This window comes from Rhizobium sophorae (genome assembly GCF_013087515.1).
Lineage (GTDB): Bacteria > Pseudomonadota > Alphaproteobacteria > Rhizobiales > Rhizobiaceae > Rhizobium > Rhizobium sophorae.
Genome location: NZ_JABFCN010000029.1, coordinates 1 through 102415 on the forward strand (window position 1 = coordinate 1; position 102415 = coordinate 102415).

At 62.6% G+C, this 102415-nt stretch carries 102 protein-coding genes and 1 pseudogene; 65 read left to right on the forward strand and 38 right to left on the reverse strand.

Annotation, left to right across the window (positions count from 1 at the left end; genetic code table 11):
- Window positions 1-160 precede the first annotated feature (160 nt).
- Complete coding sequence (locus tag G9X64_RS16850; protein WP_168307917.1) at window positions 161-802, forward strand: EF-hand domain-containing protein; 642 nt, start codon at window positions 161-163, stop codon at window positions 800-802.
- Between the two features lie 75 nt (window positions 803-877).
- Here G9X64_RS16850 and G9X64_RS16855 read toward each other — a convergent pair whose 3' ends face one another.
- The gene (locus G9X64_RS16855) at window positions 878-1744 is read right to left on the reverse strand and encodes an LOG family protein (RefSeq protein WP_168307918.1); all 867 of its coding nucleotides are present in this window, start codon (window positions 1742-1744) and stop codon (window positions 878-880) included.
- Window positions 1745-1936: 192 nt separating this feature from the next.
- Between G9X64_RS16855 and dapD the strand changes: the two genes are divergently transcribed.
- From dapD to G9X64_RS16870, 3 genes are all read left to right on the forward strand, one after another.
- Window positions 1937-2797: a 2,3,4,5-tetrahydropyridine-2,6-dicarboxylate N-succinyltransferase gene (gene dapD / locus G9X64_RS16860; protein WP_168307919.1), complete on the forward strand. Its 861-nt coding sequence runs from the start codon at window positions 1937-1939 to the stop codon at window positions 2795-2797.
- Between the two features lie 101 nt (window positions 2798-2898).
- Window positions 2899-4092, forward strand: coding sequence for a succinyl-diaminopimelate desuccinylase (gene dapE / locus G9X64_RS16865; RefSeq protein ID WP_168307920.1), 1194 nt, complete (start codon window positions 2899-2901; stop codon window positions 4090-4092).
- On the forward strand, window positions 4079-4675 hold the full coding sequence (locus tag G9X64_RS16870) for a hypothetical protein (protein ID WP_168307921.1): 597 nt from the start codon (window positions 4079-4081) through the stop codon (window positions 4673-4675). The genes dapE and G9X64_RS16870 overlap by 14 nt, the downstream gene beginning before the upstream one ends.
- Before the next feature lie 6 nt (window positions 4676-4681).
- On the opposite strand, the gene truA is transcribed toward G9X64_RS16870, so the two are convergent.
- The 6 genes from truA to G9X64_RS16900 form a co-directional block, all read right to left on the reverse strand.
- Complete coding sequence (gene truA / locus G9X64_RS16875; RefSeq protein WP_168307922.1) at window positions 4682-5500, reverse strand: tRNA pseudouridine(38-40) synthase TruA; 819 nt, start codon at window positions 5498-5500, stop codon at window positions 4682-4684.
- Window positions 5500-6435: a methionyl-tRNA formyltransferase gene (gene fmt, locus G9X64_RS16880; RefSeq protein ID WP_168307923.1), complete on the reverse strand. Its 936-nt coding sequence runs from the start codon at window positions 6433-6435 to the stop codon at window positions 5500-5502. The genes truA and fmt overlap by 1 nt, the downstream gene beginning before the upstream one ends.
- 20 nt (window positions 6436-6455) lie before the next feature.
- Window positions 6456-6875 (reverse strand): type II toxin-antitoxin system VapC family toxin, encoded by a 420-nt coding sequence (locus G9X64_RS16885; RefSeq protein WP_168307924.1) that lies wholly within the window; start codon window positions 6873-6875, stop codon window positions 6456-6458.
- Entirely contained in the window at window positions 6872-7132 is a 261-nt protein-coding gene (locus tag G9X64_RS16890) for a FitA-like ribbon-helix-helix domain-containing protein (protein ID WP_168307925.1), read from the reverse strand. Before G9X64_RS16890 ends, G9X64_RS16885 begins: the two co-directional genes overlap by 4 nt.
- A 64-nt stretch (window positions 7133-7196) precedes the next feature.
- Window positions 7197-7712 (reverse strand): peptide deformylase, encoded by a 516-nt coding sequence (def, locus tag G9X64_RS16895; RefSeq protein WP_168307926.1) that lies wholly within the window; start codon window positions 7710-7712, stop codon window positions 7197-7199.
- A 451-nt stretch (window positions 7713-8163) separates the two neighbouring features.
- Window positions 8164-9651, reverse strand: a complete 1488-nt coding sequence (locus G9X64_RS16900) for a globin-coupled sensor protein (protein WP_168314597.1) — start codon at window positions 9649-9651, stop codon at window positions 8164-8166.
- A gap of 206 nt (window positions 9652-9857) precedes the next feature.
- Here G9X64_RS16900 and G9X64_RS16905 point away from each other — a divergent pair, with 206 nt between their 5' ends.
- From G9X64_RS16905 to G9X64_RS16915, 3 genes are all read left to right on the forward strand, one after another.
- The gene (locus G9X64_RS16905; RefSeq protein WP_168307928.1) at window positions 9858-11084 is read left to right on the forward strand and encodes a DNA recombination protein RmuC; all 1227 of its coding nucleotides are present in this window, start codon (window positions 9858-9860) and stop codon (window positions 11082-11084) included.
- A gap of 104 nt (window positions 11085-11188) precedes the next feature.
- Window positions 11189-12088 (forward strand): ribokinase, encoded by a 900-nt coding sequence (locus tag G9X64_RS16910; RefSeq protein ID WP_171377007.1) that lies wholly within the window; start codon window positions 11189-11191, stop codon window positions 12086-12088.
- 345 nt (window positions 12089-12433) lie between these two features.
- Complete coding sequence (locus tag G9X64_RS16915; protein WP_168307930.1) at window positions 12434-14773, forward strand: methyl-accepting chemotaxis protein; 2340 nt, start codon at window positions 12434-12436, stop codon at window positions 14771-14773.
- 73 nt (window positions 14774-14846) lie between these two features.
- Here the strand turns inward: G9X64_RS16915 and ptsN are convergent, their stop codons facing one another.
- The 7 genes from ptsN to lptC all read right to left on the reverse strand — a co-directional run bounded on the left by ptsN (window position 14847) and on the right by lptC (window position 21141).
- On the reverse strand, window positions 14847-15311 hold the full coding sequence (gene ptsN, locus G9X64_RS16920; protein WP_017995882.1) for a PTS IIA-like nitrogen regulatory protein PtsN: 465 nt from the start codon (window positions 15309-15311) through the stop codon (window positions 14847-14849).
- A gap of 70 nt (window positions 15312-15381) precedes the next feature.
- Window positions 15382-15957, reverse strand: coding sequence for a ribosome hibernation-promoting factor, HPF/YfiA family (gene hpf / locus G9X64_RS16925; RefSeq protein ID WP_011650214.1), 576 nt, complete (start codon window positions 15955-15957; stop codon window positions 15382-15384).
- A 292-nt stretch (window positions 15958-16249) separates the two neighbouring features.
- Window positions 16250-17173: a DMT family transporter gene (locus G9X64_RS16930; protein WP_168307931.1), complete on the reverse strand. Its 924-nt coding sequence runs from the start codon at window positions 17171-17173 to the stop codon at window positions 16250-16252.
- Between the two features lie 127 nt (window positions 17174-17300).
- A complete protein-coding gene (gene rpoN, locus G9X64_RS16935; protein ID WP_168307932.1) occupies window positions 17301-18860 on the reverse strand; it encodes an RNA polymerase factor sigma-54 in 1560 nt (519 codons plus the stop codon).
- Between the two features lie 153 nt (window positions 18861-19013).
- The gene (lptB, locus tag G9X64_RS16940) at window positions 19014-19790 is read right to left on the reverse strand and encodes an LPS export ABC transporter ATP-binding protein (RefSeq protein WP_003556077.1); all 777 of its coding nucleotides are present in this window, start codon (window positions 19788-19790) and stop codon (window positions 19014-19016) included.
- 40 nt (window positions 19791-19830) lie between these two features.
- Window positions 19831-20460, reverse strand: coding sequence for an LptA/OstA family protein (locus G9X64_RS16945; protein ID WP_168307933.1), 630 nt, complete (start codon window positions 20458-20460; stop codon window positions 19831-19833).
- A 15-nt stretch (window positions 20461-20475) separates the two neighbouring features.
- On the reverse strand, window positions 20476-21141 hold the full coding sequence (lptC, locus tag G9X64_RS16950; RefSeq protein WP_025392916.1) for an LPS export ABC transporter periplasmic protein LptC: 666 nt from the start codon (window positions 21139-21141) through the stop codon (window positions 20476-20478).
- Window positions 21142-21367: 226 nt separating this feature from the next.
- Between lptC and sppA the strand changes: the two genes are divergently transcribed.
- The 3 genes from sppA (at window position 21368) to G9X64_RS16965 (ending at window position 23139) form a co-directional block, all read left to right on the forward strand.
- Window positions 21368-22318 carry a signal peptide peptidase SppA gene (sppA, locus tag G9X64_RS16955; RefSeq protein WP_171377042.1) on the forward strand — a complete coding sequence of 317 codons (951 nt, stop codon included), beginning with the start codon at window positions 21368-21370 and terminating at the stop codon, window positions 22316-22318.
- Between the two features lie 29 nt (window positions 22319-22347).
- Window positions 22348-22647 (forward strand): integration host factor subunit beta, encoded by a 300-nt coding sequence (locus tag G9X64_RS16960; protein WP_003544934.1) that lies wholly within the window; start codon window positions 22348-22350, stop codon window positions 22645-22647.
- A 159-nt stretch (window positions 22648-22806) separates the two neighbouring features.
- Entirely contained in the window at window positions 22807-23139 is a 333-nt protein-coding gene (locus tag G9X64_RS16965) for a LapA family protein (protein WP_168307934.1), read from the forward strand.
- Between the two features lie 41 nt (window positions 23140-23180).
- Here G9X64_RS16965 and G9X64_RS16970 read toward each other — a convergent pair whose 3' ends face one another.
- Window positions 23181-23615 (reverse strand): GNAT family N-acetyltransferase, encoded by a 435-nt coding sequence (locus tag G9X64_RS16970; protein ID WP_168307935.1) that lies wholly within the window; start codon window positions 23613-23615, stop codon window positions 23181-23183.
- A 21-nt stretch (window positions 23616-23636) separates the two neighbouring features.
- On the reverse strand, window positions 23637-24107 hold the full coding sequence (locus tag G9X64_RS16975) for an SRPBCC family protein (protein WP_168307936.1): 471 nt from the start codon (window positions 24105-24107) through the stop codon (window positions 23637-23639).
- A gap of 111 nt (window positions 24108-24218) precedes the next feature.
- On the opposite strand from G9X64_RS16975, the gene G9X64_RS16980 reads away from it, so the two are divergent.
- From G9X64_RS16980 to G9X64_RS17010, 7 genes are all read left to right on the forward strand, one after another.
- Window positions 24219-24809 (forward strand): NUDIX hydrolase, encoded by a 591-nt coding sequence (locus G9X64_RS16980; protein WP_168307937.1) that lies wholly within the window; start codon window positions 24219-24221, stop codon window positions 24807-24809.
- A gap of 185 nt (window positions 24810-24994) precedes the next feature.
- Window positions 24995-26092: a class I SAM-dependent methyltransferase gene (locus G9X64_RS16985; RefSeq protein ID WP_171377008.1), complete on the forward strand. Its 1098-nt coding sequence runs from the start codon at window positions 24995-24997 to the stop codon at window positions 26090-26092.
- Window positions 26089-26949: a TrmH family RNA methyltransferase gene (locus tag G9X64_RS16990; RefSeq protein WP_171377009.1), complete on the forward strand. Its 861-nt coding sequence runs from the start codon at window positions 26089-26091 to the stop codon at window positions 26947-26949. The genes G9X64_RS16985 and G9X64_RS16990 overlap by 4 nt, the downstream gene beginning before the upstream one ends.
- Window positions 26946-27449 (forward strand): signal peptidase II, encoded by a 504-nt coding sequence (lspA, locus tag G9X64_RS16995; protein WP_003544911.1) that lies wholly within the window; start codon window positions 26946-26948, stop codon window positions 27447-27449. The genes G9X64_RS16990 and lspA overlap by 4 nt, the downstream gene beginning before the upstream one ends.
- A 55-nt stretch (window positions 27450-27504) precedes the next feature.
- Window positions 27505-29787 (forward strand): PAS domain-containing hybrid sensor histidine kinase/response regulator, encoded by a 2283-nt coding sequence (locus G9X64_RS17000; protein WP_168307940.1) that lies wholly within the window; start codon window positions 27505-27507, stop codon window positions 29785-29787.
- Window positions 29788-29895: 108 nt separating this feature from the next.
- The gene (olsB, locus tag G9X64_RS17005; RefSeq protein ID WP_168307941.1) at window positions 29896-30774 is read left to right on the forward strand and encodes a l-ornithine N(alpha)-acyltransferase; all 879 of its coding nucleotides are present in this window, start codon (window positions 29896-29898) and stop codon (window positions 30772-30774) included.
- Between the two features lie 178 nt (window positions 30775-30952).
- Complete coding sequence (locus G9X64_RS17010) at window positions 30953-31585, forward strand: bleomycin resistance protein (protein WP_171377010.1); 633 nt, start codon at window positions 30953-30955, stop codon at window positions 31583-31585.
- Window positions 31586-31617: 32 nt separating this feature from the next.
- Here the strand turns inward: G9X64_RS17010 and G9X64_RS17015 are convergent, their stop codons facing one another.
- The 3 genes from G9X64_RS17015 to G9X64_RS17025 form a co-directional block, all read right to left on the reverse strand.
- Complete coding sequence (locus G9X64_RS17015) at window positions 31618-32007, reverse strand: type II toxin-antitoxin system VapC family toxin (protein WP_171377011.1); 390 nt, start codon at window positions 32005-32007, stop codon at window positions 31618-31620.
- Window positions 32004-32246 carry a type II toxin-antitoxin system Phd/YefM family antitoxin gene (locus tag G9X64_RS17020; protein ID WP_062943825.1) on the reverse strand — a complete coding sequence of 81 codons (243 nt, stop codon included), beginning with the start codon at window positions 32244-32246 and terminating at the stop codon, window positions 32004-32006. The genes G9X64_RS17015 and G9X64_RS17020 overlap by 4 nt, the downstream gene beginning before the upstream one ends.
- A 220-nt stretch (window positions 32247-32466) precedes the next feature.
- Entirely contained in the window at window positions 32467-34749 is a 2283-nt protein-coding gene (locus G9X64_RS17025) for an NADP-dependent malic enzyme (RefSeq protein ID WP_171377012.1), read from the reverse strand.
- A 113-nt stretch (window positions 34750-34862) separates the two neighbouring features.
- Between G9X64_RS17025 and mutS the strand changes: the two genes are divergently transcribed.
- The 4 genes from mutS (at window position 34863) to murJ (ending at window position 42520) form a co-directional block, all read left to right on the forward strand.
- Window positions 34863-37589 carry a DNA mismatch repair protein MutS gene (gene mutS, locus G9X64_RS17030; RefSeq protein WP_171377013.1) on the forward strand — a complete coding sequence of 909 codons (2727 nt, stop codon included), beginning with the start codon at window positions 34863-34865 and terminating at the stop codon, window positions 37587-37589.
- Window positions 37590-37601: 12 nt separating this feature from the next.
- Window positions 37602-37874, forward strand: coding sequence for a hypothetical protein (locus tag G9X64_RS17035; protein ID WP_168307946.1), 273 nt, complete (start codon window positions 37602-37604; stop codon window positions 37872-37874).
- A gap of 134 nt (window positions 37875-38008) precedes the next feature.
- Window positions 38009-40915, forward strand: coding sequence for a [protein-PII] uridylyltransferase (locus tag G9X64_RS17040; RefSeq protein ID WP_168307947.1), 2907 nt, complete (start codon window positions 38009-38011; stop codon window positions 40913-40915).
- Window positions 40916-40939: 24 nt separating this feature from the next.
- Window positions 40940-42520, forward strand: coding sequence for a murein biosynthesis integral membrane protein MurJ (murJ, locus tag G9X64_RS17045; RefSeq protein WP_171377014.1), 1581 nt, complete (start codon window positions 40940-40942; stop codon window positions 42518-42520).
- A gap of 24 nt (window positions 42521-42544) precedes the next feature.
- Here murJ and G9X64_RS17050 read toward each other — a convergent pair whose 3' ends face one another.
- Window positions 42545-42973 (reverse strand): YcbK family protein, encoded by a 429-nt coding sequence (locus G9X64_RS17050; protein ID WP_113548405.1) that lies wholly within the window; start codon window positions 42971-42973, stop codon window positions 42545-42547.
- A 186-nt stretch (window positions 42974-43159) separates the two neighbouring features.
- On the opposite strand from G9X64_RS17050, the gene G9X64_RS17055 reads away from it, so the two are divergent.
- The 17 genes from G9X64_RS17055 (at window position 43160) to G9X64_RS17135 (ending at window position 57960) form a co-directional block, all read left to right on the forward strand.
- A complete protein-coding gene (locus G9X64_RS17055) occupies window positions 43160-43558 on the forward strand; it encodes a VOC family protein (RefSeq protein WP_168307949.1) in 399 nt (132 codons plus the stop codon).
- Window positions 43559-43688: 130 nt separating this feature from the next.
- Window positions 43689-44753 carry a tryptophan--tRNA ligase gene (gene trpS / locus G9X64_RS17060; RefSeq protein WP_029873911.1) on the forward strand — a complete coding sequence of 355 codons (1065 nt, stop codon included), beginning with the start codon at window positions 43689-43691 and terminating at the stop codon, window positions 44751-44753.
- A gap of 130 nt (window positions 44754-44883) precedes the next feature.
- Window positions 44884-45375 (forward strand): universal stress protein, encoded by a 492-nt coding sequence (locus tag G9X64_RS17065; protein ID WP_003544884.1) that lies wholly within the window; start codon window positions 44884-44886, stop codon window positions 45373-45375.
- Between the two features lie 162 nt (window positions 45376-45537).
- Window positions 45538-46104, forward strand: coding sequence for a NifU family protein (locus G9X64_RS17070; protein WP_017958704.1), 567 nt, complete (start codon window positions 45538-45540; stop codon window positions 46102-46104).
- Window positions 46105-46192: 88 nt separating this feature from the next.
- Window positions 46193-46855, forward strand: a complete 663-nt coding sequence (tsaB, locus tag G9X64_RS17075; protein WP_168307950.1) for a tRNA (adenosine(37)-N6)-threonylcarbamoyltransferase complex dimerization subunit type 1 TsaB — start codon at window positions 46193-46195, stop codon at window positions 46853-46855.
- Complete coding sequence (locus tag G9X64_RS17080) at window positions 46852-47352, forward strand: GNAT family N-acetyltransferase (protein WP_171377015.1); 501 nt, start codon at window positions 46852-46854, stop codon at window positions 47350-47352. The genes tsaB and G9X64_RS17080 overlap by 4 nt, the downstream gene beginning before the upstream one ends.
- 82 nt (window positions 47353-47434) lie before the next feature.
- Window positions 47435-47863 (forward strand): Fur family transcriptional regulator, encoded by a 429-nt coding sequence (locus tag G9X64_RS17085; RefSeq protein WP_003544875.1) that lies wholly within the window; start codon window positions 47435-47437, stop codon window positions 47861-47863.
- Between the two features lie 27 nt (window positions 47864-47890).
- Window positions 47891-48688 carry a lyso-ornithine lipid O-acyltransferase gene (gene olsA, locus G9X64_RS17090; RefSeq protein WP_168307952.1) on the forward strand — a complete coding sequence of 266 codons (798 nt, stop codon included), beginning with the start codon at window positions 47891-47893 and terminating at the stop codon, window positions 48686-48688.
- Window positions 48689-49008: 320 nt separating this feature from the next.
- Entirely contained in the window at window positions 49009-50442 is a 1434-nt protein-coding gene (gene miaB, locus G9X64_RS17095) for a tRNA (N6-isopentenyl adenosine(37)-C2)-methylthiotransferase MiaB (protein WP_171377016.1), read from the forward strand.
- An 18-nt stretch (window positions 50443-50460) separates the two neighbouring features.
- Window positions 50461-51510 (forward strand): PhoH family protein, encoded by a 1050-nt coding sequence (locus G9X64_RS17100; protein ID WP_003544862.1) that lies wholly within the window; start codon window positions 50461-50463, stop codon window positions 51508-51510.
- Entirely contained in the window at window positions 51510-52025 is a 516-nt protein-coding gene (gene ybeY / locus G9X64_RS17105; RefSeq protein WP_168307954.1) for an rRNA maturation RNase YbeY, read from the forward strand. The genes G9X64_RS17100 and ybeY overlap by 1 nt, the downstream gene beginning before the upstream one ends.
- Window positions 52022-53167 carry a hemolysin family protein gene (locus G9X64_RS17110; RefSeq protein WP_168307955.1) on the forward strand — a complete coding sequence of 382 codons (1146 nt, stop codon included), beginning with the start codon at window positions 52022-52024 and terminating at the stop codon, window positions 53165-53167. The genes ybeY and G9X64_RS17110 overlap by 4 nt, the downstream gene beginning before the upstream one ends.
- Before the next feature lie 66 nt (window positions 53168-53233).
- Window positions 53234-54838: an apolipoprotein N-acyltransferase gene (gene lnt / locus G9X64_RS17115; RefSeq protein ID WP_171377017.1), complete on the forward strand. Its 1605-nt coding sequence runs from the start codon at window positions 53234-53236 to the stop codon at window positions 54836-54838.
- Window positions 54839-54990: 152 nt separating this feature from the next.
- The gene (locus G9X64_RS17120; RefSeq protein WP_168307957.1) at window positions 54991-55407 is read left to right on the forward strand and encodes a helix-turn-helix domain-containing protein; all 417 of its coding nucleotides are present in this window, start codon (window positions 54991-54993) and stop codon (window positions 55405-55407) included.
- A gap of 177 nt (window positions 55408-55584) precedes the next feature.
- The gene (metK, locus tag G9X64_RS17125; RefSeq protein WP_168307958.1) at window positions 55585-56823 is read left to right on the forward strand and encodes a methionine adenosyltransferase; all 1239 of its coding nucleotides are present in this window, start codon (window positions 55585-55587) and stop codon (window positions 56821-56823) included.
- 8 nt (window positions 56824-56831) lie between these two features.
- Window positions 56832-57533, forward strand: a complete 702-nt coding sequence (gene trmB, locus G9X64_RS17130; protein ID WP_168307959.1) for a tRNA (guanine(46)-N(7))-methyltransferase TrmB — start codon at window positions 56832-56834, stop codon at window positions 57531-57533.
- 160 nt (window positions 57534-57693) lie between these two features.
- Window positions 57694-57960 (forward strand): DUF2277 domain-containing protein, encoded by a 267-nt coding sequence (locus tag G9X64_RS17135; protein ID WP_171377018.1) that lies wholly within the window; start codon window positions 57694-57696, stop codon window positions 57958-57960.
- A 54-nt stretch (window positions 57961-58014) separates the two neighbouring features.
- Here the strand turns inward: G9X64_RS17135 and G9X64_RS17140 are convergent, their stop codons facing one another.
- Both G9X64_RS17140 and G9X64_RS17145 read right to left on the reverse strand, forming a co-directional pair.
- A complete protein-coding gene (locus tag G9X64_RS17140) occupies window positions 58015-58272 on the reverse strand; it encodes a BQ00720 family protein (RefSeq protein ID WP_003544838.1) in 258 nt (85 codons plus the stop codon).
- A gap of 47 nt (window positions 58273-58319) precedes the next feature.
- Window positions 58320-58745, reverse strand: a complete 426-nt coding sequence (locus G9X64_RS17145) for an Hsp20 family protein (RefSeq protein ID WP_003544836.1) — start codon at window positions 58743-58745, stop codon at window positions 58320-58322.
- Window positions 58746-59024: 279 nt separating this feature from the next.
- On the opposite strand from G9X64_RS17145, the gene G9X64_RS17150 reads away from it, so the two are divergent.
- A complete protein-coding gene (locus G9X64_RS17150; RefSeq protein WP_168307961.1) occupies window positions 59025-59969 on the forward strand; it encodes a nucleoside hydrolase in 945 nt (314 codons plus the stop codon).
- Window positions 59970-60010: 41 nt separating this feature from the next.
- On the opposite strand, the gene grpE is transcribed toward G9X64_RS17150, so the two are convergent.
- Both grpE and hrcA read right to left on the reverse strand, forming a co-directional pair.
- Window positions 60011-60643 (reverse strand): nucleotide exchange factor GrpE, encoded by a 633-nt coding sequence (grpE, locus tag G9X64_RS17155; protein WP_168307962.1) that lies wholly within the window; start codon window positions 60641-60643, stop codon window positions 60011-60013.
- A 110-nt stretch (window positions 60644-60753) separates the two neighbouring features.
- Window positions 60754-61842, reverse strand: coding sequence for a heat-inducible transcriptional repressor HrcA (hrcA, locus tag G9X64_RS17160; RefSeq protein WP_003556035.1), 1089 nt, complete (start codon window positions 61840-61842; stop codon window positions 60754-60756).
- A 128-nt stretch (window positions 61843-61970) separates the two neighbouring features.
- Here hrcA and rph point away from each other — a divergent pair, with 128 nt between their 5' ends.
- From rph to hemW, 4 genes are read left to right on the forward strand one after another with little or no spacing between them, the layout of a single operon-like run.
- A complete protein-coding gene (gene rph / locus G9X64_RS17165) occupies window positions 61971-62690 on the forward strand; it encodes a ribonuclease PH (protein WP_011650181.1) in 720 nt (239 codons plus the stop codon).
- Window positions 62687-63112, forward strand: a complete 426-nt coding sequence (locus G9X64_RS17170; RefSeq protein WP_171377019.1) for a VOC family protein — start codon at window positions 62687-62689, stop codon at window positions 63110-63112. Before rph ends, G9X64_RS17170 begins: the two co-directional genes overlap by 4 nt.
- Window positions 63113-63757, forward strand: coding sequence for an RdgB/HAM1 family non-canonical purine NTP pyrophosphatase (rdgB, locus tag G9X64_RS17175; RefSeq protein ID WP_171377020.1), 645 nt, complete (start codon window positions 63113-63115; stop codon window positions 63755-63757). It begins immediately after the preceding gene.
- 9 nt (window positions 63758-63766) lie between these two features.
- Entirely contained in the window at window positions 63767-64969 is a 1203-nt protein-coding gene (hemW, locus tag G9X64_RS17180; protein ID WP_171377021.1) for a radical SAM family heme chaperone HemW, read from the forward strand.
- A 67-nt stretch (window positions 64970-65036) separates the two neighbouring features.
- On the opposite strand, the gene G9X64_RS17185 is transcribed toward hemW, so the two are convergent.
- The 5 genes from G9X64_RS17185 to mutM form a co-directional block, all read right to left on the reverse strand.
- A complete protein-coding gene (locus G9X64_RS17185; protein WP_171377022.1) occupies window positions 65037-66119 on the reverse strand; it encodes a saccharopine dehydrogenase family protein in 1083 nt (360 codons plus the stop codon).
- Between the two features lie 137 nt (window positions 66120-66256).
- Window positions 66257-67807 (reverse strand): chromosomal replication initiator protein DnaA, encoded by a 1551-nt coding sequence (gene dnaA / locus G9X64_RS17190; protein WP_171377023.1) that lies wholly within the window; start codon window positions 67805-67807, stop codon window positions 66257-66259.
- Window positions 67808-68665: 858 nt separating this feature from the next.
- Window positions 68666-68944 carry a 30S ribosomal protein S20 gene (rpsT, locus tag G9X64_RS17195; RefSeq protein ID WP_003556028.1) on the reverse strand — a complete coding sequence of 93 codons (279 nt, stop codon included), beginning with the start codon at window positions 68942-68944 and terminating at the stop codon, window positions 68666-68668.
- Between the two features lie 192 nt (window positions 68945-69136).
- The gene (locus tag G9X64_RS17200) at window positions 69137-69910 is read right to left on the reverse strand and encodes an enoyl-CoA hydratase (protein WP_168314621.1); all 774 of its coding nucleotides are present in this window, start codon (window positions 69908-69910) and stop codon (window positions 69137-69139) included.
- A gap of 38 nt (window positions 69911-69948) precedes the next feature.
- Window positions 69949-70839 (reverse strand): bifunctional DNA-formamidopyrimidine glycosylase/DNA-(apurinic or apyrimidinic site) lyase, encoded by an 891-nt coding sequence (gene mutM, locus G9X64_RS17205; RefSeq protein WP_168307969.1) that lies wholly within the window; start codon window positions 70837-70839, stop codon window positions 69949-69951.
- A 149-nt stretch (window positions 70840-70988) separates the two neighbouring features.
- Here mutM and ubiE point away from each other — a divergent pair, with 149 nt between their 5' ends.
- From ubiE to ertB, 8 genes are all read left to right on the forward strand, one after another.
- Complete coding sequence (gene ubiE, locus G9X64_RS17210; protein ID WP_171377024.1) at window positions 70989-71765, forward strand: bifunctional demethylmenaquinone methyltransferase/2-methoxy-6-polyprenyl-1,4-benzoquinol methylase UbiE; 777 nt, start codon at window positions 70989-70991, stop codon at window positions 71763-71765.
- A 62-nt stretch (window positions 71766-71827) separates the two neighbouring features.
- The gene (ubiB, locus tag G9X64_RS17215; protein ID WP_171377025.1) at window positions 71828-73402 is read left to right on the forward strand and encodes a 2-polyprenylphenol 6-hydroxylase; all 1575 of its coding nucleotides are present in this window, start codon (window positions 71828-71830) and stop codon (window positions 73400-73402) included.
- Between the two features lie 89 nt (window positions 73403-73491).
- Window positions 73492-75078: an aromatic amino acid lyase gene (locus G9X64_RS17220; RefSeq protein ID WP_171377026.1), complete on the forward strand. Its 1587-nt coding sequence runs from the start codon at window positions 73492-73494 to the stop codon at window positions 75076-75078.
- A gap of 22 nt (window positions 75079-75100) precedes the next feature.
- Entirely contained in the window at window positions 75101-76480 is a 1380-nt protein-coding gene (ertD, locus tag G9X64_RS17225) for a hydantoin-5-propionate amidohydrolase (RefSeq protein ID WP_171377027.1), read from the forward strand.
- Entirely contained in the window at window positions 76477-77757 is a 1281-nt protein-coding gene (locus tag G9X64_RS17230) for a Zn-dependent hydrolase (RefSeq protein WP_171377028.1), read from the forward strand. The genes ertD and G9X64_RS17230 overlap by 4 nt, the downstream gene beginning before the upstream one ends.
- Entirely contained in the window at window positions 77738-78835 is a 1098-nt protein-coding gene (gene ertC, locus G9X64_RS17235; RefSeq protein ID WP_171377029.1) for a thiohydantoin desulfurase, read from the forward strand. Before G9X64_RS17230 ends, ertC begins: the two co-directional genes overlap by 20 nt.
- A 3-nt stretch (window positions 78836-78838) precedes the next feature.
- Window positions 78839-79168, forward strand: a complete 330-nt coding sequence (locus tag G9X64_RS17240) for a TfoX/Sxy family protein (protein WP_168307976.1) — start codon at window positions 78839-78841, stop codon at window positions 79166-79168.
- Between the two features lie 32 nt (window positions 79169-79200).
- Window positions 79201-80862: a thiourocanate hydratase gene (gene ertB, locus G9X64_RS17245; RefSeq protein ID WP_171377030.1), complete on the forward strand. Its 1662-nt coding sequence runs from the start codon at window positions 79201-79203 to the stop codon at window positions 80860-80862.
- 17 nt (window positions 80863-80879) lie between these two features.
- Here the strand turns inward: ertB and G9X64_RS17250 are convergent, their stop codons facing one another.
- Window positions 80880-81266 carry a VOC family protein gene (locus tag G9X64_RS17250; RefSeq protein ID WP_168307978.1) on the reverse strand — a complete coding sequence of 129 codons (387 nt, stop codon included), beginning with the start codon at window positions 81264-81266 and terminating at the stop codon, window positions 80880-80882.
- The gene (locus G9X64_RS17255; RefSeq protein WP_171377031.1) at window positions 81263-82513 is read right to left on the reverse strand and encodes an MFS transporter; all 1251 of its coding nucleotides are present in this window, start codon (window positions 82511-82513) and stop codon (window positions 81263-81265) included. Before G9X64_RS17255 ends, G9X64_RS17250 begins: the two co-directional genes overlap by 4 nt.
- Window positions 82514-82604: 91 nt before the next feature.
- Here G9X64_RS17255 and G9X64_RS17260 point away from each other — a divergent pair, with 91 nt between their 5' ends.
- Complete coding sequence (locus G9X64_RS17260; RefSeq protein WP_171377032.1) at window positions 82605-83483, forward strand: LysR family transcriptional regulator; 879 nt, start codon at window positions 82605-82607, stop codon at window positions 83481-83483.
- A 1-nt stretch (window position 83484) separates the two neighbouring features.
- Here G9X64_RS17260 and G9X64_RS17265 read toward each other — a convergent pair whose 3' ends face one another.
- On the reverse strand, window positions 83485-84390 hold the full coding sequence (locus G9X64_RS17265) for a LysR family transcriptional regulator (RefSeq protein WP_168307981.1): 906 nt from the start codon (window positions 84388-84390) through the stop codon (window positions 83485-83487).
- Between the two features lie 126 nt (window positions 84391-84516).
- On the opposite strand from G9X64_RS17265, the gene G9X64_RS17270 reads away from it, so the two are divergent.
- Both G9X64_RS17270 and coaBC read left to right on the forward strand, forming a co-directional pair.
- Window positions 84517-85281: an SDR family oxidoreductase gene (locus tag G9X64_RS17270; RefSeq protein ID WP_171377033.1), complete on the forward strand. Its 765-nt coding sequence runs from the start codon at window positions 84517-84519 to the stop codon at window positions 85279-85281.
- Window positions 85282-85420: 139 nt separating this feature from the next.
- A complete protein-coding gene (gene coaBC, locus G9X64_RS17275) occupies window positions 85421-86626 on the forward strand; it encodes a bifunctional phosphopantothenoylcysteine decarboxylase/phosphopantothenate--cysteine ligase CoaBC (protein ID WP_171377034.1) in 1206 nt (401 codons plus the stop codon).
- Window positions 86627-86674: 48 nt separating this feature from the next.
- On the opposite strand, the gene G9X64_RS17280 is transcribed toward coaBC, so the two are convergent.
- Entirely contained in the window at window positions 86675-87487 is an 813-nt protein-coding gene (locus G9X64_RS17280; protein ID WP_168307984.1) for a class II glutamine amidotransferase, read from the reverse strand.
- 522 nt (window positions 87488-88009) lie between these two features.
- Between G9X64_RS17280 and G9X64_RS17285 the strand changes: the two genes are divergently transcribed.
- The 5 genes and pseudogenes from G9X64_RS17285 to G9X64_RS17305 all read left to right on the forward strand — a co-directional run.
- On the forward strand, window positions 88010-88687 hold the full coding sequence (locus G9X64_RS17285) for a FadR/GntR family transcriptional regulator (protein WP_168307985.1): 678 nt from the start codon (window positions 88010-88012) through the stop codon (window positions 88685-88687).
- Window positions 88684-89976 carry a CynX/NimT family MFS transporter gene (locus tag G9X64_RS17290; RefSeq protein ID WP_171377035.1) on the forward strand — a complete coding sequence of 431 codons (1293 nt, stop codon included), beginning with the start codon at window positions 88684-88686 and terminating at the stop codon, window positions 89974-89976. Before G9X64_RS17285 ends, G9X64_RS17290 begins: the two co-directional genes overlap by 4 nt.
- 101 nt (window positions 89977-90077) lie before the next feature.
- The gene (locus G9X64_RS17295) at window positions 90078-91610 is read left to right on the forward strand and encodes a S10 family peptidase (RefSeq protein WP_171377036.1); all 1533 of its coding nucleotides are present in this window, start codon (window positions 90078-90080) and stop codon (window positions 91608-91610) included.
- Window positions 91611-91649: 39 nt separating this feature from the next.
- Window positions 91650-92051, forward strand: coding sequence for a GFA family protein (locus G9X64_RS17300; RefSeq protein ID WP_171377037.1), 402 nt, complete (start codon window positions 91650-91652; stop codon window positions 92049-92051).
- Between the two features lie 83 nt (window positions 92052-92134).
- A pseudogene (locus G9X64_RS17305) lies at window positions 92135-92293 on the forward strand (RidA family protein); the annotation flags it as partial.
- A 45-nt stretch (window positions 92294-92338) separates the two neighbouring features.
- Here the strand turns inward: G9X64_RS17305 and G9X64_RS17310 are convergent.
- A complete protein-coding gene (locus tag G9X64_RS17310) occupies window positions 92339-93046 on the reverse strand; it encodes a glutathione S-transferase family protein (RefSeq protein WP_171377038.1) in 708 nt (235 codons plus the stop codon).
- A gap of 114 nt (window positions 93047-93160) precedes the next feature.
- Here G9X64_RS17310 and G9X64_RS17315 point away from each other — a divergent pair, with 114 nt between their 5' ends.
- A complete protein-coding gene (locus G9X64_RS17315; RefSeq protein WP_171377039.1) occupies window positions 93161-94051 on the forward strand; it encodes a LysR substrate-binding domain-containing protein in 891 nt (296 codons plus the stop codon).
- 28 nt (window positions 94052-94079) lie between these two features.
- On the opposite strand, the gene G9X64_RS17320 is transcribed toward G9X64_RS17315, so the two are convergent.
- A complete protein-coding gene (locus G9X64_RS17320) occupies window positions 94080-95663 on the reverse strand; it encodes a peptide chain release factor 3 (RefSeq protein ID WP_168304508.1) in 1584 nt (527 codons plus the stop codon).
- Between the two features lie 91 nt (window positions 95664-95754).
- Between G9X64_RS17320 and dut the strand changes: the two genes are divergently transcribed.
- Window positions 95755-96225 (forward strand): dUTP diphosphatase, encoded by a 471-nt coding sequence (dut, locus tag G9X64_RS17325; RefSeq protein ID WP_168307991.1) that lies wholly within the window; start codon window positions 95755-95757, stop codon window positions 96223-96225.
- Window positions 96225-97124 carry a GNAT family N-acetyltransferase gene (locus tag G9X64_RS17330; RefSeq protein ID WP_171377040.1) on the forward strand — a complete coding sequence of 300 codons (900 nt, stop codon included), beginning with the start codon at window positions 96225-96227 and terminating at the stop codon, window positions 97122-97124. Before dut ends, G9X64_RS17330 begins: the two co-directional genes overlap by 1 nt.
- Before the next feature lie 6 nt (window positions 97125-97130).
- Here G9X64_RS17330 and G9X64_RS17335 read toward each other — a convergent pair whose 3' ends face one another.
- Window positions 97131-97595 (reverse strand): Lrp/AsnC family transcriptional regulator, encoded by a 465-nt coding sequence (locus G9X64_RS17335; RefSeq protein ID WP_168307993.1) that lies wholly within the window; start codon window positions 97593-97595, stop codon window positions 97131-97133.
- Between the two features lie 99 nt (window positions 97596-97694).
- Between G9X64_RS17335 and G9X64_RS17340 the strand changes: the two genes are divergently transcribed.
- Window positions 97695-98609: a DMT family transporter gene (locus tag G9X64_RS17340; protein WP_171377041.1), complete on the forward strand. Its 915-nt coding sequence runs from the start codon at window positions 97695-97697 to the stop codon at window positions 98607-98609.
- A gap of 49 nt (window positions 98610-98658) precedes the next feature.
- Here the strand turns inward: G9X64_RS17340 and G9X64_RS17345 are convergent, their stop codons facing one another.
- Window positions 98659-99177, reverse strand: a complete 519-nt coding sequence (locus G9X64_RS17345) for a Dps family protein (RefSeq protein ID WP_168307995.1) — start codon at window positions 99175-99177, stop codon at window positions 98659-98661.
- A 233-nt stretch (window positions 99178-99410) separates the two neighbouring features.
- On the opposite strand from G9X64_RS17345, the gene G9X64_RS17350 reads away from it, so the two are divergent.
- Together G9X64_RS17350 and cysK are read left to right on the forward strand one after the other, a co-directional pair.
- Window positions 99411-100028 carry a LysE family translocator gene (locus G9X64_RS17350; protein WP_168307996.1) on the forward strand — a complete coding sequence of 206 codons (618 nt, stop codon included), beginning with the start codon at window positions 99411-99413 and terminating at the stop codon, window positions 100026-100028.
- 144 nt (window positions 100029-100172) lie between these two features.
- Entirely contained in the window at window positions 100173-101135 is a 963-nt protein-coding gene (cysK, locus tag G9X64_RS17355; protein ID WP_168307997.1) for a cysteine synthase A, read from the forward strand.
- Window positions 101136-101364: 229 nt separating this feature from the next.
- Here cysK and G9X64_RS17360 read toward each other — a convergent pair.
- A partial coding sequence (locus tag G9X64_RS17360; protein WP_246270973.1) for a YifB family Mg chelatase-like AAA ATPase occupies window positions 101365-102415 on the reverse strand: 1051 nt, incomplete at its 5' end.

Consider the following 102415-nt stretch of genomic DNA (forward strand, 5'->3'; position numbering starts at 1 on the left):
TCTGATGCCCGCGTTGCAAGGCTTGATCTGACAAGCGGATTAATGAGTTCACGCTCTAGATTACGAAATTTTCACTCAGCTTACCGATGTTTAACTGGGTCTTCCGGGGCTGCGGCCATATCTTCTTTCGTGAGGGGACACCTTACGAAAGGCAAACACGATGTACCGCAACAAGCTGATACTGGCAGCGCTTTCCTCCACCCTCATTTTCGGCGCCGCCGCCGGGGCAGTTTTTGCCGCACCGGGTGATGGACCGCGCCAGCATGCCGGCATGGGCCGCCCAGGTCCAGGCTCCGCTGCCTTCCGCGAAATCACCTATGTCCGCATGCTCAAGCAGTTCGACGCGAACAAGGACGGACAGGTCTCCAAGGACGAGGCGACCGCCGGCCTCGACAAGATCTTCGCCGCGATCGACACCAACAAGGATGGCTCGCTGACCCCGGGCGAAATCCGTGCATACCGGAAAACGCAGATGCAGGCGATGCGAGACCAGCGCAAGCAGGAGGCCGGCGAAAACAAGGATGCGAACGCCGCAGCCGCGGCGCCTGAAACCGCCGACAACAATGACCAGGGACGGCCGCCGCGCGACGGCCACGACGGTCGCGACGGACATCGCTGGATGCGCCATGGTGGCAACATCATGCGTGCCTCGATGATGATGCACCGGGTCGACACCGACCAGAACGGCCAGATCTCCAAACAGGAAGCAGAAGCCGCCATGGGCAAGCTGTTCACTCGGATGGACAGCAACAAGGACGGCGTCATCTCGATCGACGATATGCCGGACCGGCCGCTTCTCTAAAGCCAAGCGACGACTTGTCCTTGCCTTTCCCCGCCTCGACGGGGAGAGGCTCCGCAGTTTGTGCCTCTGAAGCGCCTATTCGCGGTGCTCGTAGAAATCCTGGACGATCTTCCATGCGGCTTCGGCCGTGTCGACGAAGCTGATCAGCTTGACATCGTCGGGCGCAATCGTCCCGAATTCCGCCAATGCGTCGAAATTGATGATACTCCGCCAGAACTCCTCCCCGAAAAGGATCAGCGGCAGGCGCTCCATGCGGCCGGTCTGGATCAGCGTCAGGCATTCGAAGAATTCGTCGAGGGTGCCGAAGCCGCCCGGAAAGACGGCGATCGCCTTAGCACGCACCATGAAATGCATCTTGCGGATGGCGAAATAGTGGAAGTTGAAGCTGAGTTCCGGCGTCACATAGGCGTTCGGCGCCTGCTCGTGTGGCAGCACGATGTTGAGGCCGATCGACGGGGCGCCCTCGTCGGCCGCGCCGCGATTGCCGGCCTCCATCACGCCGGGGCCGCCGCCGGTGACGATGACATATTCGTGGAAATTCAAGGTGGCCGAATATTTCGAGCAGAGCCGGGCGAATTTGCGCGCCTCGTCATAATAGACCGACGCCGCCTCCAGATTGGCGCGCTGGATGTCGTTGCGGGCTGCCCAGGCGCTCTGGCCGGGAGCGGGAATGCGGGCGCCGCCGAACATGACGACGGTCGACTTGATGCCGCGTTCGGTCAGCATCATCTCCGTCTTCAACAGCTCCAGCTGCAGGCGGATCGGCCGCAATTCCTCGCGGCAGAGGAAATCCTCGTCGACATAGGCAAGGCGATAGGCAGGCGACAGCGTCTGCGGCGTTTTCGGCACGGCTTCGGCGCGCTGCTTGTCGGTCGAGCTGCTCTTCAGCGGGTCCCATACGCCATCCTTGCGCCGCGAACCGCCGTTTCGTCCCTTCGCCATGTCGAAATGCCTTTCAGTATTGCCGGCCACGAAGCCGGATATGTCGCTATAACGCCTTGAATCCAGATATGATCTTGTCGGAAAAATCATTCCGTTCTACGGCTTCATGCTGTAGAGCAGGATATATCCCTGCCACCGCATTCCGGAGACCCCGCCGTCTCCACGATAAAGATCGAAGTTTAAGGAATTCTCATGAGCGCCACCGACCTCGCATCCCTCGAAAAGATCATTGAAGCCGCCTTCGACAATCGCGACAATGTGAACACGTCGACGAAGGGCGAGGTTCGCGATGCGGTCGAAGCAGCGCTCGATCTGCTCGATGCCGGCAAGGCCCGTGTCGCCGAACGCTCCGCCGACGGCGCCTGGTCGGTCAATCAGTGGCTGAAGAAGGCCGTGCTGCTGTCCTTCCGCCTCAACGACATGGACGTGGTGAAGGGCGGCTCGGGCAATTCCACCTGGTGGGACAAGGTTCCCTCGAAGTTCGAGGGCTGGGGCGAGAACCAGTTCCGCGCGGCCGGCTTCCGCGCCGTGCCGAACTGCGTCGTGCGCCGCTCGGCCTATATCGCCCCGAACGCGATCCTGATGCCCTCCTTCGTCAATCTCGGCGCCTATGTCGGCGAAGGCACGATGGTCGATACCTGGGCGACGGTCGGCTCCTGCGCGCAGATCGGCAAGCATGTGCATCTCTCCGGCGGCGTCGGCATCGGCGGCGTGTTGGAGCCGATGCAGGCGGGCCCGACGATCATCGAGGACAATTGCTTCATCGGCGCCCGCTCCGAAGTGGTCGAAGGCTGCATCGTGCGCGAAGGCTCGGTGCTCGGCATGGGCGTCTTTATCGGCAAGTCGACCAAGATCGTCGACCGAGCCACCGGCGAGGTGACCTACGGCGAAGTGCCGCCCTATTCCGTCGTCGTCGCCGGCTCGATGCCGTCGGGCAATGCGACGATGGGCAACGGCCAGCCGGCGCCGCATCTCTACTGCGCCGTCATCGTCAAGCGCGTCGATGAAAAGACCCGCTCGAAGACCGGCATCAACGAGCTGCTCAGAGATTGATGACACCGGGACGTTGATCCGGTAAACAGACGGCGTCTTTTTACGCGAGGCGGCCCCGCCTTGCCATGTCTTTGCCATTCCCGCCGGATAGTTCGACCGCCATGACCGCTACCGACCCCGTCGCCAATCTTCAGACGCTGATTCGCTGCCCGTCCGTGACGCCCGCCGAAGGCGGCGCGCTCACGGCGCTGGAGGCGATGCTTGCGCCGCTCGGCTTTTCGGTCGACAGGGTAAAGGCGAGCGAAGAGGGAACACCCGACATCGAAAACCTCTATGCCCGCCTCGGCAAGGACGGCCCGCATCTGATGTTTGCCGGCCATACCGATGTCGTGCCGGTCGGCGACGAAGCCGCCTGGACGCATCCGCCCTTTGAGGCCCAGATTTCGAAGGGAGAGCTTTTCGGCCGCGGCGCCGTCGACATGAAGGGCGGCATCGCCTGTTTCGTCGCCGCCGTCGCCCGGCATATCGATAAAAACGGGCCACCCAACGGCTCGATCTCCTTTTTGATCACCGGCGACGAAGAGGGCCCGGCGATCAACGGCACGATCAAGCTGCTGCAATGGGCGGCCGAGCGCGGCGAGCGCTGGGATGCCTGCCTTGTCGGCGAGCCGACCAATCCGGACAGGCTGGGCGACATGATCAAGATCGGCCGGCGCGGCTCGCTGTCGGGTAAAATCACCGTTCACGGCGTGCAGGGCCATGCCGCCTATCCGCATCTGGCCGACAATCCGGTGCGCGGCATGCTGCAGCTGACGCAGGCGCTGATGGACCCGCCGTTTGACGGCGGCACCGACGATTTCCAGCCGTCGAACCTCGAAGTGACCACGGTCGATGTCGGCAATCCGGCGACCAACGTCATTCCGGCCAAGGCCTCCGCAAGCTTCAACATCCGCTTCAACGACAGCTGGACCGTCGAAACGCTGCGTGCCGAAATCCTGCGCCGTCTCGACGCCGCGGCCCGGGATGGCGCCTTGCGGCCGGGCCGCGAACCGGTGGCCTATGATATTGTCTGGGCCGACCGGCCGAGCCATGTCTTCCTGACGCGCAACAATGCGCTGATCGCCTCCCTGTCTTCAGCCGTCGAAAGCGTTTCCGGCCAGTCGCCGCGGCTTTCGACCACCGGCGGCACATCGGATGCGCGCTTCATCAAGGATTATTGCCCGGTCGTCGAGTTCGGCCTCGTCGGCCAAACGATGCACATGGTCGACGAGCGCGTCGCTGTTGCCGATCTGGAGACGCTGACGGCGATCTACGAAACCTTCATCGCCCGCTGGTTCGCCAATGCCGGGCTTTAGGGAGGTTCAATATTATCTGGCCGGCCTCTGGCTGCTGATCCGGCTGGATCCGCGCGGCTTCCGCTACCTCGACATGTCCGAGCGTGGCGTCAACCGCTCGTTCTGGGCGATGCTCTGGTGCCTGCCGCCGATGGGCATTTCCTGGCTCTGGTGGCGGCAGGCCTTTCTGCGGTCGATGCCGCCGGAAGCCGATGTCGATTTTCCCTTCTATATCAGGCTCGGCCTCGTCGAGGTCGCTAACTGGTTTGTGCCGCTGGTCTTTGCCGGGTTTCTGCTGCTTGCCTTCCGCATGGGCGAGCGTTTTGCCCCCGTCGTCGTTAGCGTCAACTGGCTCGGCGTGCCGCTTTCCTATATCAATGGGCTGCTGCTGGCGCTGGTGTTCTTCCTGCCCGGCTCTGTCGGCCTCGTCTCGCTGCTGCTGCTCGCCTTCATGCTGGCGCAGGTCTTCGTGCTGGCGCGCATTCTCCGGATGATCTGCCATGGCCATGCGCTGATGACCGGGGCGCTGACACTGGTGCTTCTCGTGCCATCGATGATCCTTTCAGAATATCTGCAGCACTTCCTCGGCATCTATCCCGTCTGACCAAGCTTACGAGGGGTCGTCAGCATCCTCGTCATTGGCATCGGTATCGGTGACCGGTCTTCGGCGGTCGGGGATCACCTCGGGATAATCCACCTGCATGAAATACAGCCCGTCCGGTGGCGCCACCGGGCCGCAGGCCTTGCGGTCGCGCGCTTCAAGCGCCGCCTCGACATCATCAGGCGTCCATTTGCCTTCGCCGGCGAGCTTCAGCGTGCCGGCGAAGGAACGGATCTGGTTGTGGAGGAAACTCTGCGCCGTGGCGCGAATCTCGATCAACTCGCCGTTGCGCGTCACATCCAGCCGGTCGAGCGTGCGCACCGGGCTGTTTGCCTGGCAATGGGCGGCGCGGAAGGTGGAGAAATCGTGCCGGCCGACCAGCCTCTGGGCGGCGGCATGCATGACCTCGTGATCGAGCACCTTCGGCACCCACCAGGCCTTGCCGGCTTCGAGCGCCAGCGGCGCCCGGCGGCTGACGATGCGATAGAGGTAATGGCGCCGCAGCGCCGAAAAGCGGGCATCGAAAAATTCGGCAACGGCCTCGACGTCGAGTATGGAGACGCGCTCGCCGGCAAGCCTCAGATGCGCGTTCAACGCATTCTGCAGCTGGTAGGGTGACCAGTCCTTCGAAAGATCGACATGGATCACCTGCCCGATGGCATGGACGCCGGAATCAGTGCGTCCGGCGCCGCGCACCGACACCGTCTCGCCGGTCAGCGACAGCACGGCGGCCTCGATCGCGCCCTGCACCGAGGGGCCGTTCTCCTGCCGCTGCCAGCCGACATAGGGGCCGCCGTCATATTCGACGGTCATGCGGAAACGTGGCATCAGCTAAGCCTCGTGCCCGCCGCAAGCGGCGTGCCCCTGAGGAAATCGGCCGCCGCCAGCGGCTTGCCGCCGGCCTTCTGCAGCCTGGTCAGCCGTACCGCGCCCGAAGCGCAGGCGACCACGAGATCGTCCGTCAGCAATTGCCCGGCAGCACCCCGCCCTTCAGCCAGCTCGGACGCCAGCACCTTTACCCGCTCCGGCTTGCCGCCGATTTCGAGCTCGAACCAGGCGCCCGGAAACGGCGCCAGGCCGCGGACGTGATTGTGCACGTCGCTGGCGTTCCTGGAAAAATCGATGCGCGTCTCGGCCTTGTCGATCTTGGCAGCATAGAGCACGCCCTCTTCCGGCTGCGGCGTCAGCGGCAGGTCGTTCATCTCGAGTTTCACCATGGCTTCCGCCATCGCCTTGGCGCCCACGAGCATCAGCCGGTCGTGCAACTCGCCAGCTGTCATGTTCGGGCCGATCTCGACCTCGCGGGTGAGTGCCACGGCTCCGGTATCCAGACCCTTATCCATCTTCATCACCATCATGCCGGTCTTTGCGTCGCCGGCCATGATCGCCCGCTGGATGGGAGCAGCACCGCGCCAGCGCGGCAGCAGCGAGGCGTGACCGTTGTAGCAGCCATCGCGGGTGCCGTTCAAAATCGCTTCCGGCAGCAACAGCCCGTAGGCAACGACGACGCCGACATCGGCATTCAGGTCACGAAACCTCTCGCGCTCCTCGGGATCTTTGAAATTGACCGGGGTGAAGACCGGGAGGCCGAGCAGTTCGGCCGCCTGATGCACCGGCGATTTCTGCAGATCGAGGCCGCGCCGCCCACCCGGCCGTGGCGGCTGCGTATAGACCGCAACAATCCTGTGCCCGGCATCGACGAGCAGGCGCAGGGTCGGAACCGAGAACTCCGGGGTTCCCATGAAGATGATGCGAAGAGACATTTTATCTCGCCAATTGAGGATCAACCGTCTTCAAACGGGTTTACGAGCTTGAGATCAAGCCCCTCGAAATCTCTGGTGTTGCGGGTCGCAAGCGTCGCGCCGTTGGCAAGGCAGATGGCGGCAATCATAGCATCCTTGGTTTCCATCGGCCGCCCCGCCTTTCTGCGCGCCGCAGCCAACAGTCCGTAGCGATTCGCCGCACTGAGCGAAAAACCGAGGATGCGGCCTGAAAATTCCGACTCGATCCGATTGAAGTCTGAGATCAATGCCGCTTTTCGCCTGCCGTCATCGATGAGTTCAAGCCCGTAGCGCATTTCCCCGACAGAGATCGTCGTCAGGAAAAGCGTGTCGACGTCGTAAGCGTCCAACCAGTTCAGTATCCGCTCGCTATGGGTCCTTCCCTGCAATTCGGAAATCACGTTCGTATCGAGGACGATCATCTGTCAAAACGTGGCGGTTCGCGGTCGCGTTCGTGGCGAGACGCGGCGATAGCCTCCACTTCGTCATCACTTAGTCTTTCCCCGCCCATCAGCGAACGCAGGCGCTGCCCAGCGGGAGCTCCCGAGCGCTCCGCCGCAATCTGTCGACGGATGATTTCAATCGCCTCTTCCGAAAGACTGCGGCCGTTGCGTTGCGCACTTTCCTGAAGCTGCCGCTTCATTGCATCCGGAACATCGCGAATAAGCAGATCACCCATGCGGCGCCTCCATCATGATATCGGTGATATCATAGTGCCTCGCCGGCGAATTTTCAACGCAGCGTCAGAGCGCCTTCGACTTCGCCGCCTTGGTGAATTTCTTGATCACCATCTCCCGCTTCAGCCGCGAGATGTAGTCGATGAAGAGCACGCCATTCAGGTGATCGATCTCGTGCTGCAGGCAGGTGGCGAGCAGGCCATCGGCTTCCACGGTCTGTTCCTTGCCGTTGCGGTCGAGATATTTGACCGAGACGACAGCCGGGCGCTCGACCTCGGCATAATAATCCGGAATCGAAAGACAGCCTTCCTCATAGACGGAGCGCTCGTCGGAAGATTTGACGATCTGAGGATTGATGAAGACCTGCGGCTGCTTTTCCTCGCCCTCGCGTGAGATGTCGATGACGAGCATACGGCGCGGCACGCCGATCTGGATCGCGGCAAGGCCGATGCCCGGCGCGTCGTACATGGTTTCCAGCATATCGTCGGCAAGACGCTGCAGGTCGGAGTCCACCCGCTCGATCGGCTTGGACAGCTGGCGGAGAACGGGATCGGGAAGAATGATGAGTGGCTTGATGGTCATGGCGTTCCCATAACCCATCTTTTCCGACTATGGAATTATCCGGCAGGCGGGGAATACGCTTTTTTGCATCCCCGCCTGGAATTTCGCCATAGAGCCTTTCCTGGTCAGCTTGAAACATTCTGTTGGCTCAAACGGAGTCGGATGGTCGACCGGCCGGCGCGCGTCGTAGCCCAGTTCTACGGCCAAGCCGGCCGGTCGATCAGGCGGCCCGTTTCAGCCAACCCTCCCGCAGATTTGCCTGGCAAATCTGCAAGACTTAAGAATCGCCGGACGCACTTGTCGCTTCGCATGGCGAAGCGGTGCGGCCGGTGGGCCGGGCATCTTTCCGCCAGGATCAGAGGCTTTCGGCTTGGACGTACCAAGAGGTATGCCCATCGCCAATCGCCTCTGCCCTGACGAAAACCTGCTCCGGCAGAATGCTTCAAGCTGACCAGGAAAGGCTCTATTCGCCTCAAGCCGCCCGGCGAGCGGAACGGCCATCCGGCCGGGCGCGGAAGCGCCGCAGCAGCTCGATCAGGGTTTCCGCCTCGTCCTTGAGGCGGCGGGTTTCCGCTGAAGAGTGCTCGACCATGTCCGAATTCTGCTGGGTGATCGCACCCATGTTGCGGACGGCGATGCTGACCTCGTTGACGCCGGTCGCCTGGTCGCGGGCGGCGGCGGCGATATCGGCGACGAAACGGTTGATGATATCGATGCGGCTGATCATGTCGTTCAGCGCCTCGCCGGTGCTGGAGACGATGCCGACGCCCTGATTGACCTGTGTCGAACTCTGCGAGATCAGGTTCTTGATCTCCTTGGCCGCTTCCGCGGTGCGCTGGGCAAGCTGGCGGACTTCCTGGGCGACGACGGCAAAACCCTTGCCGGCATCACCGGCACGGGCCGCCTCGACGCCAGCGTTCAGCGCCAGCAGATTGGTCTGGAAGGCGATCTCGTCGATGACGCCGATGATCTGGGAGATCCCGGTCGAGGATTTCTCGATGCCGGCCATCGCCGAGACGGCGCTGGTGACGAGTTCGCCGGAGTTCTTCGCCTTCTCTTGCGTCTCGCGCACGGCGTCCGACGCCTTCTCGGCATTGGCGGCCGTCTGACCGACGCTGACGGACAGCTGCTGCAGGGCGGCCGAACTCTCCTCGACGCCTGCCGCCTGCTGGGCAGTGCGCAGCGCCAGATCATTGGTCGCCTTGGAAATGACGTCGGCGCCGCTCATGATATGGCCTGAGGTCTCACGCACGGAGGCGAAGGACTGGCTTAGCGCCCTGACGGCGCGGTTGTAATCCTCGGCCATCTGCCGGAAATTGCCCGGCAGATCGGACGGCAGGGTGGCTTCGAGATCGCCGTTCGACAGCGCTTCCAGACCGCGGCGCAGCTGCTCCAGCGCGATCGCCTGATCGGATTCGGCCTGAGCGCGTTCCTCCTCCAGGGCCTGACGCTTGGCTTCGAGCGTCTCGAGATAGACCGAGATGGAATAATCCATGTCGAGCATGCCGGCCTTGATGACGGCCGACAGCTTCTCGGCCAATGCCTTGCCCTGCTGGCGCGCAAAGATCGACGGCCATTGCTTCTCCATGATGCCCTTGACGAGTTCGGACATGACGATGGCGTAACCGCCAATATACCAGCGCGGCTCCAGTCCGATGCGAGCGTGCGTCCGGCCGACCGCCGTCACGCCGTCGACATAGCTCTCGTCGAACGCGCCGCCGGCGAGATTGGCCCAATGGTCCTGCTGGCGCTTCTTGGCGTGGCCGACATGGTTCTTATCGGCGAAGAAGCCTGCGACGGCCGGGGTCTTGGCGATCTTGTCATAGAATTTATCGAGGGCGCCACTGATCAGCTCTGATATGACCGGGCGCAGATCCCGCATCGACTTGCGCGCTGCCTCATCCAGTTCGATGAAATCGAGGCGCTGCCTGAGGGCATTGTCGGTCTGCTGGGCGGTCATGGAGAATCTCTGTACTTGGCGCGACGCGCGGGAAGGAATTTCTGCGCCGTAGGTTTTGGCGAATATGGTTGAGCAATCGTTAAATCGGACGACGATTTCTTCTCCGCGAGCGAGGAAGAGCGGTCGCTTGCGAGGGATATTGAGGTCCATCCATTCCGTTCACGTTTTGATCTATATATCGCCATTTCTTCTGTTATGCTTGCGGCATGGCCATCCATTCCGAATCGCTCTCCCTTGCCCTTGCCTCCATCAGCCCGGCCATGCTGGTGCTTATCGGCGCCGTTCTCGCCGCCCTCGCCCTGCTGGTGATCGTGCTTCTGCTGCGCGGCGCCAGCCTTCGCCGCGAGCAGGCGGAGGAAGCGAGCTTTCGTGCTCAAGAAAACGAAGCGCGAATGGCCGAGCTTTTGAAGATCCAGGCGGAGATGCAGGGCCGCATCGCAGCGATGACCGAGGTCTTCGGCGCGCGGCAGAGCGAACTCAACCAGACGATCAGCCAACGCCTCGACGGCATGTCAAAGCGCGTCAGCTCGACGATTACCGAGCAGACGAAATCGACGCATGAGAACCTGCAGCGGCTTCAGGAGCGGCTGGCGGTCATTGATGCCGCGCAGAACAACATCCAGACGCTCGCCAAGGATGTCGTCGGGCTGCAGGCCATTCTATCCAACAAGCAGACGCGCGGCGCCTTCGGCCAGTCCAGGATGGAAACGATCGTCGCCGACGGCCTGCCGATGGGCGCCTACGCCTTCCAGCAGACACTGTCCAACGGATCGCGGCCGGACTGCACGATCCGCATGCCGAACGGCGCACCGCCGCTGGTGATCGACGCAAAATTTCCTCTCGAAGCCTGGAACGCGATCCGCGACGCCGGCAGCTCCGAGGCCGGCAAGATCGCCGGCCAGCAGTTCCGCCGCGACATGGAGGTCCATATAAGGGACATTTCTGAGAAATATCTGATCCAGGGCGAAACCCAGGATACGGCCTTTCTCTTCGTGCCGTCCGAATCGATCTTCGCCGAGATCCACGAGCACTTCGAGCCGGTGGTGCAAAAGGCGCACCGTGCGCGTATCGTCATCGTCTCGCCATCGCTGCTGATGCTGTCGATCCAGGTCATCCAGTCCGTGCTCAAGGACCAGCGCATGCGGGCGCAGGCGCATCTGATCCAGGGCGAAGTGGCGATCCTGATGGACGATCTCAGCCGCCTCGATGAGCGGGTGCGCAAACTGCAGGGCCATTTCGCCATGGCGCAGAAGGATATCGACATGGTGGTCACGTCAGCCGACAAGCTCACCAAGCGCGGTGCCAGGATCGAAGCGCTGGAATTCGAGGTAGGCGGCGGCGATGCAAAACCGGCCCGCGACGGCGAAGCCGCGGCCAAATCGGTCGAAAGCCGCACCGGCCTTCTGAAGCTCCGGGTGGTTGACGAGGAGTGACCGCTTCAGGCAGTGTCTCGCCCGCATGAAGCACTAGGAGCATGATGTCGTGCGAAAACCGATCACACTTTTCGGCATCATGCTCTAGAAGACGGGACACATTCATGATCACAGTTTTCGGGTCCATCAACATGGATCTCATCGCCACGACCGAGCGCCTGCCGAAGCCCGGTGAGACGGTGGCCGGCAACGGCTTTGCCACGGCCGCCGGCGGTAAGGGCGCCAACCAGGCGCTGGCAGCGCGCCGCGCCGGCCGCTACGTGCATATGGCCGGCGCCGTCGGCAAGGATGCTTTCGCCGCGGAGGCGCTGGCCCTGCTTGATGATGCGGGCACCGACCTTTCTCTGATCAAACATGTCGACGGTCCCACCGGCACGGCGCTGATCCTTGTCGGCGGCGACGGCGAAAACATGATTGCCGTCGTTCCCGGCGCCAATGGCCTCGTCACGCCTGCCGATGCCGAGACGGCGATCGGCCGCATGAGCGAAGGCGATATCCTGATGCTGCAGCTCGAAGTGCCGGCTGCCGCCGTCGAAGGCGCGCTGTCGGCGGCCCGCGCCAAGGGCATCACCAGCATCCTCAACCTCGCGCCGCTGATCCCCGATGCGCCGCGTCTTGGTCGGCTCGCCGATATCGTCATCGCCAACGAGACCGAGTTCGAGCGGCTCGCCGGGCAGGAGGGCATGGACGCGCAAGCGCGCGAGGCAGCCCTTGTGCGCCTGCATGCGGAGACGGGCCAGACGCTGATCGTGACGCTCGGTGCCGACGGGGTCATCGCCATTCGCGACGGGTCGATTTCAAGGGCGCAGGGTCTCAAGATCGAACCTGTCGATACGGTCGGCGCCGGAGACACTTTCTGCGGCTATTTCGCCGCCAGCCTCGACGACGGCCTCGATTTTGTCTCGGCGCTGCGCCGCGCGGCGGTTGCCGGTTCGCTCGCATGCCTCAAGGCCGGGGCGCAACCTTCGATCCCTACGATCGAGGAAGTCGCAGACAGGATATAGTCCGCGTCTCTTTGCGAAGCAGCCAATGAAACTCCCGGTAATTCAGGGCGTTCCGACGATTTTCCTTGGCTCGATCGATCGAATTTCATTCAAATTTAAGAGATTTCCGGCGATGTTCCTCGTGGTCGCCGGCTCCTCCCGCCTTTCGGATTCCGGACGTCACTGCATAATTCCTTAAATCGGAATCGATTTAAGGATAAAATTATGCAGCGTTTCAAAGTGCTACAGCGTCCTTTGCGCGTCTGAAAAGACGCGCTGCGCTGTAGGCGGCTGCCCCATGATGGGGCGAGCCTTTGCTCGTGCGCCGGAGAATGCCCGTTCAGCGCATCCTTGCCCGAGGACCCCATGTTCATTTTTCGCATGAAATCGCTTGCCGCGAAACTCATCGTCATCACCGGCATCGCCATCGCGCTTGTTCTCATCGTTTCGAACCTTTTCCTCATCGGCCAGACCCGGGATCGCGTCCAGACGCTGACGATGGATCAGGCAAATCTCGAGGCAAAATCGATCGCCAATGAAATCGCCGCCAATGTCGGCGAACTCGCCAGCGCTGCGCGTACCATGTCGGGCGTCATCGGCCGCGGCCATGAAGGCAAGTCGCTCGACCGCAAGGGCATGATCAACGTGCTGAAGGCCAATCTCGAGCAGAATGCCTTCGCCTTCGGCAGCTGGTTCTGCGAGCAGCTCGGCGCGCTTGACGGCAAGAGCACCGAGATCGCCAACAACAATGACGAAGGCACGAACAAGAACGGCGCCTTCACGCCCTACTGGTCGAAGACCAAGGACGGCGGCATCCAATATTCGACCTTCGACAATGATTATACCGCCGCATGGTGGAAGCTCGCCGCCGACAGCGGCAAGGGCGCGATCACCACGCCCTATATGGCCGAAGGAACCGACGTGCCGACGCTGCTGACCTCGATTGCCTATCCGGTCATGTCGGGCGGCAAGATGATCGGCGTCGGCGGCGTCGACATTTCGCTGAAATCGCTGACCGACAAGCTGCAGGCGCTGCATCCTTTCGGTTCGGGCCGCGTCACGCTGCTGTCGCAGGCCGGCAACTGGATCGTCGCGCCGATCCCCGACCTGATGACCAAAGAATATGAAGGCGAGGGCGCCGACATCGTCAAGACGGCGCTGTCGAACAAACAGCCCGGTCTCGTCAGGAACCTCACCTATGACGGCCTCGATCCCTTCGATCGCGTCGTCCATCCGTTCTCGGTTCCCGGCGTCAACGCCACCTGGGTCGTGCTCGTCGACGTGCCGCACACGGCGATCAACGCGCCAGTGCGGGACCAGACCTACATGATGATCATCAACGGGCTGATCGTGCTTGGCGCCGTCATGCTGGCACTCTATTTCGCCGTCCGCTCTTTCGTGCAGCGGCCGCTCGGCGGACTGGTCGCCAGCGTCAAGGCGCTGAGCGACGGCCAATATGGCGAGCCGGTCGCCGCCCAAGACCGCAGCGACGAAGTCGGTTCGGTCGCCAAGGCGCTGGAAGGCTTCCGCTTCACGCTCGCCGACAGCCGCCGTCTCGAAGACGAGGCGGCCGACCAGAGGCAGGCGGCCGAGACCGAGCGCAGCCGCTCGGAATCGGAACGCCAAGAATCAGTGTCGCTGCAGCGCCATATCGTCTCGATCGTCGGCGCCGGCCTTTCCGAGCTGTCGCAGGGCAATCTCAGTCACCGCATCACCGACGAATTCCCCGGCGAATACGGCAAGCTGAAACAGGATTTCAACGCCGCGCTCGCGAGCCTAGAAGAGACCATCAACACGATGAACCTCAGCGTCGCCAATATCGGGTCCGGCACCGGTGAAATCAGCAACAGCGCCTCCGACCTCGCCAAGCGCACCGAGCAGCAGGCAGCCAGCCTGGAAGAGACGGCGGCCGCGCTCAACGAGCTCACCGCGCAGGTCGATTCCAGCGCCGAGAATGCGCGCACGGCAGCCGACAACGTCAACCTCGCCTGCCAGGATGCCGAAAAGTCCGGTGAAGTGGTGCAGAAGGCAATCGCCTCGATGCAAGGGATCGAACAATCTTCGACGGAGGTTTCGCGGATCATCGGCGTCATCGACGAGATCGCCTTCCAGACCAACCTGCTCGCCCTGAACGCCGGTGTCGAGGCGGCCCGCGCCGGTGATGCCGGCAAGGGTTTTGCCGTCGTCGCCCAGGAGGTGCGTGAACTTGCACAGCGTTCGGCCAATGCCGCCAAGGAGATCAAGACGCTGATCAACAGCTCGGCCGTCCAGGTCAAGGAGGGCGTCGATCTCGTCGGGCGGGCCGGCGGCACACTGCACAAGATCGCCGAACAGGTGATGGGCATCAACGACCTCATCCGGCAGATCTCGGCATCGGCCAGCGAACAGGCTGTCGGCCTGAAGGAAATCAACCAGGCCATGAACCAGATGGACCAGGTGACACAGCAGAATGCGGCGATGGTAGAGGAAGCGACGGCTGCCAGCGTCGCGCTCAACGACGAGGCACAAACGCTGAAGGCGCTCGCCACGCGCTTCAACGTCTCGGGTTCGGGCAACGCCGCGGCCCTCGACTCCGTCGCGCAAAAAATGCGTGCGCCGGCAGCTGCGGCCCCCTCGCCTCGCGTGAGCGCCCCGGCGGTCCGTCGCGCGACTGCCCCGTCGCGTGGATCCGCGGTCGTGGCGCAGGACAGCTGGGAAGAGTTCTGATCGTTCAGGCCGTCATAATGCAAGAGGCGCCTGGGAGACCCGGCGCCTTTTCACATTCAGAAATTAATGCAGCTCAGGCAGCGTTCGACGTCTGCTCTTCATTGAGGAAGGCGTAGATCGCCGAGGCAGAATCGGTGGCACGCAGCTTGGCGACCAGATCGTGATCGCGCAGCACGCGGGCGATACGCGACAGAGCCTTGAGATGATCGGCGCCCGCGCCCTCCGGCGCAAGCAGCAGGAACACGAGATCGACCGGCTGGTCGTCCAGCGCCTCGAAATCGACCGGCTGCTCCAGCCGGGCGAAGATGCCGACGATCGAATGGATGTTTCCCAGCTTGCCGTGGGGGATGGCGATGCCGTTGCCGACTCCAGTCGAGCCCAGGCGTTCGCGCTGCAGGATGACGTCGAAGATCTCCCGTTCGGAAAGCCCGGTGATCCTGGAGGCTCTTGCAGCCAATTCCTGAAGCAACTGTTTCTTGGAATTTACTCTGAGGGCGGGAATGATCGCATCCTGATGGAGCAAATCTGCCAATGCCATTTCTTTTTCCTTCTGTCGCCGGGATCAAATGCAAGGAGCGGCGGCAATACCGCCGCTCACCATCCTGATCTCAGCCTTTGATACTGGCTGAATCGATCCAGCCAATATTTCCGTCGTGCCGACGGTAAACGATGTTCAGATGTTCCTTGCCGGGGCTGCGGAACAGGAGAAGCGGCTCGTCGGTCATGTCGAGTGCCATCACTGCGGTGGCGACCGACATGGTCTTCAGCTGCTTCGTGCTTTCAGCGACGATCGCCGGAGCGAAATCGTCAGCGATTTCATCATCGTGATCAGGAACGGAATCCATGACCGTGTAGGAGACCTCGGCAAAACCATTCAGATGGCTTCCGGCGTGATGGTCCTTCAGCTTGCGCTTGTATCGCCGCAGCCGCTTTTCGATCCGCTGGGAAGCCGCGTCGAAAGCCAATTGCGGGTCGGTTGCCTCGCCGGCCGCATGCAGCACCACCCCGCTGTCGAGATGCAGCTTGCAATCCGCCGAGTAACGAGAACTCGCCTTTTCCACGGTCACCTGGCCGGAATATCCCCCGTCGAAGTATTTCGTGATGGCCATACCAATTTGGTCCTCGATCTTTTGACGGAAGGATTCACCAATTTCCATATGTTTCCCGGATACACGCACACTCATGGAGTTTCCCTTCTTATGGTCGTTTGCGGGTATCAGTTTACGCCAAGCCTCAGGTTCATCCAAGCACTTCGCACAATCTCAAGCAAGATCGGCTTAGGCCTGCGGGTCCTTGGTGCCCTTCTGATGCTGGGGATAACTCCAGACGCCGTTCGCGGCATCGATTGCGGCGGGCTTCTAGCCAGAGCTTGCCGAAAAGTCAATAGGGCGGCGATTCACCCTCGGCTGCACCCGGTCAACGTGTGGCGGATACCCTGTCCGGCAGGGCATGCCGCCGATCGTCACCCAATACATCTTACGCGTTTCGCGCTTGCGTTGCGCCCCTTCTTGCGGGGATCGTCATGGCGGCGACACCCGATATGACGCAGATGAGTCCGATCCAGGCCGTCGGGCTCAGCCTCTCGCCGAGGAAGACGATGCCGATCGCAACACCGATCGGCACTCTAAGATAGGCTTGCGCGGTGGTTCCGACCGAACCCAGCGTCTGGACGAGACGGAAATAGATCACAAAGGCGAGCGCTGTCGAAAAGGCAGAGAGGGCCAGCAGCGCCAGCATCGATGCCGCCGAAGGATCGAGTTCCCACGGCCGATCGACCACGAGGCTCATCGGCAGGAGAATGACCGCGCCTGAGATCAACGAACCGGCCGCCGGCACTGCGGGCTCAAGCCCCTTGAAGTTTTTGCTGAAAATCGCGGCACCTGCATAACAGACGGTCGCCAGGATGATGGCAAGCTGCGCCATCAGGTTTTCACCGAGACCGCCGAGCGCTTCGACGCCGATGACGAGGCAGATGCCGGCAAGCCCGGCCATGACGCCGAAAAGCCTTCGCAGCGTCACCTGCTCATGGCGGGTGATCAGCACGGCCAGCAGGAAGGTGAAGATCGGCGTTGCCGAATTCAGGATCACCGCCAGTCCGGCGTCGACGGACTGTTCCGCCCAGGCGATCAGCGTGAAGGGGACGACGCTGTTCAGACAGGCCTGAACGAAAAACCGCTGCCAGGTGGCACGATCGCGCGGCAGACGGACGCGCCGGTGGCGCAGGACGGCCAGCAGAATGCCGCCGGCAATCAGCGTGCGAGCGGCTATCAACGTTATCGGCGGGATCGTCTCGACGCCGATCTTGATGAAGCTATAGGAGGAACCCCAGAGGGTCGCCAGCACCAGCAGCAGGAAAAGCTCCCTGGCAAGGTTGGAATTTTGCGGCGTCATCGTCGGCATTTCGATCTTCGTTGAAGACAATTCAAAGGGTTGCAGCCGTTGCGCGTCTGAAAAGACGCTGGGCGCTGGAGAGGAATAACGGGATTTGCAGGCCGGATGCTTCGATCGAGGTCGAAGCATTGCTGCGTCAGAAGCCCGCGACCTTGGCGAGCGCCCGCTTCTCGCGGCGGCGCTGGACCGAAGAGGCGATGTTCATTGCCTCCCTGTATTTCGCAACGGTCCGGCGGGCGAGATCGACACCGCCCTTCTTCAGCATGTCGACGATATCGTCATCGGAAAGCACCGCCTCCGGGCTCTCCTGCAGGATCAGCGCACGGATCTTGTGACGCACCGCCTCGGCCGAATGGCTGTCACCGCCGGCGACGGCGCTGATCGAGACGGTGAAGAAATATTTGAGTTCGAAGAGGCCGCGCGGCGTCAGCATATATTTGTTCGACGTGACGCGGCTGACGGTGGATTCATGCATCTTGATCGCCTCGGCGACCGTTTTCAGGTTCAGCGGGCGCAGGTGATCGACGCCGTGCAGCAGGAAGGCGTCCTGCTGGCGGACGATTTCGCTTGCCACCTTCATGATGGTTTTTGCCCGCTGATCGAGGCTGCGCGTCAGCCAGTTGGCGCTCTGCAGGCAATCGGAGAGGAAGGCGTGATCCTCCCCATTGCGGGTCACGCGGGAAAAATAGGACTGGTTGACCAGCACGCGCGGCAGCGTATCCGGATTGAGCTCGACCAGCCAGCCGCCATCCGAGGAGGCTCTGACGACCACGTCGGGCATGATCGCTTCGGAAACGCCCGCCTCGAAACCGCTGCCGGGCTTGGGATTGAGCTGGCGGATCTCGCCGAGCATGTCGAGAAGATCTTCCTCGTCGACGCCGCAGAGGCGCTTCAGCGTGGCGAAATCGCGCCGGGCAAGCAGTTCGAGGTTTTCGACCAGAGCCTGCATGGCAGGGTCGTATCGGTCCTTCTGTCTGAGCTGGATGGCCAGGCATTCGGCGAGGCTGCGGGCGAAAACACCCGGCGGATCAAGGCTCTGAAGGGTGGCGAGCACGCGCTCGGCCTGTGCGAGGCTCGTACCGAGCCTCTCGCCGGCCTCGACGATATCGGCCTGCAGATAACCGCAGTCGTCGAGCTGGTCGACGAAATTCTGCGCGATCAGCCGGTCGGCCATGTCAGGCAGGACGAAGGGGATCTGCTGCGCGAGATGATCGCGCAGCGACACCTGGCCGGCGACGAAATCGTCGAGATCGTAGTCGGCGCCCTCGCCGCTGCCCGGCATCGACTTCCACTGGCTGACGAGCTCCGGCGCATCGAGGCGCTGCGGGGCACCGTCATCAGGAAAGACATTGGTGTAATTGGCGTCGAGTTCGTCGTTCAGCCGACTGGTGCTGGCGCTGCCGCCATTGTCATACCAGTCGCTGGAGAGCGCCTCGGCGCGGTTGTCGTAGCCGTCGTCCGACCCGGCATCCTCCGGCTGATGAGCATATTCTCCATCTTCGGCTTCACCGCGTTCGCCGCCCGCCTCGCCGTCGTTCGACGGAAATTCGAGCAGCGGATTCTTCTCCACTTCCTGGGCGATGAACTGGTTGAGTTCGAAATGCGTCATCTGCAGCAACTGGATGGATTGCATCAGTTGCGGTGTCATCACCAAAGACTGGGTCTGGCGCAGGAAAAGATTGGCGGACAGTGCCATGACGGACGCGAAACTCCCCTCGATTCCTCCGGGAAACCGCGTCCGATCAAGGCTTCAGGCCACGGAAATCCAAGTTGGCCCAAAAATTGCTTTTTTATTGTATTTGGTCAAGCGGAAGTATGACGGCACGGTGAATTTCTGCGACATCCGGCGTTACAGGCTGAAATTGTCGCCGAGGTAGAGCCGGCGCACTTCCGGATTGTTGACGATGTCGTTGGCCCGGCCATGGGTCAGCACCTCCCCGGCATGGATGATGTAGGCGCGGTCGATGAGACCCAGTGTCTCGCGCACATTGTGGTCGGTGATGAGAACGCCGATGCCGCGCGCCGTCAGGTGGTGAACGAGATTCTGGATGTCGGCGACCGAGATCGGATCGACGCCGGCAAAGGGTTCGTCGAGCAGCATGAAGGTCGGGTCGGTCGCAAGCGCACGGGCGATTTCGAGGCGGCGGCGCTCACCGCCGGACAGGGCGACGGCGGCACTCTTGCGCAGCTTCTGGATATGGAATTCCTCCAGCAGTTCGTTCAGCTTCTGCTCGCGCTCAGCCTTGTCCTTCACGTGCACTTCGAGGACGGCGCGGATATTCTCTTCCACCGTCAGCCCACGGAAGATCGAGGCTTCCTGCGGCAGGTAACCGACGCCGAGGCGCGAGCGGCGGTACATCGGCATGGTCGTGACGTCGTTGCCATCGATCTCGATCGTGCCTTCATCGACCGGCACCAGGCCGGTGATCATGTAAAAACAGGTGGTCTTGCCGGCGCCGTTCGGGCCGAGCAGGCCGACGGCCTCGCCACGGCGCACCACCAGCGAGACGCCGTTGACGACGCGCCGCGTCGCATAGGTCTTGGTCAGACCCCGTGCGATCAGCGTTCCCTGATAGCGGCTCTTGTCGGCAGCGCCCGCAGCTTGTGGCCCGGGCTTGCCGAACATGGTGGATAGCGATGATAATTTCACGTGGGAGGCCGGCTTCTCAGTTCTGCTTCTGCTGCGCATTCGGCTGCGATTTCGGATCGAGCTGAATCTGGACACGCCCGCCGCAGCTTTCAAGCTCCGCCTGGCCAGTCTGCATGTGAACCGTCAGTTTGCAGCCTTTGAAGACGTTCGGTCCGTCCGACAGCACGACCTGCTTGCCGGTCAGGATGAATGTCTGCGAGGCCATGTCGAAATTGCCGTCATCGGCGGTCGCCGTCTGCGTGCCCGAGCTCAGGAAGACCTTGTCCGTCACCAGGATCTTGTCGATATCGGCACTTCCCGATGCAAGCGAGGCCGACTGCTGCGGCTGTGCTGCGGGTTGCGCGCCGTCAGCGGCGGGCTTTGCCGCCTTGTCCTTGTAATAAACAGTCATCTTGCCGGACTGCATCGTCGTCGTCCCCTGGACGACCTTGACGTTGCCGGTGAAGAGCGCGGTGTGTTCCTGGTCGTGGATCTCCAGCTTGTCGCTTTCGATCTGGATCGGCTGGTCGTTGGACAGCTTCATGCCCGGCATCGTCGCCGACGCCTGCTGCGCGCCGGCGCCCGTGGCCGTCAGAATAAGGGCAAATACGCCGGCAATGAATGCCATGCCTGTCTTGCAAGTGGAAATGCGACAATCTTTTGTCATGGATGACCCGGCTGGTTAAGTGCCCTGTTTATGGATGGTGGATGGATCAACATTCATGCGAACATTCCCCTCGAATGTGATCACTCGTCCCTTATCGGTTATCTGAAGCGTCTTCGCAACAATGGAGGCGTTGTCCTTGGTGATGGTGACGGGGTCGTCGCTCCGCATGTTTCCGCCCTTGATGTCGAGCTGCGCGGACTGGAAATTCGCATTGAGGCCGCTGCTCAGCACCAGGGTGAAGGGGGCCGTCATATGCAGGTTGTCGGTGGCGCGGTTGTAATCGGCGGTCGAGGCGACGACGCGGGCGATCAGACCGTCATTCATCGGCACGGCGGCCTTGATGGTCTCGAGCGTGATGAGATCGGGATTGCGGATATCCTGCAGCGCCCTTTCGGCCAGCATCGAATAATTGATGCCGTCGGAATTGCGACCTGATATCGCCGGCTTTTCCATCACGACCTTGCCATTCTCGATCTTGGCGCCTTCCATCTTGATGTTCTCGGGCAGATAGGTGCGGATCACTGTCACGGCGCCGACAGCGGCTGAAACGATAAGAGCTGCCACCGGCAGCAATATCTTCAGCCGCCGCACGCGGGCGGAATGGAACAACGCATCGCCATAGGCGCTCCTGCCGGACCCTGAATAGGCAGCATGTCCGTTGTTCTTCAGGGTATCGAGCATAGGCCTCGTCCATGTGCGGTGATCGCCGCGCTTCGATAACAAAGCCGGCCGCCAATCACAGTTCGTTTCGCATTATTACATTGGCTTGCCAATATGGAATTTTTTCTGCAACAAGCAACAAAACGGAAAAACATTGAAAAGTGGTATTCGTACGGGCGGGCTGCCACCCTATTTCACCGGATCGATCGGCGCCATGCCGACGCCGGTGCCAGCGCTGGAGGTTTCTATGGACAGTTCGATCATCACGGATCGCCGGCGGCTGCGTCGCAAGCTGGGCTTCTGGCGCGCCATCGCAGTGGCCCTCATCGTGGCACTTGGTTTCGCCTTCTATCGCTTTGCCCTCGGCGAGGCCGGGACGCAGCGCCCGCACATCGCCCATGTGACGATTTCCGGGCTGATCGTCGACGACGACGAGCTTCTCGAGCGGCTGAAGAAGGTCGAGACCAGCGACCAGGTGAAGGCAGCGGTGATTTCGATCTCCTCGCCCGGCGGCACGACCTATGGCGGCGAAAAAGTCTTCAAGGCGATCCGGGCTATATCAGCCAAGAAGCCTGTCGTCTCCGACGTGCGTACGCTTGCCGCTTCCGCCGGTTACATGATCGCCACCGCCGGCGATACGATCATTGCCGGCGACAGCTCGATCACCGGTTCGATCGGAGTCATCTTTCAGTATCCGCAGATCCAGCCGCTGCTCGACAAAATCGGCGTCTCGCTGCAGGAGATCAAGTCCTCGCCGCTGAAGGCCGAGCCCTCGCCCTTCCACGAGGCGAGCGAGGAAGCCAAGGCGATGATCCGCAACATGGTGGTCGACAGCTATAACTGGTTCGTCGACCTGGTCGCCGACCGGCGCAAGCTGCCGCGCGACGAGGTGCTGAAGCTGGCCGACGGCACGATCTATACCGGCCGCCAGGCGCTGAAGGTGAAACTCGTCGATGCGATCGGCGGCGAGGCTGAGATCCGCGCCTATCTGACGTCACGCGGCGTTAACGCCGATCTGCCGATGGTGGACTGGGACAAGAAGAGCAATACGCCCTTTCTGCTCGCTGGGGCTGTTTCTCGGTTGATTGCGATCTTCGGTTATGACGATCTCGTGAAAACCCAGGATATCAATGGAATCCTGCCCCCAAAGTTGCTTCTTGACGGGCTGCTTTCAGTTTGGCAGGTTGGCCGCGATTGATAAGAAATCAATAATTTAAGGGGGCGAATGTGATCAAGTCCGAATTGGTGCAGATTGTTGCGGCACGCAACCCGCATCTCTATCATCGCGACGTCGAGAATATCGTCAACGCGGTTCTCGACGAGATCACGGATGCACTGGCTGCGGGTAATCGAGTCGAATTGCGCGGCTTTGGCGCCTTTTCGGTCAAGAACCGCCCTTCGCGCTCCGGCCGCAACCCGCGAACCGGCGATACCGTCTTCGTCGAGGAGAAGTGGGTTCCCTTCTTCAAGACCGGCAAGGAGCTGCGCGAGCGGCTTAATCCCGGCCAGGCCGACGAAGAAGATTGAGCCGTCGCTGCCTGCGGCGAAACCGCACTTGAACTCGAGGCCCGTTTTCCTATTCTGGTAACGCATCGGCTTTATGCGTCTTACAAGGACGCATAGCGCTGCAAGCATGAAACGCGCCCTTCAAAAAGACCGGAGCAATCTGCCGCGAGGAGACCTCAAATGGCCAAGAAGATCGTCAACCTATTGATTTTGCTGCCGCTTGGCGTCATCCTCATCGTCTTCTGCGTCGCCAACCGGCAGAGCGTCACGCTCGCCTTCAATCCGTTCCGGCCGGAAGACCAGGTGCTGGCGGTGTCCGCGCCCTTCTTTGTCTTCCTGGTCGTCGCGCTGATCACGGGCATGCTGATCGGGGCGGCCACCACCTGGTTCAGCCAGGGCAAACACCGCAAGCGCGCCCGTACCGAGGCCAAGGAAGCCATCCGCTGGCAGAGTGAGGCCGATCGCCACAAGAACCGTGCCGAGGAAATCGCCGGGCAGCTGCCGGCGCGGTAAAACTGGTCAATATTCGACTGGCTCCGTATTTCTGCGGCCCGTCAAACCGGAAAATAGCTCAATTCCTCATAGTCGCCCTCGGGCGAGGCGCCGTTGCCGGTTACCTGGAAACCGTGGGCGAGGTAGAATGCCTTCGCCCGCCGGTTCTTCACCAGGCATTTTAGCCGGTACCGGTGTTGCGGCCATTCCGGCAAGGCGTGCAGCAGCGCCGTGCCTGCACCCTGGCCCTGGAATTCCGGTTTTAGGTAGAGCATGTGGATGAAGTCGTCCTCCGGCCAGAGCGACAGGAAGCCGGCGACGCTGCCGCTTTCATGCGCGCAGACGAAGACCGTCTCGCCGTTGGTATGGGCGGCGAAATCCTCGCGGTGGAATTTGCCCGGATCGACCCAGACGAATGTTTCGCGGCGCACGGAAAGATAAATCTCCGCGAGCATTTCCTGATCTTCCGCCCGCGGCGGCCTGATGGTCCACGTCATGATTCGGATTTAAACGAAGCCTCAATCTGCGCCAAGCCTAACCGGCGCCATTTTGGCGACGACGGCAGCATTGAAATCCGAGAAGAAACCTTCGGCGAGCCTCTGCGAAGTCGAATCGAGCAGGCGGGCGCCGAGTTGGGCGAGCCTGCCGCCGAGTTCGGCCTTCGACCGGTAGTGCAGGATGGTCTCGGCACCCCTTTCCTCAAGCACGATATCTGCACTCCCCCTGGCGAAGCCGGCAAGACCGCCCTTGCCTTCGGCCGACAACGTGTAACTCTTCGGCGCATCGACATTGGAAAGCGTCAGCAGCCCGTGGAAGGTGGCTGACAGCAGGCTGAACCTGACCTTGATGGTCGCCTCGAAGACATCAGGCGACAGCCGCTCGATGCCTTCGCAGCCTGGAATGCAGTCGCGCATGATCTCGGGATCGTTGAGTGCAGCCCAGACGATGTCCCGCGGCGCGGCGATGCGTTCTTCGCCGGTGAAATCCATTTGACGACCCCATCTTCGATTCGCTCATCTTATCCCAGCGGGAAAGCGCTTTGCCAAGGCGGCACGGAATGTTATCTGCCGGTTGCGATCTGGCACATAGGGATGGGGCCGATGAACGACGAACTGAAGCCCTGGAGCGTGACGGCAAGCCGCATCACCTATGAGGATCGCTGGATCCGGGTCCGGAGCGATGATTGCGTCACCGCCGATGGAACCGTCGTCGCGCCCTTCCATGTGCTGGACTATCCCGACTGGATCAACGTCATCCCTGTAATGCCTGACGGGCGCGTGCTGCTGACACGGGAATATCGGCATGGCCGCGGCGAGATCGTGCTCGGTCTGGTCGCCGGCAGCCTCGAACCCGGCGACAGCAAGACCGTCGATCCGGCGATGGCGGCGGCCCAGCGCGAACTCCGGGAAGAGACCGGCTATGACGCCTCGACCTTCGTCAAGCTGCTCACCTCCTATCCGAATGCCGCCAGCCACAGCAACGCGGTGACGAGTTGGCTGGCGTTTGGTCTCAGCCGAGCCGGTGAACCGTCTTTCGACCCGGGAGAGAAGGTCGAGCTGCTGTTTGCGGATCTTGCTGCCATCCTCGGCGAACTGCAGTCCGGCGCGGTCATCATGCAGTCTATGCATGTCGCAGCCCTCTATGCGGCGGAAAGCTGGCTTCGCACGCAGGCTTCCGAGGGCGTGAAATAGGCGCCGCTTCGGGAGAACCCTCTCCTCTTGCCCGGGCTTGGCCGGCGGCGCAGTTGATCCGCCCCACTTTTCTGGGCTACTGCATATTCACAGTGCCGCAGTGCGCTTTGCGCGTTTCAAGACGCGCAACGCTGCGGCGGAAGCAAAGCCGATAAGACACCCCGACAGAGACGCGGAAGAACACGTTGAAACAGAGAGAAGGCCGGCCGGGCCAGAAGAAAACATCAGGTCCTTCCGGCGAAAGCCGCAGGAACGATCGGACAGGGCGGCCGCCGAAGCCGGTCGCGCGGCCTGCGACGAGCCCCGAGGCTGTGCGCGAGACCGCAGTCCCGGTTGCGGTCGTGCGCCCTCTGATGACGCGCAGCGGCGCGCGTCCGGCTGAGCGCGTGCCTGTCATCCTCGAATCGCTCGGTGCCGGCGACTTCCACCTGATCGACAGCGGCAACGGCGAAAAGCTCGAGCAATACGGCCCCTATCGCATCATCCGCCCGGAGGCCCAGGCGCTGTGGCGGCCTTCGCTGCCCGCGCACGTCTGGGAAAAGGTCGATGCCGCCTTCACCGGCGATACCGACGAGGAAGGCACCGGCCGCTGGCGCTTCCCGAAGGAGGCGCTCGGCGAGACCTGGCCGCTCAATCTGCTTGGCGTCGATTTCCTCGGCCGCTTCACCTCCTTCCGCCATGTCGGCGTCTTCCCCGAACAGATCGTGCACTGGAGCTGGATGAAAGAGCAGGTCGAGAAGGCCGGCCGACCGCTGAAAGTGCTGAACCTCTTCGGTTATACCGGCGTCGCCTCGCTGGTTGCCGCCGCAGCCGGCGCCGAGGTCACCCATGTCGATGCCTCGAAGAAGGCGATCGGCTGGGCGCGGGAAAACCAGGCGCTCGGGCGCATGGAGAAGCTGCCGATCCGCTGGATCTGCGAGGATGCGATGAAATTCATCCTGCGCGAGGAGCGCCGCGGTAGCCAGTACGATATCATCCTCACCGATCCGCCGAAATTCGGCCGCGGCCCGAACGGCGAAGTCTGGCATCTTTTCGAGCATCTGCCGTTGATGCTCGATGTCTGCCGCGAGATCCTGTCGCCGAAGGCAGTGGGCCTGGTGCTGACGGCCTATTCGATCCGCGCCAGCTTCTATTCGATCCACGAGCTGATGCGCGAGACGATGCGGGGCACCGGCGGCGTGGTCGAATCCGGCGAGCTGGTGATTCGCGAAGCCGGCACTGACGGCAAAACGCAGGGCCGCGCGCTCTCCACCTCCCTCTTTTCCCGCTGGGTGCCGAAATGAGCAAGGACTTCCACGATCAGGGACCGCGCAGGGTCGGACAGGTGAAGGAAGTCACCTCGCTCGCCAATCCGATCATCAAGGACATCAAGGCGCTGACGAACAAGAAGTCGCGCGAGGAAAGCGGGACGTTCCTGGCCGAAGGACTGAAGCTCGTCATCGATGCAATCGAACTCGGCTGGGCGATCCGGACGCTCGTCTATGCCAAGGCCGCCAAGGGCAAGCCGCTGGTCGAGCAGATGGCGGCAAGGACCGTCGCCTCGGGCGGGCTGGTGCTCGAGGTCAGCGAAAAGGTGATCGCCTCGATTACCCGTCGCGACAATCCGCAGATGGTGGTCGGCATCTTCGAGCAGCGCTGGAAGCCGCTCGGGGATATCCGGCCGAGGGATGGCGAGACCTGGGTGGCGCTCGACCGGGTGCGCGACCCCGGCAATCTCGGCACCATCATCCGTACCGCCGATGCGGCCGGCGCTTCCGGCATCATTCTCCTCGGCGAGACGACCGATCCCTTCTCGCTCGAAACGGTACGCGCCACCATGGGCTCGGTCTTTGCCGTTCCGGTCGCGCGGGCGACGCCTGAGGAATTCATCGCCTGGCGGAAATCGGCCGGCGTTTCCGTCGTCGCGACGCATCTTGCCGGCGCGGTCGATTACCGGACGATCGACTATCGGAAAAAGCCCGTCGTGCTGTTGATGGGCAACGAGCAATCCGGCCTGCCGGAGCAACTGGCGAAAGAGGCCGACGCGCTTGCCCGCATTCCGCAGCAGGGCCGCGCCGATTCACTGAACCTCGCCGTCGCCACCGCCGTCATGCTTTTCGAGGCACGCCGCCATCTCCTCTCACTTGCCGAGGGCAAATGACCGAACAGACGCATGCACGCCCGGCGCTGTTTTCGCGCCCAGCGCCGATCCTCTTCTTCATCGTCGTCGCCGTTCTGATCGACCAGGCCGTCAAGATCGCCGTCGATCATTACCTGCCGCTGCAGGAGGCGGTGCCCGTCGTTCCGATGCTGGCGCTCTACCGGACCTATAATCTCGGCGTCGCCTTTTCGATGCTGTCGGGCATGGACGGCTGGTTCATCGTCGGCATGCGGCTCGTCATCGTCGCCTTTGTCATCTGGCTGTGGTACCGCACGGCGAAGGATCGCTGGATCGCCCATCTCGGTTATGCGCTGATCATCGCAGGCGCGATCGGCAATCTCGTCGACCGCTTCGCCTATGGGCATGTGATCGATTACATTCTTTTCTATACCGAGAGCTGGTCCTTCGCGGTCTTCAATCTCGCCGACAGTTTCATCACCATCGGGGCCGGCTGCGTCATTCTCGACGAGTTGCTGTTGCCGAAAAAGGCCGGCCGCTAAAATCTTATCGAAATCCTGAAGGCATTCGGAACGGGCCTCATGTTAGCCAGATAGCATGCAGAACCTGGGACAGTTGCAGGAAAGATTGTCCGCCGCCTTCGGTGGACCCGCCGCCAAGCCGCATGAGAAGCGGATGGAGGCGGTCTTCTCACGGCCGAACGCAGCGGCACCTCGGGGCGCCGATGACCGCCAGGGCGGGCCTGCACCGACACGGCGCCTGTTGTTCTACTGGCTTGGCGGCGCCGGCCTTCTTGCCGCAACGATCCTGATGCTGCTTGCCCATGCCGGCGATCCGCTGCTGCTTTCAGGCGGTCTCGTCGTTCTTGGCCTTGCCGTCATCGCCAGTTATGCCTTGCTGATGGTTCGCTCGCGCAGGGCCGGACAGCGCCCCGGTCAACCCATGCCGGATTGGAACGCCGGCGCAAAGCTGTTCGCCGACGTGCACGACGTGCTCGGCGATATTACGGTCGGCCGCACCATGGACCGGCGCATCATCTCCGCCAACGATACTTTTCGCCGCCTGACCGGACGGTTGCGTCCGGAAGGACGCACCTGCGAGGAGATCGGGCTTGCCTTCCGCCCCGGTCCGATACCGCACTGCTACGATGTCGAGATCTCGACGCCGGAAGGCCAGCGCATCTTCCTCTGGCGCGACGTCGTCACTCGCGACCCGGCGAACGGCCGTCTGCTGCTGCAGAGCGTTGCTCGCGACGTGACCGACGAGCGGCTGATCGCGCAGGGTCGCGAGGAGGCCCGCCAGAAGGCCGAGTATAACAGCGCCGCCAAATCGAGGCTGCTTGCCACCGTCAGCCACGAGGTGCGCACGCCGCTTTCCGGCATCCTCGGCATGACACACTTGCTCGCCGAGACGCGGCTAACGCAGGAGCAGCAGGACTATCTGGCGAATATCCGCCAATCCGGCCACGCACTGACGCAGTTGGTCGAGGACCTGCTCGATTTCTCCACCATCGAGGTCGGCCGCTTCGCGCTGCATCCGCGCTCGGAATCGCTGCGCAAGCTCTTGGAGAGCGTCGTCGAGATGCTCGCCCACCGGGCGCATGAAAAGGGTATCGAGATCGGCGCCACCGTGTCATCCGACGTGCCGGAGAATATGAACTTCGATCCGGCGCGGCTGCGGCAGGTTCTCTTCAACGTCATCGGCAATGCCGTGAAGTTCACCCAGGTCGGCGGCGTCTTCATCCGCGTGTCGCTCGACGCGGACGACCTATCGATCACGGTCACCGATAGCGGTCCCGGCATGACGGCGGAGGAGCAGGCGCGCGTCTTCGGCGAGTTCGAGCAGGGCGGGAGCGTTGCCGACAAGAGCAGCGGGACCGGGCTTGGCCTTGCGATCTCCGCCCGCATCATGCGCGAATTCAACGGCGCGTTGACGGTTGCCAGCGAAAAGGGCAGAGGCAGCGAATTCACCATCCGCTTCCCTGTCGATATCGGCAGCGAGCGCCTCGACCGGCGAAACACGCTGCTTGCCGGCAACAGCGTCGTTTTGCTGGCACCGGCAGGTGCGGCGCGCACCGCCATCGCCGAAACGATTACTGCGCTCGGCGGCCTCTGCCATCTTGTCGGCGACGGCGAGACGGCGCGGGCAACACTGCTCGAGCTGGCGAAGGGCGGGCGGCGGCCGACCGATATCATCATCGACCATCGCATGTCGGCGGAATTTTCCGCCCATCTTGCCGATCGTGCCGAAATCGCCGCACTTGGCCTGCGCAAGGTCCTGCTCGTCAATCCGGAAGAGCGCAGCGCCCATCCGCTCGACCTCTTCGATGCCTGGCTCATCCGGCCGCTGCGCGAACAGTCGCTGATCGACGTGCTGCGCGGTCGCATGCGCGGCATGGAGAAGCGCGACGCGCTGAACGACAACCAGCCGGGCTTCGGCCTTTCGGTGGCGGAGACGCTGGTTGCCGCCAGCGGGCTCAGCATCCTGCTCGGCGAAGACGATCCGATCAATGCCATGCTGGTGCGTGTCGTTCTGGAAAAGGGCGGGCACAAGGTGCGCCATGTCGAAGATTTCGAGGCGCTGCTCGACTGCGCGCTCTGCGAGGCCAATGCCCGGCCCGATATCATCATCAGCGATCTCTCGATGCCTGGCGGCAACGGCATCGACATGCTGGGACGCCTGCGCGGCCACGAGCGGCGGCTCGATCTCGCCTCGGTGCCGGTGATCGTGCTGACTGCCGACAAGAGCGACGAATCGCGCCGCCAAGTCTTGCTCAACGGAGCCAACCGCGTCATGATAAAGCCGGTTGATCCGGTGCGGCTGCTGACCGAAGTTCAGGCGGTCGCCGCCCTTTCCGCCCGTCGGGCGGAGGCGCGCTGAGCGCCTCAGAAACCGGCACGCTTCTTGCGCTTGGAAATTCAAAATGTCACTTTCCTGTCGTAGAGAAGTGTTTTATGGCGTCGATAAGCCGGCAACGGGAGAATCGTCATGTCCGCCATCGACATCCTGAATCGTGACACCACCGCGGAGGCTGCACGGCCCTCGACGGCTGCTGTACAGAAGGACGGCGATATCCTCGGCCGCATCGGCAATCTGGAGACCCGCCTTGCCCGCACGGCACGCGAGATCGATGCCGCCCAGGCCGTGCGCTACCGGGTCTTCGTCGACGAAATGAAGGCGCAGCTGCCGCTGGACGCCATGCGCCGCCAGCGCGATGTCGACGCCTACGACGCTGTCTGCGATCATCTTCTCGTTCTCGACCGCTCGATCGAGGGCGATCCCGAAGACCAGATCGTCGGCACCTACAGGCTGTTGCGCCAGGATGTCGCCATCGCCAATGGTGGTTTTTACTCGGCTTCCGAATTCGAAATCGAGGGCCTCATCGCCAAACATCCGGACAAGCGCTTCATGGAGCTCGGCCGCTCCTGCGTGCTGCCGGAGTACCGCACCAAGCGCACCGTCGAACTCCTGTGGCAGGGCAACTGGGCCTACGCGCTGAAGCATGGCGTCAGCGCCATGTTCGGCTGCGCCTCTTTCCCCGGCGTCTACCTCGAAAGCCATGCTCTGGCGCTGTCTTTCCTCTACCACAATGTGCTGGCGAAGAACGAGTGGGCAGTGGGCGCCCTACCCGATCTCGCCCGCAACATGGATCTGATGCCGGTCGAGGCCATCAACCCGAAGCGGGCGCTGATGGCCCTGCCGCCGCTGATCAAGGGCTATCTGCGCCTCGGGGCGATGGTCGGCTCCCACGCGGTCGTCGATCATGCCTTCAACACGACCGACGTGCTGATCGTGCTGCCGATTTCCAGCATTTCGGACCGTTATCTGAATTATTACGGCGCCGACGCCGGCCGCTTCGCGAGCTAAACGCCAAGGACCGCCGGCAATTCAAAGTGTTACAGCGTCCTTTTGTCTGAAAAACGCGCGGCGCTGTAAGGCTTGACGATCCCTCGCCATCCCTTCATCCTGACATCGCGTTTTCCGTGGGGCGCATCGGCATTGTGCCGGCTGGGCTATGCCCGCCCACACATCTCAACCATGCGCCATGTCGAATTTCGAAAACCTCCGCAAGAGAGCCAAGCTCTATAAACGTTGGCATCAGAACAGGTATCATCCTGTCGCCGCCGAAATCCGGCGGTGGCTTCCCCGTTACAGCGGCCTGAACGATCGGCAGATTCTCGACTGCGCGTTCAAGCTCGCCGATGCGCAGGAGCTCGTTGCGGCGAAGGAAGGTTTCGAAAGCTGGACGGCGCTGAAACAGGGACTGACCTTGATGAACACGCCTCAACAATCAAAAGCTTCGACACCGACATTCATCGACGCGCAACCGCAACTCTTCGTCCGGGATATCGGCAGCTCCTGCGATTTCTATATCGGCAAGCTCGGCTTTGAGCTTGCCTTCACTTATGGCGAGCCGGCCTTCTATGCTCAGGTCTTCCGGGGTGCGGCGCGGCTCAATCTTCGCTCAGTCGACATGCCTTTTCTCCATCCGGATTTCCGGCTTCATGAGGAAGACGCGCTTTCGGCGACCATCACGCTTGACGACGCCAAAGCGCTATTCCTGGAATATACGAGGGCTGAAGTCCCGCTCCATCAGGGCTTGAGAATCGAGCCATGGGGTGCCCAGACCTTCATCGTTCGCGACCTCGACGGCAATCTGATCGCCTTCGCCAGCTGAGCGCCGCACCCTCCGGCCGGACTGGACAGGCGCTAACGGAAGAGCCTGATCGGACCGGGATAAAGCGCGACGGTCTCATCCGTCGTCAGCAGCTGAATGCCTTCGACGATCGACTGTGCGACCAGGATCCGGTCGAAGGGGTCGGCGTGGATCGCCGGCAACCGATGCACCGCCAGCGTACGCATGACGGTGATCGGCAATTCGCAATAGTCGTTGTCGATGAGGGCACGGTAGAAGAGCGGCGGATCGAGATTGAAATCGTCGCGGCCGATAGCGTGCTTGGCGCTGAGTTCACCAAAGCTTGCGGGGCTGAAGAACAGCTGGTTGAGCGGATCGGCGATCAGTTCCTTCGCCGCAGTCGGCAGTTTCGGCGAATCCTCCGCAAGCCAGATCAGCAGCAGCGTGTCGAGAAGGAGCTTCATCGCGGTTCTGAAAACCTTGCGACGTCCTGCAGATCCATGCTGTCGAAATCATCCGGCACGGAGATCCGCCCCTTGAGGAAACCGACGCGGCGGATCTGCTGCGCACCGCCGGCATCGAGCGGCACCACCTTGACCAGCGGCTTGCCGGCCTTGGCAATCACGAAGACCTCACCATTCGCTGCGTTTTCGACGAGCCGCGACAGATGAGTCTTTGCTTCGTGGATGTTGATGATTCGCATATCGCTTCGGCATCCATAAACTTAGTTCAATCAACTTAGTTTATGGATCTGGATTTCGCAAGAAGCAAAATTCCCGTCGAATCGGTTCATTATCAGCAGCTTAGCGTAAATCGCAGCTTATGCGAAGCCGGGTAAGTACAATCCATAAAAACGCTGTGCCCGGCCGACGGGCGGTCGGCCGGGCACAGAATGCCGTCTCATAATGTCGGCCCGGAGGAATTTACGAACCGCCGTAGGCGGCGATCGCCGCCATGTTGACGATGTCGGAATCCTTGGCGCCCATCGAGGTGATCTGCACCGGCTTGTCGAGGCCGACGAGGATCGGACCGATCACCGTGGAGCCGCCAAGTTCCTGCAGCATCTTCGTCGAGATCGAGGCCGAGTGGAAGGCCGGCATGACGAGGACGTTGGCCGGGCCGGAGAGGCGGCAGAAGGGATATTGCTCCATCACCTTGCGGTTCAGGGCGACATCGGCCGCCATCTCGCCGTCATATTCGAAATCGACGCGGCGCTTGTCGAGGATCTTTACCGCCTCGCGCACCCGCTCGGAGCGTTCGCCCGAAGGATGGCCGAAGGTGGAATAAGCCAGCATGGCGACACGCGGCGGATAACCCATGCGCCGCGCGAGACCCGCGGCCTCCTCGGCGATATCGGCAAGCTCTTCGGCCGTCGGCATGTCGTGTACCGCCGTATCGGCGACGAAGACCGTGCGGCCGCGGCAGAGCGCCAGCGACACGCCGATGACGCGGTGACCGGGCTTCTCGTCGATGCAGCGGCGCACATCCTCGAGTGCCGTCGAATAGTTGCGGGTAATGCCTGTAACCATGCCGTCGGCGTCGCCCAAGGCCACCATGGTGGCGGCGAAGTGGTTGCGGTCGTTATGGATCAACCGCTGGGCGTCGCGATGGAGATAACCATGCCGCTGCAGCCGGGCATAGAGATAATCGATATAGGCCTCGACGCGGGTCGAGATACGGGCATTGACGATCTCGAAGCCGGGCCGGTTGAGGTCGATGCCGGCGCGCTCCGCCGTCGCCCGGATCAGGTCCTCGCGGCCGAGCAGGATGGCGGTGCCGAGCTGCTGGTTGGCATAGGACATGGCGGCGCGCAGGACCTGTTCCTCCTCGGCCTCGGCAAAGACGATCCGCTTCGGGCGGCGACGGACACGCTCATAAAGGCTGGCAAGCGTCGAGGCGATCGGATCGCGGCGCGCCGAAAGCTCGCGGGCGTAACCGGCCATGTCGGTGATGACCTTGCGAGCGACGCCGCTTTCGATCGCGGCCTGCGCGACCGCGACCGGGATCGCCGAGATCAACCTGGGATCGAAGGGAACGGGGATGATGTATTGCGATCCGAAACGCGGCCGGTTGCCCTGATAGGCGGCCACCACGTCATCCGGCACGTCCTCGCGGGCCAGGTTTGCCAGCGCGTTGACGGCGGCAATTTTCATCGCGTCGTTGATTGTGGAGGCACGGACATCGAGAGCGCCGCGGAAGATATAGGGAAAGCCGAGGACGTTGTTGACCTGGTTCGGATAGTCCGAACGACCGGTCGCCATGATGGCGTCGTCGCGGATGCGGGCCACCTCTTCCGGCGTAATCTCGGGATCAGGATTTGCCATCGCGAAGATGATCGGCCGCTCCGCCATCGAGCGGATCATCTTGGCCGAAAACGCGCCCTTCTGCGACAGGCCGAAAACGACGTCCGCGCCTTTCATCGCCTCCTCCAGCGTGCGCATGTCGGTCTTTGCCGCATGCGCGGATTTCCACTGGTTCATGCCCTCGGTGCGGCCCTGGTAGATGACGCCCTTGGTATCGCAGAGGATGACGTTCTCAGGCGCAAAACCCATCGCCTTGATGAGTTCGACGCAGGCGATCGCGGCAGCACCCGCACCGTTGCAGACGAGCTTCGTCGTCTTCAGGTCGCGGCCGGTCAGCTCAAGCGCGTTGATCAGGCCGGCGGCGGCGATGATCGCCGTTCCATGCTGGTCGTCATGGAACACCGGAATGTCCATCAGCTCGCGCAGCCGGCTTTCGATGACGAAACAATCCGGCGCCTTGATATCCTCGAGGTTGATGCCGCCGAAGGAAGGACCGAGGAAACGTACGCAGTTGATGAACTCATCGACATTTTCCGTATCGATCTCGAGGTCGATGGAATCGACATCGGCGAAGCGTTTGAACAGCACCGCCTTGCCTTCCATGACGGGCTTGGACGCCAGGGCGCCGAGATTGCCGAGGCCGAGGATCGCCGTGCCGTTGGAAATGACGGCAACCATATTGCCGCGCGCCGTGTAATCATAGGCCGTCTGCGGATCGGCGGCGATTGCCTTCACGGGCACGGCAACACCCGGCGAATAGGCGAGAGAGAGGTCGCGCTGCGTCGCCATCGGCTTGGTCGGGTTGATCTCCAGCTTGCCGGGCCGGCCCGTTGCGTGAAATTCGAGCGCCTCCTGGTCGGTAACCGAGGTCACCGGCCGGTCCTTCTTATCGATATCGGGCATAAATCCTCCAACGTCCTGTGGGCGACGCTTTGCTCTTCCTCAAATGCTGTTGTCATCTATAGCGGCGCGCGGATAGGGTTGGCACCTGTTTTTTTGGGAAAAACTCCACCTCCGTGAACGCACGAATAGACACAGGGAATGAAGCCTTTTCGGCTGCCGAGCTCGCCACGGCGGAAAGCCGTGCCTCGGCGACGCCGATGATGGAGCAATATATCGAGATCAAGGCGAACAATCCGGATTCCCTTCTGTTCTATCGCATGGGCGATTTCTACGAGCTGTTCTTCGAGGATGCGCTGGAAGCGTCACGCGCGCTCGGCATCACGCTGACCAAGCGCGGCCAGCACATGGGCCAGGATATCCCGATGTGCGGCGTTCCGGTGCATGCGGCCGACGATTATCTGCAGAAGCTGATTTCGCTCGGCTTCCGCGTCGCCGTCTGCGAGCAGATCGAGGATCCGGCCGAAGCAAAGAAACGCGGCGCGAAATCCGTCGTCAAGCGTGACGTCGTCCGCCTCGTCACACCCGGCACGATCACCGAGGAAAAGCTGCTTTCGCCCTCCGAATCCAACTATCTGATGGCGCTGACCCGCGTTCGCGCCAGCGGCGAGGCCTTGCTGGCGCTTGCGTGGATCGATATTTCCACAGGCGTCTTCCGGCTTGCCGAGACCGAAGCCTCGCGCTTGCTTGCCGATATCCTGCGCATCGATCCGCGCGAACTCATCCTGCCCGATACGATCTTCCACGATCCCGAACTCAAGCCGGTCTTCGACGTGCTCGGCCGGACAGCCGTGCCGCAGCCGGCCGTGCTCTTCGACAGCGCCAGCGCCGAGGGCCGGATCGCGCGGTATTTCGGCGTCGCGACGCTCGACGGCTTCGGCACCTTCTCGCGCGCTGAGCTGGCGGCGGCAGCAGCAGCCGTCGCCTATGTCGAGAAGACGCAGATTGCCGAGCGTCCGCCACTTGGAAAGCCGGAACGGGAAAGTGCCGCCTCGACGCTGTTCATCGACCCCGCCACCCGCGCCAATCTGGAGCTTGCCCGCACGCTTTCGGGCGATCGTAACGGTTCGCTCTTGAAGGCGATCGACCGCACCGTCACCGGCGGCGGCGCCAGGCTTCTTGCCGAGCGGCTGATGTCGCCGCTGACCGACCCGGCCCGCATCAATGCGCGGCTCGATTCGATCGGCTTCCTGCTCGACGAACCCCTGCTCTGCGGCAATCTGCGCGACACGCTGAAACATGTGCCCGACATGCCGCGCGCCCTGTCACGCCTGGCGCTCGACCGCGGCGGCCCGCGCGATCTCTGGGCGATCCGCCAAGGCCTGGAAGCGGCGGGCGGAGTTGCGGCGATGCTCGGCAAGGCGATGCTGCCCGACGAGCTCGGCCAGGCGCTGTCTGGGCTGCAGGCCCTTCCCGCGGCACTGGAAAAGCTGCTTGCAGAAACGCTCGCCGACGAATTGCCGCTGTTGAAACGCGATGGCGGCTTCCTGCGCGACGGCGCCAGCGCCAAGCTCGACGAGGTCCGGGCACTGCGCGACCAGTCGCGCCGTGTTATTGCCGGCCTGCAATTGCAATATGCCGAGGAAACCGGCATCCGGTCGCTGAAGATCAAGCACAATAACGTCCTCGGTTATTTTATCGAAGTGACCGCCGGCAATGCCTCGCCGATGACCGAGACGGCGGACGCGAAGGCCCGTTTCATCCACCGCCAGACGATGGCGAACGCGATGCGCTTCACCACGACCGAACTTGCCGACCTCGAAAGCCGCATCGCCAATGCCGCCGACCAGGCGCTTACGATCGAACTCGAAGCCTTCGACAGGATGACGGCGGCCGTCGTTGCGGAAGCCGAGGCGATCAAGTCGGGCGCCAGGGCGCTTGCCGTCATCGACGTCGCCGCAAGCCTGGCGCTTCTCGCCGAGGAGCAGGCCTATTGCCGCCCGCAGGTCGACGGCTCGAAGATGTTTGCCATCGAGGGCGGACGCCATCCGGTCGTCGAGCAGGCGCTGCGGCGGCAGGCGGGCGGCCCCTTCGTCGCCAATCATTGCGATCTCTCGCCGAGGACGGGCGACCGGGACGGGGCGATCTGGCTGCTGACCGGCCCGAACATGGGCGGCAAGTCGACCTTCCTGCGCCAAAACGCGCTGATTGCTATCCTGGCGCAGATGGGCTCCTTCGTGCCGGCGACATCGGCCCATATCGGCATCGTCGACCGGCTTTTCTCGCGCGTCGGCGCCTCCGACGATCTGGCGCGCGGGCGCTCCACCTTCATGGTCGAGATGGTGGAAACGGCGGCGATCCTGAACCAGGCGAGCGACCGTTCGCTCGTCATCCTCGATGAGATCGGCCGTGGCACTGCTACGTTCGACGGCCTGTCGATCGCCTGGGCCGCTGTCGAGCATCTGCATGAAGCCAATCGCTGCCGCGGGCTGTTTGCAACGCATTTCCACGAGTTGACGGTTCTTTCGGAAAAGCTTGGCCGGCTATCGAACGCCACGATGCGCGTCAAGGAATGGGACGGCGACGTCATCTTCCTGCATGAGGTCGGGCCGGGTGCGGCGGACCGCTCCTACGGCATCCAGGTCGCGCGCCTTGCCGGGCTTCCGGCCTCGGTCGTGGCGCGCGCCCGCGACGTGCTCACCCGTCTGGAAGATGCCGACCGCAAGAACCCGGCGAGCCAGCTGATCGACGACCTGCCGCTTTTCCAGGTGGCGGTACGCCGCGAGGAAACGGCCCGCGGGGCTTCCAAGGTCGAGGAGGCGCTGAAGGCGATGAGCCTTGACGACATGACGCCGCGCGAGGCAATGGATGCGCTTTACGACCTCAAGAAGAAGCTGAAATAGGAGCGGCGCGCCATGTTCATGGAAAAACTGGTTCGCGAAACCGAGCGCCTATCGCTCATCTGCTCCATGCTCGATACGATGCGGCGCGCCGATAAGGACCGCAATGCCCGCGGCTGGACATCGCCGATCGGCATGCTGAAAATCACCCGCTGCTGCGCTGTGATCTCAGAACTCGGAACCTCGATTGCCAAGGCCGGCTATCGCGAATGCGACAGGCAGGCGCTCGAGGAAATCATGCGCGAGACACGGCAGGTGCTGCATTTGCTGAATGCGCGGGCCGGCTGAGGATTCCGGGAAAGCCGGCGCCTTGCGTCAAAGCGCCGTCGCCTCCTGCGGCAAACCAACACCATTTCGCCAAATTTAAAGGTTCTTGCAGTATGAAAGCCCGTGTCAATCGCCGGGCAAAGGGGCTATAGCGCATGCAGACGAAACAAGCGGCAGGCCGTGAACCGGCAGTCCGGCATGAACAGGAAACCGCCCCGGCGACAGCGATGCGCGACCTCGATTTCTCCAATATCCTCGACGTCGAGCTCTTGCAGAAGCAGTGTAACGCCGTTGCCGAGGCCAACCGGAACCGGCCGGACGTCCTGCGCGCCGATCTTCTGGCGGTGCTGAAGAAGGCGAGCACCGAAGGCCGGCAGAAGGCGCGCGCCGCACTGATGGCCGACGGCGGCGGGCTGAATTGTGCCTACCGGATTTCCTGGCTGCAGGACCAGATCATCACCGTCCTCTACAATTTCGCCACCGCCCATATCTTTCCGCATCAAAAGGACAAGTTTGCGGTCACCGCCGTCGGCGGCTACGGCCGCGACACGCTGGCGCCGGGCTCGGATATCGACCTGCTCTTCCTCTTCCTGCCGAGGCCGGCGGAAGAGACGCACAAGGCGGTGGAATTCATGCTCTACGTGCTCTGGGACATGGGCTTCAAGGTCGGTCACGCCACCCGCACGGTGGAGGAATGCATCGCGCTTTCCAAGTCCGACATGACGATCCGCACCGCCATCCTGGAGATGCGCTACATCTGCGGCCTGCAGGGGCTGGAAACCGAGCTCGAGACCCGCTTCGACAAGGAGATCGTCACCGGCACCGGGCCCGAATTCATCGCCGCCAAGCTTGCCGAGCGCGACGAGCGCCACCGCAAGGCGGGCGACACGCGTTATCTCGTCGAACCGAACGTCAAGGAAGGCAAGGGCGGGCTTCGCGACCTGCACACGCTGTTCTGGATCTCGAAATATTATTATCACGTGCGCGACCAGGCGGAACTGGTCAAGCTCGGCGTGCTGTCCAAGCACGAATACCGCCTGCTTGAGAAAGCCGACGATTTTCTCTGGGCGGTGCGCTGCCATATGCACTTCCTGACCGGCAAGGCCGAGGAGCGCCTGTCTTTCGACATCCAGCGCGAGATCGCCGAAGCCTTCGGTTATCACACCCGCCCGGGCCTTTCGGCCGTCGAGCGCTTCATGAAGCACTATTTCCTCGTCGCCAAGGATGTCGGCGATCTCACGCGCATCCTCTGCGCCGCACTTGAAGACCAGCAAGCGAAGTCGATCCCGGGCCTCACCGGCGTCATCAGCCGCTTCACCCATCGCAACCGCAAGATCGCCGGCAGCGTCGAATTCGTCGAAGACCGCGGCCGCATTGCGCTGGCCGACCCCGAAGTCTTCAAGCGTGATCCGGTCAACATCATCCGGCTCTTCCACGTCGCCGACATCAACGGGCTGGAATTCCATCCGGACGCGCTGAAACGCGTCACCCGTTCTCTGGCTTTGATCGACAACGACCTGCGCGAAAACGACGAGGCGAACCGCCTGTTCCTGTCGATCCTGACGTCGAAACGGGATCCGGCGCTCATCCTGCGCCGGATGAACGAGGCCGGCGTCCTCGGCCGCTTCATCCCCGAATTCGGCAAGATCGTCGCGATGATGCAGTTCAACATGTATCACCACTATACGGTCGACGAACATCTGATCCGCACCGTCGACATTCTCTCCGAGATCGACAAGGGGCGCGCCGAGGATCTGCATCCGCTCGCCAACAAGCTGATGCCTGGCATCGAAGACCGCGAGGCGCTTTATCTCGCCGTTCTCCTCCATGACATTGCCAAGGGCCGCCAGGAGGATCATTCGATCGCCGGCGCCCGCGTCGCCCGCAAGCTCTGCGCCCGCTTCGGCCTGTCGCAGAAGCAGACGGAAATCGTCGTCTGGCTGATCGAAGAACATCTGACCATGTCGATGGTGGCTCAGACCCGCGACCTCACCGACCGCAAGACAATCACCGATTTCGCCGACCGCGTGCAGTCTCTCGACCGGCTGAAGATGCTGTTGATCCTGACGATCTGCGATATCCGCGCGGTCGGTCCCGGTGTGTGGAACGGCTGGAAGGGCCAGTTGCTGCGCACGCTCTATTATGAAACCGAGCTGCTGCTCGCCGGCGGCTTTTCGGAGGTCTCCCGCAAGGAGCGGGCCAATGCCGCGGCCGACGCGCTGCGGGCCGCACTCGCGGACTGGAGCCAGAAGGACCGCAATACCTATACCAAGCTGCACTACCAGCCCTATCTGCTCTCCGTGCCGCTGGAAGACCAGATCCGCCACGCTGATTTCATCCGCCAGGCGGACAAGGCGGGCCAGGCGCTCGCCACCACGGTGCGCACCGACAGTTTCCACGCGATCACCGAGATCACCGTGCTGTCGCCCGACCATCCGCGGCTGCTCGCCGTCATCGCCGGCGCCTGCGCCGCGGCCGGGGCCAACATCGTCGACGCCCAGATCTTCACGACATCGGACGGACGGGCGCTCGACACGATCCATGTCAGCCGCGAATTCACCGACGATGCCGACGAACTGCGCCGGGCCGCGACGATCGGCCGGATGATCGAGGACGTGCTGTCCGGCCGCAAGCGGCTGCCCGAGGTCATCGCGACACGCGCGCGCAACCGCAAGAAAAGCAAGGCCTTCGTCATTCCGCCATCGGTCAACATCACCAACAGCCTGTCGAACAAGTTCACGGTCATCGAAGTCGAATGCCTCGACCGGCCGGGGCTGCTGTCGGAGATCACTGCCGTACTTTCCGATCTGTCGCTCGACATCCAATCGGCCCGCATCACCACCTTCGGCGAGAAGGTGATCGACACCTTCTACGTCACCGATCTGGTCGGCCAGAAAATATCCGGCGACAGCAAGCGCGCCAACATCACCGCCCGGATGAAGGCCGTCATGGCCGAGGAAGAAGACGAGCTGCGCGAGCGCATGCCCTCCGGCATCATCGCACCCGCCGCCACCGCCCGGACCCCGCCTGCCAGCGAAAAGAAGGCCGGTTCCCCCATATGAGCCTGAACGCATGAGCCCAAACGCATGAGCCTGGTCAAGAAATTCGCGACCGTCGGCGGCGCCACCCTCGGCAGCCGCATCTTCGGCTTCGCCCGCGAAACGCTGATGGCTGCGGCCCTCGGCACCGGACCGATGGCCGACGTCTTCTACGCCGCCTTCCGCTTTCCGAATCTCTTCCGCCGGCTGTTTGCCGAGGGCGCCTTCAACGCCGCCTTCGTGCCGCTCTTTGCCAAGGAGATCGAGGCGAACGGCACCGATGGCGCCAAGCGCTTTTCGGAAGAAGTCTTCGGCGTGCTGTTTTCGGTGCTGCTCCTCATCACCATCGTGATGGAGCTTGCCATGCCGCTCTTGGTGCGCTTCGTCATCGCGCCGGGCTTTGCCGACGATCCCGACAAGTTCTCGATCACGGTCCGCATGGCAGCGGTGATGTTTCCCTATCTGATGTGCATGTCGCTGACGGCGATGATGAGCGGCATGCTGAATTCGCTGCATCATTTCTTCGCCGCCGCCATCGCGCCCGTCTTCCTCAACGTGGTGATGATCGGAGCGCTGTTTTATGCGCTTTACACCGGCGCCGATCCGCTGGCGACCGCCTGGTATCTCTCCTGGGGCGTTCTTGCCGCCGGCGTCCTGCAGCTCGCCGTCGTCTATGTCGGCGTGCTTGCGGCCGGCATGAGCATCGGCTTGCGTTTCCCGAAGATGACGCCGAACGTCAAGCGGCTGCTGATCCTGGCGGTGCCGGCCGCGGTGACCGGCGGCATCACCCAGATCAACCAGCTGATCGGCCAGGCGATCGCCTCGTCCCGCGACGGGGCGATCGCAGCACTGCAATATGCCGACCGCATCTATCAGCTGCCGCTCGGCGTCGTCGGCGTCGCCGTCGGCGTGGTGCTGCTGCCGGAACTTGCCCGGGCGCTGAAGGGCGGCAACCTGCGTGAGGCCGGAAACCTACAGAACCGCTCGATCGAATTCGTGCTGTTCCTGACGATCCCCGCCGCCTTCGCGCTCTGGATCCTCTCCGACGAGATCATCCGCGTGCTCTATGAGCGCGGCGCCTTCCATCAGGAAAACACCGCCGTCGTCGGCTCGATCCTGGCAATTTATGGCATCGGCCTGCCGGCCTTCGTGCTGATCAAGGCGCTGCAGCCGGGCTTCTACGCCCGCGAGGACACGAAGACGCCGATGCGCTTTTCGGCCATCGCGGTCGCGACCAACTGCGCCACGGCGCTGACCCTCTTCCCCTATATGGGCGCGCCCGGCATCGCGGTTGCCGAAGCCACCGCCGGCTGGATCAGCACCGTGCTGCTGTTCACCACGCTTTTGCGCCGTGGCCACCTGACATGGGAATGGGCGCTGGCAAAGCGCACCGCCCTTTTGATCGTCGCCGCGGCGGTCATGGGCGCGGCCATCGTCTTCCTCAAGCAATACTGGGCGCCGTGGCTTGCTTCCGGCGCGCCGCTTCTCACCAAGATCGGCACCCTCGGGCTGCTGATTGCAATCGCCATGTTGATCTATTTCGCCGCCGCCTTCCTGGTCGGCGGGGCAAATCTCGGCATGATCCGACGCAATCTGAACCGCAAACCCGCGCCGGCTAAGGACGGGTAAGGTCGCACTTTTCCTGGTATTGCTTCAGCAGTCGACCCATCGTCTTTGCGGTCCGACGTCGACATGGATGATGCCGTTGCAATAGCTGCCGATGCCGCCGATGCCTGGCGCGCTTCTTGCAGCAGCAATGATCGTCCGCTCCGACAGGCCGGGCATCCTGAAATCGGCTGCCAGACATTTCCCGTGCAGGGACCCATGGCGGCGGGGATGCGGCCTGTGGCCCGAGGTTATCACAGGGCGGCGGCCGGTCTTCGCAGCTATATGCGACAGGACCGCTCGCAGGCGCCCTGGAAAGCAGCCGGCACGAACGCTGACGGTCTGGACCGTGTAGGCGAGACGTGCCTGATGTTTTGCAAGATGAACGGCATGCCTTTTCATGTCTTGACCGACGGCACCCGTTGCTGATTGAAAGGCGAAAAGGCCTGCCATGGCGAGCAAAATTGCGTTCTGCATGGTCGCTCCGATCGGCTATCCGGCGACCCCAACGGCGCCAGCACCAGGCGCAGGATTTTCGGTTCAAAAAAAGCTTTTTTGTGAAATTTTATACTCAATTGTGAGTAAGGCGGCTGATCAATTCGGCTTAAAATCTGGGGAATCACCGCTCCAAACTGGAATAAACATCTCAACGCGAGGCAGCACATGACGATCCAGTCTCTTTTTCTCGTCACCCTCGTGGTCGACGACTACGACCGCGCCAAGGCTTTTTACTGCGATGGTCTCGGTTTCGATTGCCTTCAGGACGAGCTGCAGCCGGAGGGCAAGCGCTGGGTGGTGGTGAAGCCGAGGGGCGGGGATGGAGCCGCCTTTCTGCTGGCGCAGGCGGCAGACGAAACGCAGCGCGCGGCCATCGGCAATCAGACCGGCGGGCGTGTCGGCTTCTTTCTGAAGACCGACGATTTCTCCCGCGACCATGCCGCGATGCTGGCACTCGGCGTGCGCTTTCTGGAAGAGCCGCGTCACGAGGTTTACGGCACGGTGGCAGTGTTTGCGGATCTCTACGGCAACACTTTCGATCTGATCCAGCACGCCGCCACCTGAACCCCTTGATTGCGACCGTGCGCCCGTGCATAAGCCGCGGCGTTAACAACATGGGCGCAAAGCCCTGCTGCATTCTGCAGCAATTTAAACTGTGACAGCGTGGGCCCTCCACCAGCCTATTGAGGACGACATGAACGAATTCAAGAAACTCGTATTCTCCGGCGTACAGCCGACCGGCAATCTGCATCTCGGCAATTATCTCGGCGCGATCCGCCGGTTCGTGGCGCTGCAGGAAGGCAATGACTGCATCTACTGCGTCGTCGACATGCATGCGCTCACCGCCCAGCTCGTGCATGAGGACATGCCGAGCCAGACGCGCTCGATCGCCGCCGCCTTCATCGCCGCCGGCATCGATCCGGAAAAGCATATCGTCTTCAATCAGTCGGCCGTGCCGCAGCATGCCGAACTCGCCTGGATCTTCAACTGTGTTGCCCGCATCGGCTGGATGAACCGGATGACGCAGTTCAAGGACAAGGCCGGCAAGGATCGCGAGCAGGCCTCGCTCGGGCTTTACGCCTATCCGAGCCTGATGGCCGCCGACATTCTCGTCTATCGCGCCACCCATGTGCCTGTTGGTGAGGACCAGAAGCAGCATCTGGAGCTTGCCCGCGACATCGCGATGAAGTTCAACCTCGATTATGCCGAGCATATCAGCAGGACCGGTTACGGCGTCGACATCACCGTCGGCAACGAGCCGGTGCATGCCTATTTCCCGATGGTCGAGCCGCTGATCGGCGGACCGGCACCGCGCGTCATGTCGCTGCGCGACGGCACCAAGAAAATGTCGAAGTCGGACCCCTCCGATCTCTCGCGCATCAACCTGATGGACGATGAAGACGCGATCTCAAAGAAGATCCGCAAGGCCAAGACCGATCCGGACGGCTTGCCGAGCGAGATCGACGGGCTGCAGGGCCGTCCGGAAGCCGACAATCTGGTGGCGATCTATGCCGCACTCGCCGACAGATCGAAGGCGGACGTGCTTGCCGAATTCGGCGGCCAGCAATTCTCCGTCTTCAAACCGGCGCTGGTCGACCTGGCGATCAACGTGCTCGCGCCGATCACCGGCGAAATGCGCCGGCTGATGGATGATACCAGCCATATCGACGCGATCCTGCGCAAGGGCGGCGAACGCGCCAGGGCACGCGCCGAAGTGACGATGCGCCAAGTGCGCGACGTCATCGGCTTCCTCTATTGAGATGGATCTCCTCTTCTTCCCGCGACGGGGAGAAGGGGACCTTCCCCTGGGGAGAAGAGGATTTCTTCTCGGGCATCAGGGCAAAAACTGGACTTGCAAATTTTCCGCTTCGGGTGTCAGAGTCCGCGCCATGGTATCGAAGCGACTCTCACGGCTCGAAGGTCATCGCCGCAAATTCATGGCGGTGATTGACGGCACACCCGAATGCCAACGCGCCGTTCATTATGCCGGCCGGCGCGCGAAGAATTCCAATGGTGGACTGGTGCTGCTCTATGTGATCCCCGATGGGGATTTCCAGCAATGGCTCGGCGTCGAAGAGATCATGCGGGCCGAAGCGCGCGAGGAGGCCGAGGCGGTGGTTGCCAAGATTGCTCAGATCGTGCGCGAGACGATCGGCATCGAGCCTGAAGTCGTCATCCGCGAGGGCGGTGCTGCCGAACAGATCAACGCCGTGATCGAGGAAGACCGCGACGTGGCGATCCTGGTTCTGGCCGCCGGTTCGGCGAAGGAAGGCCCAGGGCCGCTGGTCTCGTCGGTCGCCGGTCGCGCGGCGGCGTTTCCGATCCCGGTGACCGTGCTGCCGGATACGCTGACCAACGAGGAAATCGACGCTCTCTGCTAGAGCATGATGCCGGAAACTGTGAGCGGTTTTCGGACGACATCATGCTTCAACTGTAGCATTTCTTGAGTACAAGTCTCTTGATTAGAGCCGTCAATCGGCTTATCTTCTTTTGAAGAATTCTAAAGACGGCCGAGACTATGGGCCGGCCGCATGGAGAATCAGATGTTCATTCAGACCGAAGCCACGCCAAACCCCGCCACGCAGAAGTTCCTGCCGGGCAAGGTGGTGATGGAAAACGGCACGGCCGAGTTCCGCAGCGCCGAAGAGGCTCAAGCTTCACCGCTCGCTGCCCGCCTGTTCGAAATATCGGGCGTCACCGGCGTCTATTTCGGCTATGATTTCATTTCCGTCTCCAAGGACAATGCCGACTGGCAGCATCTTAAGCCGGCTATATTAGGCTCGATCATGGAGCATTTCATGTCCGGCAAGCCGGTCATGGGCGATGCCTCCATCCTTTCCGAAGACGCCGATGCCGGCGACGAATTCTTCGACGAAGGCGATGAATCGATCGTGCTGACCATCAAGGAGCTTCTGGAGACCCGCGTGCGCCCGGCCGTTGCCCAGGATGGCGGCGACATCACCTTCCGCGGCTTCAAGGATGGCAAGGTCTATCTGAACATGAAGGGCTCCTGCGCCGGCTGCCCGTCGTCGACGGCAACGCTGAAGCACGGCGTCCAGAACCTGCTGCGCCATTTCGTTCCGGAAGTGCAGGAAGTGATCGCCGCTTAAAAATCCTGAATTCGTGCGGCCGTTCATCTCAGGTTCGGCCGAACGGATTTATCGATAGGCGACACTGGTTTATTCGGAAATTGATGGCATGATCATTCTGGCGCTCGACACGGCGGGTGTGGACTGTGCTGCCGCTGTCTATGACAGCGGCAGGAGTACGGTGCTGGGGGAGGCATCGGACATGATCGGCAAGGGGCATGCTGAACATCTGATTGGTATCGTCGATCGCGCACTCGATCAGGCGGGACTGGCCCTTTCTGATATCGACCGCCTTGCCGTCACCATCGGTCCCGGCTCCTTTACCGGTATCCGCGTCGGCGTTGCCGCAGCCCGCGGTTTTGCGCTTTCCCTCAATGTGCCGGCCGTCGGCGTCACCACGCTCGAAGTCATGGCATCAGCCCAGCGCGACAAGACGCCTCATCGCGCCGTGCTGGCGGCGATGGATGCCAAGCGGGACGAAATCTACCTCCAGTCCTTCGCAGCCGACGGTTCGCCCCTCGACGCGCCACGGGCAGTCAGCGTTGCGGAAGCGCAGGCATATGCTGCCGGCTTCGACGGCGAGATCACCGGTTCGGCGACGCCCCTCCTGAAGGCCGACGTCGGCGGCGATCACACCAACAGATTCCCGATCTCCGTCGTGGCGCGCCTGGGCGCTGCCGCCTCCCCCGATGCCGGAAAGCCGAAGCCTCTTTATTTGCGCGGACCCGATGCCAAGCCGCAGGCCGGGTATGCGATTGCCCGACGAGTATGACGATGCTGGAAGCCTATCTGACGCTGAAACCGGAATTCGAGATCATCGCAATGGAGCGCGAGGATTGCCGCGATGTCGCCATCCTGCACGGCGAGCGGTTCGCCCGGCCCTGGGGCGACGGTGAATTTCACGGACTGCTGATGCAGGATACCGTCTTCGGCTTCGTCGCGCGCCAGACCAATGCCATCCTCAAAAAGCCGCTTCCCGGGTTCATCCTCGCCCGCCATGTCGCCGGCGAGGCGGAGATCCTGACGATTGCCGTGCAGGCGAAGGTTGCCCGTGCCGGTCTTGGCTGGCGGCTGATGCAGGCGGCGATGCGGGAAGCGCGGTCGCGCGGCGGCGAGAATATGTTTCTCGAGGTCGACAACGGCAATACGGCAGCGCTTGGCCTCTACCGCAAGCTCGGCTTCGAAAAGGTCGGCGAACGTCAGGGTTACTACAGACAGGAAAACGGCGCCCTCTCCACGGCGCTTGTCATGAAGCGCGTTCTTCGGTAGTTCCTGCCAGCGAGATGACATGCAGGCTGGCGCAAATGCCCCAGCGGCGTTGTCGAAACACGAATATCTCTATAGGCCGGCGATGACTGATGTAGCCAAGACCCTCGAGGAGCTTTGCACCGAACGCGGCATGCGCATGACCGAGCAGCGCCGCGTGATCGCCCGCATCCTGGAAGACTCGGAAGACCATCCCGACGTCGAAGAACTCTACCGCCGCTCGGTGAAGGTCGACGCGAAGATCTCGATCTCGACCGTCTACCGCACCGTAAAGCTGTTCGAAGATGCCGGCATCATCGCCCGCCACGATTTCCGTGACGGACGCTCGCGCTACGAAACGGTGCCGGAAGAGCATCACGACCACCTGATCGACCTGAAGACCGGCACGGTCATCGAATTCCGCTCGCCGGAGATCGAAGCGCTGCAGGAGCGTATCGCCCGCGAGCACGGCTTCCGGCTGGTCGACCATCGACTAGAGCTCTACGGCGTCCCGTTGAAGAAAGAAGACCTCTGAAGCAATGGCCGTCCGGGAGACCAGCATTTGATCGCCTGGCTGCGCATCGCCTTCGCCGCGATCGTCATCCTTGCGGTCAGCATCGTGCTCATGCCGCTGCAGCTGCTGGCGCTGCGCTTCGACTGGCGGCTGCGCCGCCGGCTGCCGCGCGTCTGGCACCGTATCGTCTGTTATTGTCTCGGCATCCGCGTCCACGTCACGGGCAGGCTGGAAGACCGCCGGCCGCTGATGCTCTGCTCCAACCATTCCTCCTGGCTTGATATCATGGTGCTGTCGGCCGTTGCCGACGTCGCCTTCATCGCCAAGATCGAGGTGAGCGACTGGCCGATCTTCGGCACGCTCGCAAAGCTGCAGAAGAGCGTCTTCGTCGTGCGCGAGGAGCGGCGCAAGACCGGCCATCAGGCAAATGAGATCGCCGGACGCATGGCCGACGGCGAGATCGTCGTCCTCTTCCCCGAGGGCACGACCTCGGACGGCAACCGGCTGCTGGAGGTCAAGTCGTCGCTGTTCGGCGCCGCCGCCATGGCTGTGCCCATGTCGCCGGCGGGAACCGTCGTGGTGCAGCCGGTGGCGGTTGCCTATACCAGGGTGCACGGCATCGCCATGGGGCGCTATCACCGGCCGCTCGCCGCCTGGCCGGGTGATATCGAGCTGCTGCCGCACCTCCTTGACATCGTGCGCTGCGGCGCGATCGACGCCGAGGTTTCTTTCGGCGAGGCGGTGGATTACCGCGCCGAGACCAGCCGCAAGGAGGTCAGCGCGACGATCGCCTTGCGCATCCGCAACCTCCTGAACAGCCGCCTGCGCGGGCGAGAAATCTCTTAGAGCCTTTCCTGGTCAGATTGCAGCATCCTGCCGGAACAGGTTTTCGTCAGGGCAGCGGCGATTGGCGATGGGCGTACCTCCTGGTACGTCCGAGCCGATCGCGTCTGATCCTGGCGCAAAGATGCCCGGCCCTTCGGGTTGGCTGAAACGGGCCGGCTGATCGACCGGCCGGCTTGGCCGTAGAACTTGGCTACGACGCGCGCCGGCCGGTCGACCATCCGACTCCGTTTGAGCCAACAGAATGCTGCAATCTGACCAGGAAAGGCTCTAGAAGAAGATTTCGATTTTCTCGGACGGCAAAAACCACTAAATAGCGCGCCATGACACAGGACAGCGCCCTTCTCCAGGCCCCGGAGGCAATCCCCCACGAGGGGCCCAGCGACAGCCTCCGCGACGGCAGCAACAGCCGCAAGGTCTTCATCAAGACCTATGGCTGCCAGATGAACGTCTACGATTCGACGCGCATGAGCGATGCGCTCGCCCGCGACGGCTATGAGCCGACTGAAGATATGGAAGAGGCTGACCTCGTTCTCCTCAATACCTGTCACATCCGCGAGAAGGCGGCCGAGAAGGTCTATTCGGCGCTCGGGCGGCTGCGCGAGATGAAAAAGAAGAAGGCGGCGGATGGCCGAGAGATGATGATAGGCGTTGCCGGCTGCGTCGCCCAGGCCGAAGGCGAGGAGATCCTGCGCCGCGCACCCGCGGTCGACGTCGTCATCGGCCCGCAGACCTATCACCGCCTGCCGGAGGCGTTGCGCCTGGCCCAACAAGGCCAGCGCGTCGTCGATACCGAATATGCGATCGAGGACAAATTCGAGCATCTGCCGATCGCCGAGAGCCGAAGGATCCGCGCCCGCGGCGTCACCGCCTTCCTGACGGTGCAGGAGGGCTGCGACAAATTCTGCACCTTCTGTGTCGTGCCCTATACACGCGGCTCGGAAGTGTCGCGGCCGGTTTCCCAGATCGTCGAGGAAGCTGAAAAGCTTGCCGACAGCGGGGTGCGCGAGATCACCCTGCTCGGGCAGAACGTCAACGCCTGGCACGGCGCCGGGAGCCAGGGCGAGGCATGGAGCCTCGGCGACCTGCTCTACCGGCTGGCCGAGATCCCCGGCCTTGCGCGGCTGCGCTATACCACAAGCCATCCGCGCGACATGGACGACCGGCTGATCAATGCCCATCGCGACCTGAGCGCACTGATGCCCTATCTGCACCTGCCGGTGCAATCGGGCTCGGACCGCATCCTGAAAGCGATGAACCGGCGCCACACGGCGGCCGAATATCTCACGCTGATCGAGCGCATCCGCACGGTGCGGCCCGACATTGCGCTGTCGGGCGATTTCATCACCGGCTTTCCGGGGGAGACAGATAAGGATTTTGAGGATACACTGAGGCTTGTGGAGGAGGTCCGTTATGCACAGGCCTTCTCGTTCAAATACTCGACACGGCCGGGCACACCCGGCGCGGAACTGAAGGACCAGGTGCCGGAAGAGATCAAGGCAGAACGGCTGGAACGCCTGCAAATGCTTCTTCTGAAGCAGCAGCAGGAATTCGCCGAATCCTGCATCGGCAAAGAGATCGACCTGTTGCTCGAAAAGCCCGGTCGCATGCCGGAACAACTAATCGGACGCTCTCCCTGGCTTCAATCCGTGAATGTTGATGCAAAAGCATCGCAAATCGGTGACATTATTAAAGTGCGAATCACAGGAACCGGAACAAACAGCCTGTTTGCGGAACGCGCAGAGGCTGCGGTTTAACCCAAGGAGCCCGACCGCTTGAACGGACAAGAATTGGTTTCTTCTTCACCGCGCCACCCCCGCACGCCGAGCGATACCAATCACTTCGTCCTGACGTTCGAGAACAACCGGTTCGCCAGCGAGCTCTTCGGTCAATTCGACCAGAACCTCAAGCTGCTCGAGCAACGGCTGAACATCGATGCGCGGGCACGCGGCAATTCGGTCGTCATCACCGGCGATATCGTGACCACCAATCAGGCGCGGCGCACGCTCGACTATCTCTATGAAAAACTTCAGAAAGGCGGCAGCGTGGAACGATCCGACGTCGAGGGCGCAATCCGCATGGCGGTCGCCGCCGACGATCAGCTCAGCCTGCCGACCATGGAGCGCAAGGCCAAGCTGACGATGGCGCAAGTGTCCACCCGCAAGAAGACGATCATCGCCCGCACGCCGACCCAGGACGCCTATATCAGGGCGCTGGAACGCGCCGAGCTCGTCTTCGGCGTCGGCCCGGCCGGCACCGGCAAGACCTATCTCGCCGTCGCCCATGCTGCTCAGCTGCTGGAGCGCGGTGCCGTCGAAAAGATCATCCTCTCGCGCCCGGCCGTCGAGGCCGGCGAGCGCCTCGGCTTCCTGCCCGGGGACATGAAGGAAAAGGTCGATCCCTATCTTCGTCCGCTCTATGACGCACTCTACGACATGATCCCCGCCGACAAGGTCGACCGGGCGATCACTGCCGGCGTCATCGAAATCGCGCCGCTCGCCTTCATGCGCGGCCGCACGCTCGCCAACGCCGCCATCATCCTCGACGAAGCGCAGAACACGACGTCGATGCAGATGAAGATGTTCCTGACGCGTCTCGGCGAGAATGCCCGCATGATCGTCACCGGCGACCCGAGCCAGATCGATCTGCCGCGCGGCGTCAAATCCGGCCTCGTCGAGGCCTTGCAGCTTCTGAACGGCGTCGAGGGCATCTCGATCGTGCGCTTCACGGATACCGACGTCGTCCGCCACCCGCTGGTCGGGCGCATCGTCAGAGCCTATGATTCCACCTATGCCGTCGCCGAAGACGTCAGCCGGCAGGGCTAATGGCCGAACTCGACATCCAGATCAGCGTCGAGGACATCGGCTGGCCCGGCGAGGAGACGCTACTGTCGTTTTGCGAACGCGTGCTCAGTGCCGCCGCGGTCTATCTCCGCGACAGCGAGAAGCAGCCCTTCCCGACGATGCCGCCCGAGGTTTCGCTTGTTTTCACCGACGATGCTTCGATCCAGGACATCAACGCCGAATGGCGCGGCAAGGACAAGGCGACCAACGTGCTCTCCTTTCCGGCCTTTCCGGTTCAGCCCGGCAAGATGCCAGGCCCGATGCTCGGCGACATCATCATCGCTCGGGAGACGCTGGAGCGGGAAGCGGCCGAGCTCGAAAAGAGTTTCGACGACCACCTGACCCATCTTCTGGTGCACGGTTTCTTGCATCTTCTCGGCTACGACCATATGAATAGTGCCGAAGCCGAAATTATGGAGGGGTTGGAGACTCGCATTTTGGCGCAGCTCGGCCTATCTGATCCCTACGAGGGTCAAGACCTTAAAATGGAACCATGAGCGACTTTACGACGAAGCCGGCGGCAGACGCCAAGGACTCCGAGCCATCCTCCTCTTCCGACGAGGCAGGCAGTAGTAGTCGGCCATCCGGCCGATCACAATCCTTCTGGTCGCGCGCCGCGCGCATCCTTCGCCCGCAGCAGGGTTCGCGACTGCGCGAGGATCTCGCCGACGCGCTGATGACCGATGCGGCCGGCGACGACGCCTTTTCGCCCGACGAACGGGCGATGCTCAACAACATCCTGCGCTTTCGCGAGGTCCGCGTCGCCGACGTGATGGTGCCGCGCGCCGATATCGAGGCGGTCGACCAGAACATCACCATCGGCGAACTGATGATCCTCTTCGAGGAATCCGGCCGCTCGCGCATGCCTGTCTATGCCGATACGCTCGACGATCCGCGCGGCATGGTGCATATCCGCGACCTGCTCTCCTATGTCGCCAAGCAGGCGCGCAACAAGCGCCGTGGCCCGACGAAACCGGCAGCTGTCGTGCCGGCGATCGAGGTTGCGCCCGAAAACATCCAGAAGACCACGCGTTCGGCCAAGCAGAATTTCGATCTCGCCCGCGTCGACCTGCAAAAGACGCTGGCCGAGGCCGGTATCATCCGCAAGATCCTGTTCGTGCCGCCGTCGATGCTGGCGTCCGACCTGTTGCGCCGGATGCAGGTGAACCGTACGCAGATGGCGCTCGTCATCGATGAATATGGCGGCACTGACGGCCTTGCCTCGCATGAAGACATCGTCGAAATGGTGGTCGGCGACATTGACGACGAACATGACGACGAAGAGGTGATGTTCAAGCGCGTCGCCGAGGACATGTTCATCGCCGACGCCCGCGTCGAGCTGGAAGAGATCGCCCAAGCGATCGGGCCGGATTTCGACATCAGCGAGCAAGTCGACGAGGTCGATACGCTGGGCGGCCTGATCTTCTCCGCACTCGGCCGCATTCCGGTGCGCGGCGAGGTCGTCCAGGCGCTGCCGGGCTTCGAATTCCACATCCTCGACGCCGATCCGCGCCGCATCAAGCGGCTGCGCATCACCCGCAAGCGCCACGCGGTTCGCCGCCGCGCCAAGGCGGATGGCGACGCCGCTCCCGGCTCCGAGACCGGCGACGACCGGCCGGCGGAATCGACCGCCAACTGACGGGACAAAGAGCCGCTTTTTTGAAAGACTGCGAATGGGTTGATTCGCGGTTTGATGGGAGTGCGCATGGAGCGGCTTGCGGACAGGGTTATCCTCGTCTGGGGTTTCAAACGGTCGCTGCTGGCTATCGCCGCTGGGGCATTCGCGGTTCTGGCGCTGCCGCCCATCGGCTTTTTCGCGGCGATGTTCGTTTCCTTCACGCTGCTCGTCTGGCTGATCGACGGGGCGGCGGCTTCGCCTGAAAGCGGCCTGATCGGTAGGCTGTGGCCGGCGTTTGCCACCGGCTGGCTGTTCGGCTTCGGCTATTTCGTCGCCGGCCTCTGGTGGCTCGGCCATGCGCTGCTGGTCGATCAGGAAGAATTTGCCTGGGCGCTGCCCTTAGCAATCCTCGGGCTGCCGGCCTGTCTTGCGATCTTCTACGGCCTGGCGGCCGCCCTTGCCCGCGTCGTCTGGTCTGATGGCATGGGGCGGATCGCCGCGCTTGCGGCAGGCTTCGGGCTGATGGAATGGCTTCGAAGCGTGATCCTCACCGGCTTTCCCTGGAACGCCATCGGCTACGGCATCATGCCGGTTCCGCTGATGATGCAGTCCGCGCATGTGATCGGGGCGATGGGCGTGACGGCCCTTGCCGTCTTCGTCTTTTCTGCGCCCGCCCTTGCCGGGACGCGACAGGGCGCGCGACCGGGCATTGCGCTCGCCCTCCTGCTATTTGCTGCCCATCTCGGTTATGGCGCTTATGTTCTCCATCTCGCGCCGCGTCCGGACGCATTGCCTGAGGACAAGCGGCCGGTGGTGCGGCTGGTGCAGCCGGCGATCGACCAGACAGAGAAAATGGATAATGACGTCGACCGCGCCGCAATCTTCGAGACGCATCTGAAGCTGTCGGCCGAAGCGCCGAAGAATGGCGGGCGCAAGCCCGATATCATCGTCTGGCCGGAAACCGCGATCCCCTTCATCCTGACCGACAATCAGGATGCGCTGACGCGGATTGCCGATACGCTCGATGACAATCAGATCCTGATCGCCGGCGCCGTTCGCGCCGAGGAGATGGGACCGGGCACACCGCCGCGCTACTATAATTCCATCTACGTGATCGATGGCCGCGGACAGATCATCGCCGCCTCCGACAAGGTGCATCTGGTGCCCTTCGGCGAATATCTGCCCTTCGAGGACGTGCTCACCGAATTCGGCATCCAGAACGTCGTCGAGATCCCGGGCGGCTTTTCGGCCGCGGCAAGCCGGCACCTGCTGGCACTGCCCGGCGGGCTCAATCTCTATCCGCTGATCTGCTACGAGATCATTTTCCCCGGCGAAATGACCGGTGACATAAAAGACGCCAACGCGATCCTCAATATCACCAACGATGCCTGGTTCGGCGCGACGCCCGGCCCCTACCAGCATTTCCAGCAGGCCCGAGTGCGGGCTGTTGAAACCGGCCTGCCGCTGATTCGCGACGCCAATAGCGGCATTTCAGCGCTGGTGAATGCGCATGGGGAAATTATTGCGGGCCTCGATCTTGGAGAAACCGGCTTCGTCGATGCAACGCTCGATAGTATCAGCACTGGAGTCGGAACGACATTCCCCCGGCAAACATACTTCTGGTTGACCGAGGCGCTGCTGATTTTGATTGCGCTAATTTCTCGCAGAGGTTTTATTTCCGGGTTGAATTGACCAAAAACCCCTAAAATTGCATAGTGATGTCAATCGGCGTTCTTAACGTATGTTTGAAGGTGGGTTCCTCACCGCTTACAACGTGGCGTTTTGGGATGGATCAGGGGCATGCCGGTTAGAAACAGGTTAAAATTCTTAGCTAGGGCACGACCATGATTGAAAACAAGAAGAAGCCGAATCCGATCGACATCCATGTTGGCAGCCGTATTCGCCTCCGCCGTACGATGCTGGGCATGAGCCAGGAAAAGCTTGGCGAAAGCCTTGGCATCACCTTCCAGCAGATCCAGAAATACGAAAAGGGCACCAACCGTGTCGGCGCAAGCCGTCTGCAGAACATCTCGAACATCCTCAATGTTCCGGTGTCGTTTTTCTTCGAGGACGCGCCCGGCGAACATTCCAGTGCCGGCGGCGGCATGGAAGCCTCCAGCTCGAATTACGTCGTCGATTTCCTGTCGTCCTCGGAGGGACTGCAGCTCAACCGCGCCTTCGTCAAGATTTCCGATCCGAAGGTTCGCCGGAAGGTCGTGGAGCTGGTGAAGGCGCTCGCCGCTGAAGCCGACTCCGACTGAACCACGACCATCGCAGAATTCGAAAGGCGGTCGAAAGGCCGCTTTTTTGCGTTTTTGGGGCAAAATTTGTCACTTTGCCGCAGATATAAAGATATATTTATGTCCTTCTGCGCTTGTCATCGGCTCTCGAACTGAGTACCTACTAGCTGGCTTTTATTCTTTGAGGGGAATCCCGAAATGCGCGCGAATTATCTCTTTACCAGCGAGTCTGTTGCCGAAGGTCATCCGGACAAGGTCTGTGACCGCATCTCCGACGAGATCGTCGATCTGGTCTACCGCGAAGCGGCCAAGACTGGCGTCAATCCGTGGGGCGTGCGCATTGCCTGCGAAACGCTGGCAACGACCAACCGGGTCGTCATCGCCGGCGAGGTCCGTCTGCCGCCGAGCCTGATGAAGAAGGACAAGGACGGCAAGGACGTCATCAACCCGTCGAAATTCAAGGCCGCCGCTCGCCGCGCCATCAAGGATATCGGCTACGAGCAGGACGGCTTCCACTGGAAGAAGGCAAAGATCGACGTGCTCTTGCACTCGCAGTCGGCCGACATCGCGCAGGGCGTCGACAGCGCTTCTGACCAGCAGGGCGACGAGGGCGCCGGCGACCAGGGCATCATGTTCGGTTATGCCTGCCGCGAAACGCCAGACCTGATGCCGGCCCCGATCTATTACTCCCACAAGATCCTGCAGCTGCTCGCAGTTGCCCGCAAAAAGGGCGACGGCGAAGTCGCCAAGCTCGGCCCCGACGCCAAGAGCCAGGTGACCGTGCGTTACGTCGACGGCAAGCCGTCGGAAGTAACCTCGATCGTGCTTTCGACCCAGCATCTCGACGAGAGCTGGGATTCGAAAAAGGTCCGCGCCGTCGTCGAGCCCTATATCCGCGAAGCGCTCGGCGAGCTGAAGATCGCTGACGATTGCAAGTGGTACATCAACCCGACCGGCAAGTTCGTCATCGGCGGACCGGACGGCGATGCGGGCCTCACCGGCCGCAAGATCATCGTCGACACCTACGGCGGTGCCGCTCCGCATGGCGGCGGCGCTTTCTCCGGCAAGGACACGACCAAGGTCGACCGTTCGGCCGCCTATGCCGCCCGCTATCTTGCCAAGAACGTCGTCGCCGCCGGCCTTGCCGACCGCTGCACGATCCAGATCTCCTACGCGATCGGCGTCGCCCAGCCGCTGTCGATCTATGTCGACTTGCATGGCACCGGCAAGGTCACCGAGGATCAGATCGAGGCAGCGATCCGCAAGAACATGGACCTTTCGCCGACCGGCATCCGCCGCCATCTCGACCTCAACAAGCCGATTTATGCCAAGACCTCCGCTTACGGCCATTTCGGCCGCAAGGCCGGCCGCGACGGCTCGTTCTCCTGGGAGCGCACCGACCTCGTGAAGGCGCTCAAGGAAAGCGTGAAGGCCTGAGATAAAGCATGACGGATATGGAACGCCGCGGCCGGGCGACCGAAGCCTTCTTCGGTCGCCGCAAGGGCAAGGCCCTGCGCGAACAGCAGGCCGAGACGCTGAACAGTCTCCTGCCGGCATTCCTGATCAATCTCTCAGCGGCTCCCCCGGAGCCGCTGACATCCCTCTTCCCGGTTCCCGTCGAAAGATTACGACTGGAAATCGGTTTCGGCGGCGGCGAGCATCTGATCCACCGCGCGCTGGAGAGGCCTTCGACCGGCTTCATCGGTGTCGAACCCTTCGTCAATTCCATGCAGAAGCTGCTGTCGCGCATCGGCGAGACGGGTGCCTCCAATATCCGCGTCTATAATGACGACGCGACGCAGCTGCTCGACTGGCTGCCGGACGGGTCACTCGATCAGATCGATCTGCTCTATCCCGATCCCTGGCCGAAGCGGAAGCACTGGAAGCGGCGCTTCGTCTCGAAAACCAATCTCGACCGCTTTCATCGCGTGCTGAAGCCCGGCGGCCTGTTCTGTTTCGCCTCCGACATCGACACCTATGTGAACTGGACGCTGATCAAATGCCGCGATCATGGCGGTTTCGACTGGATAGCCGACAATGCAGCCGATTGGCTGACCCCCTATGAGGGCTGGCCGAGCACACGGTACGAGGCCAAGGCGCGGCGCGAGGGCCGGTCCTCGGCCTATCTGACTTTCAGGAAAATCTGAGGCTGCCGGCAAGTCGGCGAACACGCCGAACGCGCTACGCTCTCACTTCCGGCGCGTAGAGTTCCGCCGTGGAACGGTTGCAATTGGCGCTCCCGCGACTATTTTCTGTGCTGGCCACCCTCCTCTCAAATGGAAGAGAGAAAATGACCGGGAGCAATTCATGTGCCGAAATATAAAACCCCTGTTCAATTTCGATCCGCCAGCGACGGACCACGAGGTCCATGATGCCGCGCTCCAGTTCGTGCGCAAGGTGAGCGGAACGACCAAACCGTCGAAGCGCAATGAGCTCGCATTCGAACGCGCGGTCAATTCGATCGCGGTATGTGCCCGCGAACTGCTCGATTCGCTGGAAACATCTCAACCTCCTCGTGATCGCGAAGAGGTCGCGGCAAAGGCGCGCGCGCGAACGGCGGTGCGGTTCGCTTAAGGAAACCCTGTCGCGCACAGGAGATCTCAATCAAGGCTCAAATGGCCTTGACGGTCAGTGCAGGCTGACTGTCTTCAATTCGTCCTCGGCAGCCTTGAAGAAGGTGCTGGAGCGGTTGTCGGTCAGCAGGATCGGCGTGCCGTCGGCGCCGAAGAGTGCCCAGAGATCGACGTTCGGATCGATATCCGGCGCCTCGGGAAAGCACTTGGCGACCTCATCGGTCCGCATTTTTCTGATATAGGCGACCTCGCCGTTGCCGATGTGGGCAAGCTCGGATTTGGTCAAGTGAGACGTGGCTTCTTTCATCAACATTCCTGTTCCTCCGGGAGAAGGGACCAACGGTTCGACAAACCGTTGTGCTACTGTGAGACCGAAATGTTAATTTTCTTGACCATGCGCGCGGGTTCCGGACGAATTAGATCGACGGAGAGCAGACCGTTCTTCAGGCCGGCGCCGAGCACCTGCATACCGTCGGCAAGAACGAAAGTCCGCTGGAACTGACGGGCGGCGATACCGCGATAGAGATAGTCCCGCTCGCCCTGTTCGACCTGACGGCCGCGGATCACAAGCTGGTTTTCCTCAATGGAGACATCAAGTTCCTCCTCGCTGAAACCGGCCACGGCAAGGGTGATGCGCAGACGTTCCGGCGCGCCGGTGTCGGCGGCGATGCGTTCGATATTATAAGGCGGATATCCGTCACTCGCCTTGGAAATGCGCTCCAGCGTCTTTTCCATGGCATCGAAGCCTAGAAGCAGCGGGCTGGCGAAAGGGGTAATGCGGCTCATCTCTTTTCAAGTCCTTGATTCAAGCGACCATCCCGGACCTTAACGGCAGCATCCGGATGCCGCTAATATGGGAAGAGGAGCCCGGCGCTGCAAGGCATCGGACGCGCTGCGCCGGCGTCACCTCTCGATTTTAAGGCGATGGCGTCAGGCTCTTTCCTTGACAAAGCACCTGCTGCCTCGCATCAAAACATGCCCGCGCGGATTGTGCTGATTTGTGACGGGACATGAAGAAATCGGTGCATGCCCGATAACACGCAGTGCGAGGATGGGACGATCGGAATGGCAAGCGCAAGAAAGATCATCATCGACACGGATCCCGGTCAGGACGACGCGGCCGCCATCATGCTTGCCTTCGGCAGCCCTAATGAGCTGGAGGTGCTGGGAATCACGACGGTCGCCGGCAATGTGCCGCTTTCGCTCACCAGCCGTAATGCGCGCATCATCTGCGAGCTCTGCGGCCGGACGGAGACGAAGGTTTTCGCCGGCGCCGACGCGCCGATCGCCCGCAAGCTGGTGACCGCCGAACATGTGCACGGCAAGACCGGCCTCGACGGTCCGGACCTCAGCGAGCCGACGATGGTGCTGCAGCCCGGCCATGCCGTCGACTTCATCATCGAGACGCTGCGCCGCGAGCCTGAAGGCACGGTGACGCTGTGTACGCTCGGGCCGCTCACCAATATCGGCATGGCCTTCCAGAAAGCGCCCGATATCGTCCCCAGCATCCGCGAACTGGTGATGATGGGCGGCGGCTTCTTCGAGGGCGGCAACATCACGCCGGCGGCAGAATTCAACATCTATGTCGATCCCGAGGCGGCCGATATCGTCTTTCGCTCGGGCGTTCCGATCGTGATGATGCCGCTAGACGTGACGCATCAATTGCTGACCCGTAAGGACCGGGTGAAGCGCATGGCCGAGATCGGCACGGCGCCGGCAAAGGCCATGGTCGAGATGCTGGAATTCTTCGAACGTTTCGACATCGAGAAATACGGCTCCGACGGCGGGCCGCTGCACGACCCGACCGTTGTCGCCTACCTGCTGAAGCCGGAGCTTTTCAAGGGCCGGGACTGCAATGTCGAGATCGAGGTCCAGTCCGAACTTACCGTCGGTATGACCGTCGTCGACTGGTGGCACGTGACCGAGCGCAAGCGCAATGCCAGGGTCATGCGCCATGTCGATGCGGACGGCTTCTTCGATCTGCTGATCGAACGCTTCGCCCGCATCTAAAACTTCGGTTTACCTTCCTCGCGAGGAGGAAGGAAACGATCTCAGGCGTCTTTCTCGTCGAAGACGGAATTGGTTTCGGCTTCGGCCGGCTTCGGGCCGCCCTTGGCAACGCCGACCATGGCCGGGCGCAGCACGCGCTCGCCGATGGTGAAGCCTGCCTGAACAACCTGGACGACCGTGTTGTTCGGCACGTCCGGGTTCGGCACCTCGAACATCGCCTGATGGAAATTCGGATCGAACTTCTGGCCAACCGGCTCCAGCTTGCGGACGCCGTGGCGCTCGAGAGCCGACAGCATGGCGCGCTCGGTCATCTCGACACCTTCGATCAGCGTGCTCAGGCCGGCATCGGCGGCAGCCTTGGTCTCCGGAGAGATGGCATCAAGGGCGCGGCGCAGATTGTCGGAGACGGCGAGCATGTCGCGCGCGAAACCCGCGACGGAATAGGACTTGGCATCCTTCACCTCACGCTCGGTGCGTCGGCGCAGATTGTCCATCTCGGCAGCAAGGCGCAGATAACGGTCGCGCAGTTCGCCGTTTTCGGCTTTCAGAAGCTCGATCGGGTCCGGCTGGGCGGGCTCTTGCTGCGCAATTTCGTTCTCGACGTAGGCGGCAGCGTCGGCTGCGGCATCGGCCGCAGTTGCGTCAGGTCCGTTTTTCGTCGTGTCATCGGTCATGACGGTCTCCGGTTGGTGTCTTCAGATGCGCCCGATATCGAGGTTTGACCGAAAAAAATCAAGTCTGCGTGACAAAGAAGCGAAAATTCCGCGCAGTTGGTAGCTGCGCATCAAAGCTGATTGCGCGAAAGGCGGGAGACGAGCTGGGCCGTATAGTCCACCATCGGCACGATGCGGGAATAATTGAGCCGCGTCGGGCCGATGACGCCGACGGCACCGACGATGCGATCGTCGTCGTCCCGATAGGGCGCGACGATGAGCGACGAGCCGGACAGCGAGAAGAGCTTGTTTTCCGAACCGATGAAGATGCGCACACCCGAACCGCTTTCGGCGAGATTGAGGATCTCGATCAGGCTGTCCTTCTTCTCGAGATCGTCGAACAGCAGGCGCAGCCGGTCGAGGTCCTCGGCGCCGGCGAGGCCTTCGAGCAGGTTAGCGCGGCCGCGGATGATCAGCTGCGTCGGCTTTCCCTCGTCCGGGCTGCCGGCCCAGACAGCAATGCCGCGCTCGACCAGATCGCGCGACAGGGCATCGAGTTCGTGACGGACGTCGTCTTTCAGCCGGCTTAACTGCTTGCGAAGCTCCGGCAGGGTCTGGCCGGACATATGGGCATTGAGGAAATTCGCCGCCTCCGTCAGCTGTGAGGAGGTGACGCCGGCCGGCAGCTCGATGATGCGGTTTTCCACCTGATCATGATCGCCGACGAGCACGGCCAGCGCCTTTGTCGGTTCGAGCCGGATGAATTCGACATGTTTCAGCACCGGATCGCTTTTCGAGGTGATGACGAGGCCGGCGCCGCGGGAAATGCCGGATAACATGCGGCTTGCCTCGTTCATCATCGATTCGACGGGATTGCCGCCGCTTTCGGCCCGTACCTGACGGTCGATGTTGGCGCGTTCCTCGGCGGAGAGATCGCCGACCTGCATGAAGGCATCGACGAAGAAGCGCAGGCCGATCTGGGTCGGCAACCGGCCGGCGCTGACATGCGGCGAATAGATCAGGCCGAGCTCTTCGAGATCGCTCATGACGTTGCGCACCGAGGCCGGCGACAGCGACATCGGCAGGATACGGGACAGGTTGCGCGAACCGAGCGGCTCGCCGCTTTCCAGATAACCTTCGACGATGCGACGAAAAATTTCCCTGGAGCGCTCGTCCAGCGCAGCTACGGCATCCGAAACCGACGTCGACCTGATGCCCATGAAGCTTTCGAACCCGCGCTGATGATACTTCCCGAAAATATAGTCAAACTAACACCCGTGGCAAAAGGGAATTTGCAAATGAGCGCCGCCAATCGTAGAAGCGGTCAAATAAACCCCAGGAGATAAGAATGCGGCCTTCAGGCAGAAAAATCGACCAGATGCGCAAGGTCTCGTTCGAGCGCAATTTTTCCAAGCATGCGGAAGGCTCCTGCCTGGTGAAGTTCGGCGATACGCATGTGCTCTGCACGGCGAGCCTCGAAGAAAAGACGCCGCCATGGCTGCGCAACACCGGCAAGGGCTGGGTCACGGCCGAATACGGCATGCTGCCGCGGGCGACCGGCGAACGCATGAAGCGCGAGGCCGCCGCCGGCAAGCAGGGCGGCCGCACCCAGGAAATCCAGCGGCTGATCGGTCGGTCGTTGCGCGCCGTCGTTGACCTGCAGGCGCTCGGCGAACGGCAGATCACGCTCGATTGCGACGTCATCCAAGCCGATGGCGGCACGCGGACAGCCTCGATCACCGGCGGTTGGATCGCGCTTTACGACTGCCTGAAATGGATGGAAAGCCGCAACATGATCAAGGTCGACCGGGTCCTGAAGGATCATGTCGCCGCCATTTCCTGCGGTATCTTCGCCAGCCAGCCGGTGATCGATCTCGATTACCTCGAAGATTCCTCGGCCGAGACCGATGCGAACTTCGTCATGACGGGCACCGGCGGGATCGTCGAGATCCAGGGCACGGCCGAAGGCACGCCCTTCAGCGAGGGCGAATTCACCTCGCTGATGCAGCTTGCCAGAAACGGCATCGGCGAACTCGTGGCGCTGCAGAAGCAAGCCGTCGAAGGATGAACCCCATGCTGGAAGGCATGTTGGAAACGGCGCTTTATGCGCGGGATCTCGACCAGGCGGAGGCGTTTTACGAAAACGTTCTCGGACTGGAAAAGATCGCCCGCGCCGCCAACCGGCATGTCTTCTTCCGCTGCGGGCCAGGCGTTCTGCTAATCTTCAACCCCGAGGAAACGGTGAAGCCGCCGGCGCCTGAAGCACTGCAGGTGCCGCCGCATGGCACGACCGGCCAAGGCCATGCCTGTTTCCGGGTGTCCGGCAGCAATATCGACGCCATGGCCGAGAAGCTGGCGGCGGCGGGTGTGGCGATCGAATCCGAGGTGCACTGGCCGAACGGCGGCCGCTCGATCTATTTCCGCGATCCGGCCGGCAACAGCCTGGAATGCGCAGAGGCTAAAATCTGGGGCATCGAACAGGATATCTGAATGCGCAAGCTTGAAACCAAGACCATCGTCGTCGCCAGCCACAATGCCGGCAAGATCCGCGAGATCCAGGAACTGATCGGGCCGCTCGGCTTCACTGCCAAATCGGCGGCGGAGTTGAATTTCGTCGAACCGGACGAGACGGGCACGAGCTTCGAGGAGAATGCGACGATCAAGGCGGTCGCCTCGGCCAATGCCGCCGGCATGCCGGCGCTTTCGGACGATTCCGGGCTGGTGGTCGATGCGCTTGGTGGCGATCCCGGCGTCTACACCGCCAACTGGGCGGAGAGGGCCGACGGCACGCGCGATTTCGACATGGCGATGGCCAAGGTGGAAAAGGCGCTGCAGGATGCCGGCGCGGTAAAGCCGGAACAGCGCACGGCCCGTTTCATCAGCGTGCTCTGCCTCGCCTGGCCGGACGGGCACACCGAGCTGTTCCGCGGCGAGGTGGAAGGCAGCGTCGTCTGGCCGCCGCGCGGCACACTGGGCTTCGGCTACGATCCGGTCTTCCAGCCCAAGGGCTACGACATCACCTTCGGCGAAATGAGCGGCGAGGAAAAACACGGCTGGAACGTCGGCAAGCCGCAAGCGCTGTCGCACCGGGCCCGCGCCTTCAAACTCTTTGTCGAAACCTGCCTGGAGGCATAAGGTCTGTCCGTGGGCACATCAGACACGCCAAGCCTGCTGCGCGATGCAGCACTTTTGCCCGATACCGGTGAGCCGGGCTTCGGCGTCTATGTGCATTGGCCCTTCTGCGCGGCGAAGTGTCCCTATTGCGACTTCAACAGCCATGTGCGCCACCAGCCTGTGGATCAGGAGCGCTTTACGGCCGCCTTCCTGAAGGAGATGGCGACGGTCCGGTCGATCAGCGGGCCGAAGACGGTGACGAGTATCTTCCTCGGCGGCGGCACGCCCTCGCTGATGAAGCCGGAAACGGTCTCGGCCATTCTCGACGGCATTGCACGGCACTGGCATGTGCCTGATGGCATCGAGATCACCATGGAGGCCAACCCTTCGAGCGTCGAGGCCGAACGCTTCCGTGGCTACCGGGCGGCCGGCGTCAATCGCGTCTCGCTCGGCGTGCAAGCGCTGAACGACCGGGATCTGAAATTCCTCGGCCGGCTGCATGATGTCGCCGACGCGCTGAAGGCGATCCGGCTGGCGCGCGACATTTTTCCGCGCATGTCCTTCGACCTTATCTATGCCCGGCCCGACCAGACGGTCGAGGAGTGGGAAAAGGAACTGAGGCAAGCGATCTCCTATGCGGTCGACCATCTTTCGCTCTATCAGCTGACCATCGAGGAAGGCACGCCCTTCTACGGCCTGCACAAGGCCGGCAAGCTGGTCGTGCCGGACGGCGAGCAATCGGCGCTGCTCTACGAGGCGACGCAGGAGATCACGGCGCGCGAGGGCATGCCGGCCTACGAGGTTTCCAATCATGCCCGGCCAGGGGCCGAAAGCCGGCATAACCTGACCTACTGGCGCTACGGCGATTATGCCGGCATCGGCCCGGGCGCCCATGGCCGGCTGACGCGTGGCCCGGAGAAGCTCGCGACGGCGACCGAGCGCAAGCCGGAAACCTGGCTCGACATGGTCGAGCGTGACGGGCACGGCATTCTCGACGAGGAGCGGCTCGGCTTCGAGGAACAGTCCGACGAACTGTTGCTGATGGGGCTGCGGCTGAGAGAAGGCGTCGACCTCGCCCGCTGGCAGCAGCTTTCGGGCCGTGACCTCGACCCGAAACGCGAGGAATTCCTGCTCGAACACAAATTCATCGAGCGGATCGGCAATTCACGCCTGCGCTGCACTCCGGCCGGCATGCTGATCCTCGATTCCGTCGTCGCCGATCTCGCCTGCTGACACCCATACGGTGCGTGGATTTGCAGCGCGGCGGCATTGACATCACCGCCGCGCAAGAAGGCATTTCTCAGCCGTGGCTGGTGGCACCCGCCTTGAAGAGGCTACCGGTCGGTGTCTTCAAAAACATCTCCAGCGGAATATGCTCCTGGTGCAGGAAGCCGGTCGCCGGCAGCAGGCCGTCGCGGACCATCTCGATGACGGCGACAGCGGAGGCTGACGTCGTCCAGGCGATCGCCGTGCGGCGCGCGCCGGCAATCTCGATCGGGTAATAGGCGCGCACGAACTCCTTGCGGCGCAGGCTGCCATTCTCGGTGCCTTCGGCGGCGACATGGACATAGACGACGTCGTCTTCAACCGGCGGCTTGGCATTGGTCAGGATCTCGCCGGCGAGCTTGCGCTTGTCGCGCATCAACAGCTCGTGGAAGAAGAAGTTCATCAGCTCCATATGGCCGGGATAACGCATGGTCTTGTAATCGAGATTGTCGATCTTACCGAGCATGGTGTCGCACATGGTGCCAAGGCCGCCCGACGTCGTGAAGGCTTCGAGCTTGACGCCGCCGACGTAGACGGTCTCGTGCCATTCCATCGGCGAGACGAGCTTGCGCACACCGCCCTCGATGACCTCGCAGTCGTTCAGATATTCGTTGACGACGCCCTCAGGCGACCAGTTGAAGGCGTAGCCGAGCAGCCCGGTCGGATGTTGCGGCAAGGCGCCGACGCGCATGCGGATCGACCGGCAGCGATCAAAGCCGTCGGCCAGGCTTGCGCCGACGATGCCGACGAAACCCGGCGCCAGGCCGCACTGCGGCGCCATCAGGCCGCGGGCGGTCTTCGACAGCTCGATGATGAAATTGGTTGTGGGAACGTCTTCGGTCAAATCGAAATAATGAATGCCGGCAAGATGGGCGGTGCGCGCCAATTCGATGTTCAAATGATAGGGCAGGCAGGAGAGCACTGCCTCGACATTCGAGAGCAGTTCGCCGATCACTTGCGGGTCGGAGATATCGCCGGTGCGGCACTTGAAGGGGACGTCGCTCAGCGGCAATTGCGCATCGACGCCAACGACCTCGAAGCCGCCTTCATGCAACAGCGTCGCCGCCAGCCGTCCGACCTTGCCCAGACCGAGAACGGCGATCTTTTCGAAACTCATTCATTCCTCCCACGCGCCGTTTTGGCGCTTCAGTCTTTGACATGCACGTCATGCGCGGGAGGTATAGAATAAAAAACTTATAAAAGAAAACGGCCGGAATCGCTTCCGGCCGTGGATTTTTCGGGAAAACCAGTCGATTATTCGTTGATCAGGCGCTTCAGAAGCTCGACTTCATGCGAAAGCTTGGTGTCTCCCGAAATCAGCTCCTCGATCTTGCGCACCGCATGCAGCACGGTCGTGTGATCGCGCCCGCCGAAACGGCGGCCGATCTCCGGGAAGGAGCGCGGCGTCAGCGTCTTCGACAGATACATGGCGATCTGGCGCGGCTTGACGATGACGCGGGTGCGCCGGTTCGACACCAGTTCCTGGCGCGAGACGTTGTAATGCCTTGCGACGATGCGCTGGATATCCTCGATGCGCACACGACGAGGCTCGCCGGAGCCGACCAGATGGGCGAGCAACTCGTCGACGCGCTCGATAGACAGGTTCGGCTCGAAGGAGCGACGGAAGACCAGCTGGTTGAAGGCGCCTTCGAGTTCGCGGCCGCTGGCCGTGACGTTGCGGGCGACATGCTGGAGCAGTTCGGCCGGAATTTCGAGCGACGGATCTTCGAGCCGGGCGACAGCCAGGCGACGCTTGAGGATTTCGAGACGCATCTCGTAATCCGGCGCGTCGAGTTCGATCGCCACACCGCCCTGCAGGCGCGAGCGGACGCGGGGGTCGAGCGACTCCAGCTCCCAGGGCGCACGGTCGGCAGCAACAACGACCTGCTTGGCGCTGTCGAGCAGCATGTTCAGGAGATGGCAGAATTCATGCTGGATCATCTTGCCCTGCAGGAACTGCATGTCGTCGATGATCAAGAGATCGATGTTCCGCAGCGAATCCTTCAGCGTCAGCGCATCATTGTCGCGGATCGCGGTGGCAAAGCGCCACATGAAATATTCGGCCGTCAGATAGACGACGCGCAGAGCCCGCGGGTTCTGCACCGCGGCATTGGCGACCGCCTGCAGCAGGTGGGTCTTGCCGAGGCCGACGGTCGAATGGATGAAGAGCGGGTTGAAGCGCACAGCGCCCTGACCGGCTTCCGCGATCGTCTTTGCAGCCGCAAGTGCTACCCGGTTGGAGCTGCCTTCGACGAAGGTGTCGAAGGTAAAGCGGCTATCGAGTGGCGAACCGAAGAGCGGCGAGCCAAAGCTTGCGGGCCTTGCGGCGGCAACAGCCGAAACCGCCTGCTGGACGGCCTGACCGGCCGGTTGCGCGCTTGTCGGGCGGCGCATCTGCGCGGTGGCGGCTGGTTCCGGCGCGACCGCCTCATCGAGTGCCTTGGTGCCGTGGCGCGTTGCCGTGCGCACCAGGACTTCAATCTTCAGAATTTCCGGATCTTCGGCCTGGAACAGACCGGTGATGAGATCGAGATAACGATTGTTGATCCACGACTTCAGGAAGGTCGTGGGGACCGAAAGGCGAACGACGCTCTTCGATACCGAATGCAGCTTCAGCCTGGCAAACCAGCTGGCATAGACGTCAGGACCGACCTGGGCCTTCAAGCGCGCGCTGACGCGCTCAAACAAAATGCTCTGCTTCATTTCCGCCTTTGCTTCGCCCACTTCGAGGCGAATGGATCCGAACGTCTGCGGTGCCGCATCCCCATTCTCGAGCCCGCCCGTCGTCATCGTATTCATCTGCATAATGCCGCCTTTCAATTCCACCGGGCGGCATCCGCTAAACAGCCGCCCGATCATTCCCCGCTTTGGCGGGCTGACGGATCCTCATGAGCCGCTCGCCTGCCGGTTCACTCAAAAACACTGGCCCCTCAACGGGACCGACGCAGAACTCCGTTGCAGGGGCCGCATTCATGCAGCAACCTTCATCGGCTTTCCGTGTCAGGCTGGCGGTCGAACCTCGTTTTCGGCCGACCAGCCCGAACGCAATATTACTTTACCTTCTCCGGCGGCCTCGCCTTAAACGTGTAGCCACTGAAGGCACAAAACATCCCCGCTCCGTAACAGCCACGTTACGGCTCAAATCCGTCGAGTGCTTGAAAAGACGGAAGCGCAGGGCTCCGTAACAAAAGGCACAAACTCATCGCCCTGCCGACGTGGCAGTTAAAACCGAGCCTCTGCAGGTGATGTCCGCGCCCTCTGTTGGAAGCCATTTAGGCAGGATCAAACGGCAATATCAACGATGAATTTTACGCAAAATTAACAAGCGGCCATTGACTCCGCCTGCCCTTTTCGGGCGTCACACCAGCGTCAAAAAAGAATCGCAGTTGAATCAAAGAGATTCCCCCGTTCGGGCTATTTTGACACGCATTGAAAGAAAAAAAATAAAATCCTCTTGACTCCCCTGTGGTCCGGGAAGCTTGGGGCAGAGTCGCGCAGTGCAAAAGCATCCTTGCGCAAGCCTTTGTTCTTAAACGCTTTTTCCTGTCATGGCGTTGACACGAAACAGTCGTGAGATTAACCATGCAGGGGCTGATCGGTTGAATCGAAAAAGCCCGGTAAAATTACCGGGCTAATCATAAAGAAGAAGTCCTTAACGGAAGATTACGCGGTCGTGGTGACCGAAAGAGCCTTCACACGAGCGGCCAGGCGCGAGACCTTGCGCGATGCCGTGTTGGCATGCAGCACGCCCTTGCTGGCGGCGCGGGCAAGCTCGGGCTGAGCCGCCAGGAAAGCTTCCTTCGCCTTGGCGGCGTCACCGGATGCGATGGCCTCTTCGACCTGGCGAACGAAAGTACGAACGCGCGAGCGACGAGCCTTATTGACGTCGGTACGGCGGGCGATCTTGCGGGTCGCTTTTTTCGCCGAAGTTGTATTGGCCATGGATGCCTCTCTCAAGAATTCGAACAAACTCCGCCATTACCGCGGGCCCTGCGGCCACAAAATCCAGCAATGCGGGAGCAATCGCGGAAAACCAAACCGGCTTTCCGAACCGTGGGCGGGCATATAACTCTAAAGCCGGCCCACGTCAACGCGGATTTTCAAGCTTTACTACCGGCAAGCACCTAAAAGCATTCAACGGTGCGTAAAAGCAGGTTTGCGCTTCTCGACGAAGGCCGCCATGCCTTCTTTCTGGTCGTCCGTGGCAAAGAGACTGTGAAACAGGCGGCGCTCGAAACGCAATCCCTCCTCCAGCGTCGTCTCGAATGCGCGGTTGACCGCCTCCTTGGCCATCATCACCGAGGGGCGCGAAAGCGAAGCGATCTTTTCGGCCGCGGCAAAAGCCTCGTCGAGCAGGCGATCGGGCGCCACCACACGCGAAACGAGTCCCGAACGTTCCGCCTCGGCCGCATCCATCATGCGGCCGGTCAGGATGAGATCCATTGCCTTCGCCTTGCCGACGGCGTGCGTCAGCCGCTGCGAGCCGCCCATGCCGGGAATGACGCCGAGGGTGATTTCCGGCTGGCCGAACTTCGCCGTCTCCGAGGCGATGATGAAATCGCACATCATGGCGAGTTCGCAGCCGCCGCCGAGCGCAAAGCCGCTGACGGCTGCGATCACCGGCTTGCGCGCCTTGGCGATCTCATCCCAGCCGCTGATGAAATCACTCTTATAGATATCGGCGAACTCAAGCGGCTTCATCTCCTTGATATCGGCGCCGGCGGCAAAGGCGCGCTCGGAACCGGTCAGCACGATCGCCCCGACCGTCTCGTCGGCGTGGAAGGCGGCATAGGCCTCTCTCAGCTCCTTCAGGACGGTGGAGTTCAGCGCGTTCAGCGCCTGCGGGCGGTTCAGCGTGACGAGGCCGACATTGCCTCGGGTTTCGACAATCAGGGTCTCATAGGCCATGCTGTTCTCCCGGTTTCTCACTCTTGCTTCTGGCAGGCTTACTTCTGGCAGGTGGCGCAATAGAAGGTGGAGCGACCCGCCTGGACGATGCGGCCGACCGTACCGCCGCAGCCGGGCGTGCGGCAAGCCTGACTTTCGCAATCATAGACGGAGAAGGAATGCTGGAAATAGCCGAGCGATCCGTCGGTCTGGATATGGTCGCGCAGCGACGATCCGCCGGCGGCGATCGCATCGGCGATGACGTCGCGGATCGAGGCGACGAGCAGCTCGAGTTGCGCCTTCGGCCGGCCAGTCGCCGTCACCAGCGTGCCGGCGGCGCGGATCGGCGAAAGATGCGAGCGCCAAAGCGCTTCGCAGACATATATATTGCCGAGGCCGGCAATATTCTTCTGGTCAAGCAGCGCGCTCTTCAGCGGCTGCGCCTTGTCCCGAAAGCGTTCGGCCAGATAGGCGGCGCTGAGCTCGTTTCCCGTCGGCTCCGGGCCGAGATCGCGGAAAAAGGGATGGGCGGCGAGATCGGCGCGTCCCACCATATCCATGAAGCCGAAACGGCGCGGATCGTTATAGACGACGCGGCGGGGGCCGCTGGCCGCTTGCAGATGGAAGACGACGTGATCGTGCTTCTCGTCCTTCGAGCGGGCATGGTGGAATTCGCCCGGCATGCCGGAGGCAGCCCCCTCCTCAATGCGAAAAGAACCGGACATGCCGAGATGCGAAATCAGCGTGTTGCCGTCGTCGAGATCGACCAGCAGATATTTGGCGCGGCGGCCAAGGCTGACGATGGTGCGGCCGGAAACCCTGTCCGCGAAAGCATCGGGAAAGGGGAAGCGCAGATCGCCGCGGCGCAGCTCCAGCCTGGTGACGCGCGTGCCCTCCATCGCCGGCGTCAGGCCGCGTTTCACCGTTTCGACTTCTGGCAATTCCGGCATCTTAACCCATCTATCTCTAACGTGTTTCAACCGGCGACGATGTGCGCTATAGCGCCAGTGTGCCGCGGAAAACGCGGCCCATAGATAACGTCGCGCGCGGTCTTTCGCTATGGCCGTCGCGCCCGAATCTTCAGGAACGGAGCAGTCTGATGTCAGAAAGCCGCACTTCCGCCGATGGCGGTATGGAGACCTCCTACGGCTTCCGCGAGGTGCCTGACGGCCAGAAGCAGGGCCTGGTCAACCAGGTGTTCCACAAGGTCGCCAAGCGCTACGACATCATGAACGACGTCATGTCGATGGGCATGCACCGCGTCTGGAAGGATGCGATGATCTCGGCGCTGAACCCGCGCAAGGAGGCTGGCTACAAGGTGCTCGACGTTGCCGGCGGCACTGGTGATATCGCCTTCCGCATCGTCGAGGCGTCGGGCAGACAGGCGCATGCCACGGTGCTCGACATCAACGGTTCGATGCTCGGCGTCGGCGCCGAGCGGGCGGAAAAGAAGAAGCTTTCCGCCAATCTCACCTTCGTCGAGGCGAATGCCGAGGAACTGCCTTTCGAGGCAGGCAGCTTCGACGCCTATACGATCGCCTTCGGCATCCGCAACGTGCCTAGGATCGATGCGGCGCTGTCTGAGGCCTATCGCGTCTTGAAGCGCGGCGGGCGGCTGCTGGTGCTGGAATTTTCCGAAGTCGATATGCCGCTTCTCGACAAGGTCTACGACGCCTGGTCGTTCAATGCCATTCCGCAATTCGGCAAGGCGATCACCGGCGATGCCGAACCCTACCAATATCTGGTGGAATCGATCCGCAAGTTCCCGAACCAGGAGAATTTCGCGGCAATGATCCGCCAGGCCGGTTTTTCGCGTGTCACTTTCACCAATTATACCGGCGGCATCGCCGCACTCCATTCCGGCTGGAAGCTCTGACGCATGACGCCGAAAAGTGTAGAGCGGTTTTCGAATAGCGTCGCGCGAGAATCAAACAGAACATGAGTACTTTCGGCGCATATTTCCGCCTTTGGCGCGTCGGCTGGGTGCTCGTGCGTGAGGGTGTCGTGTCAGCCCTTCCTTCCGAAGGGCTGCCACCTCCGGTGGCGCTCGCCAAATCCTTCGTCACGATTTTCGAGCGAAGCAAGGCGCGGCATCAGAAGCGCAGCGACCGGTTGGCCCAGGCGGTCGAGCGGCTCGGCCCTTCCTATGTGAAGATCGGGCAGTTCCTGGCGACGCGGCCGGATGTCGTCGGCGTCGAATTCGCCAACGACCTGTCGCAGCTTCAGGACCGCATGGCCTTCTTTCCCTCGGCCGCCGCCAAAGCCAGTATCGAAGGCTCGCTCGGGCGGCCGATCGGCGAGCTCTATGCAAGCTTCGGCGATCCGATCGCCGCCGCCTCGATCGCGCAGGTGCATCCGGCCGAGGTCGAGACGGCAGAGGGCCGGAAGAAGGTCGCCGTCAAGATCGTGCGACCCGGCGTGCGCCAGCGCTTTGCCCATGACATCGAGGCGATGTATCTCGTTGCCCATATGCAGGAGCGTTTCCTGCCGTCCAGCCGGCGGCTGCGGCCGGTCGAGGTGACGAAGACGCTGGAGCAGACGACCAAGGTGGAGATGGATCTTCGCCTGGAGGCGGCAGCCCTTTCCGAGATCGCCGAAAATACCGAAAAGGACCCGGGTTTCCGCGTGCCGAAGGTCGACTGGGAACGCACCGGGCGCGACGTCATCACCATGGAGTGGATCGACGGCACGAGGATGTCCGATGTCGACGGCCTGCGCGCGGCGGGCCACGATCTCAACCTGCTTGCCGATACGCTGATCCAGTCGTTCCTGCGCCACACTCTGCGCGACGGCTTCTTCCATGCCGACATGCATCCGGGCAATCTCTTCGTCGATGCGGGCGGCATGATCGTCGCCGTCGACATGGGCATCGTCGGGCGGCTGGGCAAGAAGGAGCGGCGGTTCCTCGCCGAAATCCTCTATGGCTTCATCACCCGCGACTATATCCGCGTCGCCGAGGTGCATTTCGAGGCCGGCTATGTGCCCGGCCACCACAATGTCGAGAGCTTCGCCCAGGCGATCCGGGCGATCGGCGAGCCGATCCATGGACAGCCGGCCGAGACGATCTCGATGGGCAAGCTGCTGACGCTGCTGTTCGAAGTGACCGAACTTTTCGACATGGCGACGCGGCCGGAGCTGGTGATGCTGCAGAAGACCATGGTCGTGGTCGAGGGCGTATCGCGCATGCTCAATCCGCGCTTCAACATGTGGAAAGCCTCCGAGCCTGTCGTCGGTGACTGGATCCGCACCAATCTCGGGCCGAAACGGATCGCCACCGATCTCAAGGATGGGCTGAAGGCGGCGGTCAAGCTCGCCGAAGCCGTGCCCGAAATCGCAGCGAAGACCGAAAAATTCCACCATCAGCTCCTGCGTATGAGCGAACACGGGCTGCGCTTCGACGCTGAGACGGCGGATGCGATCGGCAAGGCCGAAGCACGGCACAACCGCTCGGCCAAGGTTGCTTTGTGGGTCATCGCATTGACGCTTCTCTATATTGCCTGGATGCTGAGCTGACCGCCTGCCAAAAACATGCTGTGTTCGGCATTTGGGATATCCCATATGACGGAGGGCTCGCTTAGTCTCACTTTTAAGGAGATAGGCACATGAAGCACGAACACCTTGGCATCGAACTTTCCGGACGACCGCTCGGTTTTGCCGAGATGGTAACGATTGGTGCGGGCAAGGCTGCGATTTCGGCTTCGGCGACAGGCATGGCCCGCATCGCGATCGCCCGCGAGATCGTCGAGGATGCTATTGCCTCCGGCATGCCCGTCTACGGCTCGACGACAGGTGTCGGCGCCATGAAGGATGTGGAGTGGTCGGCCGACGAACTCGACACCTTCAATCTCGGCCTGGTGCGCGCCCATCATTTCGGCACCGGCACACCGTTTTCCTGCAATATCGTGCGTAATGCCATGGCGATCCGCATCAACACGGCTCTGACCGGCCAGGTCGGCTGCACGCCGGAGCTAATCGAGGCCTATATCAGAATGCTCGAGGCCGATCTCATCCCGGTCGTGCGCCGCACCGGCTCGATCGGCTGTGCGGATATCGGGTTGATGGGACAGATCGGTGCGGTGCTGACCGGCGTCGGCGAAGCGATCTATCGCGGCAACCGGATGCAGGCGGCCGAGGCTTTCCAGGCGGCCGGGCTGGAACCGATGCGGATGGCGCCGCGCGACAGCCTCGCTTCGCTCAGCATCAATGCGGTAAGCTTTGCCTCGGCAGCGGAAACGACGCGCAACGCCGCGGCCTCGATCCGCGTCCTGCTGGCGACGGCGATGATGGCGGCCGGCGCGCTTGGCGCCTCCCGCGACCCCTGGAAGGCGGTCCGGCATGTCGGAACGGCGCGCGAAGCGCTGATCGGCGCCTGGCTCTGCAATGCCTCCGACGAATGGAACTGGCCCGTGGCAACGCATGTGCAGGACCCGCTCAGCCTGCGCATGATCGCGCAGGTGTTCGGCGCGGTGATCGAGAACCTCTTATCGACTGGCCACAAGATCCTTGCCGCCACCGGGCGCTCGGACGACAATCCTGTCGTGGTCGAAGGCCGGGTGATGACGTCGGGAGGGTCGCTGCCGCTCGATGTGACGATCCTGCTCGAATCGGCAGCACTCTGCATGGCGCATGCGGCGCGCAACGCCTTCAACCGCTGCGTCATTCTCGGCAACGGCCAGCGGCGCGACCTGCCGGTCAATCTCGTGCCGCCGGGGCGGATTGCCACCGGTTTCGGGCCGATCATCAAACTTGCCGGCGAGATCTTCTCGCGCGTGCTGTCGATGTCCAATCCCGTGTCGGCCCAGTCGCTGGTGGTTGCGGCCGGACTGGAGGACGAGGCTGCCTTCCTGCCGCTCGTCATCGAGCGCTTCGACCGACAGATGCGGGCGCTGAAGCGCCTCGCGGCCCTTGAGGCGCTGCTATCGGCCCAGGCGATCGACATTCTCGGCGATGAACCGAAGGGTGTTGCCGCCATGCTCTACGAGGTGGTGCGCAAACATGCGGATTTCTATACGGTCGACCGACCGCTTTCGGCGGAAGTGGAGGCGATCGAGGAGGAACTTGGTTCGGACGACTTCGTTACGAAGCTGACCGAGCAGGTTCCGATCGCCTCCTTCGACGATTTCTTCGCCCTCGGCTCGCTGGAGCGCATCGAGGAGCGGCTGTCAGGCCAGGAACCGGCAACAGTCTGATCTGGTTTAGGGAGGAAGCGGCATGGACTTCGATCTCGTTTTGCAGGGCACGGTGGTGCTGCCGGACCGCATTCTCGACGAGGGCTATGTCGCCGTGCGCGACGGCAAAATCGCCGAGGTTGGCCTCGGCGTGCCGCCTGCGGGCCGCGAACGGCATCTGCTCGGAAAAGCGCTGATTCTGCCCGGCGCGATCGACGCCCAGGTGCATTCGCTTTCGCAGAAGGACCAGGAGGATTTCATCTGGTCGACACGCTCGGCGGCGGCCGGCGGCGTGACGACGATCGTCGACATGCCCTATGACGAAGGCAATCTCGTCTGTTCGGCAGCGGCGGTGAAGCGGAAGATCGACCACGCCGGTCCGCAGGCGCGCGTCGATTTCGCGCTTTATGGCACCGTCGATCCGGAAGAAGGCCCGACGCGGATCCGCGAAATGGTGGAGGCAGGCGTCTCGGCCTTCAAATTCTCGACCTTCGGCACCGACCCCAAGCGCTTTCCGCGCATTCCACCGGCCCTGCTCGACGCCTGCTTTGCGGCAATCGCGCCGACGGGGCTGACGGCAGGCGTGCACAATGAAGACGACGAGGCGGTGCGCACTTACATGGAACAAGTGAAGGCGAGCGGCATCACCGACTGGCGGGCGCACGGCCTGTCGCGGCCGCCGATCACCGAGCTGCTGGCGATGCATACGATCTTCGAGACCGGCGCCAATACCGGCTGCCCGGCGCATGTGGTGCACTGCTCGCTCGGGCGCGGCTACGATCTCGCGCGCGCCTATCGCCGCGATGGCTTTGCGGCGACGGTCGAATGCTGCATCCACTACCTGACGCTCGACGAGGAAAACGACGTGAAGCGGCTCGGCGGCAAGGCGAAGATCAATCCGCCTGTGCGGCCGCGCGCCGAGGTGGAGAGGCTCTGGCGGAAGGTGGCTGAGGGTGATGTCTGGCTGGTTTCGACCGATCACGTCAGCTGGTCGGAGAACCGCAAAACCAATCCCGACATGCTCGCCAACGCATCCGGCGTTCCCGGCCTCGAGGTGATGGTGCCGCTTTTCGTCAAAGGTGCCATCGAACGCGGCATTCCGCTGACATGGGCCGCCAGGCTGATGGCGGAGAACCCGGCGAAGCATTTCCGGCTCGACCATATCAAGGGCGCGCTGACCCCTGGCAAGGATGCCGATATCACCGTGCTCGAACCGCGCGACAGTGTCTATGATGCCGCCGTGAGCGGCAACAACGTCGTCGGCTGGAGCCCCTATAACGGCATCCGCCTGCCCTGGACCGTTTCCGCCACCTACCTCAGGGGCGAAAAGATCGCCGAGGGCGCCAAGGTGCTGGCCAAGCCCGGCACCGGCCGCTTCGTGCGGCCGCTGCCGCGCCAGGCCATTCCGGGAATTGAAGCATGAGCCGCAATCTACCCGTCAATGCCAGCCGGATCGCTGACGATATCGATACGTTGGCCGGGATCACCGAGCCGGGGCATCCCTGGACGCGACGGGCCTTCTCGCCGCTCTTTCTCGACGGCCGTGCCTATATCGAAGCGCGGATGAAGGTGGCGGGGCTGGAAACGCGGATCGATGCCGCCGGCAATCTGATCGGCCGCCGGACAGGCCGGAAACCGTGGCTCGGCACGATCATGGTCGGGTCGCATTCCGACACGGTGCCGGACGGCGGCCGCTTTGACGGCATCGCCGGCGTGATCTCGGCGCTGGAGGTGGCGCGCGCGCTGCGCGATCAGAATATCGAACTCGATCACGATCTCGAAATCGTCGATTTCCTTGCCGAGGAGGTGAGCATCTTCGGCGTCTCCTGCATCGGCAGCCGCGGCATGACCGGCCAGCTGCCGGAGGCCTGGCTTTCGCGCGTCAGCGACGGGCGCGACCTGGCTGAGGGCATCGCCCAGGTCGGCGGCAGACCCGATGTGCTGATGCAGCAGAACAGACCAGATATAGCGGGCTTTCTCGAACTCCATATCGAACAAGGCCCGGTACTCGAAGCCGAAAAGGAGGATATCGGCATCGTCACTGCGATAGCGGGCATCACCCGCATCGAGATCACCGTCGAAGGGCGAGCCGACCATGCGGGCACGACGCCCATGGACCGGCGGGCTGATGCACTGGTCGCGGCATCGCAGCTGGTGCTCGACATCCGCAACGCCGCTGCAGAACTTGCCAAAATGCCGGGCCATTTTGCAGCAACGGTCGGGGAATTCAGGATCGAGCCGAACGCCGCCAATGTCGTGCCGTCGAAGGTGGTGCTGCTGATCGATGGCCGTGCCGAAATCCGCGCCGACATCGAGGCATTCTGCCGCTGGCTCGACGGCCATGTCGAAAAGCTGGCAGGCGCCTACGGCGTGACGATCAAGACGCCGAACCGGGTTTCCGACAATCAGCCGACGCCTGGCGATGCCGGTCTGCTGTCGACCTTGGAGGCTGCCTGCGAACGGGTCGGCGCAAAACATCGGCGCATGGCCTCCGGCGCGGGACACGATACCGCCTGGATCGCCAAGGTGGCGCCGGCGGCGATGATCTTCGTGCCCTGCCGGGACGGCCGCAGCCATTCGGCTGACGAATGGGCTGAAAACGACGATATCGCACTCGGCGCCGCCGTGCTTTTCGAAGCTGTGCGCGAGATGGACAGGAACTCGAAAGAGGAGAAGACCGATGGGACGCATATTGGTTGAGAAGGACGTGGAAGCTGCCGTCAAAGGCGGCTCCGTCTATGCCGCCGGCGGCGGCGGCTGGGCCGATCACGGGCGGATGCTTGGGCTTGCCGCCGTCAATGTCGGCAAGCCGGAGCTGGTCTCGATCGACGAGTTGAAGGACGAGGACTGGATTGCCACCGCAGCCGCGATCGGCGCGCCGGCCTCCACCACCCCTTGGGAAATGCAGGGCATCGATTATGTGAAGGCCGTGCAATTGCTACAGGAGGCGCTCGGCGAAAGGCTTTCCGGGCTGATAATCGGCCAGAACGGCAAATCCTCGACGCTGAACGGCTGGCTGCCGTCGGCGATCCTCGGCACCAAGGTGGTCGACGCGGTCGGAGATATCCGCGCGCATCCCACAGGCGACATGGGCTCGATCGGCATGGCCGGTTCGCCCGAGCAGATGATCCAGACTGCCGTCGGCGGCAATCGCGCCGAGAACCGTTACATCGAGCTGGTGGTGAAGGGGGCGACGGCGAAGATCTCGCCGGTGCTGCGCACTGCTGCCGACCAATCCGGCGGCTTCATCGCCAGCTGCCGCAATCCGCTCCGGGCCTCCTATGTCCGCGCCCATGCGGCGCTCGGCGGCATCTCGATGGCGCTTGCGCTCGGCGAGGCGATCATCGCGGCGGAGAAGCGCGGCGGATCTGCCGTCATCGACGCGGTCTGCAAGACGACGGGCGGCCATATCCTTGCCGAAGGCGTCATCACCCGCAAGGACGTCGTCTACACCAAGGAAGCCTTCGACATCGGCACGATCACCGTCGGCGCAGGCGAAAAGTCGGTGACGCTGCATGTGATGAACGAATATATGGCGGTGGACGATGCGGATGGCAAAAGGCTTGCCACCTTCCCCGCCGTCATCACCACGCTTTCGCCGGAGGGCGAGCCGCTCAGCGTCGGCCAGCTCAAGGAGGGTATGCATGTCTTTATCCTGCATGTGCCGATGGAGATCATTCCGCTGTCGGCAAGCGTGCTCGATCCGACCGTCTATCCCGTCGTCGAAAAGGCGATGGGGATCGAGATCGCACGCTATGCACTGGCGACGAAGGCCTGAGCCATGGCGCGCGATCCCGGTCTCGAAGAACTGATGCGTGAGGAACTCGGCGATCGGCCGGGCCTTGCCGAAAAATCCATGTTCGGCGGCTGGGCCTTCATGCTCAACGGCAATCTTCTCTGCTGCGCGCGGAATGACGGCATGCTGATCCGTCTCGGCAAGGGCAATGACGGCTGGGCGCTCGCGCTGCCGGGCGTGATCCAGATGCTGTCGGGCGAGCGTGTGATGCATGGCTGGGTGCGAGGCGGAGCCGAAGTTTACGGCGACGATGCCCTGAGACGGCGCTTGCTTGGTGCGGCACTTGCCTATGTGGAATCGCTGCCCAGCAAATAACGAACGAAGGCGGAGCAAACGAGGAACCCACGATGCCGAAGGCCAATCCACGTCATCCGAAATTTCCGATTCCCGGCGGGCCGGAACTGCGCGCCAAGGGCTGGCGGCAGGAGGCACTGCTGCGGCTGCTCGAAAACGTGCTCTCCGTCGGCGAGGATCCCGAAAACCTGATCGTCTATGCCGCTCTCGGCAAGGCGGCCCGCAACTGGGCGGCGCACAAGGGCATCGTCAAGGCGCTGACCGAGATGGAAGAGGACCAGACGCTGCTCATCCAGTCCGGCAAGCCGATCGGCCTCGTCCGAACGCATGCCAAGGCGCCGCTGGTCATCATGGCCAACTGCAATATCGTCGGGCAATGGGCAAAGGCGGAAGTGTTCTACGAGCTGCAGCGCAAGGGACTGATCTGCTGGGGCGGGCTGACGGCCGGCGCCTGGCAATATATCGGCAGCCAGGGCGTCATCCAGGGCACGTATGAGATCTTCATGCGTATCGCCGAGCGGCGCTTCGGCGGCGATCTCCTCGGCCGGTTCGTGCTGACGGCCGGCCTCGGCGGCATGGGCGGGGCGCAACCGCTCGCCGGCCGCATGGCAGGGGCGGCGATCCTCTGTGTCGACATCGATCCGGAGCGGGCCCGCAAGCGCCAGCAGATCGGTTATCTCCAGGAAATCGCCCCCGATCTCGATACCGCCCTTCATATGATCGATGCGGCGGTGAAGGACAAGCGGGCGCTGTCCGTCGGCCTCGTCGGCAATGCGGCGGAAGTCTATCCCGAGATCGCCCGCCGCGGCATCGTGCCCGATATCGTCACCGACCAGACCTCGGCGCATGACCTCGTCTATGGCTACGTGCCGAAGGGCATGAATCTCGAGCAGGTCAAAGGTCTGCGCGACGATGGCCAGGGGCAATTGATGGCGGCAAGCCGCGCCTCGATCGTCGAGCATGTGACGGCCATGCTGGAATTCCAGAAGCGCGGCTCGGAAGTCTTCGACAACGGCAACCTGATCCGCACACAAGCCAAAGAGGGCGGCGTTGCCAATGCCTTCGACATTCCGATTTTCACCGAAGCCTATCTCAGGCCGCTGTTTGCCCGGGCGATCGGCCCGTTCCGCTGGATGGCTCTGTCAGGCGAGGAGAGCGATATCGCCCGGATCGACGACCTGCTGCTCGAAATGTTCCCCGACAACAAGATCATCACCAACTGGATCCGGCTGGCGCGCGAGCACGTGCCCTTCGAGGGGCTGCCGGCCCGCATCGCCTGGCTCGGCCATGGCGAACGCACCTCACTCGCCCGCCGCATCAATGCACTGGTTGCGAGCGGCGAACTCAAAGGTCCGGTCGCCTTCTCCCGCGACCATCTCGATGCCGGCGCCATGGCGCATCCGAATATCATGACCGAGGGGATGAAGGACGGCTCGGATGCGATCGCCGACTGGCCGCTGATTGATGCGATGATGCTGTGCGCGTCGATGGCCGATCTGGTCGTCATCCATTCCGGCGGCGGCGGCTATGCCGGCTACATGACGAGCTGCGGCGTTACCGTCGTCGCCGACGGCACGGACGCCGCCGACGAACGGCTCGACCATGCACTGACCAATGATACGGCGCTTGGCGTCATGCGATACGCCGATGCCGGTTACGAGGAGGCGCTGGACGAGGTGGCGAAGAAGGACGTGCCCTATATCCGGCTTGGTTGATGCGCGGGAGGCGGACGTCAGGCAATCAGATTGGAGACTTCGAGGAGGTTGCCGTCGGGGTCCCTGAAATAGACCGAGCGCAAACGCCCGGCCGCACCGGTGCGTTCGACCGGCCCCTCTTCGATCGCAACACCTGCGGCCTGCAGATGGGCGATGACATCGGCAAGCTGTGTCTCGGCGACAAAGCAGAGGTCGCCTGAGCCTGATGTGGGATGTTTCGCCTTGGGATCGAATTCACGGCCGGCCTGGTGCAGGTTGATCTTCTGGCGGCCGAATTTCAGCGCTTTGCGGCCTTCTGCGAAGGTTTCGACCGACATGCCGAGAATGCGGGAATAGAAATCGCAGGTGATGGCGATATCAGCAACGGTCAGCACGAGATGGTCGAGATGGTCTATGCGGATCATGCTTTTCTCCTCGCGAATTGCTGGGCAAAACAGGCGGAGACAAAGGCCAGCGCCAGCATGGAAAGCGTGAAGATAACGACGGCGGCCCAGCCTTCAACGGCGAAGAACCAACCGCCCGCCGAACCCATGAGGCTGGAGCCGACATAATAGGCAAGCATATAGAGCGATGAGGCATGGCCCTTGGTGCCATGCGCCAGCTTGCCGACAAGACCGCTGGCGATCGAATGGCTCATGAAGAAGCCGGTCGTCAGCACTGTTATACCGAGGATGGTGGCCGGGAGAGAGGCTGCAAGCGTCAGCGCGCTGCCCGCGGCGGTGAGTGCCAGACCGAAGAGAAGCACGGAAAAATGCCCGATCCTGTCTCCGAGCAGGCCGCCGATCGAAGAGGCGCCGATGCCGAAGAGATAGACGGTGAAGATTAGCCCGAGTTCGGTCTGGTTGAGGCCGTAGGGCGGCGCCACAAGGCGGAAACCGGCATAATTATAGATGGTCACGAAGGAGCCCATCGCCAGGAAGGCGATGGCGAAGATGAAGGGCAGCGCCGGATTGGTGAGATGGCCGAGCCAGGCTTTTGCATGAAAGCGCGGATCGAAGCCCGGCCGGCGGACGAAATTGCGTGATGGCGGCAAGAGGGCGATGAAGCCGATTGCGGCGGCAAGACCGATGGCGCCGATGATGAAAAGCGCCGGCCGCCAGGTGAGATATTCGGCGAAGATGCCGGTCAGCACGCGGCCGGACATGCCGCCGAAAGCCGTGCCGCCGACATAGAGGCCCATGGTGGCGCCGAGACCGCGTGGCTCGATTTCCTCGGCGAGATAGGCCATGGCAACGGCCGGCACACCGCCGAGAACGAGGCCCTGCAGGGCGCGGATGACGAGCAGCAGATGCCAATTCGGGGCAAAGGCCGTAGCAATGGTCAGCAATGCCGCTCCGACCAGCGATATCGACATCAGACTGCGGCGGCCAAGGCCTTCCGAAACCGCGGCGGCGCAGACGATCGCGGCCGCGAGAAAGCCGGTGGAGAGCGATAGGGACAGCGAGCTTTCGGCCGGACTGACGGAGAATTGCTGTGAGAAGATCGGCAGGAGCGGCTGGACGCAATAGAGCAGCGAGAAGGTGGAGAAGCCAGACAGGAAGAGCGCCAGGCTGGCGCGGCGATAGGCGCCGGTTCCGCGGGTCAGGTATTGCTTCTGCCCTGAGATTGCGGCTGTCTCGGCGGTCTTCAATGCATGCACTGACGTTGGCATATCTTCATCCTTCCAGCCTCCGATCTAGTCAACGCCACTCCATTTGTCCAATATATGAAACTGGCGATTTCGATAGGTTTTGGAGATGGCGATGGAGTTGCGGCACCTGAGATATTTCCTGGCAGTGGCGGAAGAAGGCAATTTCACCCGTGCCGCCGCCAAGCTCGGTATCGGGCAGCCGCCGCTTAGCCAGCAGATCCGCGACCTGGAAAGGGAAGTGGGCGCGGCGCTGTTTCACCGCGTGCCGCATGGGGCCGAATTGACGGCAGCGGGCGCGGCCTTCCTCGGCGAGGCAAAGGCTTCGCTGGCGGCTGCGGAAAAAGCGAAGCTTGCGGCGCAAAGCGCCAATCGCGGCGAGACCGGCCGGCTGTCGCTCGGCTTCACCGCATCCTCTGCCTTCAACCCCGTGGTCAGCACGACGATCCGCCGCTTTCGCGCGCGCTGGCCGGAGGTGCGGCTATCGCTGACGGAAATGAATACGCTGGCGCTGATGCAGAAGCTCGAACGCGGCGAGCTGGACGCCACCTTCATGCGCCCCAGCCTGGACGATCCCGCCGGCATCCGGCTGCGGCGGCTGCCGGATGAGCCGATGGTGATTGCCCTGCCCGCCAGCCATCCCCTGGCACGGCGCAACGAGCTACCGCTTGCGGCGCTGGCGGACGAACCCTTCATCCTCTTTCCCCGGCTCGTGGGCTTGAGCCTCTATGACGATGTCGTGCTCGCCTGCCGCAAGGCGGGATTCGAGCTGACCGTGGCGCAGGAGGCGCCGCAGATTTCCTCGGTCGTCAATCTGGTAGCGGCCGATCTCGGCGTCTCGATCGTGCCGGCCTCGATTTCACAGATCAAGCTCGAAGGTGTGGTCTACCGGCCGATCGAGGGACCGCCGGCCGTGGCGCGCCTGGCGTTGGCAATCCTGAAAACACACCGCTCGCCGGTTACCGAGAACCTGATGAGCCTGCTAAGCTCATGAATTAGCCCACCGGATCCCAATAGGGCGGATCGCCGAAGCTCTTCTTCAGGTGATCGGCGATGGCGCGAAGCTTGGCGGAGGGATTTCGCCCCTCGGGATGGGCCATATAGATGAATTCGGTCTCCGGCTTGTGGCCGACATCGATTTCGGCAAGCCGGCCCTCGCGGATGGCCGGGCCGGCGATGAAGGCGGGCAGCAGCGCGATGCCGAGCCCGGCAATCGCGGCGTCGCGGAGCATGTCGCCATTGTTGATGCCGAGCGCCAGTTTCGCGCGCACGACGATCGCACCGTCGGGCGTCTGGAAGCGCCAGTCGGCAACGCCGCGATTGGTGTAGAAGATGCCGCGATGACTGTTGAGATCAGCCAGCGACGACGGAATTCCCTGGCGGGCGAGATAATCCGGCGAGGCGCAGAGAAGGCGGCGGCTATGCGCGAGCTTCCAGGCGACCAGCCGGCTATCGGCGATCGGACCATTGCGGATGATGGCATCATAACCGTCCGAGGCGGCATCGACGCGCCGGTCATCGATATCGAGGGTCAGTTCGATCTCGGGATGTTCGGCAAGAAAGGGATAGAGCGCCGGGCCGAGATGCATGCGGCCGAAGGTGACGGGGGCGGCAATGCGGATCGGGCCTGACAGCGTTCCGCGCCGTTCGGCCATATCGGCTGCGGCTTCCTCGATCTCACGCACGATGCGCGCGGCGCGCTCCAGGAAGACCGTGCCATCCTCCGTCAAAGTGAGCTTGCGCGTCGTTCGGTGCAGCAGCATGCCGCCCAGCGACTTCTCCAGTTCCGCCAGCCTTTCGCTGACGACGGATTTGGACAGCCGCAGGCGCCGGGCCGCCTCGCTGACGGAGCCCGCCTCCACCACGGCGACGAAAGCCGCAATGCCTTCTATCTTGATCATCGTTCGGCTTTTCCGAATTCGAATTCCCCAATCTGGAGACTAATCCGAACGAAGGGAAAATGCCATCTTCCACTCATCGAAAGGGACGGCAGGGGCCGCCTCACCTTAAACGTAGGAGATGGAATCATGAACCGCTTGAACAACAAGGTCGCGATCGTCACCGGCGCAAGCTCCGGCATCGGCCGCGCCACGGCAAAACTCTTCGCCGCCGAAGGCGCCAAGGTCGTCGTCGGCGCCCGCCGTCAGGGCGAACTCGACAGCCTCGTCGCGGAGATCAAGGCAGAGGGCGGCAACGCCATCGCCATTGCCGGCGACGTGCGCTCGGAAGACTATCACAAGGCGCTGGTCGCCGCCGCCGTGACGAATTACGGCAAGCTCGACATCGCCTTCAACAATGCCGGCACGCTCGGCGAAGCTGGGCCGAGCACCGCCGTTTCGGAAGCAGGCTTCAGCGAGGCACTGGCGATCAATCTGACGGCCTCCTTCCTCGCCGCCAAGCACCAGATCGGCGCAATGGTGCAGAATGGCGGCGGCTCGGTGATCTTCACCTCGACCTTCGTCGGCTACAGCTTCGCCTTTCCGGGCGTTGCCGCCTATGCCGCCAGCAAATCCGGCCTGATCGGCCTGACACAGGCGCTTGCCGCCGAATTCGGCCAGCAGGGCGTGCGCGTCAATGCCATCCTGCCGGGTGCTGTTGATACTGACATGTATCGGGACATGAACGATACGCCTGAGAAGCAGGCCTTCGTCACCAATCTGCATGCGCTGAAGCGTGTCGCGACCCCCGAAGAACTCGCCCGCTCGGTTCTTTATCTCGCCTCCGACGATGCGAGCTTCGTCACCGGCACGGCCTCGCTGGTCGACGGCGGCGCTTCGATCACTCGCAGCTGAGACGGCGCGCGCGATTACTCTCTGCGGTTGGGGGCCCTTCCACAACCCGTGGGAACGTCGCGGAGATCCGCGTGATTGCATGTTCTCCGCCAAAGGCTTAGGGTCGAGGACGGTCAGAAAAGGCAACGGATAGAAGGCCATGGCTCTCAGCGGCAAACGCATCCTCCTCATCATCTCGGGCGGTATCGCCGCCTATAAAAGCCTCGATCTGATCCGCCGACTGCGCGAGCATGGTGCGAGCGTGCGCCCTGTGATGACCAAAGGCGCGCAGGAATTCGTCACGCCGCTTGCCGTCGGTGCGCTGGCGGCGGACCATGTGTTCCTCGATCTGTTTTCGCGCCAGGACGAACAGGATATAGGCCATATCAGGCTGGCGCGCGACTGCGACCTCGTGCTCATCGCCCCTGCGACCGCCGATCTGATGGCGAAGATGGCGAACGGGCTTGCCGACGATCTCGCCTCGACCGTGCTTCTGGCGACGAACAGACCGGTGCTTGCCGCACCGGCGATGAACCCCGCCATGTGGGCAAATCCGGCGACGCGGCGGAATGCTGCGATGCTCAGAGCCGACGGCATCCGCTTCGTCGGGCCGATGGCCGGCGAGATGGCGGAAAGCCGGGAGGCCGGGCTCGGCCGGATGGCGGAGCCGCTGGAGATTGTCGCTGCGGCCGAGACCATGCTCGACGATGGAGAAAAGCCGCTCAAGGGACGCAAGGCGATCGTCACCTCAGGACCGACGCACGAACCGATAGATCCGGTGCGCTACATCGCCAACCGCTCCTCCGGCCGGCAGGGGCATGCGATCGCCGCGGCCCTGGCAAAGCTCGGGGCCGAGGTGACCCTCGTGTCGGGGCCAGTGACGATCACCGATCCAGTCGGCGTCAGCACCGTGCATGTCGAGAGGGCCGAGGAAATGCGTGATGCCGTGCTTGCGGCGCTGCCGGCCGATATCGCGGTGATGGTCGCGGCGGTGGCGGACTGGCGCGTCGCCTCGGCGGCCGACCAGAAGCTGAAGAAACATCCGGGCGAATCCATTCCGACGCTGGCGCTGACAGAAAACCCGGACATCCTGAAAACCGTCGGCCATCACACGATGCGGCCGAAGCTGGTGATCGGCTTTGCCGCCGAGACGCAGGATGTGGAAAGCAATGCGAAGGCGAAACTCGAGAGGAAAGGCGCCGACATGATCGTCGCCAATGACGTCTCTCCTGCAACCGGCATCATGGGCGGTAGTCGCAACAGCGTCAAACTCGTTCGCCGCGACGGCGTCGAGCAATGGCCTGATCTGACGAAGGAAGAGGTTGCCGAAAGGCTGGCGGCACTGATCGCCAAGCAGCTCCGCTGATCTCCAGCGGCTCGGCTGACGTCGAACGGCTCAGCTGACGCGAAGTGTTTAGGCAGGAATGGCCACGCGCAGCGGCTTGGCGGCACTGCGCTTCTCGGGCCGGAAGTCGGCGACGTCGATGCCGTCTTTGCAGACGGTGACGGCGCTGCCATCCGGAATTTCCGCCCAGGCATCGCCATCGTCGTTTAGTGGTTCCGACACAAGACAATAGCCTGCGCCGACGGGAGAAGCATAGAGCGTCGGCGCCTTGCGATCCGTGGCGTAACGGATCGCATAGAGCGTGCTGCCGTCGGAGAAGGCAGCGGTAAAGCGCAGCAGGATCGAGCCGATGACGCTTTCGGCCAGGTCCTCGATCACACCGATCATTTCCGCCATCGCGGCGACCGGCGCCTCGCGCAGTCCGAACTGCAGCGCCAGCAGGAACATCAGCTCGGAATCGGTCGTGCCGCCGCGGGCATTGAACAGCTCGTCGTCGAGCATCGCCTCCATCGGCCGGCGCAGGCGTTCGAAACCTGCGATCTGGCCGTTGTGCATGAAGGACCAGGTGCCATGGGTAAAGGGGTGGCAGTTGTCGCGGCGCGTGCCGCCGCCTGTGGCAGCGCGGACATGGGCGAGGAAGAGCGGCGAACGGATCTGCCGTGCTAGGCTCTTCAGATTGCAATCCGACCAGGCCGGCAGGATATCGCGGTAACGGCCGGGCTCGGGCCTGTCGCCATACCAGGCGATGCCGAAGCCATCGCCATTCGTCGCCGTCTTGGCGCGGGTGGCGCAATGCGACTGCTCGATCAGCGAGTGGGCGGGCGAGGATACCAGCTCCTCGAGATAGAGAGGGTCTCCGCGATAGGCTGCCCAGCGACACATGGCTCTTTGCTCCGGAACCCGCCGCCGCATCGGCGGGAATGCTGAAATTGTCGAACGACGCAGCTAATAACAGCTTAACGCGCGGCCGGTTTGCAAGCCAAACATGACGGTTTCTTGACGTATAGCCTCTTCAAATTCGGCAAAACACTGTGTTCTCTCGTGAACACCCGTGTTCCCCAAAGCAGTCATGCGTGCATTTTTGCTTGCATCTCGAAAGAATCAGCCTAACTTTAAGTCATCAGCAACAGAACGAAAGGAAGGTGATCCAATGTCTAATGAGATTTCGGACCTCGTAACGGGCATGGAAGAGGTGACGAAGGCGAGGCAGCCCTCGCTCTAATCCCCGCCTTCCTGGGGCTGCATAGACAGTCCAGGCCAGTTTGAGGCCAAACTCATGGAAAGGGTCGCTGAGGCGGCCCTTTTTTATTGTCTCTTTGACTGTATTGTCTTGAAGCCAGGCGTTGACGGAAGAGCGAAATCCCACTACTCATAAAGTCATCAGATGACTTTATGAGTAGTGGGATGAGAGCGCTCAGCAAGACCAATCTCGCCGATGAGGCGATCGAGGCGATCCGCGGCGACATTCTCGGCAAACGTTGGGCGGTCGGCGAAAAATTGCCGAATGAAGCCTCGCTCTCGGCCATGCTTTCCGTCAGCCGCGGCACGGTGCGCGAGGCGGTGCGCGTTCTTGTCTCCCAGGGTTATCTCGAAACAAGGCAGGGTTCGGGAACCTATGTCCGCGCCACCAGCGATGCCGGCCGGCCGCTGACGATGGCGCGGCGCGCCAGCCTGCGTGACCAGTTCGAGGCGCGTTTAGCGCTCGACGTCGAGGCCGCCCGGCTGACGGCGATCCGCAAGACGCCAGAGACGGTTGCCGGGCTTCGCCGGCTGCTTGCCGAACGCGGCAATTACGACGGCGGCAGCCAGGCCGCCTTCATCGAACGCGACCTCGCCTTTCACAAGGCCATCATCGCCGCTTCGGGCAACCGGGCGATGATCGAGATCTATGATTTCTTCTCGGCCTCGATCGCCGATACCATCGCGGCGACGCTCGGCAAGGACATTCCCGAGCCGGATATGCAGGCGCATGCCGATATCGTCGACGCCATCGAAACCGGCGATCCCGACAGGGCGGATGCGGCGGTGCGCCGCTTCATGGCACCGGTTCTTGCCGTACTCGACCGGATGATCCTGTCATGAACACGCCTGCCAGCCATGCCGTCAGCACGCTTGAGGCGGCCGACGAACTGCTGATCGACGCCGAGGCCGGCAGCCTTCCGCCGCCGCAGGCAACGCCGACGCGGGGAGTTGCGGATCGCTTTCTGCTCGGCGCAAGCCTGGTGCTGATCGCCTTCAACCTGCGCCCGGTCTTCTCAAGCGCCTCGGCGCTGCTGCCGGAAATCCGCTCGGAGCTCGGCCTGAGCACCCTTGGCGCCAGCTTGCTGACGACGCTTCCGGTCGTCTGCCTTGGAGCCTTCTCGCCGCTTGCGCCTCGTCTTGCCCAGCGCCTCGGTACTGAACGCACGCTGCTCGGCGTTCTCCTGCTTCTAGCCCTCGGCACCGCATTGCGCGGGCTTTCCTCCGTGCCGTTGCTCTTCATCGGCACGGCCCTTGCCGGCGCCTGCATTGCCGTCGGCAACGTGCTGCTGCCGGGGCTGGTGAAGCGGGATTTCGCCGGGCGCGCCGCGCTGATGACCGGCTTCTATACGATGGCGCTCTGCGCCGGGGCAGCAAGTGCCGCCGGGCTGACGCTGCCGATCGAGCATGGGCTGGGCGGCTCTCTAGAGGGCGCCCTCGCCGTCTGGGCGCTGCCCGCCCTGATCGTTAGCCTGCTCTGGCTGCCTGAGGTTCTTCGCAGCGGCAGACAGGCAAGACGGAACGGCTTTCGCGTCGAAGGCCTCTGGCGCGACCGGCTCGCCTGGCAGGTGACGCTGTTCATGGGGCTGCAATCGGCCCTTGCCTATTGCGTCTTCGGCTGGCTGGTTCCGATCTTGCGCGAACGCGGGCTCGACGGCGTCACCGCCGGAGCAATCGTTTCGCTGTCGGTGATGGTGCAGGCGGCATCCTGCCTGATCGTGCCGCATATCGCGGTGCGTGGCCGGGACCAGCGGCTGATCAATGCGAGCCTCTGCGGTGTCGCCGTCATCGCCCTGCTCGGTCTGCTCTTCGCGCCGCTCTCGACCGTCTGGCTGTGGGCAGTGCTGCAGGGCATCGGTCAGGGCGGACTGATCGCGGCGGCCATGACGACGATCGTGCTGCGCTCGCGCGATCCCGATGTCGCCGCCCATCTTTCCGGCATGGCGCAATGCGTCGGTTACCTGCTCGCCGCCATCGGCCCGCTCATCGTCGGCCTCATCCGTGGCTGGACCGGCAGCTTTTCCTGGTGCGCCGCCCTCTTCGTTGCGCTCGGACTGGGCGCGGCGATCAATGGCTGGAAGGCCGGCCGGGCGGTGGAGATCAATGTCCATGCGGTCGAAAAGGACGGCTGAGCCGTTCGCTCACCTGTCCATCACCATCTCTTGATGCCGGTCGTCGGCCGCGGATGTTACGCTATCTCAGCCTCTCATTCCCGACCGCCGGAGGAGACATCTTGCGCATACGAACCCTGTTTCTGCTCACCGCATTTATGGCGTCGCTGGCGCCTGCCCTTTCCCATGCGCAGGAAAGCGATCCACCGAGGGCGAATGTCCAGAGCGGCGCACGCGACGGCGTGCTGAAGCTGCTGCCGGCCGATTCCATCACAGAGCACGCGCTGACGATCGGTGGCCGGAAGATCGCCTATACCGCCACCGCGGGCACGCTGGATCTCTTCGGCCAGGACGGAGCGCAGACCGGCGCGATCTTCTACACCGCCTATGTGGCAAGGGATAGCGGGGCGAGCCGGCCTCTGACCTTTGCCTTTAACGGCGGGCCGGGTGCCGCTTCCGCCTTCCTGCATCTCGGGCTGGTCGGGCCGAAGGTGCTCGATTTCGGGCCGGATGGACGCGACGGCGCCAATGCGAAACTCGTCGACAACCCGCAAAGCTGGCTCGATTTTACCGATCTGGTGTTGATCGATCCGATCGGCACCGGCTGGAGCCGAACGGCAAAGGCGGACGACGCCTCCAATTATTATAACGTCAGTGCCGACGCCCAGAGCATTGCCAAGGCGATTGCACTCTATATCGCACACAACAACCGCTCCAACTCGCCGAAGTATCTTCTCGGCGAGAGTTATGGCGGCTTTCGCGCGGCCAAGGTCGCCTCGGCGCTGCAGGAAAGCCAGGGCATCATCGTCGCCGGCGCGGTGATGCTTTCCCCCTTGCTCGAGGGCCAGTTGATGTTCAATGCCGATCAGTTCGCGCTCGGTGCGGCGCTGGAGCTGCCATCGCTCGCCGCCGCCGAACTCGACCGGCATAACGCCTTTGACGAAGAGAAGCAGAAGGCAGCCGAGACCTTCGCGCTCGGTGACTATCTGACGACGCTCGCCGGGCCGCCGCCGACGGGTGCCGAGGCCGCCGCCTTCTATGGCAGGATCGCCGCATTGACCGGAATTCCGGAGGATATCGTTACCCGCAACCGCGGCTTCCTCGGCAGTTCCTTCGTCAAACATTCAGATGAGGGCAGCGGCGAGGTGATGAGCTCTTACGACGCCTCCTTTGCAGCACCCGATCCCTATCCGGAATCGGATTACGATCGCGGCGACGACGCCATCCTCGACGGTTTCACCCGCGCCTATGGCGGCGCCTTTGCCGACTACGCCCGCAACGAACTCGGCTTCAGAACCGAGATGACCTATTCGCTGCTCGACGGCGATATCAGCCGGCGCTGGGAATGGGGTGGCGGGCGCGGCGGCGGATCGCGCTTCCAGGCCAGCGCCACTGACGACATCAGGCAGCTGCTCGCCGCGAATCCGGCCTTCCATCTGCTGATCGCACATGGCTACAGCGATCTGGTGACGCCTTATGGCGTCAGCCGCTACGTGGTCGACCATCTGCCGCCCTCGCTCGCCGGCGGCCGTGTCGGACTGAAGCTTTATCGCGGCGGCCATATGTTCTATACAAGAGCTGATCAGCGGGCCGCCTTCACGGCGGATGCGAAGGCCTTCTACGGCACACATTTGGCCGCTCAGCCGGCGGACTAAACCGCTGTACATTGCGCGACATGCTTTGGGGATTTGCCGATGCATATAACCGGAGGATGCCACTGCGGCGCGATCCGCTATCAGGCGGAGATCGACCCGGAGCGGGTGTCGATCTGCCATTGCACCGATTGCCAGCGGTTGACGGGCTCGGCCTATCGCATCACCGCGCCGGCGCGGCCGGGAAGTTTCACGCTCACGTCAGGCGAGCCAAGAGGCTACGCAAAATATGGCGACAGCGGTGGTCTCAGCCGGCAATTCTTCTGCCCGAATTGCGGATCGCCGCTCTACCGCACGGACGGCGACGGCGGCGCGTTCGGCATCCGCGTCGGTGGCATCGACCAGCGGCGGGAGCTGACGCCGAAAAAGCAGATATGGTGCCGCTCAGCCCTGCCCGGGGTTGAGAATATCGAAACGCTTCCGCGCTTCGAGGGCGAGGATTAGGCTGAACGCTTGCAGTCAGCCTATTCCAACAAGGGCATGTCCGGCCAGCTACCGGTGACGCCGGCCTGTACCGGACGCTCCAGAGGCTGACGAGCTATCTCAGCAACGGCGCCTTTGTGGAGGCGAGCCAGAATGCCCGTCTTCGGGCGCTTGGCGGCCGCGCCGTGCCGACCACGGCGATCATCGTCGAAACGCTGCGCGACGACTGGCTCGTCGAGATCGAGATCATCGCCGTCGGCTAACGGCAGATCGGCGGCCGCGCCGCAGGGGCGCGACGGCCGCGGCGATCAGGCCGCTTGTTTCAACAGGCCGAGCGCCTCGGCCAGATCGACCTCGCCGCGGAAACCGCCGCTGCTTTTCGCGTCCTGCCGATGCTCGATCGCATGGGCAAAACGCACGGCGGCCTCCTGCTGCATGCGCTCATAGAGGCGATGCAGGCCGAGGAACTGCCGGCGGTCGACGACCTTGTGGAAATCGTTCCAGCGGGCGATGCCGACGAAATAGGCGTCCGCCAGGCTCGGGCCGTTGCCGAGAAGCCATTCGCGGCCATCGAGCAGACTTTCCAGCCTATGATGCGCCTTTTCGACCGCGGCGATGCCATAGGCCGTGAGGACCTGCTTCTCTTCCGGCTCCAGCGGATGCTCGATCGCATACCAGAGCGGGCCGAAGGCCTGGAAGAAGGTGGTGTTGAGAAAGGCGAGCATCTGGTTCAGCCGATCGAAATCCGCCGAGCCCTGCGCAAAGCCCAGACCGCTGCCGATCGCGCGGGCGCCGATATGGTGCAAGATCGCCATGCTTTCGCTGATCGTCCTGCCATCTTCGAGCAGCAATGACGGCGTTTCGCCGACCATGTTGATCCGCTTGTATTCTTCGCTGGAGACTATTTCCGGCATCTCGACGCGGCAGAGCCGATAAGGCAGGCCGGACCATTCCAGCGCGACGATCGAGCCGAAGGAGCAGCCCTCCGGCACGCCGTAAAACAATATGGGTGACATCAATCGTTCCTTTCAGAATTGAACCCTTATGGACGCGATGAATGTGAAGGCGTGGACGATCCAGCGGTAGAGGCTATAAATGCATCGCAATGTCCACACATCTGGAAGCTGACGATGGCGCTTTTCAACCTCAACGACCTCCATCTCTTCGTGCAGGCCGTCGACAGCGGCAGCTTTACCGCCGCCGCAAGACATCTCGGCATTCCGAAATCGACCGTCAGCAAGCGGGTTGCGGAGCTGGAGGCGCGGCTTGGCGTCCGGCTGATCCAGCGCACGTCGCGAAGCTTTGCGCTGACCGAACTCGGCCGGGAATTCTTTCAGCATGCCCAGGCCTCGATCATCGAGGCCGAGATGGCCGAGGGCATCGTGCGGCGGCATCTGGCCGAACCCGCCGGCAGTGTTCGCCTGACCGCCTCGGTGCCGACCGCGCAATTTACCTTGACGGAGCATCTGCCGGCGCTGGCGGCGCGCTATCCGAAGCTCCGGCTCTCCGTGCACGTGACGGACCGTTTCGTCGATATCGTCCAGGAAGGGTTCGACATCGCGTTGCGCAGCCACCGCGGGCCACTGCCGGATTCGGCGCTGGTGCAGCGGAAGCTCGCCAGCCATCCTTTCTTCATTCTCGCTTCGCCGGATTATGTGAATGCCCATGGGCAACCGCGCCGGCCGGAGGATCTGGCACAGCACGCGACGATCATGACCAGCCTGACGGAGGACCAGTGGCGGCTTTATTCGGGCGGCGACGAGGTTCTCATCACGCTGCATTCCGTCATGGCGGCGGATGAGCCCTACGTCTTGATGGAAATGGCCATGTCGGGGCTTGGCATTACCTGCCTGCCGACATCGGTCTGTCGCATAGCGCTGGCGGACGGGCGGCTGGTGCGGCTGCTGCCGGAATGGACGGCCGGCAGCATCGAAACGACCATCCTGATGCCGCACCGGCGCGGCCAGCTGCCGGCGGTACGCGCCGTCGTCGACTTCCTGGCGGAGCGGCTTGCCGGCTGAAGCCGCTTCGGAAGAGTAGCTTTAGAGATCACGCCGCCTTGGCGGCGTGATATTCCTTGATCGCGACCATCTTGATCGCCGGATGGCGCTCGGACTCGTAACGCAGCGAAAAACCGTCCTGGGCGAGGAAGACCGGATCGCCGTCGAGATCGCGGGCGATATCGCCGCGCTTGACGGTGAGGAATTTTTCGAGATCGGCCGGCTGATCGGCCGAGATCCAGCGGCAGACGGAGAAACGCGACATTTCGAAGGAGACCGGCAGGCCGTATTCGGCCATCAGCCGCTCCTTCAAGACGTCGAGCTGCAGGGCGCCGACGACCCCGACGATCGCCGGCGAGCCGTCTTCCGGCGAAAACAGCTGGACGACGCCTTCTTCAGCCATCTGCTGCAGGGCTTCCTTCAGCTTCTTCGCCTTCATCGCGTCTTCCAGACGCACGCGGCGCAGGATCTCCGGCGAGAAGTTCGGCACGCCCTGGAAGACCAGCGATTCACCCTCGGTCAGCGTATCGCCGATCCGGAGCGTTCCATGGTTCGGAATGCCGACGACGTCGCCGGCATAGGCTGTGTCGGCGAGCTGGCGCTGCGAGGCGAAGAAGAATTGCGGCGCTGTCAGGCCGAGCTGCTTGCCGGTGCGGGCAAGCCTTGCCTTCATGCCGCGCTCGAGCTTGCCGGAGCAGATGCGGGCAAAGGCGATGCGGTCGCGGTGGTTGGGGTCCATATTGGCCTGGATCTTGAAGACGAAGGCCGTCATCTTGTCGTCGGTCGCATGCACGGTCCTGGTATCGGCGACCTGGTCACGCGGCGGCGGCGCAAAATCGCCGAGCGCGTTGATGAGATCGCGAACGCCGTAATTGCGCAGCGCCGAGCCGAAGAAAACCGGCGTCATATGGCCTTCCAGGAAGGCCTGGCGGTCGAAGGGACGGCAGGCCTCGATCGCCAGCTCGGTCTCCTCGATGAACACCTGACGCTCGTTTTCCGGCAGTCGGCCGGCGACACTCTGCGGGCCGTTGACCGGCGTTCCCTCGATTTCGGTATCGGAGCCGCGCACCGTATTGGCGGCGATATTGTAGGAACCGCAAAAGGTCTTGGAGCGGCCGATCGGCCAGGTGATCGGCGCCGTATCCAGCGCCAGCTTCTCTTCCACCTCATCGAGGATCTCGAAGGGATCGCGGCTTTCGCGGTCCATCTTGTTGATGAAGGTGATGATCGGGATATCGCGCATGCGGCAGACTTCGAAAAGCTTCAGCGTCCGCGGCTCGATGCCCTTGGCGGCATCGATGACCATGACGGCGGCGTCGACGGCGGTCAGGGTGCGATAGGTGTCGTCGGCGAAATCCTCGTGACCCGGCGTATCGAGAATGTTGAAGACATTGTCGTTATATTCGAAGGTCATCACCGAGGTGACGACGGAGATGCCGCGCTCGCGCTCGATCTTCATCCAGTCGGAGCGCGTCTGCATGCGATCCTTCTTCGCCTTGACTTCGCCGGCAAGCTGAATGGCGCCACCGAACAGCAGCAGCTTTTCGGTGAGCGTCGTCTTGCCCGCGTCCGGGTGGGCGATAATAGCGAATGTGCGGCGGCGGGAGACCGCCTCGGCGAGACTTTCGGCCATGCTTGTGAATCCTGTGGAATTGCCGCGTATCTAGCGACTAAAGGCCGGCTTTGCAATTGACCTTGCCCTTCCACGCGCAAAGTAATGGGCCATGAACATTCATCACGACACGCGCCCGATGCTGAACCTCATCCGCTTAGCCAATGGCGAAGGCCTCGACCTGCCCGCCTATGAAAGCAAGGGAGCGGCCGGCATGGACCTGCGTGCCGCTGTCGACGAGGCAGCGCCGCTGACACTTCTGCCCGGCAAGCGGGCGCTGGTGCCGACCGGCTTCATCTTCGAGATCCCCGAAGGTTTCGAGGGACAGGTGCGGCCGCGCTCCGGCCTGGCCTTCAAAAATGGCATCACCTGCCTGAATTCGCCTGGCACGGTCGACAGCGACTATCGCGGCGAGGTGAAGGTGCTGCTGATCAATCTCGGCGAGGAGCCCTTCGTCATCTCGCGCGGCATGCGCATCGCCCAGATGGTGATCGCTTCCGTCACCCAGGCGAGGGTGGCGGAGATCACCGAGGCCAGCGAAACGATGCGCGGCGCAGGCGGCTTCGGCTCCACCGGCGTCTGATGACGCAGCGCCTCGACAGCGCTGGCTTGACCTTCCGGCAGGATTATTTCGGCGACCCCGTGGGCTGGGAGGCCCTGGTCTGCCTGCTCAAGAATATTTTCGGCATCGATGTCGGACCGCTGCAACAGCTCGGCGGACCCGACCCCACCAGCATGCCCTTCGGCTGGTTCGATGCCGACGGCGAACTTGCGGCCAATATTTCGGCCTTTGCGCTGCCCTTCGTCCTCAACGGCAGGATCGTCCATGCCGCCGGGCTGCAATCCGGCGCCGTGCGGCCGCCATGGCGCGGCCGCGGCCTCTATCGCGACGTGACGGTAAAAGCGCTCGACTGGTGCGATCAGCAAGGTTTTGAAGCCGTCATCCTCTATACCGACAAGCCGTCGCTCTACGAAGCCTATGGGTTTCACGCGATACCGCTGCACCGATACGAGGGGGCACCACCCGCCCCTTCGTCTTCCGCCGCACCCGCCCGGCCACTTTCGCCGACGAATGCGGATGATCTTGCCCTGCTGCAATCGCTGCTGAAGGCACGAAGCCCGGTTTCAACCTCGCTGGCGGTCACAGTCAATGCGGCGATGTTTCTGATCAACACCCAGCTCGATCCCGATATCCGCATCAGCTTTCTGGCAGTGCGGCAGGCGGCCATCGCCTGGAAGATCGATGAGGCGGGCCGCTTCAGCCTCCTCGACGTCGTGGCGGCTGAGATACCGTCGCTTGCCGCGATCCTAGGCGGGCTGGAGATCGCGCCGGCTTCCGTGGAAGTGCTTTTCCGTCCCGACAAGCTCGGCTGGGAGGGTGTTCCACAATCGTTGGAAAGCGGCACGAGGCTGATGCTGCGCGGGCTCGGCGATGCCACCCCGGATTTTCCGGCGATGCTGTCGCCGATGGCGGAATTCTAGATCCCCCTATTTCCGGCGGGAAAGCGGTGGCAGGCGGCGTTTGACGGGCGAGGCTTTGATCATCGCGGTGTTGGTCTCCGCCCTTTCGGCGACGCGGTCGAGGATGCCGTCGAGGTCCGCCATCGAGCGGATGACCAGGCGGGCGATAAAACAATCATCACCCGTCACCTTGTCGCATTCGATGATTTCGGGAATTTCCTCGATGATACGCTCGACGATGTGCAATTGCCCCGGGAGCGGACGCACGCGCACGATCGCCTGCAGGGGATAACCGACGGCGGCGGGATCGAGATCGATGGTGAAGGCCTTGATGACGCCGCGCTCCTCCAGCCGGCGCAGACGCTCGGCGGCACTTGGCGAGGAGAGGCCGACCTGCTGGGCCAGTTCCTTCAGCGAGATCCGTGCATTGCCGGCCAACGCCTGCAGAATGGCCTGATCGATTTCGTCGAGCGATTGCACATCATTAGCCACAGCGGAACATTCTCCTATTATGATTAGGCGGCACCGATCATCTTCCTTCCTTTCCTTATATAAAATCGCCTCTCGTCGCAATATTCTTATGTCATCGAAATGGAGGCAATCATGGGCAGCGACATCAAAAGAGGCACGGCGGAAATGACGGCAGCGATGCTGATCTCGGGAACGATCGGCTGGTTCGTCGTCATGTCGGGACAACCCGTCAGCGGCGTGGTCTTCTGGCGCTGCCTGTTCGGCGCGCTCACCTTGCTTGTCATCTGCGGCGCGCTCGGGCTGCTGCGGCCCGGCATCATCACGCTGCGCGCCTTCGGCATCGCCATTTTCGGCGGCATCGCCATCGTCTTGAACTGGCTGCTGCTCTTTGCCTCCTACTCGCATGCGACGATCTCGATCGCGACGACTGTCTATAACACCCAGCCTTTCATGCTGCTCGTGCTCGGCGCGCTCTTTCTCGGCGAGAAGATCACCGCCACCAAGCTGTTCTGGCTGACACTCGCCTTCGCCGGCATGATTGCCATCGTCGAGGCAAAACCGGAGACTGGCGGGGCGACATCTGACGGTTACGGCCTCGGCATCCTGATGGCGCTCGGTGCGGCCTTCTTCTACGCGCTCGCCGCCCTTGCCGCGAAATGGCTGAAAGGCACGCCGCCGCATCTGATCGCGCTCATCCAGGTCGCCACCGGCATGCTGATGCTGGCGCCGATGACGGACTTTTCAAATCCGCCGCAAGATGCAGGAGGCTGGGCGATCCTGGTGACCGTCGGGGTCGTCCATACCGGGCTGATGTATGTGCTGCTCTACGGCGCAATCCAGAGGCTGCCGACGCATCTGACTGGCGCCCTCTCCTTCATCTATCCGATCGCGGCGATCCTCGTCGACCGGCTGGCCTTCGGCCATGCGCTGCAGCCGATGCAGATATTGGGTGCGGCGATCATTCTCCTTGCCGCAGCGGGCATGAATCTCGGCTGGACGCCGCGGTGGCTGCGGCCGCGGGCGCTGGAGAGTTGAGAACCGGGCCTGTCCCGGGCATAGCAAGCATGCCCGGGACATGCCGATATTATTTCTGCCCGCGCGTCGTTTCGAACAGGAACCAGGTGCGGCGCTCGCCCTCGTCGATCCAGTTCTCGATCAGGCTGGCGGTTGCGACATCATTATGCTCGTCGCAAAGGTCATGCACCTCGCGCAGCAGCGAAACGAGCTGAACGTTATCCTCGCGCAGTTCCGACAACATGTCCTCGGGCGTGACGAAATCCGCGTCATTGTCCAAAAGGCGCTGCTGGCGAGCGATCTGGCCGATGGAGCGCAGCGTCGTGCCGCCGATCTTACGGGCACGTTCCGCAATGTCGTCTGTCATGGCGAAGATCTGCTCGGCCTGTTCGTCGAGCAGCAGATGATAGTCGCGAAAATGCGGGCCGGACATGTGCCAATGGAAATTCTTGGTCTTCACATAAAGGGTAAAGACATCGGCGAGCAGCGCGGTCAGCGCCGCCGAAATATCGGTAGTGGCGTTGGTCGACAGGCTGGACGGCGTCTTGAGTGGCGAAAGCCTGCGGGTTTCGGCTGGCGTATGGGACATTTAATCTCTCCTTGGTGATGAAAATCTCTAGCTCCACCGGCCGGGACAACCGCGGCGGGCCGCGCTGATCGCGCATTTGCAGAGAGAGAAATAGCAAGGCCGGGTCGCTTTCCAAGTAGATCATAGTCTGACAGACCTATTCCTTATGGTTATGGACCGATCAGCGCCAAAGCATTGATGAGGAAGCGGCGCTTGCCTATAGATGGGCGGTGGAAGTCCTGAGGGTTAAGAAGATGAGCCTCACCGTCCTGATCACCTATGCCGGAGCGCTGTTCATCGCCGCGGCCATTCCGGGACCCGGGATTACCGCAATCGTCGCGCGTGCGCTCGGCTCGAATTTCCGCGAGACCTTCTTCATGGGTCTCGGCCTGGTGCTCGGCGATATGACCTATCTGACAGCGGTCACTCTCGGCCTTGCCTTCGTGGCGCAGACCTTTATCGAGGTGTTCATAACAATCAAGATCGCCGGCGTCCTCTATCTCGGTTACATCGCCTGGAAACTCTGGACGGCAGGGCTGTTGCCGCAGGATATCGCGGCGCGGAAATCCACCAATATCGGCATGTCCTTCCTTTCCGGCCTGCTGGTGACGCTCGGCAATCCGAAGACGATGCTCTTCTATGTCGCCCTGGTGCCGACGCTGATCGATATCGGCAATATCGGCCTACGCGACTATGCGCTCCTGCTCACCGCCACCTTCGTCGTGCTGATCGTCGTGCTCGTGCCCTATATGCTGCTTGCCTCGCGAGCCCGCACGATGCTGAAGCAGCCGCGGGCCTTGCAGGCGCTGAACCGGGTTGCGGCCGGCATCCTCGCCGGCACGGCCGCCTTCATCGCCACGCGGGCGGCCTGAAATAAACATTCGGCAAGAACCGGTTTTCACAGGTTTTTTTCTCTCCTGATCGCCCTTCCAGGTCGAACGCGGTCTGGCCTAGACCGGCCTTTGACCCTATTCTCCCCTCGATTTCAGGAGCAGGATTTCAAAGGGAGAGCACCCATGTCGCACAAGCCCGGCCGCGGCCGCATCTATTCCTCGATCACCGAGACCATCGGCGACACGCCGCTCGTGCGCTTCGACAAGCTGGCGCGGGAAAAAGGCGTCGTGGCGAACCTGATCGGCAAGCTTGAATTCTTCAACCCGATCGCCTCGGTCAAGGACCGCATCGGCGTCGCGATGATCGAGGGCCTCGAAGCCCAAGGCAAGATCACCCCCGGCAAGACGGTGCTGATCGAGCCGACCTCCGGCAATACCGGTATCGCGCTCGCCTTTGCCGCCGCCGCCAAGGGTTATCGGCTGATCCTCACCATGCCGGAGACGATGTCGGTCGAGCGCCGCAAGATGCTGGCGCTGCTTGGCGCCGAGCTGGTGCTGACCGAGGGACCAAAGGGCATGAAGGGCGCCATCGCCAAGGCCGAAGAACTGGCGTCCTCCCTTCCGGATGCCGTCATCCCGCAGCAGTTCGAAAACCCAGATAATCCGGAGATCCACCGCAAGACGACGGCCGAGGAAATCTGGAACGATACCGACGGCACGGTCGATATCGTCGTCTCCGGCATCGGCACCGGCGGCACGATCACCGGCGTCGGACAGGTGCTGAAGAGCCGCAAGCCCGAGATCAAGATCATCGCCGTCGAGCCGGCCGATTCGCCGATCCTCTCCGGCGGCAATCCCGGCCCGCACAAAATCCAGGGCATCGGCGCCGGCTTCGCGCCGAAGATCCTCGATACCGGCATCTATGACGAGGTCGTCACCGTGACCAACAACGAAGCCTTCGAACAGGCGCGCCTGGTTGCCCGGCTCGAAGGCGTGCCGGTCGGCATCTCCTCGGGTGCGGCACTGACGGCCGCGATCAAGGTCGGCATCCGTCCCGAGAATGCCGGCAAGAACATCGTCATCATCATCCCCTCCTTCGCCGAACGCTATCTCTCGACGGCGCTGTTTGAAGGGCTGGGGAGCTGAGGCTGGATTTGGCCGGGCTTTGCCGGTCACTCGTCTTCGCAGGATATCGGGCCTGCTTCGGCGCTCTGTGAGCTGCTGATAAAGCCGACCCACTCCTCTTTCGTCATGCTCGGGCTTGTCCCGAGCATCTGCAGCCAGTTGATATGCAGCAGATCCTCGGCACAAGGCCGAGGATGACGCCGAGTAAAGGACGAGCTGCCAACAAACTGTCGGGCGCGCTTCGCGCCTCTCACGCCGCCGCCGTCAGCCTTTCGCCGGCGATGCGGTAGGAGATTGCTTCGGCGAGATGGATGCGGCCGACGGTTGGCTTGCCGTCGAGATCGGCAAGGGTGCGGGCAACCTTGAGCACGCGGTGGTAACCGCGGGCGGAGAATTTCATCTTCTCGGCGGCGTCGCGCAGCAGTTGCAGGCCGCTGGCGTCGGGCTCGGCCAGTTTCTCGATCATCGCGGTGGAGCAGCGGGCATTGGTGCCGATGCCCTTTGCGCCGGCGCTTTCGAAGCGCTCCCGCTGGATCTCGCGGGCGCGGGCGACACGGCGGGCGACGTCGGCGCTGGTTTCAGCTGCCGTGGGCCGGATGAGATCGGCAGCGGAGACGGCCGGCACGTCGATGCGGATATCGATCCGGTCCATCAGCGGGCCGGAGATGCGGGCCTGATAATCGCTCATGCAGCGCGGGCCGCGGGCACAGGTATGGCCGGGCTCGCCGGCCATGCCGCAGCGGCAGGGGTTCATCGCCGCGATCAGCCGGAATTTCGCCGGATAGGAGACGCGGTGATTGGCGCGCGCAATGACGCATTCGCCGCCTTCGAGCGGCTGGCGCAGCGCATCGAGCGCCTGCGGCGTGAATTCGGGAAACTCGTCGAGAAAGAGCACGCCGTGATGGGCAAGCGAGGCTTCGCCCGGACGGGCGCGCAGGCCGCCGCCGACCAGCGCCGCCATGGTGGCGGAGTGATGCGGGGTGCGGAAGGGCCGGCGATCGGAAAGCTTGCCGCCGGAGAGCTGGCCAGCGATCGAATGGACCATCGACACCTCCAGCAGCTCGGCGGCCGAAAGCGGCGGCAGGATCGATGGCAGCCTCGCCGCCAGCATCGACTTGCCGGAGCCCGGAGGACCGACCATCAGCAGATTATGGCCGCCGGCGGCGGCCACTTCGAGTGCGCGCTTGGCGCTTTCCTGGCCCTTGATCTCGGCAAGGTCCGGCAGGTTTGCGGCATTGGCGCTGACCTGCCTCTGAATCTTCATCCAACGGCGATTAGAGCCTCGGCGGTTTTCGATACGC

Bases quoted from the DNA above. Each gene is read 5' to 3' on its own strand.
- G9X64_RS16850 (WP_168307917.1), top strand. From the start codon at position 161: ATGTACCGCAACAAGCTGATACTGGCAGCGCTTTCCTCCACCCTCATT.
- G9X64_RS16855 (WP_168307918.1), bottom strand. From the start codon at position 1,744: ATGGCGAAGGGACGAAACGGCGGTTCGCGGCGCAAGGATGGCGTATGG.
- dapD (WP_168307919.1), top strand. From the start codon at position 1,937: ATGAGCGCCACCGACCTCGCATCCCTCGAAAAGATCATTGAAGCCGCC.
- dapE (WP_168307920.1), top strand. From the start codon at position 2,899: ATGACCGCTACCGACCCCGTCGCCAATCTTCAGACGCTGATTCGCTGC.
- G9X64_RS16870 (WP_168307921.1), top strand. From the start codon at position 4,079: ATGCCGGGCTTTAGGGAGGTTCAATATTATCTGGCCGGCCTCTGGCTG.
- truA (WP_168307922.1), bottom strand. From the start codon at position 5,500: ATGCCACGTTTCCGCATGACCGTCGAATATGACGGCGGCCCCTATGTC.
- fmt (WP_168307923.1), bottom strand. From the start codon at position 6,435: ATGTCTCTTCGCATCATCTTCATGGGAACCCCGGAGTTCTCGGTTCCG.
- G9X64_RS16885 (WP_168307924.1), bottom strand. From the start codon at position 6,875: ATGATCGTCCTCGATACGAACGTGATTTCCGAATTGCAGGGAAGGACC.
- G9X64_RS16890 (WP_168307925.1), bottom strand. From the start codon at position 7,132: ATGGGTGATCTGCTTATTCGCGATGTTCCGGATGCAATGAAGCGGCAG.
- def (WP_168307926.1), bottom strand. From the start codon at position 7,712: ATGACCATCAAGCCACTCATCATTCTTCCCGATCCCGTTCTCCGCCAG.
- G9X64_RS16900 (WP_168314597.1), bottom strand. From the start codon at position 9,651: ATGACCGCCCAGCAGACCGACAATGCCCTCAGGCAGCGCCTCGATTTC.
- G9X64_RS16905 (WP_168307928.1), top strand. From the start codon at position 9,858: ATGGCCATCCATTCCGAATCGCTCTCCCTTGCCCTTGCCTCCATCAGC.
- G9X64_RS16910 (WP_171377007.1), top strand. From the start codon at position 11,189: ATGATCACAGTTTTCGGGTCCATCAACATGGATCTCATCGCCACGACC.
- G9X64_RS16915 (WP_168307930.1), top strand. From the start codon at position 12,434: ATGTTCATTTTTCGCATGAAATCGCTTGCCGCGAAACTCATCGTCATC.
- ptsN (WP_017995882.1), bottom strand. From the start codon at position 15,311: ATGGCATTGGCAGATTTGCTCCATCAGGATGCGATCATTCCCGCCCTC.
- hpf (WP_011650214.1), bottom strand. From the start codon at position 15,957: ATGAGTGTGCGTGTATCCGGGAAACATATGGAAATTGGTGAATCCTTC.
- G9X64_RS16930 (WP_168307931.1), bottom strand. From the start codon at position 17,173: ATGCCGACGATGACGCCGCAAAATTCCAACCTTGCCAGGGAGCTTTTC.
- rpoN (WP_168307932.1), bottom strand. From the start codon at position 18,860: ATGGCACTGTCCGCCAATCTTTTCCTGCGCCAGACCCAGTCTTTGGTG.
- lptB (WP_003556077.1), bottom strand. From the start codon at position 19,790: ATGTTCGGCAAGCCCGGGCCACAAGCTGCGGGCGCTGCCGACAAGAGC.
- G9X64_RS16945 (WP_168307933.1), bottom strand. From the start codon at position 20,460: ATGACAAAAGATTGTCGCATTTCCACTTGCAAGACAGGCATGGCATTC.
- lptC (WP_025392916.1), bottom strand. From the start codon at position 21,141: ATGCTCGATACCCTGAAGAACAACGGACATGCTGCCTATTCAGGGTCC.
- sppA (WP_171377042.1), top strand. From the start codon at position 21,368: ATGGACAGTTCGATCATCACGGATCGCCGGCGGCTGCGTCGCAAGCTG.
- G9X64_RS16965 (WP_168307934.1), top strand. From the start codon at position 22,807: ATGGCCAAGAAGATCGTCAACCTATTGATTTTGCTGCCGCTTGGCGTC.
- G9X64_RS16970 (WP_168307935.1), bottom strand. From the start codon at position 23,615: ATGACGTGGACCATCAGGCCGCCGCGGGCGGAAGATCAGGAAATGCTC.
- G9X64_RS16975 (WP_168307936.1), bottom strand. From the start codon at position 24,107: ATGGATTTCACCGGCGAAGAACGCATCGCCGCGCCGCGGGACATCGTC.
- G9X64_RS16980 (WP_168307937.1), top strand. From the start codon at position 24,219: ATGAACGACGAACTGAAGCCCTGGAGCGTGACGGCAAGCCGCATCACC.
- G9X64_RS16990 (WP_171377009.1), top strand. From the start codon at position 26,089: ATGAGCAAGGACTTCCACGATCAGGGACCGCGCAGGGTCGGACAGGTG.
- lspA (WP_003544911.1), top strand. From the start codon at position 26,946: ATGACCGAACAGACGCATGCACGCCCGGCGCTGTTTTCGCGCCCAGCG.
- G9X64_RS17000 (WP_168307940.1), top strand. From the start codon at position 27,505: ATGCAGAACCTGGGACAGTTGCAGGAAAGATTGTCCGCCGCCTTCGGT.
- olsB (WP_168307941.1), top strand. From the start codon at position 29,896: ATGTCCGCCATCGACATCCTGAATCGTGACACCACCGCGGAGGCTGCA.
- G9X64_RS17010 (WP_171377010.1), top strand. From the start codon at position 30,953: ATGTCGAATTTCGAAAACCTCCGCAAGAGAGCCAAGCTCTATAAACGT.
- G9X64_RS17015 (WP_171377011.1), bottom strand. From the start codon at position 32,007: ATGAAGCTCCTTCTCGACACGCTGCTGCTGATCTGGCTTGCGGAGGAT.
- G9X64_RS17020 (WP_062943825.1), bottom strand. From the start codon at position 32,246: ATGCGAATCATCAACATCCACGAAGCAAAGACTCATCTGTCGCGGCTC.
- G9X64_RS17025 (WP_171377012.1), bottom strand. From the start codon at position 34,749: ATGCCCGATATCGATAAGAAGGACCGGCCGGTGACCTCGGTTACCGAC.
- G9X64_RS17035 (WP_168307946.1), top strand. From the start codon at position 37,602: ATGTTCATGGAAAAACTGGTTCGCGAAACCGAGCGCCTATCGCTCATC.
- G9X64_RS17040 (WP_168307947.1), top strand. From the start codon at position 38,009: ATGCAGACGAAACAAGCGGCAGGCCGTGAACCGGCAGTCCGGCATGAA.
- murJ (WP_171377014.1), top strand. From the start codon at position 40,940: ATGAGCCTGGTCAAGAAATTCGCGACCGTCGGCGGCGCCACCCTCGGC.
- G9X64_RS17050 (WP_113548405.1), bottom strand. From the start codon at position 42,973: ATGCAGAACGCAATTTTGCTCGCCATGGCAGGCCTTTTCGCCTTTCAA.
- G9X64_RS17055 (WP_168307949.1), top strand. From the start codon at position 43,160: ATGACGATCCAGTCTCTTTTTCTCGTCACCCTCGTGGTCGACGACTAC.
- trpS (WP_029873911.1), top strand. From the start codon at position 43,689: ATGAACGAATTCAAGAAACTCGTATTCTCCGGCGTACAGCCGACCGGC.
- G9X64_RS17065 (WP_003544884.1), top strand. From the start codon at position 44,884: ATGGTATCGAAGCGACTCTCACGGCTCGAAGGTCATCGCCGCAAATTC.
- G9X64_RS17070 (WP_017958704.1), top strand. From the start codon at position 45,538: ATGTTCATTCAGACCGAAGCCACGCCAAACCCCGCCACGCAGAAGTTC.
- tsaB (WP_168307950.1), top strand. From the start codon at position 46,193: ATGATCATTCTGGCGCTCGACACGGCGGGTGTGGACTGTGCTGCCGCT.
- G9X64_RS17080 (WP_171377015.1), top strand. From the start codon at position 46,852: ATGACGATGCTGGAAGCCTATCTGACGCTGAAACCGGAATTCGAGATC.
- G9X64_RS17085 (WP_003544875.1), top strand. From the start codon at position 47,435: ATGACTGATGTAGCCAAGACCCTCGAGGAGCTTTGCACCGAACGCGGC.
- miaB (WP_171377016.1), top strand. From the start codon at position 49,009: ATGACACAGGACAGCGCCCTTCTCCAGGCCCCGGAGGCAATCCCCCAC.
- ybeY (WP_168307954.1), top strand. From the start codon at position 51,510: ATGGCCGAACTCGACATCCAGATCAGCGTCGAGGACATCGGCTGGCCC.
- G9X64_RS17110 (WP_168307955.1), top strand. From the start codon at position 52,022: ATGAGCGACTTTACGACGAAGCCGGCGGCAGACGCCAAGGACTCCGAG.
- lnt (WP_171377017.1), top strand. From the start codon at position 53,234: ATGGAGCGGCTTGCGGACAGGGTTATCCTCGTCTGGGGTTTCAAACGG.
- G9X64_RS17120 (WP_168307957.1), top strand. From the start codon at position 54,991: ATGATTGAAAACAAGAAGAAGCCGAATCCGATCGACATCCATGTTGGC.
- metK (WP_168307958.1), top strand. From the start codon at position 55,585: ATGCGCGCGAATTATCTCTTTACCAGCGAGTCTGTTGCCGAAGGTCAT.
- trmB (WP_168307959.1), top strand. From the start codon at position 56,832: ATGACGGATATGGAACGCCGCGGCCGGGCGACCGAAGCCTTCTTCGGT.
- G9X64_RS17135 (WP_171377018.1), top strand. From the start codon at position 57,694: ATGTGCCGAAATATAAAACCCCTGTTCAATTTCGATCCGCCAGCGACG.
- G9X64_RS17140 (WP_003544838.1), bottom strand. From the start codon at position 58,272: ATGTTGATGAAAGAAGCCACGTCTCACTTGACCAAATCCGAGCTTGCC.
- G9X64_RS17145 (WP_003544836.1), bottom strand. From the start codon at position 58,745: ATGAGCCGCATTACCCCTTTCGCCAGCCCGCTGCTTCTAGGCTTCGAT.
- G9X64_RS17150 (WP_168307961.1), top strand. From the start codon at position 59,025: ATGGCAAGCGCAAGAAAGATCATCATCGACACGGATCCCGGTCAGGAC.
- grpE (WP_168307962.1), bottom strand. From the start codon at position 60,643: ATGACCGATGACACGACGAAAAACGGACCTGACGCAACTGCGGCCGAT.
- hrcA (WP_003556035.1), bottom strand. From the start codon at position 61,842: ATGGGCATCAGGTCGACGTCGGTTTCGGATGCCGTAGCTGCGCTGGAC.
- rph (WP_011650181.1), top strand. From the start codon at position 61,971: ATGCGGCCTTCAGGCAGAAAAATCGACCAGATGCGCAAGGTCTCGTTC.
- G9X64_RS17170 (WP_171377019.1), top strand. From the start codon at position 62,687: ATGAACCCCATGCTGGAAGGCATGTTGGAAACGGCGCTTTATGCGCGG.
- rdgB (WP_171377020.1), top strand. From the start codon at position 63,113: ATGCGCAAGCTTGAAACCAAGACCATCGTCGTCGCCAGCCACAATGCC.
- G9X64_RS17185 (WP_171377022.1), bottom strand. From the start codon at position 66,119: ATGAGTTTCGAAAAGATCGCCGTTCTCGGTCTGGGCAAGGTCGGACGG.
- dnaA (WP_171377023.1), bottom strand. From the start codon at position 67,807: ATGCAGATGAATACGATGACGACGGGCGGGCTCGAGAATGGGGATGCG.
- rpsT (WP_003556028.1), bottom strand. From the start codon at position 68,944: ATGGCCAATACAACTTCGGCGAAAAAAGCGACCCGCAAGATCGCCCGC.
- G9X64_RS17200 (WP_168314621.1), bottom strand. From the start codon at position 69,910: ATGGCCTATGAGACCCTGATTGTCGAAACCCGAGGCAATGTCGGCCTC.
- mutM (WP_168307969.1), bottom strand. From the start codon at position 70,839: ATGCCGGAATTGCCAGAAGTCGAAACGGTGAAACGCGGCCTGACGCCG.
- ubiE (WP_171377024.1), top strand. From the start codon at position 70,989: ATGTCAGAAAGCCGCACTTCCGCCGATGGCGGTATGGAGACCTCCTAC.
- ubiB (WP_171377025.1), top strand. From the start codon at position 71,828: ATGAGTACTTTCGGCGCATATTTCCGCCTTTGGCGCGTCGGCTGGGTG.
- G9X64_RS17220 (WP_171377026.1), top strand. From the start codon at position 73,492: ATGAAGCACGAACACCTTGGCATCGAACTTTCCGGACGACCGCTCGGT.
- ertD (WP_171377027.1), top strand. From the start codon at position 75,101: ATGGACTTCGATCTCGTTTTGCAGGGCACGGTGGTGCTGCCGGACCGC.
- G9X64_RS17230 (WP_171377028.1), top strand. From the start codon at position 76,477: ATGAGCCGCAATCTACCCGTCAATGCCAGCCGGATCGCTGACGATATC.
- ertC (WP_171377029.1), top strand. From the start codon at position 77,738: ATGGGACGCATATTGGTTGAGAAGGACGTGGAAGCTGCCGTCAAAGGC.
- G9X64_RS17240 (WP_168307976.1), top strand. From the start codon at position 78,839: ATGGCGCGCGATCCCGGTCTCGAAGAACTGATGCGTGAGGAACTCGGC.
- ertB (WP_171377030.1), top strand. From the start codon at position 79,201: ATGCCGAAGGCCAATCCACGTCATCCGAAATTTCCGATTCCCGGCGGG.
- G9X64_RS17250 (WP_168307978.1), bottom strand. From the start codon at position 81,266: ATGATCCGCATAGACCATCTCGACCATCTCGTGCTGACCGTTGCTGAT.
- G9X64_RS17255 (WP_171377031.1), bottom strand. From the start codon at position 82,513: ATGCCAACGTCAGTGCATGCATTGAAGACCGCCGAGACAGCCGCAATC.
- G9X64_RS17260 (WP_171377032.1), top strand. From the start codon at position 82,605: ATGGAGTTGCGGCACCTGAGATATTTCCTGGCAGTGGCGGAAGAAGGC.
- G9X64_RS17265 (WP_168307981.1), bottom strand. From the start codon at position 84,390: ATGATCAAGATAGAAGGCATTGCGGCTTTCGTCGCCGTGGTGGAGGCG.
- G9X64_RS17270 (WP_171377033.1), top strand. From the start codon at position 84,517: ATGAACCGCTTGAACAACAAGGTCGCGATCGTCACCGGCGCAAGCTCC.
- coaBC (WP_171377034.1), top strand. From the start codon at position 85,421: ATGGCTCTCAGCGGCAAACGCATCCTCCTCATCATCTCGGGCGGTATC.
- G9X64_RS17280 (WP_168307984.1), bottom strand. From the start codon at position 87,487: ATGTGTCGCTGGGCAGCCTATCGCGGAGACCCTCTCTATCTCGAGGAG.
- G9X64_RS17285 (WP_168307985.1), top strand. From the start codon at position 88,010: ATGAGAGCGCTCAGCAAGACCAATCTCGCCGATGAGGCGATCGAGGCG.
- G9X64_RS17290 (WP_171377035.1), top strand. From the start codon at position 88,684: ATGAACACGCCTGCCAGCCATGCCGTCAGCACGCTTGAGGCGGCCGAC.
- G9X64_RS17300 (WP_171377037.1), top strand. From the start codon at position 91,650: ATGCATATAACCGGAGGATGCCACTGCGGCGCGATCCGCTATCAGGCG.
- G9X64_RS17310 (WP_171377038.1), bottom strand. From the start codon at position 93,046: ATGTCACCCATATTGTTTTACGGCGTGCCGGAGGGCTGCTCCTTCGGC.
- G9X64_RS17315 (WP_171377039.1), top strand. From the start codon at position 93,161: ATGGCGCTTTTCAACCTCAACGACCTCCATCTCTTCGTGCAGGCCGTC.
- G9X64_RS17320 (WP_168304508.1), bottom strand. From the start codon at position 95,663: ATGGCCGAAAGTCTCGCCGAGGCGGTCTCCCGCCGCCGCACATTCGCT.
- dut (WP_168307991.1), top strand. From the start codon at position 95,755: ATGAACATTCATCACGACACGCGCCCGATGCTGAACCTCATCCGCTTA.
- G9X64_RS17330 (WP_171377040.1), top strand. From the start codon at position 96,225: ATGACGCAGCGCCTCGACAGCGCTGGCTTGACCTTCCGGCAGGATTAT.
- G9X64_RS17340 (WP_171377041.1), top strand. From the start codon at position 97,695: ATGGAGGCAATCATGGGCAGCGACATCAAAAGAGGCACGGCGGAAATG.
- G9X64_RS17345 (WP_168307995.1), bottom strand. From the start codon at position 99,177: ATGTCCCATACGCCAGCCGAAACCCGCAGGCTTTCGCCACTCAAGACG.
- G9X64_RS17350 (WP_168307996.1), top strand. From the start codon at position 99,411: ATGAGCCTCACCGTCCTGATCACCTATGCCGGAGCGCTGTTCATCGCC.
- cysK (WP_168307997.1), top strand. From the start codon at position 100,173: ATGTCGCACAAGCCCGGCCGCGGCCGCATCTATTCCTCGATCACCGAG.